This window comes from Vibrio sp. 1249-1 (assembly GCF_033340495.1).
Genome location: NZ_JAWOWJ010000003.1, coordinates 1 through 112070, shown reverse-complemented (window position 1 = coordinate 112070; position 112070 = coordinate 1). Strand labels below are relative to the sequence as shown.

Here is a 112070-nt window from a genome sequence, read left to right as displayed (position 1 = left end):
TGGCCAATGATCCCTTTACCAACTTGGATGTCGTCTTGCGCTTGTACGTCAGCCGATTCAATGAAGCCGCCTACAGTAATAGAACCCGTCGCTTTAACAATCATGCCAGATTCAATGTTGCCACCGATAATCACATTCCCTTTGAATTTCACGTGACCTGTATTCACGCCAACGCTATTGAGACAGAGTGCGTTATCAACTTCAATGGTTTTGTCTTTAATCAGAGGCGTACCGGATACCGATGCAATCAATAGGTTTGGGTCTTGCTTGCTTATCTCGGTGCCCTTGCCTGGCTTCATTGGGCTGTCTTTTCCGGCTTGTGGAGGAATCACTCGCCCTTGAACAGTAAAACCAGGCGTACCTTTGGTCGCAGGCGTGCGGCGCATCACCTCATCGCCTACGTCAACCGCGATAGTTTCACCGAGGTTACGTAAATCAATTTTGTCGCTAGCAGATTGGCCGTCTTTGGGTTTGAGGATGCGTTTGGTGATGTCTTTAACAAGAGGAGTAAAAAGAGCGTCTTTGCCTTTGATAGGTTGCTTACCAACCGCTACAGGTTGAGAAAAAGTTTCGCCTGGTTTGAGCTGAGTGCTGACAACCAACACTTTCTTCAAAGCCAGTTTGTTGATGCCTTTCGAAACTCGCGCTTGAGCAAGGGCTTGAACAATCTCGGGGCCACGTAAACCTCGGCCTCCGTACGCGCCGACAACGTTCATACTGGCGAGCATGTCATTATTCGATAATTCAACCTCAACTTGCGCGTTGCGTTTTTCCGCAATGACGATGCCTTCGTAGGCCTCGGCTTTACGTTCTTTGGCGCAGTTAATGAATCTCACTACTTCCCCCTCAACAACAAACATCTTTTCAGCGTTCATTGCGACGAGCTGCTCGTTTAATTCATTTTGATTTAGCTCACCACCGAGGTCCACTTCTCCCGGAAGACGGGCTATCACCTTGGTCTTATCTTCAGATAACTCAAGACACAGCTTCCACATACCCTTACCACTTTGCTTCCCATCAACACTTTCAGTCTACCCAAATCCGTTTTCTGAACAAACCTCGCATTTCTTATTATAGGGCTCACGTCACTAAAGAAAGTAATCCATCAATAACGGTTAAACAGGATATTAAGAGAAAACTCGATTTAGCCTAAAGCTCAATCAAAATACACGCTGAAACAAAAAGGAGCTGGATTTACAGTGTAAAATCAGCTCCCAGTAATTTCATTTACAGTGTAAATTTCCCTTTATTGTTTACAGTGTAAATCGCTCCAAATGTGTCTTACTTCGTCCCTTAACTGCTGCTCAACTTGCCTTCTTCCAGGTAAACCAAATTGCTGAGCACATTCAGTCCAACTACGGTTAAGAAAAAGCTTACTGATCATCAAGTCGGAAGCGGAGTTCAAACCTAAGTTAAGTAACCACTGCTGAAGCCACACAGACACAGACTCATAACTGTTACCACCATCAGCATAACATTCAATTAGTAATAACTTAGCGGGATGAAGTGGACTCATTCCCAAAGGTTGCGGCAATAGAGCTCGAAAAATAGGGGCTTCTAATTTTGGATAGACGTCAGCCACATTGTTAGACAACATTTCTTCAAATAGCGCCTGAGATTGGTCGACCCAAGCCGTCTGTTGGGAATCACAAGGTTTGACCATCAAGACTGAATAACAACCGCTAGCAGCATCGCGCATTGACCCTAAGCGAATTGTACGGAAGTTCGATTGTCGCCAGAAATAGAGCAACTCTTCCGTCGCACCAAAACTCGTGGATAAGTAGGCAATGTGTTTAGCAGCCATTTGCTCAAGTTGCTGCAGAATTTTTTGACCAATGCCTTTGCCTTGCAATGCTGGATGAACCGCAATTCTCATGACTCGCAGCGTCGATAGATTCGCGACATTCGGGAATCCTAGGTGGTTTGCAATCGTAATTGGGGCTAAGTGTCCTTTAGGACGACGCTTACCAAGCTGGATTTCTTCAATCAATTCATCGTCAAGGCCCCCCTCTTCGACCGCTAATATCACCCCCACAACCGCATTATCTTGCTTAGCAAAATAGAGCTGACTGTTGTCGTCTTGCAAAAGGTGAATCAAATCATTCGGCGAGGTCTGATAATGAGCATTCACCAAAAGAGCGAAGCACTCACGCAGCAAACTAGGCTGCGATATCAAATTGTTCTTATCGGCTTTAGAAAGGGAAATTGAGTCGACCTGTTTAAGTTGATGGTGCGTTAACTCCGCATCCAACAAAAACGCGTCATAGAGCCATGATTCAAGCGCATCATTCATGCTCCAGCGGATGGGCTGTGTCATGTGCCATGTTTTCATTCCCGAACGCTGTTTCTGAAGCCAATCAACAAATTTAATCGTAAAGCCCCGGCCACAACCTTCATAACCATGAACAGTCGTAGAAAAAACGAGTCGACGATAATGTTCGGTAATGCTTTTGAGCATAGGAACTGGAATTGCAGCCGCTTCATCGACAAGTAACAAATCACATTCAGGTCTGCTCGATAGAAGTTCGTCAGGAGCAATAAATTGAATGGCTCCCTGCCCTGATTCTAATCTGTCCTTCCTAATACGCTGCGCATTAGGAAGTAGCCGCAAAGCATGTTGGTAAACAGGCTCAACGGCTTTTATAGATGGTGCCGTAATTAAGATTCTAAGTGGCTTCTGCTGTAATAAGCTCGCACACGCAATGCCGAGGGCACTTGTTTTTCCGCGCCCACGATCAGCGGTCAAAACTAACGGTCGCTTTCGATGTCCAGTTACCACCTTTTCAATTAGAGAAATGGCATGTTCTTGTTCCGTGTAGTGGCTTTCTTTTTCTGCCTGCTTGATGTCTGGAGCCATTGGCAATGGTTTGTCTTGCTCAATAACAACGAGCTTCTCCCATTGTTTATGCATCCATTGCTGAGCAAAATTCGCATTTTGTCGCAGCTCAGTAATGACAATAAGAAAACCGCCGCCAACCAATGAGCCAAGCGTGGCGGTAAAACTATTTGCGTCAAAGCCATTTCGAGCATCAAACAATAGAACGTCACACTCTCTGCCTAGCAACATGTGCCCTTGTTTAGACGAAACGCTGGATACGTTTTTCAAACCAAAATCACCAACAGAAAACCAACGTTGATGGCGCTGCGTTTTATGGAACTCTGACATCAACGCATTTTGCCAAGAAGCCTCGCCTTGAATGACAACACCAATCCTTTGGAAAGATTGGTGAGCTTGATGTTGAAGTGATGAAAGGAAATCAGATTGTGTCTGCATTTTGTCTATCCAACGTTGAACTGACGTAATGGTATCACATCTTTAATTTGACGCTTCTCAGATATAAAAAAACCGCCCGGAGGCGGTTGATTCAATCATCATTTGTTATTGCAGTTTGGTTTGTACAAACGCAAGAATCTCTTCCATTAAGCTGTCGTCAACTTTCTTCAAGTTCAACGCCAGGCTGCTACCTTTTCGGCTATAGCTTGCTCGACCTTTTACTAAGTCGACTTTTTCCGTCTTCTTGCCAGGTTTTGCTGGTGCAAGTTCAGTAATCCAATTTTCGATGCTTTCCGTGACTTCTTTTGTCAGACGAGCAACGCCTTGAGCTGTGCTTCGCTGCCATAAAAACCCTTCGCTAGAGCGACATTTATCTAACAGCTCTTGCTGCTGCTCTGGTGTCAGCGTTGAAAACTGTTTGTGCAGTTTCACGATAGTTGGACGACCGAGATCGCCAACATTCGGATACGCTTGAAGCAGTTCTAACGGTAATGCTGCGGCTTTTAAAGCGCCACTTACCAACGCTTCACTGCACTGGAACATTTTTGCCAATGCTTTCTGATCCTCAGCTTCACCACTATCAAGCTTAGCCTGCATCTCTTTCCCTTTTTCATATAAAGAGAGCGGCTTGTGAGCATTTGCCACATCAGACAAAAACTTAGCATGGTCAGTATTAATGTTGTCAGCAACATAAACCAAAAAGTCTTGTTCGGCGAGGATACAAGACATGCGACGACGGCTACCATCTAAAACTTCAATCTTGCCATCTTCAGTTCTACGACCCACTGCTGGATATTGTTGGCCACGCTCTTTGAGTGTGACTAAAACATCAGATAAAGCATGTTCGTTTAAGAACGATTGCTCACGAGCGTTATCAACAAATACTGTTGTTTCTGTCGCAACTTTATTTGCAGGAATACGCACAAGTTCAAACTGAACAATATTTTCACCTGCAACTGCTAGTTCAATCGTTTGAGCTTTCTCTTTTGCCGCAGTTTGCGCCTCTTGCGGAGTCACAACACGACGCTTATTCGTTTTGCCAAATAATTTCGCGTTTAATTCAGACGTTTTCAAAGCCATTTACTTATTACCCCTGATTCAATGACGGCCAATTAGAGTGCAGCACACGCTCTAATTCCAGTGCGCTTTTATGAACAGCGTCTTGCGCGGTGGCTAGTGTCTTCTTACCGCCTTCAAAATCGCTTACTGTCAGATCAAATACTGTGCTGTAGGTATCGGCACAGGTTTCAAACGCACGGCTACGAGGAATAGTAGCCATCATAACTTGGTCACCTAGAAGATAGTTCATTTCAGTTAAAACAGAAACTTGCTTCTTATTGTCGTCCTCAAACATGGTTGGCATCAAGCGAACAAACTCAAGACCATTCCAGTCCTCCGGGAACATTTCATATACCGTAGGCAAATGCTGGAAGAAGTTTACTGTTGAAGCCCAGTCCAGACGCTTAGCCGCACAAGGAATTAGCAAGGCATTTGATGCATACATCGCATTCCATACTAATGGGTCAACGTGTGGACCGGTATCAATCATAATGATATCGAAGTCATCAGCAATTTTATCAATCAGTTGCTCTTTCAGCAGACGGACGATATCGAGTGATGGGTCTTCAGATAGCGTTTGCCATGCTTCCGCATTAAACATCGCGTCTTCTGGAAATGCTGAAATCGACTTTAAGTTCGGATATTGCGTTGGCAGCAATACGTTTTTACGTAAAAATTCACTGTCAATTTCCACACCATCAGGCACGTTACCCAACATAATGTCTACCGCAGAATAGATATTATCATGCTCTGCCATGCTGATTTGCGGGTTGAGGAATAAACGTAGCGAGCCTTGTGGGTCTAAGTCGATTAAACAAATACGGTATCGTTTATCCAAATTTAGCGCTAAACATGCCGCTAAATGAACCGCGGTCATTGATTTACCTGTACCGCCCTTTTGGTTCTGCACATTAATAATCCAAGGTTTGTTACCTGAATTCTTTTTACGCTCATGAAATTTAGGCACTTCAGCCGCATCCATGAGCATGTGTGCTTCTTCTAACGTAATTGAATAATGATTCGCGTTGTTTTTGGTAAATTGATGCCCAGCGGCTTCCATTTTACCAATCGCGTCGTCGAGCTTACGGCGAGTTAGACCAGAACGGGTTTCCATCATCGCTTTCGACATTGGTGGGAAGTAGTTATCGCTTCGCTCTTCTAAAACAATTTCAATACGGTCAGCTTGAACCTGCTGAGTCAGCTCCGCTAACTCAAGAAGGTTTTCAATCGTTTTTTCTCTTTTCATGCCAAATTCCGTTGGAAGGATTTATAATTTCAATTGTACAGCAGTAAAGACCAAAAACAACAAAAAGGTGCACGAACATTTTGAATAACCATCACATAAAAAAACACCCAAATCGACGCTTTTATGATTTATGGTCAAAAAGATAACTATTTTTAATCAAATAATCTTCTCATAAGTGGACACCTAAACTTAAAAATAAAAAGTGTTACAGCGTCACTCATTTACAATGTAAATCAATTTTCTACCGGAACGATTATAATCTTAAGCTAAATTACGGATTATGTTAGACCAACCTAATTTAAACGAAAAATAGTAAGTAATATCGGAACAATAAAGACCTGAACACCTTGATCATGTCTCCGAACAAAATAGGGTAGTTCCAGCGAAACATCTATGGAAGTATGATCAAGGTATACTTATGATCATGCTTCCGTGTTAATAAACAAATCCGAAAGCATGATCATGGCAAAATTGAGCAGAGTACGGTGTAAACACGCAAATAAAATAAGATCCATTAATCGGAAATATGATCAAGCCTTAGAATCTCTCGGAAGCATGAGTTTTCTTCTCTGATTTACGGTTGAGTGCAGACAGAATGGGGGATTGAGCAGAAATTGACGGTATAGAAGCCGGAACAATGAAATTGCGCAAGTTGCTATGATAAATCACACTCTCATGATCATGCTTCCTGTAAATAAGCAGAGACTAGGATTTACTTCTAAATATGAGCGACTTGAATGTATTTTAATCAGATGAGTGATATCTCATCAATATGGGCGCCAGAACGATAGATATATTGGCTCTTGATCATCGATCCGAGTATAAATAACATTACCAATGCACAATATAATCATCGTGAAGATCATTATTAAATACTGCATCTGTGGATAACCTGTAAAAACATCATGATCATCGTTTCAAGACTCTTTTGATCATCTTTTCATAACCTTAATGATCATGCTTACGAATAAATATGATCATGCTTTCAGGTTATTGTTGATCATACTTTCAGACTTCTTATGATCATAGTTCCGAAATACATGAAAATAATAGCCTTATAGAACAAAAACTTAGAGGAAAATTCCAAGCCAGATCATTAGATCATATAATCAATTAAGATCAGATTAATCAAAAAGATCAGTTATTTAAAAAACAATCTTTTTTCTTTATTTATGATCTGTTTTTCTTTATTCTTCGGAACCATAGCACAACTACGGCTAGTGTGATCTGGATCTAAAATGACGGCTGATGAAAAAATTCTGATTAAAGCACCGAGAAGCCACAAAGATGGCCATCTTTTTGAGGTACATGAATCCTCTGCGGATTGGGTAGAGCAGTACCAACATTTCAAAGGGGTGACTAAAAGCATCTTAGAGTTGCTTAATCTGATCTCATTACGAGGCTTCAGCAGCAAGGATGGTTTGGTTTCAACCACAGAGATTGTGGAAGCAACAGATGGGCAACTCACACGTGCAGCCCTGCAACAACGTTTGCGCGCGGCAGTAAATATTGGTTTATTTACTCAAACTCCAGTGCGTTTTGAAGAGGGACTTGCTGGTAAAACGATGCTACACAAATTTGTGAATCCCAATCAGCTTATATCTGTGTTGGGAGCAACAAGTCTTGTTACCGACAAAGTTCGCCAGAACGAGAAACAAAAACGTTCGAAAGCATTGGCTCAGACTCAAGTAAACAAACGTTTGTTGAATGAGCACGGGTTAAACACACCTCCCACGATGAAAGATGAAGCCGATCAATTTGTTGTATCTCCAACAAATTGGGCTGGGATAATTGACCAAGCACTTGCGCCACCAAGAACTCGAAAAAGTTATCAGAAATCCATGGTGTCGATCTCTGGCACAAAAGCCGTTATTGAGACGCGATCATCCAAAAATATCATGACTGTGGATGATCTCATGACCCTGTTCGCTCTCTTCACGTTAACAGTTCAGTACCATGATCATCACAAAGATCAGTATCAACTTGATGCGGCTCACGTACCAAACAAAACGCCGCTATACATCACTGATATTTTGTCGCTCAGAGGCAAAAAAGACAGTGGCCCAGCTCGTGATTCCATTCGCGATAGCATTGATCGCATTGAATTCACTGATTTTCAGCTCCATGAACTTACTGGACGTTGGCTAAGTGAAAACATGCCCGAAGGCTTTAAGAGTGACCGCTTCCGCTTCTTAGCCCGTACCATCACGGCTTCAGAAGAAGCGCCCGTTGAGGGCAGTGATGGCGAAATTCGTATTAAACCCAACTTATACATCTTGGTGTGGGAACCGTCGTTCTACGAAGAACTACTAACACGCGATTATTTCTTCTTGTTCCCACCAGAGATCTTGAAACAACATACTTTGGTGTTTCAACTGTACTCTTTCTTCCGTAGTCGCATGGTTCGTCGTCACACGGATTGCATGCTACTGAGTGAGTTAAACCAGAAACTTGCACGTAACATTGAATGGCGACGTTTCTCCATGGATCTGATCCGAGAACTAAAGCGGTTGTCTGATGGAAAAGGGAATGATGATCTATTCGTCGTTAATTTGTGGGGTTATCACCTGACGATCGAAACCATGATCGAAAATGACAAAGTGATGGACTACCAGATCGACATCAAATGTGATGTCGAAGAGGTCTTACGTTACTCGCGAGCGCGAACGACCAACGCAGGAAAGCGTAACATGGCGCCTACGCTGCCAAATCCACTTCGTAATGAGATGGTAACCCGACAACAGCTTGAGGAGCTCTCAGGCATCATAGACGGCGAATTTGAGCCCATTCAACGCAAAGCACCGTCTCCAAGAGGAAATTTAGGGCGACGCGTGAAGCAAAGAAAACATTTGGTAGAGATCAATGCTGATGAGATCACCATTACTCTATCTAAATATACCTCACCAGAGGCTCTAGAACGCAGTATAACGGCTTTGTCTGCGATGACAGGGCACTCCTATGCCTCAATCAAAGAAGAGTGCTCAGATTACATAGAGAAGCTCGATTGGCTAAGGGTAGGGGATGAGCCGATTCCTTATGAGACATTAAGTAAAACCGTCGAGCTGTTTAACACCCAGAACGATGTTAAGCATCTTACCATCGAGCGCTTGATTGCGGGGTTAGCGGTGCGTCGGAAAGTTTGTCGTCAAATCTTCGATGGTCACATGGATGAAATGGTATTTCGTGCCTTGGATGAAATGGCGATTTAAAAGTGTCGCTTGATGTGTATCAAGCTATAGGTGTGATGTATCGGTTTGAAATGTAACAATGTCTTTCGATGATAAAAAACAGACTTAACTCTTACAAACCACTGACATTAGAAGCCAAGCCTAATACTACTATTTATCCCGAATAGACAACCTTTTGTCCTTTCTGATGATTAATAGATTGGCTCATATTGTTACATTCATTCTGAATAGACTTCGCGAGTTTCTCCTCAGGAAACTCGCTTTTTTTTGCCTAAAATTCCGCTAATTAAGCCTTGATCATTTTTCCGGACTAATGAGGTAAACCTTGATCATGCTTCTTGGGTTCATTCCAATGTAATGAACGCATCAACGCAACATGTGATTCGACTAAGCTATGGGCTTGTTCCTGCCACTTGTTTTGATCACACTGCTGATTACAAAACTCTAACGCCACAACGGTGAGATGCTGAAGTCGTCTCAAACACCAATCTTTGATCAGAATATCAGTCGAGACTTGGCATGCTGCTTGTTCAAGCTTTGCACTCGTATAAAGCAAGGTTTGATATGCTTTCTGAGGGTCTTGGTAGCTTGCATGTTGAAACACGCGTAAACATCCATCCAACCAGCAAGCAATCGCTTTACTTTGAAGATCACTCAATTCGGGTCCAAACACGTCATCAGGCACCTGATATAAGATCGTTTCCAATTTTTCTACTTGATCATGTTTCCGCTGTTCGTACCACATGGCGATTTGATCTTGCCAAGTACTCAAATCCATTACGCTGCCTCAGTCCATTGTTTTACATAGTGATTTGGCCCTATTTGATCAAATTCGTCGACAATTATGCTGCTACGTTGACGAATTTCATCGGCATCTGCCGAATAGTTTGGCTCATTTTTCACTAAGTTACCAAAAGGTAAGTCAGGATCAGGAACGGCAGAAATCAACAGCTTAGTATAAGGATGCTGCGGATTCTTAAGTATTGAATGAGTGTCGCCCCATTCAACGATTTGCCCTTTGTACATTACTGCGGTTTCTTCCGCGATGTAGTGCGCAGTCGCCAGATCATGTGTGATGTATAAAAAACCAATTCCCAGTTCTTGCTTCATTCGTTGCATTAAATTCAACACTCCCAAGCGAATAGAAACATCCAGCATAGACGTAGGCTCATCCGCAAGAATGATTTGCGAACCTACCGCTAAAGCCCTTGCTAAGTTTACTCGCTGACGTTGCCCACCACTGAGTTCGTGAGGGAACTTATTCAATGTCTCTTCAGGTAGTTCCACCAGCTTTAGAAGCTCTTCCAAGCGGGCTGGGATGTCGCGCTCGTTTTTGACTTGTTTATGAATTTTTAAAGGACGTGTTAGGTGATGGCGAATGGTATGAGTTGGATTGAGAGAGCCAAACGGATCTTGAAACACCATTTGTACTTTACTGCGATATTCTTGTAGAGCCGATCGTGACGTGATCTCATTTATGTCAGTGCCATTGAAAAGGATCTCGCCTTCCGTTGCAGGATAGACTTTGGTTATTAAACGAGCGCAAGTACTCTTACCGCAGCCTGACTCTCCAACCAAAGCCAAGGTTTTTCCTGCGTACAGATCAAAAGTCACTCCTTGAAGCGCACGAAAGGTTTCCTCTTTCGCTAAACCACCGCCCACTTTGAATTCTTTAATCACATTTTTCATTTGGATGATAGGCTGGCTCATGGTTACGCTCCTTGTAACTCTGGTTGTTTGTGGACGTCATGGATGTTTGGGAAAGAAGCCCATAGCTTTTGCGTGTAGGGGTGTTGAGGATGATTGCGTATATCGTATGCTCGATTGACTTCGACGATTTCTCCGTGACGCATGATTGCAATTCGATCACATAGTTGGCTCATGAGTGCCAGGTCATGAGTGATAAAGAGGACTGAAAAACCGAACTCATCTCTAAGCTGATAAATTTGCTGTAAAATTTCTCTCTGTACCACTACATCTAATGCTGTTGTGGGTTCATCCATAATGATCAGTTTTGGATTTAGAGACAAAGCAATGGCTATCACCAAGCGCTGACGCATTCCTCCTGAAAATTGATGAGGATATTCTGCTAAGCGTTCTCGAGGAATATTGACCAAGTCCAACAACTTTTCTGCTCTATCTTTTGCTTGAGCGTTAGTGAGGCCTTGATGGTGTCGTAACACATCTGCAAATTGCTCTTGTATCGTTAAGACAGGGTTGAGTGAGTTCATCGCGCTCTGGAACACCATGGCGATTTCACTCCACCTTAGAGCGGTCAGTTCAGAGTCTGAGATACTAAGGATATCTTTGCCATCAAACCATATTTTACCGCCAGAAATGAACGCTGGCGGCTTATGAAGACGATTTATTGAGAATGCGATTGTGCTTTTACCACATCCAGATTCACCGGCAAGACCAAATACTTCGCCTTTGCCGATATCAAAGCTGACGGACTTTACCGCATTAAAATCACCATTATCAGTGATGTAATCGACGCACAAATCTCGGATCTGGATGACCGGGTCATTGTGGTATGCATGACTTAAGTTAATACCATCCATATAAACACCTTATCAATCTAAAAGATAATTATTATCATTATCAGGTGTGGCGGTTTTTAGAAAGTATCAAGCTATGAATCAGTGAAGTGACTCGAAAGTTAGGTGAAACAGGAAGTGGTGTAATGCGTCGTTGATAAAACTAAAGAAGAGCAGAATTGAGAGCTAGATCAGCACACTTTTCGTAGGGGTAATTACTCAAATTTAATCGTAAATTTGTCCCTTGGCAAAACTTAAATGATGAATCTATTAAGGAGTTAACGAAAGGGCGGGAGGGGTCACATTTCCCTACAGTTTTTCTTACCACCTTGTTCCGGTTTTGCTATAGATTACGCATCGAAAACATGGTGTGTTCGGAGGAAATATGTCCATTAATTCTATCGACCATGACGAGATGACCAACATCGCTCACAAATGGGAATTACCTGATGAGGAAACCGTTGTGAAGCCAGAGAAAACAGTGAAATCAGCAGAAGCCAGAAGACGCATTGAAGCGTTACGTGAGATCCGTGAAAGTGGGTTGACCATTGAAGAAGCAAGGGAGCTTGGCTTGATACACTGATCGCCTCAGGTTGGTTTAGCAACCCATAGGGTAGTCGACGGACTGCCCTTTTTATTTTTTCACTCTATTACTCTCTTATTCAAAACCTCCATTTATCCGTCTTGCGCCTCAAAAGCACGAGTTTCACACTCACGTCCCGTCCCGAAGAAGTTTGACAATCTGACCTTGTGTTACTAGATATATCAGTAGCGATATGCTTTTTGTTGATTATCGCAACCACAAAGCAAGGAGCGCAAGTATGGTTGATCAAATCCTTTTTTATGAACCCGATGAGCCCCACGGTTTTCTCTCAAACTTTTGCCATGCCCCAGTCAATATCTCCTCCCAAACTTGGCCCACCAGCGAACATTATTACCAAGCCCAAAAGTTTCTCGATGCTCAGTTGCAAAGTAAAATTCAGCACGCAAGCACCCCTGATGAAGCGTTTGCTTTAAGCCGTAAATACGAACACTTTGTCAGAAGCGATTGGGACGATATAAAGTTGGCTGTTATGGCTTTCATCGTTAGGGAAAAGTTTCTACAAAATCCACCATTAGCGCAGCAATTAATGAGAACGGGTAACGCTTGCCTAACAGAGCATTCTCATAAAGATGCCTTTTGGGGAGACGGGGGAGATGGTAAAGGAGAAAATCATCTAGGAGAGATTCTGATGAATGTGCGGGCAGAGCTGAGACATGTTGAGCCTTACAATCTCGTGAAGTTTATCGATAAAGCCAAATTGCCCACCCAGTGGGGCACATTTATGATGTACGGCTTTATTGAAGCCGCGACAAATAAAGAGCATCTTGCTCTGGTCTATGGCGAGCCAACAAAAAGTGCAGCACCACTTATTCGGTTGCATTCGGAGTGTCTTACCGGAGATGCTCTATTTAGCACGCGTTGTGACTGTGGTTTTCAGCTTAATAGAGCGCTACAAAACATCGTCAAAGAGGGATGTGGCGTGCTGCTTTATTTACGTCAAGAAGGACGTGGAATCGGCTTGATTAATAAAATTCGTGCCTATCACTTACAAGATGATGGCGCAGATACCGTGGAAGCAAATGAACGTTTAGGTTTTGCCGCTGATATGCGTGATTACGCGTTCTGTAAAGGAATGCTAGAGCATTTGGGGATTGACGCTGTGCGTCTAATGACGAATAACCCACGCAAGCTCGCCGCCTTAAAAGCGGTTGATATTAACGTCATTGAACGAGTGCCATTACAAGAAGGGAATAACCCAAGTAATCAACATTACCTGCAAACCAAGGCGAGTAAATTGGGGCACATGTTTGATCCTAAGTTTGTTAACCACACTAAGTAAGTGCTACAGATTTTACAGAAACAAAAACGCCAACGTATCATCGTTGGCGTTTTTGTTAATGAGTTGATTCATTGATACTTTTGAATGATTTCATCAATTTCCCCTGAGGCTTTTAATTCAACGAGTCGTGTATTGATGTAATTTTGAGTTTCTGGTTGCATTTGAGGTGAAAAAGCCAGGTAGATTGAGTAGTCAGGAATAACCGAGCTGAAAGGCTGTATCTGAAAATTCTCTAACGGCAAATTGAGTCGCTTTAAGTTGTAAAGGACTCGGGATTCCATCTCGACAAAAGCTGTATCTCCAGGGGTTCGGCTTATCACTCGGTATGCGGCGTTGTAGTCTTTCACGCGCATTTCATTGACACTGCCATTTTCAAAGAACGGTGTTAAATTTGGATAATCAAACCCCAGCAGTAATACAATAGAACGACCATGCATCGTATCCATATTTTTGAATTCTAAAGGCTTCTCGCTACTCGACACCAGTACATGTTTTACAGTGTAAATGGGCTCCTCAGATAAATTTTCCGATTGCACCTTGCCCCAGTTCGGGCTGCCATAAGTTAACCAGTTTGGCTCAGCGCCTTCTTCCAATATGGAAATCATACGTTTAAATGGATAAGTATGATAATTCACTTGGTAATCCGACTCCGCGAAGATAGCGCTGACGATATCGGTCACAATCCCTGAGTGCATTTGTCCCTGTTGTTCAATTTGAAATGGTCGAGCTTGTTCAGCAATGACGTAATAGTTCACTTGATTTGCGGTCACATGAGAACTTACAACAATTAAGCTAAAAGCCAATCTAAGTAGAAGTCTTTTCATCGTATCCTCGATTATTATTTGTGCGTAGCTATATTTAGAGTAGCGCAAGTTTATCGGAGCGGTTTCATATGGATGAAAAAGAGCGATCTCAACGTCGTTTTAGTATCGGCAACCAACTTATGTTGGCGGTATTAACGTTGAGTTTAATCTTTACGGTCATCATTTCTACAGTGAGCTTATATCGAGTTTTTCACGAAGATTTAGCCCATTTAGATGTTGAATTAAAGCAGGTTGAGTCTAGCTATTTATCGAGCTTTTCTGCGAGTTTGTGGGTAGAGGATAGGGAGCTGTTGCTGACACAAGCTCAAGGTGCAATGCGTATGCCCTCGGTGGACTACTTACGTATTGCTAGTGAAGACGAAGTTATCATTGAATTAGGTTCGGCGCTTTCTGAGGATGTTGTCGAGAGAAGCTGGCCGATGCAGTATCGGGTCGGCGATAAAGCGTATGATCTCGCGATATTAACGGTTCAATCGGATCTTAGCGCGATATATGAAGATCTTTGGCAGCAGTTCTTTTTTCTACTTACGACAGAAGCGATCAAAATTCTTGTCCTCATCATTGGTGTTCTTTGGGTGGCGTTTCGCTTGTTGGTCAATCCGTTACAATTGCTGTCTGGTGCGGTGAGCGATTTTCGTGGCGGTACAGTGCCGAGTAAAGTGACTCTCCCTAAACGATGGTGCTTTGATGAAGTGAGTGTTTTGGCAGAGAAATACAACCGAAGTGTTGAGAAAGTGAAAGAGCACCAGACTGAGTTAGAGGCTGAACGCGATAGGGCAGAAGTCGCTAATCGTAAGAAAAGTGAGTTTCTTGCCACTATGAGTCATGAGATCCGCACACCGATGAATGGCATTATTGGTGTGTCGTCGTTGCTCAATGACACCGACCTCGATCCCCAGCAAAAAGAGTTTGTAGAGATCATTGACAGTTCTTCTCACTCACTAATGACGATCATCGACGACATTTTGGACTTCTCTAAAGTTGAAGCTGGCAAAGTAGAGCTGGAATACACGAGCTATGATCTTCGCGAGCTACTTGACGATGTCATCAGTTTACATAGTGTCAAAGCCAAGCAGAAAAACTTACAGCTGCTCAGCGATATTGATCCTCACTTGCCAATGGAAGTGCAAGGTGATGCCACACGATTGAAACAAGTTCTGAACAATTTGTTGAGCAACGCGATTAAATTTACCGAGCGCGGCCATGTGAAGCTTCTTGTAGCGTTATCTCGACTTGATGGAGAGACCGCTCATATCCGGTTTCGAGTTGTGGATTCTGGTATTGGTATTGCGAAAGAGCACCAACAAGCAATCTTCGAACGCTTCCAACAAGCTGATGGTAGTACCACCAGAAAGTATGGTGGGACAGGGCTTGGTTTGGCGATAGCTGCACAGTTGGTTAACTTGATGGGAGGGGAAATACAACTAACAAGTGAGCTTGGGCTGGGAAGCTGTTTTGAATTTTCGATTCCTGTTGCTGTAATAAATGCGCAATCGACCTATACCGACCAACTTAATGTATTAGATTTCCCGAAAGCGGAAGACAACGAAATCAGCCCTCAAGATAACGATAAACCTTGGGTATTGGTTGTTGAAGATACCATCGTCAATCAGAAGGTAGTTCGCATCATGTTAGAAAAACTGGGTGTGCGAGTGAGTGTCGCCAACCATGGCGAAGAAGCATTGCAGCTGTGTGATCAGCAGCCTTTCGATTTGATTTTTATGGACTGTCAAATGCCTGTGATGGATGGGTTTATTGCTACGGAGCGAATTCGAAAAATGGGAGAGTGGGGGAAACACGTTCCAATTATTGCGCTAAGTGCCAATGTCATTAAAGAGGATCAGCAACATTGCTTCGATGTTGGGATGAACGAGTTCGTGGCTAAACCCGTTACCAAGACTCGATTACAACAAATATTCGAACAGCATTTACCAAAAGCACTGAAAATCAGCGCTGTGCCTAAATAGTTAACTTGAAATCGATCAAGTTAAGTGCGTTTCTATTCTGTAATTGTAACTCTGTGTGATATAGTGCCCGGCTAGTATTTAAAGTACCTTGAGGCTGTGAATGTCGTTTAATCTATCCCTATTGCCGCCTGACGAAAAAAACAAAATCGAACTGGATAAGCAGGCGTCGTTTTTGGTTTGGAAGCTCAGAGAGGCCAAATCTGGTCCTGAAGCAATAGAAGAACAGTTGTCCAAGATTAACGATGCTGATGAAAAGGCGTTTTTCCAGCAATCGGTCGAAAAGTACAAACGAGTAATGGGTGTCGCTTAACGCGAACCGTGGCAATGGTTCAATCCAATGCGACGAATGAGGTAACCTCCCTATTCCTTTGCTAAGCGAAATTGAAAAGGTTTCGCTTTTTGCTAAAATCCTTCGCATTAAATTTGAATTTAGAGAGACATCCCGATGGGAAGAAGTTTTGAAGTGCGCAAAGCCTCTATGGCGAAAACTGCAGGCGCGAAAATTAAAGTTTATTCCAAATACGGTAAAGAAATTTACATGTGCGCGAAAAACGGTGGTGGTGATCCAGACATGAACTTGTCTTTGAAGCACCTGATCGCAAAAGCGAAAAAAGACCAAGTTCCTGCGCACGTTATCGATAAAGCGATCGACAAAGCGAACGGTGGCGGTGGTGAAGACTACACTCCAGCACGTTACGAAGGCTTCGGTCCTGGCGGTACTAGCGTTATCGTTGACTGTCTAACAGACAACGGCAACCGTACTTTCCAAGATGTACGCCAATGCTTTGTGAAAGTCGGTGCGAAAATTGGTGTAGAGGGCTCGGTTTCTCACATGTTCGATCACCAAGCGGTATTTCAGTTCAAAGGCGACGATGATGAAATCATCCTAGAAACGCTAATGATGGAAGACGTAGACGTTACTGACGTTGAGCTAGAAGACGGTGTTATCACTGTATTCGCACCTCACACTGAATTCTTCAAAACAAAAACTGCGCTTAACGGTGCATTCCCAGATCTAACGATCGATGTTGAAGAAATCACATTCGTTCCGCAAACTCATACGCCTGTATCGGGTGAAGATGCTGAGAAGTTCCAGAAATTCCTAGATCTTCTAGATGACTGTGATGATGTTCAGCAGGTTTACCACAACGCAGAGCTGTAATTAATTCGCTCATATCGTTGTAAAAAGGCTTCCTCAGGGAAGCCTTTTTTTGATCGCTTTTTCTCAAGCAGAGCTATGCGTTACGATATTTGGAATAACACAGCGACATGATTACACCAAAACAGATACCTTGAGTTAGCATCGCCGTGCCGCCATAGCTAAAGAAGGGAAGTGGGCTACCCATTACTGGCAACAAGCCACTCACCATGCCCGTATTGATAAAAGCATACAGAAAAAAGCTCATCGCTAATGCGCCACTTACCAGCCGACTAAAAAAGTGGTCAGACTGACATGCAAGCAACATAACGCGTGCAGTAATAAACAAGTACAATGCGAGTAAGACTAAACTGCCAACAAAGCCCCATTCTTCCGCATAGGTCGAAAAAATAAAGTCCGTATGACTTTCTGGAATAAAGCCAAGTGTTCCCTGCGTTGCATTCATCCAACCTTTGCCTTTCATACCGCCTGAGCCAATCGCAATCAAAGATTGGATGATTTGGTAGCCCGAACCCAGTGGATCGGACTCAGGGTGCAAGAACTGTGTTACACGGCTCTTTTGATAGGTTTCCATAACGAAGAACCATAAAATAGGTGCTAACGTTAAAATGCTCGCAATAAACCCGCAGATTATTTTCCAGCTCATGCCAGCCAAAAACAAAACGAACAATGCATAAATGATGGTAAAAACTGCACCGTCTAAATCCGGTTGTAGCGCGATTAACCCGGCAGGAATCATTGTAATAAGTAAGCAAAACGCAATTTTCCGACTGTTTGGTCGACCTCCTTCAATATGAAGCATCCAGGCGATCATGATTGGAATGGAAAGTTTGATTAGTTCGGACGGTTGAAAGCGGAAGAAGCCGATATCGAGCCAACGTTGAGAGCCATTGGTGCTATCACCAAATAAAGCGACAGCAAGTAGTAGCGCAACCGCAATAATGTAGAGATATGGAGCTGAGCGCTGATAGCTGGACGCTGGAATCGAGGACATGACCAAGATACAAACTAATGTCAGTCCGCAGCGCGCCAAATGTTTGAAGAGCATCGCCTCATTAAAGCTACTGGCACTCCAGAGAGTGAGCGAACTTAACAGCATGATCGGAATGATCGCCATGAGCAGTGGCAAATCAACTCTTGGGAAATAACGCTTATTCATTTTCAACGACCTAATAACGCACCTATTTTGAGTGCGAAAACAACTAAAACTCGAAGAGTTCAAACTATTCCGATGCTAAGAATCTCGATTTGGAAACAACAGACACCATGCAAAGGTGTGTAAGAAAGGAGAGTGCGACACTGTCTGTTATGGGTAGCTGTGGGATGGATAAATACACTAGCCTCAGATTTTAAGCCAGTGTTTTTATTGTTACTGCCGTAAAAATGTAGAGTTACGAATGAGCGGAATTGTATTTTCTGTTTAAGTGAATGTCATTCATCCTCTCTCAATACCATTCACTCCGCATAATTGCCATTGGTCGCATGCAAAAGCAGCGTGCGATCTTCTCCCTTAATCTGAAACCATCAAATCACGTTCAACTAAGGACAGTACATGATGGTTTCTCAATCTCGCTCAATCAAAGCTCTTAAACTGGCAAGTACGTTTATCGCCGTATTTGCACTCAGCAGCAATTTGGCTCTGGCTAATCCAAGCGAGCGCACACTCAGTCAATTCAACCAAGCAGCGCAAGGTGACTCTGGCTTAGTTGATACCGTTTACGGCGAATTATCCAAACAACTCGAAGAGCAAGGCGCAACACCGGTGACCTTGGTTTACTTAGGCAGTGCTGAGACGTTGCAAGGTCGTGAGGCGTTTATGCCTTGGAACAAGATGAAGTTCACCGAGCGCGGTCTTGCCACAATCCAAAAAGGTTTGGACCTAATGGCGAATCAGCCAGTACCACTGCAAGAGCAACAACGCTTACAAGGTTTGCCGGAATACCAACTAGCCACCGCCATGGCAGCCACCACATTTACTTCTCTACCTGACATGTTCAATCACTTTGAGCGTGGCTACGAGCTGTACCTTTCATTGCTCGATGAGCCGAGTTTTAGTCAGCAACCTTTCGCCGCAACGTCTTGGATTTATCGCTACGCCATTGAAGCAGCACTACGAGCTGAAGATGTTCAACAAGCCAAAACATGGTTAGCGCAAATGGAGCAGTTAGGTGATAGCAATCTAGAAACGCAAACCGCGAAAGCGCTGCTAGCGAAATATTAGGGAGGCGTCATGATCGTTTTTAATCAACTTAGTCGCGATTACGCCCTTGGCAGACAAACCGTACGTGCATTGCGAGACGTGTCTGGTGAAGTGTTTGCCGGCGAAATGGTGGCTCTGTGTGGACCGTCTGGCTCGGGAAAAAGCACCTTACTTAACGTGCTTGGCATGCTGGATACTCAATACCAAGGTCAGGTGACATTTGCAGGCAGCCCATACCCAACCGGACAAATGCAGGCGGCGAAAATGCGTCGTGAAAAGCTTGGTTTTGTATTTCAAAAATTCAATCTTGTCCCCGTGATGACGGCGTTGGAGAACGTGGCGTATCCGTTACACCTCAACGGTTTTTCAAAAGCAGAACAAACCGAGCTCGCTACACAAATGCTAGAACACGTTGGCTTGGGTGAGTTTATTCATCACATGCCCGATAGCCTATCTGGCGGTCAGCAGCAACGCGTGGCAATTGCTCGTGCGTTAGTGCACAAACCAGCGTTGGTGATTGCTGATGAGCCAACCGCAAGTCTTGATAGCCAAACTGCCAACAAGGTCATCGACATTATGAAAGGGCTTGGACACGAGCTAGGCACCACTTTTATCGTCGCCACTCACGACCCTCGCATGGCATCCCGCTGCGATCGAACCATTGAATTGGTGGATGGCAAAATTACCCAAACGTACGCAAGTGTGGAGGAGGTTTCATGGGCAAGCTAATTCCTGTTTCGGTTTGCCTTGCTTGGTTGAATCTGCAACGCAATCGCCGTCGCAGTTTATTGTCGATGCTGATCATTGCCATTGCCGTGTTTGCGTTAACCAGTGCGGGCGGTTTTGGTCTGTACACCTATGACAGTTTGAAAGAGTCGACAGCGCGTGACACGGGGCACCTGACGTTAACCACACCGGGTTACTTTGCCAAAGAAGAAGAGATGCCGCTGAGTAACGGTTTAACTCATGCGGACGACATCACCAAGCAATTGATTGGATTGAATGAAGTGCGAGGCGTGCAGCCGCGAGTTGAATTCAGCGGTTTAATTTCCAACGGCAACAAGTCATCGATCTTTATCGGCATTGGTGTTAACGAGCGCGAATTCGATATGAAAGGGCCGTTTTTAGACGTGCGTGAAGGGCAGACGCTGTCCAACATTCATGCATCGCGTTATGACCCTGCAGAGCCAGAAGTGATGCTTGGCGTTGATTTGGCGAACAACCTAAGTGTGCACGTTGGCGATTGGATTACCTTGCTGGCGACCACTACCGACGGCGCATTGAACGCGTATGACTTCAAAGTTCGTGGTATCTATTCAACTGGCGTGCCTGAGCTTGATAAACGCCAACTGTACGTGCATATCAACAGCGCGCAATCGCTGCTCGGTTCAGACAAAGTCAGTGCGTTATCTGTCTTCCTGTTCGACACCAGTTTAACTAACCAAGTCGAGCAACAAGTGGCTTCGGTTCTGAGTAAGCAAAAACAGAACTTTGGTGATCAAGATATTGAGATTACGCCTTGGCAAGAGCGCGCGTTCTTCTATCTCAAAGTGAAAGATTTGTACGATCGTATCTTCGGCATCATGGGTGCAGTAATGGCGCTGGTGGTCTTTGTTGCGCTGTTCAACACCATGACTATGTCGGTGACTGAGCGCACCCGTGAAATCGGCACCTTATCGGCTCTTGGTAGCTACCCTCGCGAAATTATTGCTGGGTTCTTGCGCGAAGCAGGGTTACTTGCGGTGATTGGTAGCTTAATCGGCGCTTTGTTTACGGCGCTAGTCACCGTCTTACTGATGGTCGTGGATGTGCAAATGCCGCCACCGCCAGGACGCACAGAAGGTTACCCATTAACGATTTACTTCTCTTGGGAGCTGGTAGCTATAGCAGGATTTGCAGTATTGATGATTTGTTTGGTTGCGGCGTTTTTCTCGGCACGCAAAGGGGTGAACAAGCCAATTACGGAGGCACTGATTTATGTTTAATTTCAAATCACTATTACCAATTGCATTGCTGATGGTAACTGGCGTTGCAAGCATCAATACCAGTGCGAATGAAACAGCGTTAGATGCACAGCAAGTCGCGCAATTGATTGAAAAAGCCGACAGCTACCGCTTGCAAGATGATTCCTCCAAAGTGGTGTCATTGGTGCGCTTATATCAAGACCAAGAACTAGATAAAACCCGCCTTTACCACGTGTACACGCGCCCAAATCGTGAATCGCTGGTGGTGTTCAAATCGGCAGTCGAAGCCGGGCAAAAGATGTTGATGATGGGCGACAACTATTGGCTACAAATGCCAAAGAGCCGCCGTCCGATTCGCATTACGCCAATGCAGAAGCTGCTTGGTGAAGCGTCTATCGGCGACAATTCAACTTTGACGTGGAGCCAAGATTATCAAGGTGAATGGAAAGCGACAGAAACTGTCTCGGTAAACGGGGAAAGTGTCGCGGCTTATCACCTTGCGTTAACCGCGAAAACCAAAGGGGCGAGCTATCAGAAGATCGACTTGTGGTTGTCTGAGCAAGATGCGTTTCCAATCAAAGCTGATCTTTACTTGCGCTCTGGCAAACTCGCCAAGCAAGCGCAATATGGGCGTGCAACTGACAAAGGTGAAGACTACGTCAGTGAGATGACCTTGCTTGATAGCATTCAGCCGAGCAAAAAGACCGTTATCGAGTATCAAGAGATCGTGCCTTGGCAGCTGGACAACAAGTTCTACAACCCAAGCTATTTGCCGAAAGCCAATACGACTCAGCTTTAGCCTGAACTCCTTAAATAGAACCATGAAAACGAGCAAGGAAGTCACATGAAATCGCACCAGCCTAACCTTAACAAAAGCACCAGTTTGTTGATTGCTGCGTCGTTGTGTGTGGGCGCAGCAGCCCCAGTTTTTGCCAATGATGAGCTGAGTTTTGAGTGGGATTGGGCTGTCAGTTACGAAACTGCCAAGCAGCGTGATAGCGCATTTATGCAGGCGCAGGGCAGTTCTCGTGATTCACTTAATGCACTGTTGGATGTGCAAGTGAACTATTAAAACTTCAGTGGCTTGTTCGCTCTGTACAGCCAAGGTTTGTACCTCAACCAACAAGGAGAGAGTGACTGGTGGAGTGAAGCTGATAACCAACTACTGATTCGAGAACTTGCTTGGCTAGGGGAGTGGCAAGTCGGTGACACCACACTTGATGTGAGCTTAGGTAAGTTGCGCATTGATTGGGGCGTGGGTTATGGCTACCGACCTTTGGATCTCTTTAAGCCTTATCGACAAAACCCGGTTGGCTTAGTCGCAGAAGAAGGTGCGGGTGTGTTTTCACTTTCACACTACGATATGGCAGGCGAGTGGACGGTGATTGCAACGGATTCAAGCTGGGGGCAACAAGACCAAAGTGCACTTGATCAAGCCGCAGAGCAACAAGGTATTGGTATTCGTCGTTATGCGCTAGTGGGTGACACCGAGTATCAACTTATTGGTTATTACGATGATGTGCGCAGAGGTTTACTCGGAGCCAGTGCCATTGCGGTGTGGGATGAATCCATCGCCATGCACGGTTCCATGCTGTGGCAAAAGCAAAGTGTTGGCTATCAGTTTCAGCAGGGTGATCTTTACCAACCCGTTTCGGTTGAGGAGCAGGGCAGCGCATTTCAAGCCTTAGTTGGATTGAACTGGGCAAACCAAGCCGGACATAACGTGATTGCCGAATATTGGTACGACAGCCGAGCATGGTCGAAAAGCGAATGGCAACAAGCAATAGAGCGTGGCGAATTACTCTCTCAGCTCCCTGATCCTAACAACTCTCTGTTGGCTAGCAGCGCTCTACTTGCGACAAGCTACGCCCAAGGGTTTCAGCACGCCAATATCGTTCAGCATAACGTAATGCTGCACTGGAGTTGGGATTTGGAAGCGTGGGCTGCATGGAACGGTAAAGCGGATATGGGCTGGCTAAGTGATGTAACCCCTACGTTGGATGTGATGTTGGCGCCACAAGATGGCGGTGTGATTGTCACGCAGTGGCTTAACTACCAATGGATTGATACTGGCGACCAAAGTGTAGAAGTGGAAGTTGCCGCACGCTTTTTAACCGGAGACGACCAATCTGCTTACGTACAAATCAATGATAAGCATATGATTGTTTTTAACATCAAAGGGAAATTCTAAATGTGTTCAGCAAAATCAGTGGTAAAAAGTGGATGGCCGCGTAGCTTATTAGTGACCACGGCATTTTGTCTCTTTATCGCAGCAATGACGCTCTCGGTTTGGGGCGGTCCATTTTACATTCATGTGGCGGTTAGCTTTGGATTTGGCTATTCGGCTATCTTCTTCTCATGGTTGATTGACCGTTTGTTTCCAACCATCCCACGTATGATAGAAGTGGTGTGTTCGCTTGTTGCCTGTTTATTGTTTGGGGTGATTAATGCGCAATTTTGGCTCGGAGAGTATTTTGGTATCTCCGATATGATCCCTGTTGGCTTAATGGGATTACTGTTTAGCGGTATGTGTTATTTCTATTTTTACTCGCGTGAGAAAGAGGCGGTTGCTCAACGAGAGTTGGAAGCCATCAAGCGCGAGAAAGCAGAGCAAGATCGTGCGCTCTTGCTGAGTCAGCTTAAGCAGATGCAAAGCCAGATTGAACCGCATTTTCTATTCAATACCTTGGCGAATATCAGCGCGCTCATGTCGCAAGATGTCGATAAAGCCAAGCTGATGCTAGAACAGTTGACCGCGCTGCTGCGAGCAACGCTAAAAAGCTCACGCGAAGAACACACCACCATAGACAATGAAACGGCGTTACTTGAGGCTTACTTAAGCATCCAACAAACCCGTTTAGGTGACCGACTCAGTTACAAGATTGAGGTGGAAGAGGGATTAGGCAGAACCGAGCTACCGCCGATGATGCTTCAACCCTTAATCGAAAACGCCATTATCCATGGTATTGAGCCAAAGCGAGAAGGTGGTGAAGTCAGCTTGCTGATTAAGCGCGAACAGAAGAACTTGAAGATTGAAGTCAGAGACACAGGTGTTGGCTTGAATCACGTGAGTGGTCACATGGGCTCTGGCGTGGGTCTAAGTAATCTCAAGCAGCGAGTTGAAGCTTTGTTCGCAGGGCAAGGAGAGGTCTCTATCAGTGAGTCTGCTCAGGGTGGCGTTTGTGTTCGCCTTAGCTGGCCAATGGGATCGTAATCAAGGAAGAAAGGAATGAATACAGGGTTTACTGCCATTATTGCTGATGATGAACCGTTATTGAGGCGTCATCTTGATAAAAGCCTAGCTGAAGTGTGGCCAGAGCTAGAGGTGATAGCCAAAGTCGCCGATGGTGAACAAGCGTTGCAAGCCATTGAGCAAAGCCAACCTGACATTGCGTTTCTTGATATTCGTATGCCAGTTTTGGATGGTATGACATTAGCGCAAAAACTCAATCAACTCGCCAACCCACCTTTGATTGTGTTTGTCACCGCGTACGATGATTACGCTATAAAAGCTTTTGAGCAAAATGCCACCGATTATTTGCTCAAGCCTATTTCAGATGAGCGCCTCCTGACGACGTGTGAAAGAGTGAAAGCACGCCTTGCTAAGCGAGAGCAAGAAAGCAGTAATGTGCAGATGAGCAGCCTGTTAGAACAGTTGCAGCAATTATCCGCTCCACAAACTCCGCAATATCTTCAGTGGATCAAAGCGACGCAAGGGGAAGACATTCATCTGATCGCCACGTCTGATGTGTTGTATTTCAAAGCGGAAGAAAAATACGTTTCTGTGTATGCCCAGCAAGGACAAGGCAAAGTGCAGGAGTATTTGATTCGTACATCGTTGAAAGAGTTGATAGGGCAGCTTAACCCAGAACAGTTCTGGCAAGTACACCGTTCAAGCGTGGTGCAAGTGTGCAAAATTAACAAAGTAAACAAAGACTTTGCTGGCAGAATGTTTGTTCACGTTGGAGAAAACAAGCTCCCTGTGAGCCGTGCATCTCAAAGTTTATTCAAAGGAATGTAATCGCTAGAACTGCTCACTCTTTACACTGTAAACTCGCTGCTCTTAACCCACATTATCAAGGAAGATAAATGAGTTATCGCGTAACCCTGTTAAATGCGACGGGAGAACTGTCTCCAATCTCTGAGTATTTGCATCAGAAACTTGATGATCTGAGCTCACAACTTTCTAGTTACTTTGATTTGAGTAACATTGACCTCACCATTAGCCCGTTTGATCGCAATGACGTACCGCAGACGGGGATTGGTGGCTATTGCTTAAGTGCCTATCGTGTAGAGATTCTGCTTGATACTCAACGTACTGATATTAAAAACGTTATTGAGAAAGAACTGGCTGCGGTGTTAGCGCATGAGTTGCATCACCTGTTCCGTATGCGAGCGGGAGAAAGTGGCGTTGCACTTGGTGATGTACTAATTATGGAAGGGTTAGCTTGTCACTTCGAACGTAAGGTGAATGGCGGCGTCACTCCGACCTTGTTTGAGCAAATCAAAGATCAAGATTGGCGCCCTTTCTACGCTGAGATGAAAGGCAAGTTGACCAGCTTAGATTACAACTTCGACGCTTACTTTCTTGGCAGCGATGAAAGCCGCTGGCCGAAATACATGGGGTATTGGGTTGGGTACAACCTTGTTGCTGAATATCTGGCTGATTTTCAAGGCTCTGAACTGGATTTGGTTGGAGCCAAAGCTGAGCTTTTCTATCAATAACTTCGTTATAAGCCCAACTAATCGGCTGAGTCATAAAAACAAAAAGCGCCTAAGTCATCAGACGTTAGGCGCTTTCTTCGTTTTATAGCGACGATTTCTCTGCAGAGGCGAATGGGCTTATTCGCTGATCGTCACTTTCTCGATAATGATTGGATCGCATGGCACATCATCGTGACCAAGTTTAGAGGTCGTTTTCACTTTCGCTATGCGATTTACGACATCCATACCCGCGGTCACTTTACCAAACACGGCGTAGCCCCAGCCTAGGTTGGTGGTTGCGGTGTGGTCTAGGAAATCATTGTCTTCTAAGTTAATGAAGAATTGTGCTGTTGCAGAGTGCGGTGCATCGGTTCGTGCCATTGCGATAGTGCCAACAAGGTTCTTAAGACCACGGTTTGCTTCGTTCGCGATTGGTGCGCGTGTTGGCTTTTCTGCCATGTCTTCGGTATGACCGCCACCTTGAATCATAAAGCCGTCGATAACGCGGTGGAAAATGGTGCCGTTGTAGAAGCCATCTTCACAGTATTTTTTGAAGTTCTTTGAGCTAACTGGCGCTCGTTCTAGGTTCAGTTCAATCTCGATATCACCGAAATGGGTGGTCATAATAATCATCTGGTTTTGCCCTTATGGGTGCTAAGTTGGCGGCATTATAGCTAAGACTTCTGAGGATAGCAGAAATAAAAACAGCGACGTTTGGCGTCGCTGTTTGCATAGTGAATGGGTGAGGAAAGCGTTAAACCGTAAAGCGACCGACCAAGTCGTACAGCTCGTTAGCTTTGTGGTTAAGGTTGCCACTGCCTGCACGGTTTTGGTTGGCAAGGTGTGCCGATTGGCTGCTTTGTTGAGAGATCACTTCAATACGTTGTGAAATCTCTTGGCCAACTTGGCTTTGCTCTTCAGTTGCCGTTGCGATAAGCGTGTTCATGTCCATGATGTTAGCAATTGCGGCTTGGATTTCTTGCAGTGCGGCAGAGGCTGCTCGTGCTTCTTCTACCGTTGCTTCACCACGCGCTTGGCTTGAACCCATGGCTTTCACTGCCGCATCCGAGCCAGACTTCAACTGCTCGATCATTTGGTGAATTTCGCCTGTGCTGTCTTGAGTGCGACTTGCCAGTTTACGGACTTCATCGGCAACGACTGCGAAGCCGCGACCTTGTTCACCAGCACGGGCTGCTTCAATGGCTGCATTCAGTGCCAATAGGTTGGTTTGCTCGGCGATGTCTTGAATAACCTCTAGCGAAGAAGAAATGTTTTTTACGTCGCTCTCTAAACGAGAAATCACCGTGCTGGCTTCTGACACCTCTAGCGCGAGTGCTTCGACAGAGTTCGCTGCCGAATCAACAATGTGTTTTGCTTGTTGTGAGTTTTCATCGGCGTCTCTGGCTGATTGCGCTGCTTGGTTAGCGTTGTTTGAAATCTCGTGCGCCGTTGCTGTCATCTCGGTCATTGCCGCTGCGACTTGTTCGGTCTCTTCACGTTGACCAGAAGCCAACTCGTCCACTTGCGATGCACGCTGTGACATCTCGTTGGTCTCTGAAACCACTTCTTGTCCTACGTGGCTAACGCTCTTGATGATGCCTTGCAGGCTTTCAACGAAGATATTGAAGTTACGGCTCAGCTGCGTGAACTCCGGCACGCTTGATTCTTCCATGCGCGCGGTTAAATCTGCATCGCCTTGTGCGAAAGAGTGAATTGAAGCATCAAACTGCTCAATAGGTTTCATGATGCTGCGGTTAACAAATACGGCAAAGACTGCAACTATCGCTGTTATCGAGGCACAAAACAGGGCTATCGCAGTTAGTGTGGTGTTGAGATCTTCGTGTGCGGCTTTTTCCATGTCTGCCACAATGGCGTCGATATCGTCCGTGTAGAAACCCGTTCCCAACATCAAGTCCCATTCAGGAATAAAGACTGAGTAGCTGAGTTTCGGTAGTGCTTCACTCTGACCGAGTTTCGGGAAGTAATAAGTCGTGAACTCGCCAGTTTTGGCATTTTTTAACAAATCCTGAATCAGGTAATTGCCTTTCTTGTCCTGCAAGTTATAGAAGTTTTCCCCGATGCCTTTGGTGTTTTTGCCCACCACGACGCGAACGCCTTTTGAATCATAACCAAAGATGTAGCCGGATTGACCAAACTCTAGTTGTTTTAAGATAGGCAGAGCCTCTTCCAGTGGGGCATTTTGTGCGAGTAGCGGCTCGACAGCGGAACGCGCCATTTGTACGTAGCTTTTGAGTTCGGCTTTTTTCATCTCCATCATTCGACTTCGAGTTTGCTCAATCTCGTGCTCGTTGTAGGCTGTGGTTTGTACGTAGGTGAACCACATCATGCCTATTGCCATAGTTAGAATTGGAATTATTGAAAGGATATATAGTCGTTTTCTGATCGTCAGATTCATAGAGACGTCCTTCTCTCGGCGCAGCGTTACAAGTGACAAGCTGAATAAGCTTGCCTGATAAAAGTGTTAATACTTATTGTTGTAATGCTTAGAGATTAACCGAGTTACTCAATCAGAAGTACTGGAAATTTGTAAATCTAGACGAAGGTCGTAGCATTTTTAAGCGGGATCACAATTAACGTGAACACGACCCACTATTGCAACGAGAAGTCCCTGTTAACCAATATGAAACGCGATACCTATTCTTTGCGAATTTGAGGTAAAGCCAGTCAGCAACAGGTTTAACGAGGCGCCAACGCAGTGGAGCGTAGAGCCAACCGCGACCAACTAATTGCCACGCACGATGAGTCACGTCCAACCCAAGCAGAAGCTCCCCCTTTTCGTTGAGGGCGTGCAAAATGGTGTTGGCTTGTTCAGGAGCGATCTGAGGATAATCTGCGAATGCATCACTATAGATATCGACGGTTTTGATTTGCTGCTTGGCATCGCGTTGTTTTAGCGCCTTCATCTCTTTGGCACAAAGCGGGCAGGTTCCGTCATAAAATATGGTGAGTTTTGTCATTGCGGTTTTCTTGTTTGAGATTTTCTAATCGCTTTTACGTGGCGAATTTTCTTTTGGTTCATTGTTTTGCAAGTAATGCAGCCAATTGTCGCGAATGTTGCTGTAATTGAATTGGCAGAACTCTTTGCGATCACGCAGGTAGTCTTTTTCTACTTCATCGAGTAAGGCTTTGTATTGCTCAGGATCACTACCGTACACCAGACATAACGTTGAAAAGTAACGCTGCAAATCAAAGCTGTGTTCGTCAATGTACTCGCCAAAATCGTAGTAGTCCGGTCTGTCGTCGGATTCGAATGCGAACATGTCGGCGGCGCTAATGGCCATATCTGCGCCATCTTCTAGGAAGTCAATCATTAAAATAGTGGCAAAATTATCGACCGCATCTTCTTCTTTTCCGAGAACAGGGATGCTTTGATCTTCGATGTAAGCATGTCCAGCTTCATGAAGTAAAGTGTGCAATAACGTATCTAGCGCCCCTGTTTTTGGAGATTTTCCGAAGCGTTCTTCATACTGATTATTGGAGAAGTAATTGAGCGACTCCAAATAAAAAGTGTAAGGAACGTATATTGTGTGTGTATCAGGATCATACATTGGACCATCTTCTCCGCCGTAAACCAGCGTGAGAGCTTTATCAAATGGAAAGTAGGCCTGAGATAGCTCAGCAAAGATGGTGTTTACATCGCTGCTTTGAATCGATTGTTGGGCAATTTTTTCATGAGTTGTCTCTACGGGAGAATATTGAATAAGAATGTTTTCAGCTGCTGTAGCTGATGAGACGACGCTGAGTAATAGCGCAGCGCAAAGCGAATGAATGTTCATGTGGGACTCTTGTTATTGAATAACTTGTATAAAAAATTATACATGTTTTTGTCTGATGCATAGTTGGGGTTGTACTCATTAGCCAAAGTCGGGACGTCGGTCTCGAAAAGCAATCATGATAACATCGCATATTTCGGCTGCTTGGTTCTCTAGGGCGTTTATCAAGACCTCTTGGATAAGAACGGCGGTGAAGTTATTAGCTATGCATCGTATTCTAAGAAGCTTACTGAGTAACTGTGCTTCGATCTTTATCTGTGAAAATGATAATAGGCAGTTAATCATTGCAAGGTTTAACTATGGGGTTGGTGAATGTCACTGAATTGAAGAAAATTATCAGCGATATGTTATAATCCTGCTCCGTTGTGACGAAAACGTTTGTTGCAGCCTGAGAGTTTCCTTGGATTCGGCTCGTTTATACACCATGAGCCAGAGTTGAAAAGCTACGACAGGAACAGGCAAACCCAATTGTTTTGAACGCGCTCTCGGCGTTTAGCGGTTACAACGGGAAGGAACTTTGTTTGATAGTAATTGACACATTCTGTTTAAGTAAGGGAGCCCGAAGTGGTTCAGAAAGTGTCACCCAGAATTTACTCACAACACGACAGCCCAAGCGATAACGCACAGGTATTGCGAGGGGCCATTTGAAGGAGCTGTATCAGCTCCTTTCACATTTAAGGGCTTGCTAACAGCGTAAAAACTGACACATCGCTTAAGGAGCGCCCCTTAAACTAGCCTAAGGCGCATCTACACCAACTTTTTGAGTATTTTCGAAACAATAAAGCGAGAAAATTTGCTATTGAACGAAGGTTAAACTAACACTCATTCATTACGGAGAATGAAGAGAACAATAATAAGAGGCGATATGAATCATTTAATATCTGTAGGTGCACTGGAGTCCTTCTTGGTCGCAATCAGTGTGCTTTTCCTGGGGCATTTTATTAATGCTAAGCTACCGATTTTAAAGAAATTCAACATACCTGAGCCGATTGTAGGTGGTCTTATTGTAGCCTGCATGATTACTGCTCTTCATTTCAACGGCATCGATTTAGAGTTCGACTTGCCATTACAAAATACGTTTATGTTAATGTTTTTTGCGACAGTTGGTTTGGCCGCAAATTACACTCAGTTGATGAAAGGAGGTGCGAAGGTTTTTATCTTCTTAGCTGTCGCATCGTTTTACATCATCATACAAAACGGCGTTGGCGTTTCACTTGCGGCGGCGCTCGGTTTAGATCCTTTGATGGGGTTAATTGCTGGCTCGATTACTCTGTCTGGTGGTCATGGTACAGGTGCTGCGTGGTCACAAACCTTTCAAGACGTGTATGGATTGGATAACGTCTTAGAAATTGCAATGGCATCAGCGACTTTTGGTTTGATCATCGGCGGTATCATTGGTAGCCCTGTAGCGCAGCGCCTAGTCGAAAAGAACAGCATAGAGTCTGAGTATGGTCGTGGTGGTCGAGATGCCAAAACTCACGAGAAATTCCCGGAGTTGGTGACTTACAATGAATACGAAGAAGATAAAGTAACGGCGAAAAAAGTGGTGGAGAAACTCTTCTTCCTACTGATCTGTGTTACTGGGGCCAAGTATGTCGAGCAATGGGTAAGCACGTATGAAATCTCATGGCTGATGATTCCAGACTTCGTATATGCGCTATTCATTGGTGTGATCATTACGAATTTCTTGGAAGTGACCAAGATTCGTAAGTTAGATGCCGAAACGGTCGATATGTTAGGTACGGTATCGCTATCTCTGTTCTTAGCGATGGCTCTGATGAGCTTGAAGTTATGGAATATCTTCGATCTAGCGATTCCATTCTTGGTTATTTTAGCTGTGCAGTCTGTCGTCTTAGCAATCTTTACGTACTATGTTACGTTCAAAGTGATGGGAAGCAACTACGATGCTGCGGTTATTGCAGGGGGGCACTGCGGTTTTGGCTTGGGTGCAACCCCAACAGCCGTAATGAACATGGGTTCAATCGTTAACCGATTTGGCCCGTCGCCACAAGCATTTATGGTGGTGCCAATTGTGGGCGCTTTCTTTATCGACATCGTCAACTTAATTATCTTGCAAGGCTACATTTCATTCCTTGGTTAAAGTTAATTGGATGAGCTCCTAGAGGCGAAATAAAAACGGTCACAACACTGGTTGTGACCGTTTTTTTATGACTTGGTTTGGTCGTTTATTGAACGAAGAATTATTGGATAGTTCGGCTGAACTTGAGGCTAGCTGTCCAACCAAGAATACCAATGAAGGCGTAAATGCCAACGTTTAACCAACCCGCTTGAGGAATGGCATTGAATGGGTTTGGTGTAATAATGGCGTGCAGCGGAAGGTAAAGCACTTCGGAGAAAAACTGATCTAGCCCGTAGAAACCAAAAAGTGCGATAGGCATCCAACGCAGCGCATAAATGGCGATAAACAAAATGACCAGTGGTGAGTTCACTTTTTGTGAAATAGCCATCGCAGTTAATGCCAGCGGTAACAGCAGAATACCGGCGAAAAACATTCTGATTAAAAACTCTCCCCAATGCAGCAGCACGTAACCTAACGAGGCTTGGCGGTACAATAAAGCCAATTGGTGATCAGTAGAGATGTTCAGCAACCACAACATTAAATTTGCAGCGAGTACGAGCACCGAGCAGACGAGCGGAATCACCAATAAGCCAAATCCTAGCTTCACTAAATGGGTTTTTATGTCACTGACAGGCATACTGCGCCAAAACATAATGCTGCCTTCCGCCCGTTCTTTGCGTAGCGTTCTTGGGAAGTACTGAACGGCTAACAAGATAGACAGCAGCCCTGCTCCTCCGGTAATCAACATATTGACATCATCGCCAAGCTCTTTGTGAATGTCACTGACATCGCCACCAAAGCTCATTTGGAAAAACATATTGTGTTGTAGAGTGTCGTTACTCATTAAACTCACAAAGAGAATAACTCCACACGCCAACACAAACAGTGGAATACGTAAAACAAGAGGGTTTTCTAACCACTCTTTTTGCAACATCGCGACAACTGAACGCATTACGCTGCCTCCTTCTGCAATGCTAAAAATAGATCCGCTAACTTAACCCCATGGATGGAGCCCATTGTTTCTGCTTGTTGGGCATACTGGGCTTTGAGTAACCATTTCGTTGAACCGAGGCCTTTTTGTGACGAGAGTGGGTTCATCGCTTCAATTTGTGTGCGGTGCTCGTCGTTGGCTTCAAGAATGAAATAGTCTTCACTGATACTGTCCATCGAGGTTTGCAGAACGGGGCGACCATGCTTAAGAATCAGAACATCTGTCAGCAAGTGCTCAATCTCTGATACTTCATGACTGGCGATGATCAACACGCGATCGCCGTCGTGAAACCATTCCAATAAGTGACGATAAAACGTCTCGCGATACACGAGATCTAACCCGAGTGTCGGTTCATCCAATATGAGGATTTGGGTGTTGGTTGCGATCACAATCGCGAGGTGTAATTGCACCTTCATCCCTTTGGATAAAGATTTGATACGCGCACGAGGTTGGATGTCCGTTTGACGAAGTAGCGTATCTGCTTGGGCGCGATTGAACCCTGGATGCACGCCCTCGGTATAGTTAAGCAGTTGAGCAACGGTCATCCAATCTGGCAGAACGTTGACATCCGAGATGTAGGATAAGCTCTGCATTATCTTGTCGCGTTGCATAATGGGTTCAAATCCGTTGATACGAATAGTGCCCTGATATTCATGTGCACCGAGTAGGGCATTAATAAGCGTTGATTTACCTGCGCCATTATGGCCGAGTAAGCCAAGTACTTGTCCTGCATGTAGGTCGAAACTCACTTCATGCAGTGCTTCTCCTTGTTGCTGATAGTGCTTGGAGACGTTGTTTACACTGACTAATGCGCTCATTGGTCACCTTTCAAGTGTGGTTTTAGTTGTAGAATGAATTCGTCGAGTGACATATCCAGACGCTGTATTGTGTCGGCTATCTGCGGAATTTGTTGCTGAAGAAAACGTGCCTTCTCGTCTGCGAGTAATTTGAGCTTTGCTCCTGAAGCGACAAACATACCTTGACCGCGTTTTTTCTCCACTAGCCCGTCATCAACAAGCAATTGATAGCCTTTCATAACGGTGAGGTGGTTAATTTTCATATCTGCAGAGATGCTACGGACGGAGGGCAGAGCATCGCCTTCTTGCCAGACACCTTGCAGTATTTGCTGCGTGATCTGGTCTGCCAACTGTCGAAATATCGGTTGGCGATCATGCCAATTAGTCATGAGTGAATCTCTTGGTTGAGATGGTGTTATATATATGTATAACACCTAGTGCATTAGAGAGAAAGTAATAATTTAAAACCTAGTGTATCCGCCTGTCTCATTCGCTCTAAATATCCACCTATGTGGTCGTTGTTTTGAGGTTTTGTTTTATATGGAAATTAATTGCTTCTCATAAGTTGAGAAGTGTTGTTTTTCTCTTCCCATCAATACACTTATCGCCTGTTCTAAATCAATATTCTCACTGAATGATAATTAGCATAATTTTAGGTCTGCCTATTTCTTACTTGATGAGAATCAATGGTCAAAGAGGCCTAGAAAACAAAAGTTTCGAGAGGCAATCTGACTGGCTTAGGCACCTATCTCACGTTGAGCGCGTGCTCAATGAATGAGAAAGAGTAGAGTAAAGAGGTCTCATGAATCAGGTAATATCTATCGGCCCACAGGAGTCGTTCCTCGTCGCAATTTGCGTGTTGTTTTTAGGGCAGTTCATCAATACCAAGTTACCAACCTTAAAAAAATTTAATATTCCAGAGCCAATTGTTGGTGGTCTAGTGGTCGCTTGCGTCATCACGACGATGCACTTAAACGGTGTGGATGTCTCCTTTGATTTACCACTGCAAAACGTCTTTATGCTGATGTTTTTTGCAACCGTTGGCTTAGCGGCAAATTACACCCAACTGATTAAAGGCGGTGCGAAGGTTTTCATCTTCCTAGTTGTGGCATCGGTCTACATTCTTATCCAAAATGCGGTCGGCGTGTCCTTAGCAACAGCGTTGGGGTTAGATCCACTCATGGGGTTGATCGCCGGATCCATTACGCTTTCTGGCGGACATGGAACTGGAGCTGCGTGGTCGCAAACTTTTCAAGAAATGTATGGTTTGCATAATGTTCTAGAGGTGGCAATGGCTTCTGCTACATTTGGCTTGGTGATGGGCGGGATTATTGGCAGCCCTGTTGCACAAAAGCTACTAAACAAACACAACTTGGAATCGGAATACGGACGCACCAATCAAAGTCATCAGAGTTTCCCTGAACTGGTGACGTACAACGAACATGAGGAAGATCGTGTCACAGCGAAAAGAGTCGTTGAAAGCTTGTCCATCATTTTACTTTGCGTGACAGGCGCGAAGTATCTGGAGAGTTGGGTAAGCAGTTTTGACATCAAGTGGCTAATGATTCCCGATTTTGTGTATGCGCTGTTTATTGGTGTTGTTATCACTAACATCATGGAAGTGACGAAGGCGCGCAAGGTTGATTTAGAAACCGTTGATATTCTTGGCACAGTTGCACTATCTCTATTTCTTGCCATGGCCTTGATGAGTTTGAAATTGTGGAATATTTTCGATCTTGCGATCCCATTCATTATTATTCTTGCTATTCAGTCGGCAGTGTTGGCGATGTTCACTTACTACGTAACATTCCGCATGATGGGAGGCAACTACGATGCGGCGGTGATCGCTAGCGGACACTGCGGTTTTGGGTTAGGTGCTACACCGACTGCGGTCATGAATATGGGCTCCATCGTGAGTCGATATGGTCCATCACCACAAGCATTTATGGTGGTTCCAATTGTCGGTGCATTCTTCATCGACATTGTGAATTTAGTGATTTTGCAAGGATGCATCGCTTTTATTAAATAACATTCGCTTTTTTACCGAAATAACAAAGCCAGCACCTATACGCTGGCTTTGCTATTTGTAACACGAAATCTTGTTTGCCTGACTTCAAGCCGTGAAATCAATACGTTACTATGACGACATAGTGTTCAATTTTGCAGCAGCATGAGGTACCCACATGTCTGAAAAAATATCGACGTCGGCATTAGCGAAAATGCGCAAGGTAGAAGCTAAGCTGCTGTTTGCCGATCTCAAACGTGCAGGCTACATCGTTCGCCAAGATGAAAAGTGGATTTTGACCGAAGAAGGGGCAAAGTTTGGCGGTGAGTATGTGGATCACCCTAAATTTGGCCAGTTCATCGTCTGGCCGACCAACTTACATATTGAGCTGACTCCCAGCTCAGGGAAAACATTGAGCGCGACACAACTGGGTGAAAAGCTGAAATTGAATGCGAAGCGCATGAACCAGCTTTTGAGTGAACTGGGTTGGTTGACCAAATCCGAAGAGGGATGGAGTGTCACTGAAGCTGGTGTGCGCGCTGGTGGACAGCAAAGAACCGATAAAGAAACACAAAATACCTTTGTCGTATGGCACGATGTGGTGCTGCGTAACAAGCGTCTTAAGCAGTCTGTCATTGAGTTTTTAGGGCAAGACGCGGAGTCACATTCTACGGATAAATCGTACTCAAGCTTTCGCCAAAAATTTGAAGCCAAGCACCGAACATTAGATGGGCATTACGTACGCTCTAAGGGTGAGTTGCTCATTGACAACTGGCTGTACTTGGCTGGTGTAGTGCACGCTTATGAGCGTCAGCTGCCGATTGACCAAGATGTCACTAGCGATTTTTACTTACCAGGCGGTAAAGTCTATTTGCAATTTTGGGGAAGTGACGATGGGGAGATGGCTCAGGCCGACCGTGAGACCATTCGTACTGTTTATGAGCAGCATCATTTCAACCTTATCGAAGTCGAACCAAGTGAACTAGACAAGTTGGATGAAGTGCTTCCTAAGCGTCTTCGTCAGTTTGGTATTAAAGCTTATTGACGACTTAAGCCCGCTGTTCAGATAAGAAAAAACCCGTGTTCAACACGGGTTTTGTATTTTTAGTGTGTTTCTAGGCTGCCATCCTATGGGTTAAAAGCCTTTGATGTTTTCTGCTTCTAGCTCAGAGAAGTACTTCACTGTCTTCACTTTCAGTTCTTGTTGAGCTGGTTCGTCGCATACGATCACTGCTTTAGGGTGAAGTTGAAGAGCAGAAACTGTCCATAGGTGGTTTACACAACCTTCCACGGCTGCTTCAAGTGCCTGAGCTTTGTTATGGCCAGTGACCAAGATCATCACTTCTTCTGAGTCTAGAAGCGTACCAACACCGATAGTCAGCGCGTATTTAGGCACTTGGTTGATATCGCCGTCAAAGAAGCGAGAGTTCGCAATGCGAGTGTCTTCAGTGAGGGTCTTGATGCGAGTACGAGAAGAAAGAGATGACGCTGGCTCGTTGAACGCGATGTGACCGTCGTTACCCACGCCGCCCATGAACAGGTTGATCTTGCCGTAAGACTTAATTTTGTCTTCGTAACGCTTACATTCTGCGTCGTGATCGTCTGTGTTACCGTTCAGTAGGTTGATATTTTCTTCTTGAATATCAATGTGATTAAAGAAGTTGTTGTACATGAACGAGCGGTAAGATTCTGGGTGATCCGCAGGGATGCCAATGTACTCATCCATGTTAAAAGTCACGACGTTTTTGAAGCTGACTTCGCCGGCTTGGTAAAGCTCGATTAGGGCTTTGTAGGTTGCTAGAGGAGTGCCACCAGTTGGTAGACCCAGAACGAATGGACGCTCAGCAGTAGGTTTAAAGTCGTTGATACGCTTAGCGATATGCGCAGCTGCCCACTTACCTACTTGTGCTGCTCGAGTTAACGGGATAAGTCTCATTTTGTGCCCCTAGTTATTGGAATTGACGATGTACTGAAACATTAATTCGCATTATAAAATAAGTAATGGCGAACTGCTATTGTTTTAGGTCAAAATTTTGCTTTTTCTTTAACCAATGTTGGTTTTGTCGACGATTTTTATATCTAAATGCTTTTATAAGACGATTTTTTACAAAGAAATTGCATTATGAAACTGACGAATCAATAGATAAAATTTATGATCTAAATTAAGTTCTGCCTTCGCACTTAACCTTGTTTTTTAACAACCTACAGAGTGCGAAATCGCACACGAACTTCAAATATTATGGGTTAGATATGGCATGGCGCTCATTCTTTAACCATAATTGAAATGTGTAAACCAGTGAGGAATTCGGTATGAAAAATGAGTTAGATCCGAGCAAAGTACTACAGGCTTACGAATGTGTGATGAACAACGGTACGCCAACCGAATTTGGTAAAATGTATGAAGGTGTAGAAGCGTTTTCTGACTACGATGGGTACAACGTTTTCTTAAGAGGGAATGGTGTTGAGCTAAAAATTGGCTTCCACAACACCTATCACTTGGAATATGACCAAGAGCATTTGAAAGAGAGCTTTCTGAAAAAGATTGCGACGCTCGCCAAGTAAACGGTCATCACCCAAATATTAAAAAAGCCCTTGGGAGAATGCCCCCTTGGGCTTTAGGAGAAGAAATGAGCTTGTCTTGCTCGCTCAGTAAAGTCAAACGAGCTTTCGCCTACTGCTAGAAAAAGGCGAGAACTAGGTTATTGGTTATTAATCGTCTTCAACCAAACTCTCTTCAATGTATTCTTCTGTGGCGTCAGGCTTGTTACGACCATTTAGCGTATGGAAGCGCTTGCGACCACGAGCAAGTTGGGTGTACTTTAGCCACGTACGCTCAAGTTTTGTTTTTGCTTTGCCCGGGTTTTCTAACACCTTGATGAAGTGTTTCTCTTCGCTGTTTTCAGGTGTTAATTCGCCTGACTCTAAGCCAAGCATTGTATCCCCATAAATTGTTAGGATTTCCTCTTCTGAAAGAGTAAAATCGCCAGACTTTGCAAAGCCGCGTGGGAATTTTACGTTATCGTAAAAACGTTTTTTGCCATGACGGAATTCAGTGTCAGACATGTCAACAGCCTCTGTAACCGTTATTGATGAATGTAGTGAACTTACGGCGAAAATTAGGCTTAAATCTAACAAAAGAAAAACAAAACTTTTTTGTCGTCATGATTTTAATTAGTTGTTAATCTGGTTTTATATTAACCAGGAGATGGTTTATGGATGTAAAAGTCTTTCGAACATTTTTAGAGCTGGCAAGAGTTCGTCACTTCGGACGTGCTGCTGAGAACCTTTATATTACCCAAGCCGCTGTGAGCGCACGTATCAAACAATTGGAAAGTTACTTCGATACGCAATTGTTTATTCGTGATCGAAATAACATAAAGTTGACCTCTGCAGGTGAGCGCTTAATCAGCTATGCCGAGGTAATGGTCACTACATTGCAACAAGCGAAGCTAGAATTATCGCTTGAAGATGGCAAAGCGCTGCAACTAACGTTAGGTGGCACGCCAAACATTTGGGACGCTTATTTACAGAATTGTTTAAGTGTCGTCACAGATTCGTTTGGTGGTTATGGCTTCATGGCAGAAGTGATGGGACGTGAGATGCTCAGTCGTAGCTTGCTAGAGCGCACGTTAGATATGGCATTTGCGTTCGATCAGATCAAAGCTGATGAGCTTAACTGTAAAAAAGTGGCAGATGTTGTTCTCGTTCTGGTATCAACTGAGAAAGATTCTTTAGACACCGTTTTCGAAAACAAATATGTGTACGTTGACTGGGGGACGCGTTTCTCCTCGGAGCATTCTGAACGTCACCCTAAGATTCCGGCTCCATATTTACGCACTTCAACAGCGCGTATCGCATTGGACTTTATTTTAGAGAAGGGTGGAGCCGCGTACTTACCAATCTCTCTCGTGGAGCCATTTATCGCTAATGGGCAGCTTCACAAGGTGTCTGGAGTAGAAGATTGGTGTCGCCCTATCTATTTGAGCTATCGTAAAGCTAGCTCGTCTGTAGACGCAATTAAGCAAGTGGAAGAAATTGTCAAAGAGATCGATCCACTGACCGCTTACAGTTTTCAGCAAATTGGTTCTGGCACTTCCGACGAATAGCGTTGAATGAAAAGTCAGAAAAACGAAAAAGCCGCCTTGAGAAATCAAGGCGGCTTTGTTTTTATCTCGATGAATCGATAGTTATGGTAAGTCAAACAACAGGGCTGTTGTGCTTTCGTTTGATGTATTGCGCAAAACAACCTTACTCTGGTGTTCAATCTTCGCGCCGTCGCCAGCCGTCAAAGTGGTATTGTCGACACTAAGGCTCCCAGTCACTTGATGGATGAATAGATTTCGGCCTGACTCAATCTCAAAGTTTAGTTCGATACTTGGCTCAAGAATTAACTGATGCAAAGTCGCATCTTGCTTAATAAGTAGCGTGCCGTTTTCTCCAGTTGGAGTTGCGATAGTCGTTAACCCAGGATTGCGACCAAAATCTTTTTGCTGATAACCTGGTTTGGTTCCAAATGTGTTCGGTTGAATCCAAATCTGTAGAAACCGCAGCGTATCTTGGTTCGATGCATTGTACTCACTGTGGTAAATCCCTTTCCCTGCCGACATGAGTTGGAATTCACCTGCAGGTAGTGTTTTGACGTTACCTTCACTGTCTTTGTGTGCGATAACACCTTCCAACACATAGCTGATGATCTCCATATCACGGTGGCCATGTGTATCAAAACCCGCGCCAGGCTTGACTACATCGTCATTAATGACTCTCAGCTCAGAAAAGCCCATATGTTGAGGATCGTAGTAGCTACCAAAAGAAAATGTATGTTTGCTATCAAGCCAGCCAAAGTTTGCTCGACCTCGGTCTGCTGCATGTCTTACCGTAATCATAAGGCCTCCTTAAGAGAGCTTTTTGTTTAAAAAGTTATCTAACGCTGCTTTACCTGCGCCAGAGAACGCCAGAGAAACGCTTGCTGCCAGTAATGCTAAGCCAAACTCGTAACCGTTGTTTGCCATGAATAGGCCATTTTCAAAGTGGACAGAGAATATCGCTACCACCATCGTGAACGCCAAAGCAACCGCTGCTGGTCGAGTTAGCAGACCAAGTAAAATGAACAAGCCGCCAAAGAACTCTGCGCTGCCCGCAAGTAACGCCATGAGTACGCCAGGACCTAAACCGATAGATGCCATCCACTGACCTGTGCCTTCTAGGCCGTAGCCACCAAACCAGCCAAATAGTTTTTGTGCGCCGTGCGCCATAAAGATAATGCCGATTGGAACGCGAAGTGATAGTGCGCTGTAACCTGCGTTTGATGTGGTAATTTTCTGTAATAGTGCTTTCATGATTCTGTCCTCTGACTCTTTTCAATGAGTGGGAAGCGTGTGCTCCCGTGCTGTTGAGAACAGTTTAGGTAGAGGCGAACATAAAAATAACGGGAGGATTTTGATAAACTCGTTCTAAAAAATTGAATGATTGGTTTTTATTTATTTAAATCAATGTCTTGATTTTTATATTTGGGTGTTTATTTGCCGATTATTGTCTGTTTTAAATCAAGGTCTGTCATTATTTTCGATAAACATTTTTGCTGTTAAACAAAAAAAAAAGAGCACATGTACTGTGCTCTATTGCTTTCGCTTTTAACAAGGGAGAAAGGTGTGTTAAAGAAAACCGTCAGAGGTTCATTAAGCTCTCTAATGACTCCTCTACATTGTTGTAGTGATAAGTTCGAATATTACGTCCATCCGTCGCATTAATCTGAATTTCTGAGATCTCGTTATCTGAGTCTCGTTCGATAATTCCAATAGAATGATCTACGGATTTACTGGTAATAACCTTTTGGTTTCTTAATACAATTACGCAAGTATGTAAGTCCATGCCAATTCCCTTTAGCCGACGTTGTTGTGATGTTCTAGATCTAACTTTAGTGTACAAAAGCGCTAATGCCAATAAATCTCAATATTGAGTTCCGAAAATGGCTAATTGTGGGCGCTTAAGCAAGCTACAATAACACTATATTGAACGATGCCTATGAACAATAAATGACAAAAGGCATGAGCAAGGAAAGCACTATGTTTATTCACCCCCATACCTCACTGACCTTCGAGCAGTGTCACAAGGCGCGAGTCGCGCGAGACAGTCGTTTTGATGGGCGATTTTATGTGGCGGTAAAAACAACGGGAATCTTTTGTCGTCCGATTTGCCCGGCAAATTTGCCTAAAGAAGAAAATGTTGAGTATTTCGCTGATAAGACGCAAGCCCTTCAAGCAGGGTACCGTCCGTGTTTACGCTGTCGACCTGATAGCGCGCCTGGATCTTGGGCATGGAAAGGTGTCGAGACGACCTTTCAACGAGCGATTTCGTTAATTGATAGAGGGGAGTTGCATCACCATTCGGTGTCTGAGTTGGCTGAGCGTGTTGGGATTTCTGACCGTTACTTACGTATGTTGTTTGAGCAGTATCTAGGTATGTCACCCAAGCAGTATGCGCAATATCAGCAACTAATGTTCGCCAAACAGTTGCTTCACTCCAGCTCTATGTCGGTCACCGACGTGGGGTTTGCGTCAGGTTTTAACAGTACGCGCCGCTTTAACGATGCTTTTCAAAAGTTTCTCAAACTAACGCCTTCTCAAGTACGCCGTAAAGAGTTTGATGGTGCGGGTTGCAATCGAATTGCCTTACCTTATCGAGGTGAGTTGAATTGGTCGCACATGTTGGACTTCTATCGTTTGCGAGCGGTTGAGGGGGTTGAGCTGGTGAGTGATGAGAGTTATCAGCGCAACGTTTTTTTGGATGACAGCAAAGCCTGGTTTAAAGCGACAAAAGGTGAAGGATACTTAGAACTGGCGTTTGAAATTGAAGACGTAACGAAGCTGCAAAACTTGGTGTCTGACATTCGTCGTATGTTCGATCTTGACGCTGATATTTGTACTGTTGAGCAGCATTTGGAGTATGTCGCGCCTGGGCTCGTGTCGAGTAAAGGTATTCGTATTCCTGGTGTATGGAATGCATGGGAAGCAGGGGCTAGAGCGATTTTAGGCCAGCAAGTGTCGGTTAAAGCTGCGATTGGTCAACTTAACTTATTGGTGGCCACACTTAGTGGTGAGTCAGAAAAACGTTTTTTCCCGACTCCCAGTGATATTGCAAACGCCGACGTGAGCTTTTTGCGCATGCCGCAAAGTCGTAAAGAGACGCTAGTGCGCTTCGCTCAGTTTATGCAGGACAACTCAGAAGCTGACCCCCAGCAGTGGCTAGCTTTGAAAGGCATTGGACCTTGGACCGTCAGTTATGCTCAACTGCGAGGGCAATCTCAACCCGATTGCTTTCTAGATAAAGACTTAGTGGTGAAAAAGGCGATGCAGCGTTACCCATCACTGAATACGCACACTGCGGCCCCTTGGGGAAGCTACGCGACGTTTCACTTATGGAATCAATCATGAAAACATTTTATACCGAAATGCCGAGTCCACTAGGAACGGTGACTATCCAATCGAACGCTGAGGGCTTGCTTGGCATTTGGTTTGAAACATGCACCACTAAGCCTAGTGAGCTGGGAGTGCGAGACGAGCAGCATCCGGTTTTGCGCCAAGCTGTCACCCAACTGGATGAATACTTTGCTGGTCTGCGCAACGAATTCGACTTGCCCCTTGCAGCGACAGGCACTGATTTTCAAAATCAAGTTTGGCAGGCACTAACGACCATTCCATATGGGGAAACGTGGAGCTATCAAGATCTCGCGAATGCGATAGGTAACCCTAAAGCTGTGCGTGCTGTTGGGTTAGCAAACGGGAAGAATCCGATTTCTATCGTGGTACCTTGTCATCGTGTTATTGGCAAAAGCGGAAAACTGACTGGGTATGCAGGTGGAGTGGAGCGCAAACAACGTTTGCTCGCGCTGGAGCAAGGTACACCGCTTTAAGTGAGGCGATTCTCATATTGGGATTAAGCGTGCTACACAGGGGTAACGATAGTGTAGAGTTTCATATTCGTTATACGAATAGAAAAAGGACAATAAGGACATGCCTTTCAAAACGGATTTTGATGCCTTCATGAGTGAGTGTTGGCAGCATCACGAGGAAAATCCCGAACAAGTTTATGCTAAGCTAGAAACGGCTCTGAGCGAGGTGGAAGACGTTACCCAAATCGAGCGAATATTCGCATTGATGCTGCATACCGCTATTGGGCATCTCCAGTGCCCAGAACAGTTTCTTACTTGTTTAGAGCACTTTGATGAACGCAAGGTTGCCGAGAGTTTGGCATTTCAACGCAGTATTGCCGTTGCGCGCTATTTCGTAGATGGCACTGACAATATGGAATTATTGGAAGAGCAAGAACAACGCCGAGTTTACGCTTTGATTTCGAATGAACTTTCTGCACTTGTTCAGCTTGAACTGGCGAGTCAATGGTTGGTGAAGGCAGCGTTAGGAATGACGCCGAACGATGCAGAAGGGCCATTAGCGCGCGCTATCGCGATCACTGCGAACAACTTAGCATGTCAGTACGAAGCGCTGGCTGAGCGCACGTGCATGGAAAAATCGAAGATGCTAGAAGCAGCGACACTCGCGCTAGACTATTGGAAAGTGGCAGGGGGTTGGATGCAAGAAGAGCGCGCAGAGTATCGCTTAGCGATGAGCTTGCTTAAAGCAGATAAACCGCAAGAAGCCAAAGTGCATGCTGAGCGCTGTGAGGCTATTTGTCAGCAAAATGGTAGCGACGCGTTTGAGCTGTTCCACGCACATGACTTGTTGATGCAAGTACACTTCCATCTTAGTCAGAAATATAAAGCTAAATTGGATGAAGAGATGCAGCAGCACTGCAAAACGAGCTCGTTGACGTGATCTTAGCGTTGAATGAAAAAAGCCCCGAGCGACTGGCTGGGGGCTTTAGGGTTGTTGACTATGCAGCGATGATTATGCTGCTTGCGCTTTTGCTTGGTATCGTCCTGGTTTATGGTTCATCGCCAAAATCAAGTTCGTTGCGATGGCACCTAGAACAGATAGAGCGATAAGGTGCACATCTACAATGAACAGTGACATCACCACGATGGCACAATCTAACGCCATTTGAACTTTACCCGCTCGAACTCCAAAACGTTCCTGAAGGTACAACGCTAGAATGTTAAAGCCACCCAAACTCATTTTGTGACGGAAAATTACCAACATACCGATTCCAATCAGTCCACCACCCAAAAGTGCCGCATAGAAAGGTTCGATTCGTGAAATCTCAATCACATGATGCAGATGATCGACCGCAAAAGAGACAATCGAAACCGCAATAAAGGTATTGATAGTGAAGCGCCAACCCATGCGCATCACAGATAAAATATAAAAAGGGAGGTTAAGAGCGAAAAATATCTGACCAAAACTGAAGTCACTCACTTTGGTTAGGAAGAGCGCCAAGCCAGCCGTACCGCCAGTGAGCAATCCTACTTTGCTAAAAAATATCACCCCAAGTGACACTAACGCACTGCCGAGCGTCAGAGCCAAGAGGTTCTCTCTTAGGCTATGATCTTTGTCCATAAATTAATTTCCTTGGTTTAAAAACCGCGCCGGAGATAACACGTCTCACGGACGCGATAGACAATCGCCAAAATAGCAACTAACAAATCGGCCAATAAAATGTCGCGAAAAGTGATGGATGTCGAGTTTTTGGACGAGATTATGATGATATTAACCTGTTTAACATAATGTACACAGATAAAAAAACAACAAGGAAAAGTTATGATTAAGAAAGTTGGCAACACCCAAATCAGCACATTACATCGACTGAGTTGTCACTGTGGAAAAGTTGAGCTGGAACTGGCGTTACCCAATGGTATTGAGAAGCCGAGACGGTGTGACTGTTCTATGTGTCGACGTCGTGGCGCGATTGTCGCGTCTGTACCTTTGAACGGTATTCGTATTGTGCAAGGCGAAGAAGTCTTGAAGCAGTATCAATTTAATACACACACTGCGAAGCACTTTTTCTGTGGCGAGTGCGGTATTTATACGCACCATCAGCGTCGTTCTGACCCGAGTGAGTATGGCTATAATGTCGGCTGCTTAGAGGGCGTCAACCCATATGAGTTGGGAGCGATTGAAGTGATGGATGGCGTTAACCATCCATCCGACCGTTAGGTTACATTGCAAGTTAAGTGACTAATTCTAGGTGTTTTTAAGTAAATAAACCGCTATTCATCCACAAGTGTACCGCAATACTGGCGGCATAACCCAAGGCGATGACGGGAGCCCACTTTAGGTGGCCAAAGAAGGTGTATTGTCCACGCGCGGCTCCCATTAAAGCGACGCCTGCCGCGGAGCCAATGGAAAGCAAACTGCCCCCGACACCTGCGGTTAATGTGACGAGTAGCCAGTTGCCCATCGACATGCTTGGTTCCATGGTCAGTACAGCAAACATAACCGGAATGTTATCGACAATTGCAGATAGGACACCAACCATTACGTTTGCCCAGACTGGGTTCCATTGCGTGTACATGACGTTTGAAACCAGTTCGAGGTAGCCAAGTAAACTTAAACCGCCAACACACATCACAACACCGTAGAAGAACAACAAGGTGTCCCATTCGGCTCGAGACACACGATGAAACACATCAAACGGAACCACTGAGCCTAAGCGCTTCAATGCCTGATCATCGCCATTGGCAATTGCCATAGCTGCTTTTTTTGCGAGTGAGTGTTTAAGAGTTTGACGCAAAAAATATCCGAAAAACTGTAAGTAGGCCAAGCCCATCATCATGCCCATAACGGGTGGGAAGTGCAGCACAGCATGGAAAGAGACTGCGGTGGCAATCGTCAAAATGAACAACGCGACAATACGCCTTGCCCCGCGTTTTAGCTCAACGTGTTGGTGAATCGTATTCGGTTTTGTGTTTGGAACAAAAAGTGACATCAAAAATGCGGGAACCAAGTAGTTCACCAATGACGGTACAAACAACGGAATGAACTCAGCAAAGCTGACATGACCGGCCTGCCACACCATCAGGGTTGTAATATCACCAAATGGGCTGAATGCACCGCCAGCGTTGGCTGCGATAACAATGTTGATACAAGCAAGATTGACGAACTTAGGATTATCACCAGAGACTTTCATCACTACAGCGCACATCAAAAGGGCCGTAGTTAAGTTATCGGCAATCGGTGAAATGACAAAAGCGAGAAACCCCGTCAGCCAGAACAACTTTTTGAATCCAAAACCTTTACCAACCATCCACGCCTGTAAGGCATCGAAGAGTTTGCGTTCTTCCATTGCGTTGATGTAAGTCATCGCCACGAGCAAAAACAGCAGCAACTCGGCATATTCCAACAAGTTGTGTTCTAGTGCGGATTTGGCGATTTCAGGCTGATTGTGTTGAGCAAAGGTGTAGCCAATCAGAATCCAAATTAATCCTGCAGCGAGCAGCACTGGCTTGGATTTTCTCATTTTCAGATACTCTTCCAACATAACCAGTATGTAAGCGATCGAAAAGATAATCAGAGCCGCGTAACCGACACCAGAATTAACAAGGTTCAGTTCATTGGTTGATGCAGCAAAGGTGGCGCTAGAGAACAACAAACAGCAGAAAGCCACAATTGGATAGATTGGCATAGACATTTCTCCTTTGTCTGGTTGGAGAAATATTAGCCACAAATGAATGAGTTAGTTGTGAGAGAGCTCGAATTAACAGTAGGAGTTAGGAAATGATAGTGTGCGCCACTATTTTCTGAGTGACGCAATGCTTGCTGCGCCGAATAAAACCGCAGCGGCATATAAACCGTAAGTTAACCAGTGACTAATCTCTAAAAAAGGAACGAGTCCTTGACCTGCCCACATACAGCCTCCGTTTAATGAGCAATGTTGTAATAGTCGAGCCAATTTAAAGGAAATGAACAATGTTTTTTGTGAGTGAAAGCAAATTCTGAAGGATTAGAAAGTCAAAAATTGGTCAGTGAGAGAGAAATCTCATTTTTAACTGGCTAGCTCTAACCCTTTTGAGTTAAAGCTAGCTATATCTAGAGCTGAATGCATTTAGCGTAGGAGCCATTTTTTCAACGGTGAAGCGTCAATTGCTTTCACAAGCAGTATGGTTGCAACAATCGTTGCAGGATAAATAAACACATCTTTCGCGAGGTGTTGCAGCCCGATAAATTCAGCGACATTCATCATGACAATTATGATAAGCAGATGGCTAACATATATTCCTAACACGCTAGGAGATAGTTTGAAGACCCAAGGCATGTCGCCAAAATGAGGGTGAGCCAAAAGCCACATAAAGACACCTACAGCCCAGATAACGGTACCGAATAGGAAGTCGTGCGAGTTGAAAGCGATGTCATGTTGCATCAGCCAGTAAGCTTCACCAAAATGCAGTGCCATGCCAAGAATAATGCATCGAACCGTATTGTTTCGCGACCACCGCCACTGCACTTCTCGTGCGAAATAACCTAGAGCAACTAGCAACGTGCTGAAAAAAGGCCCGTTACGAGTAAAGAAAGGCGCTGGCAGGTCGGTAATGGTCGCGTAACTGCCAGCAAAGGCACCGTATATGTATAGCAATACTGCGGTTGGCAGTATCAGTTGCGCCATATTGATATGCACGAGAAAGGCAATTAACGCTACGGCAATGACCAGAGCCGGAATAAACCACAGATGAACGAGTCCGCCTTCGATGAGTGAATTGATCGGGGTTGACATTAGGTACCCCCAATAACCTTGCCTTTCGGCGAGATACCCAGCCTCAGCGACCGTCTGCCATTGGAATGGCATCAGTAAACTGATCATGCTCCAAATGAGCCAAACCTTCATTAACGGTTTGGCGTAGTTCTTAAGAGTATCGATAGGTGAATGACTCAACTTCGGCTGGATTAGATAACCCGAGATGAGAAAGAACAGCGGAACAGCAAAACGAGCCAGTTGGTTGAGCATATAGCCAACCCATGGTATCCCATTCCACTGCCAGTACGTCAGTGCCATCTGGCAATGCAAACCCACAATCGCAAGCATCGCAATGATACGTGCAAACTCTAAGCTGGCTATTTTTTGTTTCTTTGCCATTACATTGTTTACCTAAATAAAAAACTTAGGTGAAAATAGCAGGTTGTTACTGAAGTAATACGTGAAAAAGTCAACAGACTTGCGCTTACACTGAAGCTGTTTTGAAAATTAAGACTTACTTCAAACTTCTTAATTATTAACCTATTAACGCAATCAATACCTGATTCGTGAGTCGAAAATAGCACTGAATAATGGTTAGACCAGTTAACTCGAGATTGCAAAAAAGAACGATCGTGCTAAAAATAAGATTATGCAAAAAGGAAAAGTGACAAAAGAGTTTATTCTGCAGCGGGCTTTTGAGATCGCCAGCGAAGACGGATTAGAAAGTCTTACGATTGGAGAGTTAGCCAAGCAATGCGGTATGTCGAAAAGTGGTCTGTTTGCCCACTTTAATTCGAAGTTGAATTTACAGCTATCGGTGCTTGATCACGCCAATAAAGTGTTCGCTGATCGGGTTATTGAGCCTGCTCGAGAACTCGGGGATGGCAATATCGAGCGTAAAATTCGAGGGTTGCTCGACTCTTGGATGACTTGGAATCACGCATTCCAAGGAAGTTGTATGTTTCTTGACGCTTGGAATGATACGGCAGATAAAGATTGCCCGCTTCAGGCCGGACTGCGTAAATCCATAGACACTTGGCTGAGTTATTTGGAGATCCAAATAGCGAAAGGCAAAGAGAAGCAAGAATTTGCAGCAGACTTAGATACACGCCAAGCAACGTTTGATTTGTACGGTCTCTATTTGAGTGCGCATGTTTTTTACTCAATTAAAGGTGAGCAAGAAAGCTTGCGTCTGTTTTGGCAAGGGATCGACAACTTATTTTCTCGCTGGAAAGGCTAATATCGGTTATTCGCTTCCCAGATTCGTAGACATAAAATCACAAAGAGCGGCTGAGTTCGCTCTTTCTTATTAGCGTAAAAAGCACGACCGTTCTATTTTGTGCAAAGCTGATAGTTAAGGACATGATTATGAGTGAAAAAATTTACTTTAATACATCGCAACGTTTCAGTATTAAGCGCAGTTTGGTGAACATTAGTACTCGGTTACACCATACACTGGCCCCGTCACATGCAAAGAAGACCGCGCGCAAGCTTCTTCTGACACCTGCTCGTACGCAACCTAAAAATATTGAACCTCAAGGGCTTATCAAAGGTGAAATTAAAGGGCATGCAGGCATCATCAAAACCTATACTTTGGGATCTGGACCTATTTGGGTGCTAACTCATGGTTGGTCTGGAACGGCAAGTCAGTTTTATCCACTGATGGAACATATTGCGTCGAAAGGGTTTACTGCTTTGGCGTACGATCATCCGGCACATGGTGAGAGTGAGGGGCAGTATGGGCACATTCCGGGGTTTGTCAGAGGATTAGAAGATGTGTTGGATACGGTCGAGGATATTGTTGGCCTAGTTGGGCACAGCATGGGCACCGCTTCTGCTCTTGAGTGTAGGCACAGTAAGTTAGAAAACAAGCCTTTGCTGCTTATTGCTCCGGTATTAAATTACGTAGAGAACTTATTCGGTAGCATTGCACGTTCCGGTTACTCGATGAAGCTTTTTAATGCTGTGGTTTCAGAAGTTGAAGACCAATTTGGTTATCCGTTACAGTCCATTGATCCGATGAAGCGTTTGTCTGAGCGTCCGTCTCACACCATTATTATTCATGATGAGCAAGACAAGTTCACCAAATACAGTGTCTCGGCAAAAGCGGCTGAAGAGATTAAAAACGTTGAGTTAGTGACAACACAAGGTCAGGGGCATGGTCGAGTGATGAAGTGTGAGCAAGTCTTCAGTAGTTTTGACCGTTTGCTCGATAGTGCTTGGTAACCCTTACTTTTACTGATTGATTCGCTCCGTTTTGCGCTAATTCGATTTGAAAGTAACACCTCAGATTTTTTCGTCTCTGGTGTTGCTCTCCTCGTTAAGAGGTTAAATCCAAAAAGGACAGCCGAAGCTGTCCTTTGTTTATTTAGCAGAACGTCTGCAAGGCTGAAATTAGTTACAGTTAGCTACGCCAACTTCTTTCCAAACGCCCCATTCGCCAGATTGGCTAGGATCGTCACCCTGAGTCCACCATTTCGCTTCCCACGTTTTACCTGCGTGAGTCACTTGGTTACCACCTGTGTACACTGCGCTCGCATCCCATGCGTTGTCACAAGTACCAGGGTTCGGATCGGTTGCGTGCTGTGCAACAACCACTGTCGCGCTTGCCGATGAAGACGCTTTACCGTCGCTCACACTTACAGTGAAGCTTAAGCTTGTGTCTTGCGGGTATTCCGCAGCAGTGAGCGTGACTTTAGAGCCTTCAACCGTTGCATTCAGACCTTGAGGTAGAGTCCAGTTGAATGTCAGGGTATCGTTGTCTGCATCGCTAGACGCAGATGCATCTACAACCACAACGTCACCAGCGTTTGCTGTTGCTGGAGCAACAACTTGTGCTACTGGTGCGCTGTTCACTGGGTCAACAACACCTGCTGGTTTCACTGTTACTACAACGAGGTCAGATGCCGCTGCACCCTCGTTATCAGTCACCGTCAGCTTGAAAGTTAATTGCTCTTCAACACTAACTTCTGCTGCATCAAAGCTTGCTTTCGCTGTGTTTGCACCTGTTAGTACCACTGCTGTGCCAGATACTTGTTCCCAAGCGTAGCTTGCGATGGTGCCGTCAGAGTCTTTTGACAGGCTGCCATCTAGAACCACATTTGCAGGACCTGTTACCGATTGATCTGCGCCAGCGGCTGCGGTTGGTTTACGGTTTGGTTGAGGAACCACACCACCAGCCATACCTTCGTGCATCGCGTTTAGAATGTCACCGTTATCCGCGTCAATTTCCCAAGAGAATAGACCAGCAAGACCAAGAGACTTCGCGTAGCTACCTTTTGCTAGCACTGAACGGTGGTCATCAAATGTGATCAACTCGCCCGTAGTACGGTTCCATACCCATGGTGCTTCTGCTTGTGCATCGTAGCCGTACTCGAAGCCGTTAATACCAGTGTTGTTTGCACCTAGCATGAATGACTTAATGCCTTTGTAGTCAATTACGCCATCTTCCCAAACACCTTGCGCTGTGCTGCCCTTCAGTTTACCTGTAGCAGTACCTGTCATTGGGTCGTTTGGATCGGTTAGCGTATCTGGAGTTACGCCTTCCCAGCCACGACCGTACATTGCTGTACCAAGTACTAGCTTGTTCGCAGGAACGCCTTGAGCAAGAAGAAGTTGGATGCCGTTATCTGCTGTGTAAGCAGGACCTTTGTACGGTTCGCCGTTCTCATCAACGCCACTACCGTCACACTGACCAGGACGCATGAATGAACCACAGTAAAGCGCAGTCTGGTGACCAGGAACGTTGTTCCAACCGCCGTAGAAGTCGTAAGTCATTGCGAAGATGTAATCCATGTACTGAACCGCATCTGCGTAGTCTACGTCTTCAATCTTGTCGTAACCGACACCGATAGCGGACGTTAGCTCGTAAGTACGGCCTGTCTCAGCTTCTAATTCATCAAGCATTACGCGCAGTTCACGCATCAGTGCGATGTATGCTGGGCCATCGTTTACAGGGTCGCCCTTATCGGCTGCTGCACCGCCGCCGCCAGGGAATTCCCAGTCGATATCAACACCGTCGTAGAATTTCCAAGTTTTCAGGAACTTCTTAACTGATGCGACGAATGTGTCTCGGTTTTTCTTGTCCACGAAATCGAAGAATGGGTCAGACAGTGTCCAACCACCGATCGATGGGATGATTTTTAGATCAGGGTTACGTTGTTTCAATGCCATTAGCATTGCGTAGTTACCCTTGATAGGCGTGCTGTATTCATGACCAGCTTGTGGGAAGCTCTTCTGATAAGCAGCCCAAGGGTCATGGATAACGACTTCATAATCAGGCACACCTGTACAAGCAGTTTGTAGCGCGTTGAAACTGTTGCCGCCAACAGACTTCACAGACTCATTTGGGCCACAAATTGGGATAAAACCGTAAAGGATGTGAGTCAAGTTGTCGACCGGCATATTATCGACGGTGTAGTCACGGCCATAGATGCCCCATTCAACAAAATACGTACCCATCACGACGCTTGGATCGGTATTGTAGGTTTTGTTGTTTGGATCGACATTCATCGTTAATGGCTTCAGGTGAGAACCATCGGTATCTGCAATCGTGATTTCAGCTGGTGCGCTTTTCGCACAACCTGTCGCATCACATGCTTCGATTTCCATTTGGTATAAGCCACCTTGGCCGTATTCAAACGAAGCTGTCGTTTGGCTACCAGTGATAGGGCCGCTTGCTACTTTTACACCATCAAAATAGACGTTGTAAGTGTCACCAGGTGTGCCACTCCACTGGTTAAATTTAACAGTGATCTTCGCTTGCTCATGGTATTTCACCATGTCGTAGTAGCCTGACGTGGTTTCCATCGCGAGTTCAATTTTAGAAAACTGAAGGTTGTTGGAACCGTACATATCGATACTTGGTGCGGTTGGAGCCGCAACTGCAGCGCCTGATAGCGCTAAAGCAACTCCAGCTGCACATAGGTTAAATCGAATCATAACTTCTCTCTCAATCCTTGGATTCATGTTCTACCTAGAACATAGGCTGCTCTTGCACCAGATAAGATGATTGGATTTACTCCACGTGCAAAAGCATCACACTCAGCATTTCAGAGAGTTTTTTTTCGTCAAAAAAAATTAAGACGGTTTTCGAGGCACTTGAGAGAACTTAACTAAAACTCGCACTCTGTTACACAGAAAGTGTCAGACTGAGTCAATAATTTATAAAATCTCAGCAGAAACTAAAATTATTGTTTACTCAGTAACGAGTTAGTTAAATGCGATGAAGGCCTTATTTTGTTGTTTATTAAGGTTTTGTTTCATTGATATAGAAAGAGAATTGAAAGGAAAAATAGCCGTGAAGACGTACTAGTCACGGCTGAAGTGTTCACTCAACGCGGCACGACGTTTAGAGGCTGCGCCGGTTTCTGAGCCCTGAACGGTATGCTCAAATCCTTTACGAATGAATCGCTGATCTGGAATAAGAGGTTCAATACGGCGTATTTGAGGTGAAAGATGAGAGCCCGAGATCTGATACGCGGTCTTTCCTAATCCGGTATTCAACGTGATGACCTTGCCATCGAATTCAAATTCCGTCGTAATAAGTCGATGGTTTCGGTATACCCCATCTTCAGTGAAAACGAGACGTTCTGTTTGGTAGGGTGGCGCGCCAATCTCAATCCATTCGCCGTACACCTTTTCCGGATCAATGTGGTCTTGATAGGAGAGGTGGATTTGATAGCCAAAAAACGTCAACAGACCCATCCCGAAGCAGACAAATGTACTCTTGAGGATTTTGGATTGGTGGCGAGCCAAAAATGAAAGTTTTGGTTCTTGTCGTGCTTTTCGCCTTCGGCGAGTCGAGTCCGTCATAGATCTAATTTTCTCCACTTTTTTAACATGGTGGAAACCTTCCTTTTTAAAAACAAACAATCCCGCCATTGAGACGACGAAACTATGATCTAATGTCCACTTTTACATTCAGATACACATCTTATTGATGGTTTTGTTGTTTGCTCACATTCATTACTTCGCAGTTTTTCTTGCTCGGTTTAGGTCGCCTGATTAATCCTCGCGAAAAGAGGTTCTCGCTCAGTAGCAAAGGATGTGCGTTACTACGTTGAGTTTAATGGCTTTCAAAGCTTGAGTAACGGAAAGAAACAAGGTAAAAAAGAGCGGACTTTTGATAAGGAAACCAATAATGAATATTAAGGAAAATAGCTATTTTGCTGGTAGTGTAAAATCACTAGGCTTTAACCAGAAAGATCAGGATGTTAGCGTTGGTGTGATGCTTCCTGGTGAGTACACGTTTGGTACTCAAGCACCAGAGCGTATGACGGTTGTAAAAGGTGCGCTTGTGGTCAAGCGTGTTGGCGAGAGCGATTGGACGACTTATCAAAGTGGTGAGTTTTTTGAAGTGGAAGGTAATTCTTCATTTGAGCTTCAAGTGAAAGAAGCGACTGCGTATTTATGTGAGTACTTCTAGCGTTCATTTGTTGCTCGTCATAAAACCACCTTCGGGTGGTTTTTTCGTCTATGTGCTTCACTTATAACGCATCTTTTTGGTTATTTGGGTATATACTTAATAAAAATGTACCCATCGACCAGGGAGGAAGTGATGGCAGTACAACGCAAGCATTCTGATCTCCCTCCTCGTTACGAGGACAAAGATCTCACCAATGAGCAAAGACAGCGCTTTACCGAAGTTGCCAATGCCGCTCATAAGAGACGTGAATTTTATCGACGTGCTCTAGGAAAGAGCTTAATGGGCAAAATGAAGGGCCGTGCGTTTAAAGATCACCCCACTCGTCAGCAAGACAAGCCGAACAGAACGTTGCAAGTAGTGTGGTTAATCGTATTCCTCGTTGTGGGGCTTTGGGTGATGCATGTGTTCGCTTAGTCATTAGCAAGCTTCTGGTACCGCTGGTGCATCAGATGTTGACTGTTCTTCCGTATTGCAGTGCTCATAAAAGGCGTACTGGTTTTTACCAGTATGTTTAGCTGCGTACATTGCTTTATCTGCACATCGAGTCAATTCAGACAAATCCTTTGCATCTTGCTTATAGATAGCAGCACCTACACTCATCGTTAACTCGTTAATCATATCGTAGCTTCGGTAACCTGTCGGAAACAGATTCACGATCCGTTTTAGGATGCTGTCGAGGTCATCTTTACTTTTTACATCGTAAAGCATGATTACAAACTCGTCGCCCGCAAATCGAGCGATGGAGTAGTCATGTTTATCGGTTTTTCTGTCTTTGTTGCGAATGTTATTTTTTAATCGAGTGGCGAAGGCTTGAAGTACTTGGTCACCAATATCGTGCCCGTAGGTGTCGTTGATGTGCTTGAAGTTATCGATATCGAGAAAGACCAATGCGGTGATGCTGTCATCAGATGAGTGCTTGATTTCATCGAGCTTTGCGCGCGCCCAAGTCTCAAAGCTCCAGCGATTGGCAAGCCCAGTGAGCTGGTCAAAATATGCTAACTCCTCAATCCCCTCACGATACAGTGTTTGAATGTAATTGAGGACTTTCGTGTAGTAATACGAGAACGTGTGACACACAAACGCGGTCGCTATCAGGGTCAGCATCAATCTCCGCTCTATGATTTCTGTGGCTGTTGGCAGTCGATCTAAAAAAGCGACCCCAAAAAAGATCAGTAAAATGTAGGTGCCACTGAACAACAGACCGACCTTAAACTCATTAATTAATACCAGAGTGGCGACAATAGGATATAGCCATAGCATCTTGCCTGACGGAGCGTCGTTATACAGAAGTAACAATAACCCTTCGAACATTAAGACAGCACTTAGCCATAAGTCGGCGTATTGATGGTGCCGCTGGACTTTTATTACATAACTGATTGCTAAGCATGCCAAGGCACACAAAGCATGGAAAAAGCTTAAACCCCAGTTATTCTCAAGTGATTGAGCAATGAAACCATAAGTTAAACAGGCAGCGGCGATACTGGAGCATAAAAAGACAATTTTCTTTTTTCTTGTTGAACGGATGTCCGCCATTTCTTCTAAGCGCGCCCCAGCCAATGTCGACATTACGTATCCTTGCTTAATTAACGTGTACGCTTATTCTAGGCGGTATTTTCGCGATAAATAGAACAACAAAGTTTCCAAATGTGATATCAGTCATTTTTAGTGCAAAGCCATCAGTGTGATTTGGTGCGAGTGTTCAAAGAGGAATGGTGGCGCATGCAGGTTTTCATGACGGTTCTTCATAGCTCTATATGGTTGGACTGATAACTCAAAGTAATGTATCTAGTTAGACGCATTTATATTGATTATCCTAATTCTGTTCGGTGCTCGTTGATTGAGAGTATTGTTCACCAATCTCTGCTCTACGTATCGTCAAGGCATATGTCGTTTCGAAAATGCATTAGAAATATTTTTCCGAAACAGGGCGAAATATTGTTGTCGTTATGACCAATATGCGACTAGAATCCGCGCTAAATCACAACCTCATATCGAGCTTCGTTCGAGTCACTATTTTTAAACTGCTTCACAAAATTGTGAGGCAGTTTTTAGTTGTAGGAAAGGTTACAAGCATGCCTAAAAGCCAAAACATCAACCAACGAATGTCCATCGTGGCATTAGCTTGGCCAATTCTTGTCGAAATTTTGCTACGGACGGCTTTAGGAACCAGTGACGTGTTCATGCTGAGTGGCTACTCAGACAAAGCCGTATCCGCTGTTGGTGTGATCACGCAGATTACCTTCTTTTTAATCATCGTTTCGACGTTTGTCAGTAGCGGTACGGGGATTTTGATTGCCCAATACAATGGCGCTGGACGCGAGCAAGAGTCAGTGAGCGTTGGTGTTGCGAGTATTGCGTTGTCTGTGCTCGTCGGTGTGCTATTGAGTGTGATTGCCGTGCTTGGTGCGATATATCTACTCCCGTATTACGGCTTGGAAGCGCAAGTTGAGCAGTACGCTCATGAATATCTGCTGATAAGCGGTGCGATGACGTTTAACGTTACGATTGGCGTTGTTTTTACAACTATTCTGCGTAGTCATGGTTATTCACGTTCCCCAATGGTGGTGAATTTGATCTCGGGTGTGTTCAACATCATTGGTAACTATATTGCGCTTTACCAGCCATTCGGTTTACCTGTGTATGGTGTGCAAGGCGTGGCAATAGCAACCGTCGTCAGCCAAGTCATCGGTACGTTAATGTTATGGTTTATTCTCGCTCGCAGTAGCATTGAACTACCAATGTCGACTATGAAACAAGTACCGGCAGAGATTTACAAAAAAATCTTAAAAATCGGCGGTATGAACGCGGGTGAAGTGCTGTCTTACAACGTGGCGCAAATCTGCATTGTGTACTTTGTGGTGCAAATGGGGACGGCATCGTTAGCGGCTTTCACTTATGCGCAAAACATTGCCCGTTTCTCGTTTGCTTTCGCGCTGGCAATTGGTCAGGCTGCGCAAATTCAGACTGGTTACTACATCGGTAAAGGTTGGGTGAGCAGCATTTTAAAACGCGTACAAATCTACTTCTTAGTGGGATTTGTGGCATCAACGGCGGCAACCACACTGATTTACCTGTTTAGAGAAGAGATTCTGCGCGTATTTACCGATCAACCAGAGATACTCGCATTGGCAGGTTCGTTAGTCATGGGCTCAATTTTGCTCGAGGCCGGACGTGTGTTTAACCTGATTTTTATCGCGGGGCTCAAAGGCGCGGGTGACATCAAGTTCCCAGTGCAAATGGGGATTTTGAGTATGTGGGGACTAGGCGTGCTTTTCTCTTACATCTTTGGCATCCACTTGGGTTATGGCGTTTTAGGGGCTTGGATGGCAATCGCACTCGATGAATGGGTACGTGGTATCATCATGGCAAGACGTTGGCGCTCTCAGGTGTGGACCAAGTTTAAGGTGAGCTAACGGTTTTCGGTATTGCGCATCACGCCTATTCTGTTGTTAGAAACCAAAAAAGGCACTGTTAGTCAGTGCCTTTTTGTTATTTAAAATCGGGAAGACGTTAGAATTCGCACTCAGCTTTGAACACCATGCGCTCTTTGCTGTATGGATGATCCAGCTCTAGCATCTCAGCATGCAGGTGTAAGCGGTTGGCTTTTTCGCCGTATAAACCATCACCAACCATCGGCATGTTTAACCCCATGTGATGAGCACTGTGTACACGTAGTTGGTGAGTACGCCCGGTTTTCGGATACATGTATACCTTGCTGCGCCCATCTTTGACTTCAATCAGTTGCCAGTAGGTTTCTGCATGTTTCCCGTGTTCAAAACACACCAGTTGACGTGGGCGGTCGTCTGGGTCACCACGCATTGGCAGTGAAATTTCCCCTTCAGGCTCGTTTAATACGCCTTCGAGCAGTGCCATATAACGTTTTTGTACGCCGCGAGCCATAAACTGTTTTTGCAGACTTTTGTTCGCGCGCTTGGTTAAGGCAAACACCAAAATGCCAGAGGTCGCCATGTCGAGGCGATGAATCACAAACGGCCCTTCCACATCAGGGTACATCGCTTGTAGGCGCGTATAAGCAGAGTCCTTGATAGTTTTACCAGGCACTGAAAGTAAGCCCGAGGGCTTGTTGACGACGACCATAGCGTCGTCTTGGTAGATTATCTCTAGTTCTTTGTCTTCTGCCCAATTCTCCGCCAATGGATTAGGTTCGACATCCAGCCCTTGCATCATATGGCCCAAAATCGGCTGACATTTGCTGTTGCACGATGGGTAGAATTTTTTGTGTTGGCGAACTTCAGACTTTGGCGACACACCCCACCAAAATTCTGCCAGCGCCAGCGGTTTGAATCCGTGTTTAAACGCGTATTGAAGCAGTTTTGGCGCAGCACATTCCCCTGCACCTGCTGGTGGTATTGGGTTTGTGGTGTCCGTAAAAATGTCCACCAAGTCGCGTGCTTCGCCATGGTTGTTTAGAAAGCGGTATTGTTTATGCAGTTTGTGCTGTAAAGCGTTGGAGAGTGTCTTGCGCTGCTCTTTCAGATGAGCAAGTTGCTGCTCTAACTCGGCCAATCGCGCTTCTTTGATTGCAAGCTTTTCATCCCACGCTTGCTTTAAGTATTTGAGAACGTTTTTCTCAGCGACACTTTGCTTACCCAACTCATCCAACAAGATTTTTAGATCATCGACATTGAGCGTTTGCTCGCCCTGTTGGCGCTGTCGCTTGCGTGCTGCTCGGCCATCAATCATCACTTGGCGCTGTGTTTGCTCCTCTTGCTGATAAGCGGCTCGGTCGGCTTGTATTTGCGCTTTAAGATCCGCTAATTCCGGATTCGCGGCACAGGTTTTGTACTCCGCATTGGCGGCGTTGATGGCATCCGTTTCTGCGCGGAAGAAGCCTTCATCGGTCAGCATGTCGTACACAGGAGGGACAAATCCTGGAATCAAGTTTTGGTCAGCAATTTTGCCAGAAAACGCACTTAAAAAGCCGAGCTCGCCTTGAGGGCTTTTTACCAGCAATACGCCAAACATTTTGCCTCGCCCCGTTTCTTCATTAACCAAACCAAAATCGTGTTCGAAGTCGGTTTGCGCTAATAAGTGCTGTTGCAATTGCTTTGCGGCCATAACGCAAAGAGGATGCGGCGTGTAGTAGAACGGAAACGTAAACTGCGTTGGCAATTCATAGCCAGAAATATCAGCAGTAAAACGAGTAAAACAATGTTCAGGCGAGTGCATGGTGGGTATCCGCGCGAGTAAAAATTCGAGCGAGGATTGTACCTGTTTGAGTCAGGATTGCCATGTCGGTGTTGGCACTCGCTCTTGGATTAAGGACAAGAGCGAGTGGGGAAGAGTTTATTGCAGTTTTCGTAATGCAAGCTTCCACTGTGCTGGTTTGTCGTAGTAGGCCGAGTGCGGCAAGGTCAGGTACTCGCCATTTACTTCTGCAATCAGGGTTGGATAACCACCAACGTGCAACTGGCGCATCAATTGTCGGCTAGAGCGAATTCTCTCACCTAGTTCGGCTTCGCTTAACGTCATGTTTTGCTCCCACGCATCACTTGCTAAACCTAGCGATTCTGCAATGGCTTTGAGCGTCGATGCTTCATTCACTTTTAACCCGAGCTGATAATGCGCAGATTGGATGGCCTTTAGCATGTGCCATGGATTCAGCCCCATTTTCTCCGCACTCAAGATCGCTTGTGTTGGTAGATAAGAATCAAGAACAAACGCATCTTCGCTTTTCACGCGTTGCAGATATGCTTCACCAAACGTTGCTCCGGTTTCGGTTGAGATACGAGCGTCACTGTTGATGATGTGCTGACGAAATTCAGATTCAATCGCGCGCTTCTCAATCATACCGCCGGGATGAAGCTCTACCTTAAATTGAGAGGTGTCCATCAAGGCTTCGATGAGTGGTGATGCCCCGTAGCACCAACCACACATGGGATCGAAGAAGTAATGCACGGTTACCATGACATTTCACCAGTATGCACTTTCGCACCGATTTCTAGCGCGATTGGCAATTGAGCTTCTGGGTATTTCGCAGACATGGTGTCAATGAGTTGAACGCTGTTATTGCTGTGTTTTTTCGCTTGCTGAAAATCCTGCAAGTATTGTTGCGAGTAGCGAATGGTGTCTGCGTTCAGCTTTGTGCCTGCTTTCATGTGACCAGGAATGACCACTTGAGGTTTAAGCGCAAGCATCTCGCTAAGTTGCTGCTCCCAAGCATTGATGGCGGTTTGGTCTGCGGCATCTGCCATCCACAAATGTACGTTTGAGTACACGGCTACGTTACCTAGAATCGCTTTGTTATCTGGAATCCATAGGTAAGGGCGGTGTGCTGATGTGCCATGGTTACCACGGATTTCAATCTTATGACCTTCTAGCTCTAATGATGCTTTATCGTACGCGACAGGGATCACTGGTTTTACCGGTGCGTTTGCGCCAAGCTTTGGTCCCCAGTACGCCAGCTTTCCAGCCAATTTCTCTTTAATAATTTTTTGAACCGCAGGCGTTGTGATGATCTGCGCATCAGGGAACTGTTGGTGTAAGGCCTCTGCGCCAAAGTAGTAATCTGGGTCCGCTTGACTGATAAAAATGGTTTTAAGTGTTTTGCCTGAGTCCAGAACTTTAGCGGCAATGCGCATCGCGTCAGCTTTGGTGAATCCAGTGTCGATAACCATGGCGTCAGTCTCACCGTATACCAAGGTTGAGTTTACGTGGAAGCTGTTACCGTCGGCGTTGTAAACCTCAAGAGTAAGGGGAGAGTGGTTTGCCGCTAGGACAGGGTTTGCCATTAAAACGGATGCAGCAATCAAAGTGAATTTTTTCATAATAAGCTCCTAAAGAATTTGGGGCCAAGCGACGATGGCTTGGGAACGGGAGCTATATTAGGAAATTGATACGCTCGGAAAAATACACAATAATGTGCATCACTATTTCTTATTTCGAGCAAATGTATGGACAGAGTAACGGCAGCAAAAGTGTTTGTGGATGTGGTGTATTCTGGTAGTTTTACCGCGACCGCAGAGCGGTTAGACATGTCTCGGCCAATGGTAACTCGTTATGTAGAGGCGATGGAGAACTGGCTGCAAACTCGTTTGTTACACCGCACCACGCGCAAGGTGTCCCTCACCACCGCAGGGGAGCGCAGCTTGCCTCAGATTGAGCGCTGGTTAAAACAGGCCGATACATTAACGTCGAACATTGCCGTTGATGGTGAGCTGTCCGGAAAAATCCGTCTTGCGTCTAGTACTTCATTTGGATTCTCACAGTTGATCCCCGTAGTAAACAGTTTTATGCAAAAGCACCCCAAAGTGTATATCGACATAGATCTGCAAGATTCAGTGAGTGATCTAACCGAACAACGCATCGATCTGGCGATCCGAATTGCGTCAGATCCCGATCCTTCTTTGATTGGTAAGCCGATTGCGGTGTGCGAATCGGTGTTGGTAGCATCACCGCAATATTTACAAACTCACCACGCGATCGCGCATCCGCGAGATTTATCTTCACACGACTGTTTGGGATACAAAAACTTTGAGCGTCACGTGTGGCATTTGTCTCAGGGCGACCAGTTCGAATCGGTGGGAATTGAGTGTCGCCTAACCAGCAATGAGGCCACGGCGTTATTGCATGGCGCTTTACAAGGCATGGGTATTTCGATGTTGCCAACTTACTTGAGCAATATCTATCTCAAATCGGGTCAGCTTGAGTCGGTGTTGCCGGATTGGAAGCCAAATGATCTCAACATTTACGCGCTGTATTCATCACGTAAACACTTGTCTCCTGCGGTGAGAGCTTTCATCGATCACAGTGAAGATTACTTTAAACAGCACCCTTGGTGAATGCGAAAAGCGTCGTCATCCCGACTTGAGATTCATACAAGATCCTGTACCTTACATGGATATATTTTCGCAGCATCATTTAGAGTTTTCGTTAATGTCACAAGTTTGCATCAAATTTATTGCTTCCGATATGGATGGCACATTGCTTGACCAATACGGTCGTTTGGATCCGGAGTTTTTCGATCTGTTTTTGCAACTGGAAGAGCAAGGTATTTTGTTCTCCGCTGCGTCTGGTCGTCAGTATTACAGTCTGCGAGACACGTTCGCGCCAATCAAAGACAGACTGTTGTATGTGGCTGAAAACGGCACCTTAGTGATGTACCAAGACAAAGAGCTCTACAGTTGTACCATTCCTAAAGCGGAAGTGTTGGAGATTGTGAAAGCGGCTCGTGAAATTGACGGGGCGAACATCGTATTGTGTGGCAAGCGCTCGGCGTACATCGAAACGCATGATCAGCAATCGCTGGAAGAATTTCAAAAGTACTACCACCGCTGTGAATATGTGCCGGATTTGCTTGAGGTCGAAGACGAGTTTATTAAGGTAGCAATTTGTCACTTTGACGGTTCGGAAGAGCTCCTGTTCCCGACCATGAACGCAAAGTTTGGCGCAACGCATAAAGTCGTGGTGAGTGCAAAAATCTGGCTGGATGTGATGAATGCCGAGGCCTCTAAAGGTGCGGCCATTCAGCATCTTCAAGAGACGATGAATTTTACTCCGGCAGAAACTATGACGTTTGGTGACTACCTCAATGACCTCGAAATGATGCAAGTCAGTGAGCATTCGTACGCGGTTGCCAACGCGCACGAAGAGATTAAGAAAATTGCTCGTTATTCTGCGCCAAGCAACCAAGAGGCAGGGGTACTCAAAGTGATTAAAGAGAAAGTATTAGCGAAGTAACGCTCATTCTTTCGATGTTATTTTCTTCTTCACGTAAAAAGCCCCGCAGTGTATGCGGGGCTTTGTTTTTTTGGGGGGAGTAAGGTTCCCGTTTTAGCGTACGTACTTGGCGGTTGCACTGACTAAAAAGTGTTGCAATTTCCCGTCTGATTTTGGCACCCACAAGTCGTTATGATAATGGTAAATACGGCCATTGACGGTCACAGACAAGGTATTATCACCCGTTTTCTCCATGCGAATAAACTGATCCGAAGTGACCAAAAACGGCTCTTGCTCTTCAATGCTCTGGCCCGTTGCCAATACGAAGTAGCCGAATCGGTTGCCAGCATCCGGATCGGTTGAGTAGATTCGATGCCCAACTAGGCTGTAGTCGTCGTTGAGTGCCTGCTCAAGCGTTTTTTGCCCGATGGTTTCGTGCGATGGAATAAATACCCAAGCCAACACACCTGCCGCAATGACTGCCAGTAGAAGCAGTACTTGCATGAACTTTCTCATCATATATACCGTTTAACGTTGAAATTTCATTTTGTACATGCGCTTATCCGCTATGCTGATAAGAAAGTCAACATTGTCACTGTCTTTAGGGTATTGCGCTAAGCCCATGCTTGTTGAAAGTGTTGAGACTTTATCGGAGTTTAATATTTGTGCATCAAAGACGGTATTTATCTGCTCACGTACGTTCTCTTCATTGAGATGTTCACCTTCAAGGATAACCGCGAACTCATCTCCTCCCATGCGATAAACAGTAAAATCATTGAGTGTCATAGAATTAAGCCGCCTAGCGATTTCCCGCAGTACAGTGTCGCCAACTTGGTGTCCGTGTGTGTCGTTGATTTCTTTAAAACCATTTAAATCTAGAATCCAGAGAGAAAAGGGCCTTTTTTCTTGAGTAAATTTGTTTAGGGTAATGAATAGTGCATTGCGGTTCCCTAGGTTCGTCAAAGGGTCGCTGAGCGCCAATTTTCTATGAAAATGGGATTCACGATAAAAGAAATAAGTTAGAGAGATAATCGACAAAACGAACGTCGCAAACAACATATATTGTGCTTGCATTAAGCGCTGGGTTTGACCTTTTTGTGCTTCATAAGCTTTACTGCTTAGACGGAAGTTTTGATTAACGAAGTCTATTAAGCCTAAATATAGTGTTTGAGTTGAACGATAAAATGCAGCAGCAGCTTGGCTATCACCTGTTCTAGCTTCTACTAGTTGTTTTTCTAGCTCTTTGAACTCTTCAAAAAGGTTAATGAAGTAAAGGTGCATGTTGTTCCGAGAAAAGAACTTATTGGCTTTCGTGCTACTGGTCAATAAGTCAAAGCGACTCCACGCTAACTCGTATTGAAGCTCTGCACCATCAATATTCAATACGTTTTCATCTAACCGTCTGGCCTCGCCGACAAGTTCTGATAGTTCTTTGGAGAGTTGGAATAAAAACCAAGTCGCTTGTTTTTGTTCGTTATTAAAATTTTGTGAGAGTGAACGTGTTTGCTGTAAAAGCACGACATTCGCGAGAAGCAAAGAAACGGCAAACACCACCAGCAGCATTTTGCTGGTGGTAGAATATTGCAATATTCTTTGTTTCTTAGAATAGGGTTCTGATAACTTCATTCTTATTATTTTTCTTTTATTTCATTTACTTGCCATACCATTTGCGCATGATATTTATTGTAGTTTAGCTCTGGATAGAGATTGAGTGGATATATCACCCAGAAAGGGCCTTTATTCCTGACTTTTATGTAATTCTGATCTTGTTGATAAGCCAGTATTGGTTGATATCGAAGAATATCTTGTCGGGACAATGTCGAGTGATAGTCGTTTAAGCTGCTGATATCAACCTGCTCTGGTACCTTTCCATAGACGTGTGTAAGAAGCGTGCTGAGTTTAACGCCTAAAAACTCTGACGAGGCAGGAAGCCAAGGCAATGTCATCGTGTAGCTAGTGGTAGGTAAAGCTTGGATCTCTTCCAGTTCCAGTATGACACTAGGCTGCTGGCTACTACTAAATACGATCGTATTTGCAGACAAGAATGGCGCAACAAAAAACAGACCTAGCGCGACTATCTTTTTCATCATATGCCCTTTTGAGTTTTATTCTTTTTTCTTAGCTAGGACAAAGGTGCTAGCGGTAATTTATTTATAATTATAGAGCCAACCGGATGAGATTTTATAATACGTTATGTTTCAAAAATAACTGTCGGTTTACGTCACGTCAAGGTTATTAAGTTGCTTCTTAATTAAAAGCTCAGAGTATTGGGATGATGGTAGAGTTTCGTAATGATTTCGCGGTATTTAATTGGTTTTTAGTGCAACTTTGTTTCATTTTTAATAAAGATACTGTGTCGGAAATGAGAATTTAATAAGGCGAGAAATGGACGTCGAATTTGTTCTTAAGTTACATTATTTTACATATTTAAATCATCGATATTCAGATATGTATTTGTTAGTACGTAAAGAAAATAAAGTCACCTAGTTTTGGTGACTTTATTTTTTATTTCATGAGCTTACTTAAATTAACTATGCAAACAAATATTTTGCATGGAAGTTGAGGTGCTCTTCAATAAAGCTTGAGATGAAGTAATAGCTATGGTCATAGCCTGGTTGCATTCTCAAGGTTAGGTTTGAATCGTGTATTTTTGCCGCAGCAATCAGCGCTTCCGGTCTAAGCTGCTCATTTAAGAAGCCATCAGCATCACCTTGATCAACCAAAATTGGTAATGGTGATTGTTGTTGTTTTAGAAGTTCACTTGCATCGTATTGCTTCCAGCTTTCAAGCTCCTTGCCTAAGTAAGCAGTAAAGGCTTTTTGTCCCCAAGGGCATTGCATTGGGTTACTGATTGGACTGAACGCTGAAATAGAACGGTACTGTTCTGAATTTTTCAGACCAATGGTGAGCGCTCCGTGGCCGCCCATACTGTGACCGGAAATTGACTTCACGTCAGAGACTGGGAAGTTACTTTCGATGATCGCAGGCAACTCCTCAGTCACATAGTCGTACATACAGTAATGCAGTGACCAAGGTGCTTGCGTCGCATTAAGGTAAAAGCCAGCTCCTTTTCCTAGGTCATAGCTTTCGTCGTCAGCGATACCTTCGCCTCTCGGACTTGTGTCTGGTGCAATGATCGCAATGCCAAGCTCGGCCGCCATACGAAATGCGCCCGCTTTCTGCATAAAGTTCTCATCGGTACACGTTAAACCAGAGAGCCAGTATAGCGCGGGTACGGGATTTGATTTCGTTGCGTTAGGTGGCAAGAATATCGCGAAGCGCATGGTGCAGTTTAGGGCATTGGATTCGTGTGTATATTGCTTGTGCCAACCGCCAAACACTTTGGCTTGGCTTACATTTTCAATGGTCATGAATAAACTCTCTAATTAGCAGAAGGAATTCAGGCTCCCCAAAAGGAGAGCCTGAGGCAGCATTATTGATCCATATGGATAACTGTTCGGATGCTCTTACCTTCATGCATCAGATCAAACGCTTTGTTGACGTCTGCTAATCCCATTGTGTGGGTAATGAACTCCTGTAAGCCGAATTCACCAGCCATGTAACGGTTTACGATTTCTGGAAGCTCAGAGCGACCTTTAACGCCACCGAAAGCGCTGCCACGCCATACACGACCAGTTACCAGTTGGAATGGACGAGTTGAGATCTCTTGACCTGCACCAGCAACACCAATGATGACTGACTCACCCCAACCTTTGTGACAGCACTCAAGTGCTTGGCGCATCACGTTTACGTTACCGATACATTCGAATGAGTAGTCAACACCACCGTCTGTCATTTCAACAATCACTTCTTGAATTGGCTTGTCGAATTTTTGTGGGTTGATTACGTCAGTTGCACCAAGTTGTTTCGCTAGGTCGAATTTGCTTTCGTTGATGTCTACACCGATGATGCGGCTGGCACCAGCCATGCGAGCACCGATGATTGCAGAAAGACCGATACCGCCGAGACCAAAGATTGCCACTGTGTCGCCTTTTTCAACTTTAGCTGTGTTTAATACCGCACCCATACCAGTGGTTACGCCACAACCTAGAAGACAAACTTCTTCAAGTGGTGCTTCTTTGTTTACTTTCGCTAGTGAGATTTCTGGAAGAACCGTGTACTCAGAGAAAGTAGAACAACCCATGTAGTGGAAGATAGTTTCGCCGTTGATAGAGAATCGGCTTGTGCCATCTGGCATTAGGCCTTTACCTTGCGTTTCACGAACGGCCTGACATAGGTTCGTTTTGCCAGATTTACAGAACTTACACTCACCACATTCAGCAGTGTAAAGTGGGATAACGTGGTCGCCAACTTCAACGCTTGTTACGCCTTCGCCAACCATTTCAACGATACCGCCACCTTCGTGACCAAGGATTGAAGGGAAGATACCTTCTGGATCGTCACCTGATAGTGTGAATGCGTCAGTGTGACAAACACCAGTTGCTACGATGCGTACTAGCACTTCGCCGGCTTTTGGAAGTTGTACATCAACTTCTTCCATTTTAAGCGGCTCACCTGCAGCCCAAGCGACCATTGCTTTTGATTTTATGTGAGTTTGACCAGGTTTGATTTCAAGCGACATTGGATGTTTCCTTTATATTTTCAGTATATGGAGTGACGTAATAAGCGTAGTTAAGGTTTGCTTACCGCGCTTCGTCGTTTTGTTGGTGCTCATTTTAGGTGTTTCAGTAAAAATGATAATCCGTCCATTTTGAAAATGATTTTTACATATGCGTAATAATGATAAGGTGAGCGTGTAAAAAGAGTGCGATGCCTCCTTAAAGCGGAAGGGAAATGGAAAAGGTGATTGACCTGAAGTTAGATAGAGGGGCTAAAGTAGAAAACTGTCAAACCATCAGCTAAGTAAGAGTGATTATGAATAAGACGGATCTGAGTGCCTATTTAACCAAGCTAGGCTTGCCTAGTGAATTGCCCGCCGATTTGGAGTCATTGCACAGAATTCACGTGGCGCAGCATCGTTGCCTGCCGTTTGAGAATTTTGACATCGCATTGCAGCGAGGCGTCTCTGTTGAGATTGAAGATATTATTCAAAAAACCGTGTACCACTCTCGCGGTGGTTACTGCTTTGAATTAAATGGTTTAATGCTTGATGTGCTCAACACTCTTGGGTTTGAAGCGCGAAGTTTGCTAGGGCGTGTACATGTGTCTGGTACACCAACAGGTCGTAGTCATCAAATCACGTTAGTGACTTTAGAGGAACAAACATGGATTGTCGATGTGGGTTTTGGCTCCAATACCCCTCGAGCGCCATTGCCATTTATCCTTGACCAAGTGATTCAGACGGATTTACAAACCTTCCGTTTTGTCAAAGATGCTCAGTTTGGTTATTTCCTCCAAGTGCTTTCAACCGATGGAACGGACGTGTGGAGCAATCTATACAGCTTTGACCTAGAGTTCGTGTGTGCTGGTGACATTGCATGTAGCAACTTCTTTACCTCGACTTCGCCTAATTCGCGTTTTACTAGCGCAAGAGTCGCTGCTAGAGCGACAGAAAGTGGGTTGGTGACGCTGCTTAACTACACACTCAGATGCACCAATCATGAAGAGCTAACAGAAATAGAGCTAGAGCCAGGTCAAACCTACCTGGATGCGTTGAAAGAATATTTTGGCATTGCGCTTGATGCGCAATACGACGAACTTCGTCCGTTACCTGACGCGTAAAGTTTTCCAGTTTTCAAAGCGTAGCGCGACGAGAACAATGTAATCACTATTTGTCTAGAAGAGGTCGACAGGAATACAGCATGGCGAATTGGGAAGGAGTCAGCGAGTTTGTTGCCGTAGCGGAAACTAACAGCTTTACAGCTGCCGCGGCTAAACTGAAAACGTCAGTGGCACAAATCAGTCGCCGTGTATCGGCACTTGAAGAGCGTCTTGCGGTTAAGTTACTGCATCGCACGACGCGAAAAGTTTCTCTGTCTGAAGCTGGACAGCTTTATTATCAGCAGTGCAAACACTTGGTCGAAGGGCTAGAATTAGCTGAGCTTGCTGTAACGCAAATGCAAACCGAACCGCGAGGTTTGCTGCGTGTGACAGCGCCTGTGACCTATGGGGAAATGAACCTCGCACCGCTCTTGCATCAGTTTTTGGAGAAGTACCCGCGTGTGGACCTCGATTTAGTTCTGACCAATCAAAAACTGGATTTGATAGAGCAAGGGGTAGACGTGGCGATTCGTCTTGGCCGCCTGCAAGATTCCAGCATGATCGCAAAGCGTCTTTCGTCGCGTCAAAATTACGTGTGTGCTAGCCCTATGTATTTGGAGCGATTTGGCGAGCCTCACACATTATCCGAACTGGCTCGACATCAGTGCTTGGTTGGTTCGGTCGATTATTGGCATTTTAAGGAAAATAAACGTGATAAGTCTTTGCGTGTGTCGGGGAGGATTAAATGCAATAGTGGTTTTGCGCTAATGGGCGCCGCCAAACGTGGTTTGGGTTTAGTGCAGTTGCCGGACTATTACGTTCAAGAAGCCCTAGATAACGGTGAGCTAGTCGAGGTGCTGACCGATTACCGAGACGACCGTGAAGGCATTTGGGCACTGTATCCACAAAGCCGAAATTTATCGCCCAAAGTGAGGTTGTTGATCGACTTTTTAGCGCAGGAACTAGCGGATTAGAGTTTTCATGAACTTTAATACAACTGAAGTCGCTAAAACGCCCGGTGATGCCGGGCGTTTTTATTGGGATAAGCGCTTGAACTGGAAATAAATGAACCACTATTGGTTGGATTCCGCGTCTTCACGTTTAATCACTTTGTGCCCATCTTCAGACACGCCTTGCTTCCAATAGCTGCTGATGTAGATATTCTCGCGATCGACTTCTTTTTCGTTGCGGAAATATTGGCGCAGCGCACGCATTGAATCGAACTCACACGCACACCATACCGAAGCGTTACCATCTAACCACTCGAGTTCGCGAACGCTATCAGCCAAGGTTTGCTGTTCAGTTAGCCAAATCAACTCCATACCGGCGGGCGCGTTTAGGGGTTGAATGTCGGCTGGAGAAATCACGCTGATCACTGCATAGCCTTTGGCCTCTTCTGGCAACGTACGAATTTTCGCAGAAAGCGCTGGAAGTGCCGTCATATCGGCAGCCATGAAGAACCAATCCGCCTCAGTATTTAAGTTGGAGATGCTACCCGGCCCTACGATGCTTATCGTGTCGCCTTTTTGCGCGGCCATTGCCCAACGCGCTGCAAATCCGCATTGCAGATCTTGCGTTACGTGTTGGACGAAATCCACTTCGATTGAACTGGTTTCTGGATGAAAGCGTCGAATAGTGTAGGTGCGCATGATCGGCCGGTCGTCTTCTGACAGGATGCTCAGATCCGCGCCGCCCATATCGTTAAACAGTAATTTGATGTAACTGCCTTCGCAGTCACGAGGAAAGTGGCTCAGCGCCTCACCTTGCAAGGTAATGCGCTGCATGTTTGGAGTGATGGTTTCTGTGTCTGTGACAACAAGCGTTTTAGGTTGAGGCTTCTTTTTCATTGTTACTTTACTCGATAATTATTCTCTTTCTCATTTAAAGATTATCAAGTTCCCTAACAAGAGGGTAGCGTCTTTAAACAAATTTACACTGTGAATTAACGCCAAAGCCTCGAGCAAAATGCAGTATCTGTCCTTTCCCAATTACGTAAAGTGAGTCGTTTTTTAACCATAAATGGACTTATATCATTGGAATCGTAGACAAAAGCAACAGAGCGGCCATGCTGTAGTTGAACCCCTTAATGCGTTTATCGGTGGTCAACCAACGCTGCAATTGCATACCTGCCGCCGTCCAAAATGTCACCGATGGCAAGTTGGCTAAACAGAAGATACCGGCGATAAAAGTCAGTTCGAGCCAAGAACCGCCACTGGTGTATACCGTAATGGCCGTCAACGCCATCGACCAACCTTTTGGGTTCACCCATTGGAATGCAACAGCCCCTAAAAAAGACATCGGGCGAAAATCGTGTTTTGCTTCGGTTTTGTCGCTGGTGGCGATTTTGTACGTCAAGTACAGCAAATAACTCAAGCTCAATACTTTTAAAATGGAGTGTGTAATTGGATATGCGTGGAACAGGCTCATCAAGCCAATGCCCACCAAAATTAGCATGGCACCAAAGCCAAAGGTAATGCCCAACATATGTGGGATAGTGCGTTTAAAGCCGACATTTGCCCCTGAGGTCATCAACATAATGTTATTGGGACCCGGCGTAAAAGTGGAGACAAAAGCGAACAACGCCAAAGCGCCCAGTTGATGATATTCCATAGATTGTTCCTTGAATCAGTTCTCGATAAGTTGAGAACAACTATAAGTAGAACTGAGGTCAATATTGTGCTTTTATTTGATGATTAGAAACTAAATAAGCAATGAAACATCATCATGGATAGATTTGACGAAAGAATATTGCAAGTGCTCAAACGAGACGGAAGAATCTCCAATGTGGAGCTGTCGGAACGCGTTGGTTTATCTCCGTCTGCAACCTTACGCCGAGTGCAAGATTTAGAGCGTAAAGGCGTGATCAAAGGCTACCGAGCGGTACTGGATAATCAGCAACTTGGCGTGGGTTTTGTCGCTTATGTGTCGATTGGTTTGGCCTCGCACTCTAAGCAGGCGCAGTTGGGTTTCGAAGAGCATGTGCGTTTTGTAAACGAGGTGGTGGAATGTCACAACATCACTGGTGCGAACGAGTACTTGCTGCGTGTGGAAACGCAAGATCTCGCCGCTTATAAAGCGTTTCACGCTGATGTGTTGGGTGAGTGCGAACACGTCAAGTCGATCACAACGATGGTGGTGATGGACACACCAAAAGACGAGCGATAGCCAAACGAGGGTGACAGTTTTTGTGGCACATGAATTTGAAGTGACTCGAAAGAGTCAGTCGAGTATGAGAATGGTTCACAACAAATGCTGGAAAGCAGATGGCACTCTTACAATTTCCATATTTATTCTCACCTTCTAAATAATCCCATCCTGCTAGTTTTGCTTAAACCGCTTGTGTTTCAGAGCGGCGAGTCAGCAAAATTAAGGATGAACGATGAAATCACATGTAACACTTCCTCTTTTGAGCTTAAGCGCTGTTGCCGCATTGAGCTCATTTAACGTCAACGCCCACGGCTGGGTAGAGTTTCCAAGTGCTCGTCAAAATACGTGTTATTTAGACGGTGGCTTTTGGACCAACGAGATCCCTAACCAAGCGTGTAAAGCGGCTTTTGATGAATCTGGCGCGTATCCGTTTGTGCAGCGTAGCGAAATTGCAGCAAACGTACCAAATTACCGAGATATGGAGCATGTGAAAGCCGTGGTTCGCGACGGTGAGCTATGTTCTGCTGGCGATACAGCTAAGAAAGGCTTGAACATTCCTTCTCCAAACTGGCAGCGCACCAATGTTACGCCAGATGCAAATAACCAGATTGAATTGGTGTTTTACGGCAAAGCGCCGCACAACCCATCGTACTGGGAATTCTATCTCACCAAGCCAACTTATGATGATTCAAAACCTCTTACTTGGAGTGATTTAGAGCTGATCGACACCGCAGGTGATGTGTATGTTGATGCGGAAAAACGCTACCGTATTCAGGTGACTTTCCCTGCTGATCGTTCGGGCGATGCGGTACTTTACACTCGTTGGCAGCGTATTGATGTCGCTGGGGAAGGTTTCTACAACTGTAGTGACATTACGTTAAACGGAACAGGCACGACGCCACCGACTGACCCTGTTGATCCAACCGAACCGGGCAATAATCTGACATCTCTAGGCTACTTTGTTCAGCAAGGTTTCGGACCAGTAGAAGCGGGTGACACCATCCGTTTTCGTACGTTTAATGCGACGGGGAATGAAATTGTCGATATTTCACTACCAATCAGCACAAACAATACGGCTACTTGGGCGGCAGAAATAGCAGATCAATTTAACGCGCAGCAAACGGGCGATTGGTATGTGGGCATTTGGCATCAAGAGATGAATCACTACATGTTCGATAGTAAGAACGTGAATGCAAACCAAGTATTAGCGCCAAGTGCAGACTTCAGTTATGCGTTGTCACTGATCAAAGCGGATGTACCGCCACCAGTTGAACCAACCAACTTGTGGGACAAGACGGCCGTTTACAACCAAGGTGATGTGGTGACGCACAACGGCAAAGAATGGACTGCCCAGTGGTGGACGTCTGGTGAGGAACCAGGCACAACGGGTCAATGGGGTGTATGGCGTTAAGCCAGTTATTTGGGCCCTGATCAATAAAACCCTTCTTATGTGAGAAGGGTTTGTTTTTTCAGTCTAAAACGATCACTTTGGTTGAGTGGTTGTCTTGAAAATCAGAGCACATATCGTTATTCGCTTGCTCTCCACTCGCTCCAGTTGAGCATCGCGTAGTCTGCCAGTTTTAGCATCGGAATGTCTTCGTGTGTATCACCGTAGGCATAAACAGACGCAAATTCGTCGAGCGAAAACGCCGCTTTCACGCGTGAGACTTTTCTTTCTAAACTGCAATCACCTTGCTGGTAAAAGCCACTCAGTTTTGGCTGTTCTGAGATCAGTTCACTGCACAGCAAGTGGTAACCGTTCGCCTCACACCAAGGCTTGAGATACGCATTGAGTGATGCCGACACCACTACGATGGTATCGCCTCGGTGTTGATGCCAAGCCAGCCTGTCCATCGCTTCTGGCCGTAAGTACAGCGGGATCACTTCATGGGCAAACTGAGTGCCAATCGCTTCAATTTTCTGCGTTTCTTTCCCTGAAAATGCAATAAAACTGCTGAGAGGGCGCATAACACGAGCGGGTAACACTCCGAGTTTGTACAGCGCATAAAATGGCATGATAGCGACCTTTCCTACTCGTTTGCGCAGGCCATAAGCAGAATAGTGGAGGAAAAGGCTAAACATATCCTCTCGGGTGATGGTGCCATCAAAATCAAACAGTGCCAGTGACGGCTTAGTAGTATCGAGCAAACTCAGCGCCTATTTTTTGGTTTAAGATCGTTTTGTGTTTATTGATAAAACACCGCCAACCAGATGGTTTCTTGCGTTGGGTCAGTCCAGCTCACTTTGTGTTTGGTATGAGCTGGAATCGTAACGTGATCGCCTGCCTCAAGTCGTTGCACGACACCTGATTCAAAAGTCAGCTCTCCTGCTCCTTTAAGAACCAAGACCCATTCATGTTCTTCTTGATCGTACCAGCCACTTTCGGGCGAGGTTTGCCCCGTTGAGACAATGCGTTCTATACGCAGGTTTTTGTGGGTCAGCAGGTCTTCGAACACTTCCTCGTCGAGGTTATTCGGTAAGTCTTTAAACAGGTTCATGGCCTTTCCTTAGAGAATGATCAGTCCAAAAGGCGCAAGCAATTGCTCTTGTTGCCAATCACAAATTTTAACACCAAACAGAGAAACGCGGCGAACATCCAGCCCGTCTAGTTCGACATGAGTCAGATCACACTGCTCAACGTTAAAGGTTCCCCATTGTTCTGGCGAGAATTCGCAGCGAGATAAATCCGAGCCTTTGAGAGTTGCCCCTGCGAGGTTCGCACCGTTCCAACGGTTTTCAAAGAGGTCACATTTTTCTAGTAACACTCGTTCGAAGTTACAGTAGGTGAGGTTGCAGCCAGTAATAAAAGCAGAACAGAAAAACATGGTGTTACTGACGCGATTAGCAAAGTTCGCACCTTGGAAGTTTGCCCCTTTGAGATCGCACTTACGCAGCTCCAAGCCCATACAATTTGCGCCGTTAAACAGGCTCATCGCCAACATGCAGTTCGTAAAGCTAGCGTCTTTTAAGTTCGCGAAGCGAAAACTACACCCTTCTAGCGCTTTGGATTCGATAAAGCGACAGTCGATGAACTTAGCATCGCGCAGATCGGCATGGTCGAAACAGCACATATAAAAGTGGCAGTTTTTAAAGGTAGCATTCTGAAAATCGTGATGAGAAAAGTTTTCTCGTTCAAAAATGAGATCGGTTTTTAACATGTCTTCTCCTTAGCTGCGAGCAGACTAGCACTCCAAGTGACTGATTTTCCATAAAAATAACTTCTTGTATTTCAGTGCTTTACAAACCCCTCAAATCGCGATTTTAAGGGGGCAAACGAGCGTTTTAAGTGGGTTGTTTTTTGAAAATAGAAGACGTAGAGGACGAAAAAAGTTTTTGCTGGCTACGAGCCTTAACGAGAGGATTCGCATTTATGGGTATGCATGGCAACTCACACGCACAGTTTGCATTACAGAATTGTATCCTATTTGCATAATTTGTTGATCAATATGGCGTTTCTCCATACAAAAAACCTATATTTTTCACAAATTGATTTCCATCAAAATAGTAGGGTTTCTATGTGCTAGATTGCGCACAGCTCAAAAAGATATAGATACCCGTGTGCTTCAAGGCGCTGAGTTTACTTGAAATCTCAGATCAGTTAGTAGGCACCCCTTTGGGTACGACATAACGAAGCCCTACGAAAGGAAATAAAAATGAAAAAAACAATCTGCAGTCTAGCAGTGGTTGCTGCACTCGTGTCACCAAGTGTTTTCGCTCATAAACAAGGTGACTTCGTTCTTCGTGTTGGTGCGGCGTCTGTCGTTCCAAACGACAGCAGCGATAAGATTCTTGGTTCTCAAGAAGAGTTAGAAGTTGACTCAAATACGCAGCTTGGTTTGACGTTTGGCTACATGTTCACAGACAACATCAGTTTAGAGCTTCTAGCAGCAACACCATTCAGCCACGACATTTCGACAGATTTGGTTGGTAGTGATATCGCGAAAACCAAACATTTACCACCAACGCTAATGGTGCAGTACTATTTTGGCGAGTCTCAAAGTAAGTTCCGTCCATACGTTGGTGCAGGTCTGAACTACACCATATTCTTTGATGAAGATTTCAATAGTACGGGTAAAGGCGCTGACCTGTCAGATTTGAAATTAGATGATTCATTCGGTCTAGCAGCGAATATTGGTGTGGACTACATGATCAACGATCAATGGTTCCTCAACGCCGCTGCGTGGTACGCAAACATTGAGACAGAAGCAACTTATAAAGCAGGTGGAGTGAAGCAAAAAACCGACGTCAAAATTAACCCTTGGGTATTTATGATCAGCGGCGGTTACAAGTTCTAAGAAAAACCAGTAGTTACACGCACATTACTATTATTGGCATGACTTTGGGGGCGGTTACGGGGACTGCCCCTCTTTTTTATCCTCGTTTTGATTGCACATCATTTACTCCACTTAGCAACATGCAAAATTGGATCTTTACCTTGCAGATCATTTTATTGTCGGAAGATCGAAAAGTCCTACACTGATCACATAATTGAACAAGTGGACAATATAAATGAGCGACGACATCGCAAAGCATTCCTCCTCCAGATCTAAGCTGGTAAAAACTCTTTTCTTTACTCTCTGTGTTATCGCATTTGGTGCGATGTATTGGTCTTGGCAGTATTCAGACAGTCACCCAAGCACGGAAGATGCCTACGTTAGGGCAAAAATTCTGTCGGTAGCGCCTCAGGTAAAAGGCCAAGTGGTTTCTGTGGATGTTAAAGATTTCCAATCCGTTAACAAAGGTGACCTACTGCTGAAGATAGATTCACGCCCATATTTGTTGGCAGTGAAGCAAGCAAAAGCGGCATACCAATTGGCGGTCCAGCAACATGACGTAGCCGATAAGCAGGTAACTGAAGCTGTTGCGGGCTTAGATGCGGCGCGCTCTAACCTGATAGAAGCGCAAGTAGAGTACAAACGTACGGATTCCCTAGTGAAACGCAAACTGGCGTCGGACCAAGATTTAGATACGGCGAAAAACAAACTCGCCAATGCCCAAGCGAGCCTAGAGCAAGCACGTGCGACGGTAGAAAAAGCCATTGCGAACCGTGGTGAAGAAGGCGCAGAGGCTGCGGTTGTTCAACAAGCGGCAGCACAGTTAGCGCAAGCAGAGCTGAACTTGAGCTACACCGACATTACGTCACCAGTGGATGGCATTGCCGGTGAAATCAATACGCACGTAGGCTCGGTCGTTAGCGTGGGTCAAACGCTGTTCCCTGTGATTTTAAAAGACAGCTATTGGGTACGCGCGAACTTTAAAGAAACCGATCTTACGCATATTAAACCTGGCATGCATGCGGATGTGGTGATTGATATGTACCCAGACGTGGTGTGGAAAGCAACGGTAGAACAACTATCGCCTGCGAGTGGTACATCGTTCTCCTTGATGCCACCAGAAAACGCAACGGGTAACTGGGTTAAAATCAAACAGCGTTTCCCTGTACGTTTGGCATTAGAAGTACCGGCCGATGCGCCGCAACTTCGCGTGGGTGCGAGCTCAGAAGTCACTATTGATTTGCAAAGTAGCGTGCAATGAGCCATCAAATTACGGCAGACAAACGGGGGATTGCCACCGTCGCCGTGATGCTTTCTGCCATCATGGTGTTAATCGATATGACCGTTGCGAACGTGTCGCTATCGCACATGATGGGCGCGTTGGGCGCAACGGCAGACCAAATTACTTGGGTGCTGACGGGTTACAGCATGGCGGAAGCGATCTTCATTCCGATGACCAGTTTCTGGGTGTCGCGCTTTGGTGAACGCAAAGTTATGCTGGTTGCTGTGATCGGTTTTGTGATTGCCAGTGCGCTTTGTGGGCAAGCACAGTCTCTTGAAGAGATGGTGCTATTTCGCATTATCCAAGGCGCTTTCGGCGCGTCGGTGATTCCATTGGCGCAGTCGACATTAGTGCAGATTTATCCGTACGAGCAAAAAGGCAAAGCGATGGCAATTTTCTCCATCGGCATTTTGCTTGGTCCTATTTTGGGCCCAGTCGTGGGTGGGGTGATCACCGACAACATCAACTGGCGCTGGATTTTTTACATTAACTTGCCATTCGGTTTGATCTGTACCTCTTTGATTTATCGTTATATCCACATCGACAACAAATCCAAACCTAACTTTGACTGGTGGATCATCGGTTACATGGCGTTAGGTGTGGGCGCGCTGCAGTTTGTGTTGGATAAAGGTAACGAAGAAGACTGGCTCAACTCACGCATGATCCAGACCGCGATATTACTCGCAGTCATGGGATCGGTGATGTGGATTTATCGCAGCTGGAAAACCAAAAGCCCAATAGCGCCATTATGGCTGCTTAAAGACCGAAATCTAATGGTCTCGTCATTGATGATTGCCGTGGTGTCGATGGCGATGTTTGGCCTGACGACTCAACAACCAATGCTGTTGGAAAGCTTGCTGGATTATCCGGTCTCAACCACTGGTTTATTAATGGCACCGCGTGGGTTGGCGTCAGCGGCGATGTTGATTTTGGTGATTAAGCTCAATCCGCAATTCGATCCCAGAATCAAAATAGTCTTTGGCTTGAGCTGCATCGGGATTGGTAGTTATTTGATGACGCAATACTCACTGCAGATCGATACATTTTGGATTGTGATGCCGAGTATGATTCAGGGCATGGGGCTTGGTTTAACCTTCTCGACGCTGTCCACCTTGGCGTATTTAACGATTCCGAAAGAGCAATCTGTCGCGGCGGCAAGTATTTACAATCTGTTCCGTACGATTGGTAGTTCGTTTGGTATCTCTATCGCCACCACGTTCCAATATCGTGATAGTCAGCAGCAATGGCATGCGCTGGGAGAGGGTATTAATCCTTATAATCCTAACTTGCATGACTGGGCGGCCAATCAGGGGCTTTCCATTACCGACCCGGTTGCGTTAGACCAATACCAACAGATGTTGCAGCAGCAATCGCAAATGGTCGCGTTTGTGCACACCTTCCAGCTTGTGGGAGTGATGTTCGTGATCATGATGCCGATGTTGGTTTTCATCCAGTCGCGTGAATAACAACAAGTTCAGGTGAACCGTGTAAGAGAACGCCTCTCAAGTTGTGTCAGCTTGAGAGGCGTTTTTTATTGGACGGTGTCAGTGAAAGAAGGACGTTTACTCAAACGTCACTTCATCAAAATGCGGATTGGCTTTGAGCGCGCGCATTGCGACTAATTGTTCAGTCGGGAAGGCGGTGTGCTCACCATCCATATCTAAAAACAAGCACTCTTGTCGCTGCATGTCGTAGCCTGTGTCGAACGCGTTGCCCTGATGAGCTTCACCATTTTTTAGCGTGATCTCGATAGGGAGCTTAAACATACAGGCGATTTCAATAAAATCGTATTGGCTGCAAGTCACCATAGTTTTCTCCTTTCAAACCGACGCAGTATTCAGAAGGTTTGAGAACCGCTTCCTTAAATAGAAGACGTTTGATTGAAACTGAATCTTCATCTTACACCTCATTTTGGTCACGAAATAGACATACACGCACGTTTTAATAAACCTACTGTTGAGCGTTCGCAAGTGAGACAAAACTACGATATGTCTGAGACGATACTTAAGCGCACATACCTAACGAGTGAACAAAAGACACAAAAGCCAAGTTCACTGATTCCGCCTCAAACCTACCATGCGCAGTTGGCGCACCGTGTTCACCACTCGCCTCAATTTGAAAACGGCCGCGTTAAAAACGAGATGCCAAATGTCCCTAGTCCGCAATCATTCTGGCAGGTGTGTTGGAGTTATCTTGGTGGTAGAACACCGTTGAGTCCTAACGAGCATCTGCCACATTCCCCAATTCAACCCACGCAGTTTGCGCAGCGAAGTGAATCGATGCGCCTTACTTGGCTGGGCCATTCCACTATGCTGGTGGAGGTCGATGGCATTCGAATTCTGACCGATCCGGTATTTGATTACGCTTCTCCGTTCGTCGCAAAAGCGTGGTTTGAACGCAATATTCCCAATACCCATGCCAGAGATTGTTTACCGATTCCTGAAATTATCGTGATTTCGCACGATCATTACGACCATTTAGAAGCGTCGACCATACGTTTCTACGCCGATAAACCCGTGACGTTTTATGTACCCTTAGGGGTTGGCAAGCATCTGATAAAGTGGGGCGTTTGCGCAGACAACATCGTGGAATTCGATTGGTGGGATAGCGTGCACTATGCTGGAATCGAACTGATTTGTACGCCTGCTAACCATAATTCGGGTCGTACTTATTTCGATAAAAACGCGACCCTGTGGGCTTCTTGGGTCATCAAAGGCAAAGAAGAGACGCTCTATTTTAGTGGCGATTCAGCTTACGATTCGCACTTTTCCGAGATCGCACAGCGATGTGGACCAATCGACATTGCCTGTTTGGAAGTGGCTGCCGATGTGAAAGGCCAAGGTTACCCGGTCGAAAACTGGGGGCACATGCAGGCTCATCATACCGTGCAAGCGTTTCGCGATTTAAATGCGAAAAAACTGTTGCCAGTACATTGGGCTACATACGAGCTATTTACTCACCGTTGGGACGAACCGATTTTAGATTTGCTTGCCCATTGTCAAAAAGAACATATAACGCTGCTGACGCCAATGCCGGGGGAGAGTTTTTACGTTCATAAAAAACAGATAAATAAACAATGGTGGCGAGAAAAAGAAACAGGTGAGCCAGCTAGAATTGTGACTTAATAATATGTTCTTACTTCAATAATTATTTTAGAAGTTAACCTTGTTATTTTCAGAATATAACAAGGTTTTTTACTCGCTTACTCATCAATCACTTGAGGTTTTAACTCGACGACATTTCCTTCCGGATCATGAATATAGAGTGAGCGACCGAATCCTTGTGCGCCGTAGCGTTTCGCAAACTCTTCGGTTTCAATGCCGTTCGAACGCAGATATTCCAGTAATTCATCCTCGGAAAAAGGCGCCAATTGCAGGCAAAAATGGTCAATATTACGACCATTTTGAACTGGTGGCTTACCGCCGAGTTGGCCCAATTCGCTGTCTACCGTCACTACATCAATCAATGCGTTACCTGCCCTAAGTTGAGTTAAACCAAGTTCCGTTACTTCGCGTTCGACAGGGCAGCCCAAAATGTCTCGATAGAAATGCAACATAGCATCGAGGTTACAGGTCCTTAATACAACATGATCAAGCGCTTTGATGGCGATTGGATTTTTGGTGGGCATGCTTCACTCCTTTTTGCATTGTGTTGAGGTAAGTATAAAGTGACCTTAAAAGTGGTGAGAGAAATGATCAAATTCAAGATGTTTTTTTGCTAGAGCGAGTGCAGAAACACTGCAACTCAAAGCAAACAAAAAAGGCTAGCGTATTGCTAGCCTTTTGGAATATGAATGGGGCTATTACTCGTAATCAGAAGCGTAAGTTTCTTCGTAAGTGTGTGAGTAAAGCTCGAATAGGTTGCCGAATGGGTCTTCTAGGTAAACCATTTTCGCAGGCTTATTATCGTCTTCTGGGTGGTAACGCATGATGTCCATGCGAACTTTGCCACCTAGTGCTTCGGTGCGTTTGATAGCACCTTCAAAATCGTCTGTCTGTAAACAGAAATGGAAGATACCGATGCGAGAAAAATCCACTTCATGGCGCTCTTGACGTTCTTTCATTTCGAATAACTCAAGGCCGATGCCATCACTTGTCACAAGGTGCGCAATGTTGAAGCCTTTAAAGCCTTCCCCAAAGACCGCAATACACATTCTGCCAATTGCCGTTTCGCGTTCTTCAATCACTTTCGTGTTGCCCATAACGACTTTTAGACCTAGCGCTTGCGTGTAAAACTCAACCGCTTTGTCCATATCTCCGACCATAATACCGACATGATTCATTTTCATTTGTTTGCTCCCAACATGTGTGTTTGAACGTTGTCTTGTTTCGATGTGGGAGAGTATATGGCGTGATGTTGATTACATGAAATTATCATAAATTATAAAAATAATAATTTTATTTAATGATGTGGGTGTTGGGATTGAGTTAGTGAGCTAAGGCCTCAACAGCTTGCCTCACCGAGGTGAAATGAATCTTGATAATGCACCGTTGCGCGAGGCTGAATTCATGCGATTGGATTAATGACGTAACCTCTTCTACGGACAGCGTTCGTTCTTTTGGGTGTAAAAGAGTGGTGTTCGAACCATTGTTTTTCAATTCGAACGTGTTGCCATTTGAGTCAATAACGTAATCATCTTGCCCAAAAATGAGGGCTTCGCATTCAGAGTCTAAGTCGGACTGGGAATGCGTGTAGATCAGCTCATCGTCGCCGTCTAGTTTTAGCAAGCATGGCCAGCATACTGCGTGGTCTCTCATGGTTAACTCATTATTCATTGTTATTTAGAAACTTGACCCAGGTTGTTGCAAAAACGCTAACTCTTCGGGAGTGCTCTTTCTTCCCAGTATCGCATTGCGATGAGGATAGCGCCCAAACTGGTCGATGATGGCTTTGTGTTTTAGCTCAAAATCGTAGTTATTTTCAAGCCCTGATGCGCGGAACAATTTTTCAGCTTCGACATGAATGAGGCGAGATTCGCTGTGCATAAACGGCATGTACAAAAAACTTAGCTGCTCAGGCGCTAATTCTTTGTCGTGACCTAACCGAATTGCCTCTTGAGCCAATGCTAATGCGAGTGGGTCTTGTGCAAACGCTTTTGGGGTGTTGCGATACACATTACGTGAAAACTGGTCGAGGACGATGATTTCGGCCAATCGCCCTTGTGCGCTGTCACGCCAATTAAACAGTTCACAACGAGCGGCTTGTTCTAATATCGAGGCAAATCGCGATGTAATACGCTTGTCCAGTTCTGGGTTGTTTTCAAACCAATTTTGGGGCGATAGCTCCTCGAACCAAAATTTGATGACTTCTTGGTACATGGATCTTCCTTCCTATTGCATTAGCTAAAGAATAAAAAGCCAGAAGGCGAGCTCCTGGCTTTCTGTGTTTTATCGACCGTAAGTCTCTACGATGTAACGTTCAAAATCGTCACACATTTGTTCGTCAGAGATGGTGTTGCTTGCCAGCTCTTTACTGCCGTCGACGACTTTAATCGCGGCGTTCAGTGAAGCGACTGATGCTCGTTCTCGCGTCGCAAGTGAGTCGATTTTCTTCTGCTGCACTTCCCATGCCTGTTCTGGCGACAGGTTACACACGTCTGCAAGGTATTTGGCATTGAAGCCTTCGCCAGTCAGGCTGACAATGGTTTCGTTGTGCGACAAGTGATTGCCTGCGTGCCAGTAGTGTTTTGCCAGCAGTGGGCCAATTTCTGGGTTATCCGTCAGGTAACCAAACTTCTCAAGGAAGTATGCACGGGTCTGATACACCGCCATGTGCGCGAGTAGATAACCTTGATACGCACAAGCTGCTTCGTCGGATAGCAAATGTGGAATCGCCATCAGTGGGCGAGGGCTGCATTCCAAACCAAGGATCTGTTTTTCACAATCGCGAGCGAGCTTAGTGATGCGCTCTGGCGTTAACTCGTCATCGCTCAATTGATACAACGCGCGCTCAAAATATGGCACAACCAAGATGCTACGTTCTTCATAAGCTTTGAATGGCTGACGGCTGTTGATCATTGCTTGAATAATCTCATCAGGCACAGAATTCCCTTCATCATCCAGTGCGTACTGTTTTAGCCAATCGGCATCGGTTAACAGGCTATCACAGAACATCGACTGAGTTTCTGCATAAGCCATTGACGTCGGCGCAAACTCCTGCGAGAAACAAGGCGCGTTCATTTTTACGTTCGCAAAGTGTGCTGCGTGGCCGCCTTCGTGGAACAGCGTGTTAATGCCATCGTAGCCGCTTCCCACTTGGTCTGGTTTGGCATTACTGGTGAAGTTCACCTGCGCTGCGACCCATTCGCCTTGATTATAGAAAGAAGGGATAGGGCCGTGGCAGAACCCGTTCGGGTACTTACCTTTGCGATCTAGTAAATCCAGCGTTAGCGTCGCGCCAGAGTAATCAATATTTAGGCGACCAAATGATTCTACCCAGCGTCTCAGAGATTTTGAGAACGGCACGTATGGGTCAAGGTCACGCATTACGTCACCCGCGAATGAGTAAACAAAGTTGTAGCCTGCTAGTGCGCTTTCGCCTTTCTCTTTCGCCAAGTTTTCTAAGCTGTTTAGGTGCGCATCTCGCGTGCGTTGTTCGAAATCTTCCAAAATTTCGAATAGCTGTTCAGAGCTCATCTTTTCCGTTTTTTGCACGGAGTAATCAAAGAAAGTCGCATAACCCAGTGAGCGAGCGAACTGGTTGCGCAGTTTGATCAGTTCAATAAAGCCGTTTCGCAGTAGCCATTGTTCAAGGTTCAGCAACGCTTGATGAGCCGATTGGCGAACTTCTTCATGATTGCTGGTGCGAATGGTTGAGCTTAATACGGGCAGTGAACCTTCTACTTGCTCGCCGTTCTCATCGGTAAATGTTTGTACGTGGTTCTGTTTTTTCTCGAAGAGCTCAGCTTCAAAGGCAATGAGCTGATTTTTCAACGCTTGTGCTTTTTCGCCCTCGATAGCGTGAGATTCAAACATCGCCAGCCAACCAGATAGACCCGTAATGGTTTGTTGTTTCTCTTGTGGGTCGGTAATTGAGTCCGCGGCTTCAAGCTGTTGTTTGATGGCAGTAATTTGCTCGGCGTTGCTTAAAAAGCTTGTCCATGCCGTTTGTGCTTGCGTCGAGCCATCATGGTCATCGCTGATCCCCATGTAAGTTTCCCAAAAGAAATCTTCTTTGGTGCGGTGAATCGCAAGGTAACGTTGATTGAGGTCGTTGAGATAATCCGTTGCGGTCATTTTGATCCTTCAAATGGTTTCGTTATGTAGACAGTTGATTATTGCACGCTTGGTCGCGAGATAGGAACGCTAATCTCATATGTCGATTTTGCATCGCGTAAAGGTGATTTTACTATTTGTTTACATTTGGGTGAGTTAATAGGAGTTATGAGCTTGCAGTGTTAAGACTGGTATGGAGTTTACAGTTTATTAAGTAATTAATCTGCGGTGCGCTATCGATGATCCTTATCAGGTGTAATAAGATTTCCATATCGTGGCGATACAGTTGGAAACGATATGATAAATAAGACAAAAGTTACGTTATTGGCGGTAGGTACGATTTTAGTTGGATGTTCCACAGTCGCGCCACCAAGAAATGATGCGGTTGAAAGCATTCAACAAAAGTGTTCTGTGATTTTAAGCAATGATGTTGCGGGCGATCAGCGCTGGCAGACGTACAACGGCTTGCTTGTAGAATATGCCGTGCATGGAGTTAAGAGTCAGGCACAACTGGAACGTTTTGAAGCGTTTGTGCAGAGAGTGCAAGATGATGAGTCTGGACAGTTAGTTACAGAGTTGATTGAGGTCACCGACTGGGGATGCTCAAACGGCAATTATCTAGAAGAGATGAGCTTGTTTATTCAAGAAGTTCAGAAGTAAAAAACCGAGCGTTAAGTCGCTCGGCTTTTCTGTTTTTGGAGCGCTTTTTTGCGCTGGTTCGTCAGGACGTTTACTCCTCTGGATACTCGCCCATACCTTGCGTTTTACCTTCCGCTTTCCAATGTTCTCCAGGGGCAAATGCTTCATCGCATAAATCTACGGTGTAGCCCATTTCTGTGATTTCCTTCAAAGTGAGGTTATCAGCAATATTTGCAACTTCCCCCGATTTATTCCGTAACTCCATGTTGATTTCTCCTCTGTAGGTAGACGAGTGGCATCAATGCACAGTGAATAATGCATTGGTAACCTTTGTTCTAAGTATATAACCCTCTGCTAAAAATGAAGGTTCAATCCACTTTTTAATATGGTTAATTGGATAATGCTTTGAGCTGCTTCCGTTATTTAGAACCGCAGCATCGCGATAGTCTGCCATTTGTGATTTATTGAGTGATTAAACGGTCAATTTGGAAACTCGAAATGGTGATTCTCGACCACTCCTTAGCACAACAAATTGTTGATCGAACCATGTCCATCATTGGTCACAATGTGAATGTGATGAACTCGGCAGGCATCATCATTGGCAGTGGCGACCCTAAACGTGTTGGGCAAGTGCATGATGGCGCGGTACTGGCGCTGAATCATGGCGATTCGCTAGAGCTTAATGAGCAGCAATGTTTGACGTTGCAGGGTGTCAAACCCGGTATCAATATGTTGTTGAAATTACATGGTGACGTGGTCGGTATTGTTGGTGTCACAGGCGAGCCGGAGAAAATCCGAGATTTTGCCAAACTGGTTAAAATGACCGCTGAATTGACAATCGAGCAAGCCGCGCTGGTGGAAAAATTTCAGTGGGACAGACGTCATCGCGAAGAGTTTATTCTGGCTTGGATCAATGGGAAATTGACCGATGAAGAGCTGAAAGATTGGGCGATGCGTCTTTCTATCGATGTTACTCAACCACGGGTGGCAACGGTGATTGAAGTCTCGACGCCGTCGGCCTCAAAAAGCATGAAGAGTGTGCGCAATATTGTTGAGCTGCTTGAATACCCAGAGCGTAACAACCTAGTTGCGATTGTCTCGGTGAATGAAATTGTGGTGTTGAAACCGTGTCATTCCGCCAAGCAGTGGGATAGCCAAGTTGAAAGTGAGCGCATTGATAAGTTGATGTCGCGTTTAAGCGATCACGATTCGCATACGTTTCACATTGCGCTAGGGCAGCTGTTTAATGAGCCTAAAGATGTCGCGTTGTCATACCAAAGCGCGAAGCAGGTATTAGCCATTGGCAAGCAGTTCTACCCAGAGAAACGTAAGTACCTGTTCGATGAACTTCGTTTGCCTGTTTTGTTAGCGCCGTTGGCGGATATTTGGCAAGGTGAACAAATTATTGATGGTGTGAAACGGTTGAAAGAGAAAGACAAATCTGGGCAATTATTGAAAACCCTAGATGCACTGTTTGAATGCAATGGCAATGTAACAGAATGCTCTAAAATGCTGTTTATTCACCGGAACACTCTGCGCTATCGGTTAGAGAAAATCACCGAGATAACAGGGCTACCAACTACCAATTTTGTGGGGTTAGCGGAGCTTTATATTGCGACTCGGCTCTCAAAAATGTCGTGATATTGTGCATCTGCACAATACGCGTCATTTTTTGACCACATCATTTGTCACTCCGCCTAAAGGAATTCTAAAGCAAACGATTAATAATTCATGCGTCCCTACATGTTGAGTGAGCCAACACGGACTCGCTCAGCAAAATAAGAATAAATGGAGTTATCATGAACCTTATATTAATCCTGCTCGGGGTGATCGCATTTATTGTGCTCACGACCACCAAATTCAAATTACATCCCTTTTTAGCGCTGATCATCGCGGCGTTCCTTGCGGCATTTGCTTACGGCTTACCGGCAGATAGCATTGCCAAAACCATTGCTTCTGGCTTTGGCGGCATCCTTGGTTACATTGGTTTGGTTATCGTTTTAGGTACTATCATTGGTGTTATTTTGGAAAAAAGTGGTGCGGCGATCACCATGGCCGATACGGTCATCAAAGTGTTGGGTGAGCGTTTCCCAACATTGACCATGAGCATCATCGGTTACATCGTTTCTGTTCCAGTATTTTGTGATTCAGGCTTTGTCATTCTGAACTCGCTCAAAGAATCACTCGCTAAGCGTTTAAAAACCTCAAGCGTTGCGATGAGTGTGGCGTTGGCAACTGGCCTATACGCAACGCACACGTTTGTGCCGCCAACTCCTGGCCCGATTGCCGCTGCGGGTAACTTAGGCCTGGAATCTAACCTTGGTTTAGTGATTGGTGTGGGTGTGTTTGTTGCAGCGGTTGCGGCGTTAGCGGGGATGTTGTGGGCGAACCGATTCCAACATGTTGAACCAGATGGCATTGAAGCCGCAGAAGAAATTCAGCAAGACTGGCAAGCACTCAAAGCGTCTTACGGCAAATTGCCAACGGCGAGCCAAGCATTCGCTCCTATTTTTGTTCCTATCTTATTGATCTGTTTTGGCTCTATCGCGAAATTCCCAAGCCTACCGCTGGGCGAAGGTTTTGTGTTTGATGTTCTGACTTTCTTAGGGCAGCCACTAACGGCATTGGTGATTGGCCTGTTCCTTTCTGTTCGCCTACTCAAATCAGACAACAAGATTGAAGAATTTGGCGAGCGAATCAGCCAAGGTATTACGGCTGCTGCGCCTATTCTTTTGATTACCGGTGCGGGTGGTGCATTTGGCGCGGTATTAAAAGCAACGCCGCTAGGTGAATACTTGGGTACGACGTTATCGGCGCTGGGCGTGGGTATTTTCATGCCATTTATCGTTGCGGCTGCGCTAAAATCGGCACAAGGTTCGTCAACGGTTGCGCTGGTGACCACATCGGCTTTGGTTGCGCCTATGCTTACGCAATTGGGGCTCGATTCAGAAATGGGCCGCGTATTAACGGTGATGGCGATCGGTGCTGGTGCGATGACGGTTTCTCATGCAAACGACAGTTTCTTCTGGGTAGTTTCGCAGTTTAGCCGCATGTCGGTGGGCTTAGCGTACCGCGCGCAAACCATGGCTACGCTCGTTCAAGGTGTCACGGCAATGGCATTGGTGTACATTTTGAGCCTCGTTCTCTTATAAGTCTCTGGAAATACGTATGAAAGTGGTAATTGCACCTGATTCATTTAAAGAAAGCTTAACCGCCAAACAAGTGAGCGAGGCGATCAAAACGGGTCTTGTTCGCGTATGGCATGATGCTGAGTTTGTTACGGTTCCGGTCGCAGACGGTGGCGAAGGCACGGTTCAATCTTTGATAGATGCAACTCAAGGCGAACAAGTCTTCACAACGGTGACCGCGCCATTAGGGAATGATGTTGAAGCGTTTTATGGCATCCTCGGCGACGGCGAAACCGCGGTTATTGAAATGGCGGAGGCCAGTGGGTTGCACCTTGTGCCGAGTGACGCTCGCGACCCAAAACTGACCAGTAGCATTGGTACTGGACAGCTGATCAAACACGCGCTAGATAGAGGTATTCAACGCTTAATCATTGGTTTGGGCGGCAGCGCTACCAATGATGGTGGCGTGGGCATGTTGACCGCGTTGGGGGTGGCGTTTCTTGATGAATCTGGTCATGCAATTACCCCAAATGGAGGCGGGTTAGCGGCGCTTGCGTCCATCGATATTTCTGGTCTTGACCCTCGTTTAGCAACTTGCGAAGTGTTGGTAGCGTGCGATGTTGATAACCCACTCTGTGGTGACAAAGGCGCGTCGGCTATCTTTGGCCCGCAAAAGGGAGCGACCGTATCAGACGTTACTCTGCTCGATAACGCATTGCGCAAGTTTGGCGAGTTGACGGAACAAGCGACGGGTAAGCATGTACTGACTCGTGAAGGGGCGGGTGCTGCTGGTGGTATGGGCGCGGCCTTGCTCGGGTACACGCCAGCACGTTTGCAACCGGGAATTGAGATTGTGCTTGAAACGGTCAAACTTGCTCAGCATGTTGCGGATGCGGATATCGTATTTACAGGCGAGGGTCGAATCGATCATCAAACCGCACATGGCAAAACGCCGATGGGCGTTGCTCAGGTGGCCAAGCAGAGTAATTTACCAGTCATTGCATTAGCAGGCTGTGTGGGCGACAACTATCAGGCGGTTTATGAGTGCGGCATTGATGCGGTGTTTGCTTGTGTACCAAGGGCGATGAGCTTACCTGAGGCCATGAAAGAGGCCGACGTCAACGTTGCTAATTTAGCCGAAAACGTCGCGAGAATGTGGCAAATTAAGTCGCACTGAAGGCGATGACGATATGAAAAAACTCCACCTTTGTGTGGAGTTTTTTGTTGTTACCTGTTTGCGTATGTCGGCATAAGTTCATTTAGCAAGAGCGAGTTAACAGGCATGCTTTGCTATCAATTTTGCCAGTGTTTGCATCGCTTGACTCCAATCGGTTTCATGACCAAAGTTTGCCACGCTGAGGCGTACGCAATGCCGATATTGCCCTTGAGTGCCAAATACGGTGCCGGGAAGTAGGCTGATTCTGTGCTTATTGCATGCTTGATACAACGCATAGCTGTCCGTGTCTTCGGGCAGTCGCAACCAAAGTAAGAACGAGCCTTGTACGGCGTTGATCTGGTATCGATTTTTTAGAGGTTCGTATTCATCCAAGTATTGATGAAGCATCTGGATAAATCGTCGCATGTTGTTTTGATAAACCCGACCCATTCGCGCAGTATGCGTTCGATACTTGCCTGACGTTAGAAACGTTGCCACGGCGGATTGCATCAGGTTCAAACTGCCCATGTTCTCACACAGTAGATATTGTTCAATTTGGTCTCGATATCGCCCCGCCAACATCCAACCAATTCTCAAACGCGAATCGAGCGTTTTGGATAACGAATTCACGTAAATTACGCGTTGCTTGTCATCGAGCAATCTCAAGCTTGGCAACGGCTTATCATAACTTAACCCGCCAAACACATCGTCTTCGATAATAGGAATATTGCCGGACGCCAATAGTAATTGTTGACGCTTTTCTAGCGGCATCATGGCACCAGTTGGATTGGTGAAGTTTGGCGTTACGATGATCGCTTTTATGTCCCATGTCGCCATTGCTTTTGCTAAGGCTTCGGGGCACATACCGTCGCGTGGGCAACTCGGAATTTCCACCACTTTGAGGCCGAGTGATTCTAGCATCAATAAGTTGCCAAAATAGCAAGGGGACTCCACCGCGACGATATCGCCTTTTTGTGTCGTTGCGCGCAGCGCTAGGCTAATGGCTTGTTGCGCGCCGTGCGTCACCATGATCTCATCCAACTTGGCTGGCGTGCCCAAATCTTGTGTGATTTTCGCTAGTTGTTTGATTAAGAGGTGATCACCGGGTGGTAATTGGTAATGGCTCGGTACATGCGTTTGCTGCCGGCTGTGGCGGCCGATCTCGGCGTACAAGCTTTTGATCGCGGGGGAGTCAATGTTTGGGTGGGCAGAACCGGTAGGCAAACGCTCTTGGTATTCAGGATAAGTAAGGATTTCTTTGCAGATCGAGAGCAAATCCACGCGAGTCGGATCCGGAATTGAGCGAGAGGTCGGCAAAGCGACTTTAACTCGATAACCCGATTTGGGAACCGAGTACACCAAGTTTTGTGCTTCCAGCTCTTGATACGCACGAATCACGGTATTTTTACTGACGTTTAATTCTTGGCTCAACGAGCGAATGGAGGGCAGTCGATCATCCGCCTGATAAACGCCACCACTGATGGCTTGTTTGAGGTGTTTTTCCACCACGAGGTACTTATTCCCTTCACCGCTTCCCAATAAATCTGTACCCATAAAAACACTTCCATCTGTCACTTTTTGAAAACACTGTACCTAATTACATTAGCAGTATCTCAAAACATAAAACAAGCGTGAGTGAGGCGATCATGTTAATCCGAGCCATCCCTTTTGTATTTGTCATCCTTTGGGCTTCTGGATTCGTTGGTGCGCGTTTTGGTTTGCAATATGCCGAGCCAGCGACACTACTTTCTATCCGTATGGCATTCAATGTCTTATTGTTTTTGGTTCTTGTGGCGGTATTGCGTAGAAGGTTGCCGACAGGAAAAGATTTATGGCACAGCTGTGTGGTTGGTGCATTGATCCACGGTTTCTATCTGGGCGGTACTTATTTCGCTATCGCCTTAGGTATGCCTGCGGGGTTGAGTTCGTTGCTGGTGGGTATTCAACCGATTTTAACCGCGGCTTTGCTGGTGGTGTTTGTTCGTGAGGAATTTAAACCCTCGCAATGGTTGGGTTTGGCTCTTGGTTTTGTCGGTATCGCTATGGTGTTGATGGGCAAAATGGAGTGGCAATCCGAGCAGCATAAAGTGTTGGCCATTGGTTTGTGTTTGTTGGCTTTGGTTGGTATCACGCTAGGGACGCTTTATCAGAAAAAACATTGCCAACAAGTGGATATGGTGGGTGGTGCGACGGTGCAATATTTGGCCGCGCTCGTCATGTTTCTGCCCGTTGCGATGCAGTTTGAAACCATGCAAGTGCAGTGGGAACTGGAGTTTATTTTGACTGTGTTGTGGTTGGTCGTCGTGCTCTCTTGTGTAGCTATTCTACTGCTGCTGTACATGGTTAAGAACGGTGCTGCATCGAGCGTAGCTTCTGTATTCTACCTGGTGCCGCCAACGACGGCGATTCAGGCTTGGCTCGCGTTTGGAGAGTCATTTGATTGGATGGGGATTTCTGGTTTCGTACTGGCAGCTACGGCGGTGTATTTGGTGGTTAAAAAGCCGGATCTGACGATAAAGAAATCGATTCAAACAGAATATACCTAAATTGGGTAGGGACATTTGCGTATCAGTGGGTACAATCTGCTTCATCTTAATCCGTGGAGCAGAATGATGAAGGTAAAGCCAGATCGAATGACCGCCATGCGTAGCATCATCGAGCAAGTAAAAGCGGAACTACCAATTTATGAACCAGAAACGTTTGTATGTGGACCAGAAGGGCAGTGCATTGGCTGTCCGAAGAAATTGTTGGAAATGGTCGATTCAGAAGTCACTTATTGGGAGTCAGCCATGGAGCGCGGCATTGTTCCGCAGTTCGATGAGATTCGTCGTTTTGGCAAAATGTGCACGAATGTTCGTCGTGGTCTGGTGCGAAATAATGTGCCTTTACTCAGTAACTAGAGAGTAAAAACCGTCTAATATCTGACACATAGCGTCGTTTTGTTACACTGCTCTTTGGCTGCTGTTCTCAAGTTTGAGTGGTGTTTGTCTCTTCTTACCCCTTAAGCCTTTAATCGTAAGAAATTGGCGATATATTGGCTCGGTCTCACATGGATGTGGGGCTATTGTCTTGGGCTAGTTGAGATAAGAAACGTGAAATCAAAGGGATTTACGCTGATGGAAATCACCATAGTGCTTACCACTTTGGCTTTCATCGCATTAGCTGCTTTACCAGTACTACTCGATATTCATCGCCAAGCATACGCTGCGATGCTGCACAGTTCTCAGTCTTCTTTGGGTACGGCTCTCAAATTCTTTCATGCTCAATCAGTGATTGATAACGCTTACGGCCAAGAGCACGTTCACTACATTGACCGACATGTCAAAACACGCAAAGGCATGCCAGAAGCGAGTGCCGATAGTATTCGAGCTTTGTTAGAAATCGATCTACCAGCCAGAGGTTATTCGAAAATTGACGTGCCGTGCAAAGGCAGTGATTTTTGCATCATCGGTCAGCAGCACCCAAACAGTGCTCATTTTGTCGCTATTCCTGATTATCAGTTCTTAGATAAATCGGGTGTTGATCGCGTGGTGTACATTTGGCCGCAAGGTTACACACTGGCAGAAGAAGCATGCTATTTCTACTACGTGAATCAAGCCTCTAACGATTCAATTGTTCGAGGGTATGTGACGCAAGGGTGTTAATCCCGAATAAGTGTTGCGAACAACGGTTATCGTGAGTCTACAAATCGGGGTTTTTCGAAGGGCTTTGCGCTTTATACAATACCATTTTTTGACTCATCAAGACTTTACCATTTGGCAAGGTCACTTCCCCAAGTTCCCCCTGATGTTCAAATCCAAACCGTTCATATAAAGCAATCGCTGGTGTGTTGGTTGTGTATACGTAGAGTGCGATTTGGTCGTAACCAAATTCCCAACCACGTGCGATCGCGACTGCCAATAGTTTCCGCCCCAATCCTTTGCCTCGGTAGTTTTTGTCGATGTGAATACCAAGAATACCGACGCGAAGGCGTTGCCCTCTTTCGTAACCGCACATCTCAGCTGGGTAGATTTCAACACTACCGATAAGTTTTTGGCGGTCAAACGCGACAAACTGAGGGATGGACTCGTTTTCCACACGTTGCAGGATTCTGCGAAGCGTTGCGTTATCGGGTGCAGGAGAAATCAAAAATTCCCCTTCGGAGTACACTCGATTCCACAGCGCGGTGAAGCGCGCGATATCGCTCACCTTGATGGATCTGATTTGCATTCATCTTCCTTGATTAGTGCAGGTTAGTAACGGTTAGGGGATAAGCTCAGATAAACAACGAATTTGGTTAGGAATGGCTTCGGCTGGTGCATCAGCGCCCGTTGGGTTAAACCAAATTGTGTTTACGCCCGCTTTCATCGCAGGGTAAATATCTTTGTGAGGTAAATCGCCAACCATGGTTATTCCACTCACGTTAACCCCTAACTGTTTTGCGATGGCGAGATAAAACTCAGGTTGGTTTTTAGCGATACCGAGGTTGGCAAAACAAAAATAGCCATTTAAGTATTGGTCTAAGTCGACGCGAACAAATGCACGCTGAACCTCTTCCATGTTGGAATCAGATGCACTGGTCGCAATGTAGATGGGATGATTTTGGGAAAGTATTGCCAGTGTTTCTCTGGCTTGAGGAACTGCTTCTACGTGTTCCCAATCGCACATTTTTCCTTGTGCGTGAGGGAAATCTACCATCAAGGTGTTCCCCCAATCGAAAAGATAAATCATGTTCGAATCTCCTTATCCGCACATCATATCGTCTTTTTCTAAAATCAGGGGGTAAATTGCATCGATAAATGCGATTTAGGTGGGTTTAGTCGTGAAAAGCGCTTAATTGTCGTTATCGTTACAAATGTTTCAGCATAATGCGTGAGTTAGTTTTAAAACCTTGATTATCGTAAAAGCGCTGTGCTGGCTGATTGAGTTCCATCACTTCCAATCGAACTTGTGTGGCATTGGCATCGCGCGCCCATTGCTCACAGGCTTGGAGCAGTTGGCGGCCGATTCCTTGCTGCTTTTGCGCTTCATCGACAACAATTGTTCCCACGCGACAAATTGGGTCTTTGATCAGAAAACTGATGGTGTCGTTTTGGGTGATCATCGCGGTTAAGAAGCCGAGAATTTGCTGTTCGCGTTCGGCAATCAAAAAGAGTCGCTCTTTGTTCTCTAGTGCTTGTGCAAGAAATTCGCGGTCAGCTTCTGAAGGCGCAACAAAGGCTTCTGGCGCATTTGCAAAATGCAGTGAATTAATTTGAAAATTAAGCTGAAAAATTTCGTCTAAATCATCGGGAGTTGCTTGTCGGATATGGACTTGCATTCTATCTGCCCCCTGCAATATCGATAAATGATCCCGTGACATAAGAGGCTTCGTCACTTAATAGCCAAGCGATCGCATTTGCCACTTCTTCTACCGTGCCACCGCGTTTAAGAGGAATTTGAGGGCTGAGTCTATCTACTCGGTTTGGTTCTCCGCCGTCGGCATGCATATCAGTGTAAATGAAACCAGGTCGAACGCCATTGACGCGAATATTGCGCTCTGCCAACTCTAGCGAGAGCCCTTTAGTTAAGGTATCCATCGCGCCTTTTGATGTGGCGTAATCGACATACTCAAATGGCGCGCCTGAGCGCGACGCTCCAGAGGAGACATTCACAATTGCACCGCCTGCACTGAATCGCCTCGCCGCTTCTCGACAGCAGAGGAAACAGCTATTCACATTGGTGTTCATTACTTTCTGAAAGCGTTCCAAGCTGATTTCAGACAAAGGCGATTGAGTAAATAGGATGCCAACGTTGTTGACCAAGTGCGTCACTGCACCAAATTCACGTTCTGTTTCATCAAACAAGGAGAGCACTTGCTTCTCATCGGCTACGTCTGCGGCGATGGCAATCGCTTTTCCACCGTTTGCTTGTATTTCTGCCACAACTTGGTCGGCGGCCTCTTGCTGAGTGCGGTAATTAACGCAAACGCGATAGCCTTGCTCGGCCAGCTTTTTTGCCGCTGCGGCTCCAATGCCTCGGCTTGCGCCGGTAATGATGACTACTTTATTCAAAATACGTCCTTATTTATGTAGTGAGTAGATTTTATCGGCGTAGGGTTTGCCACCAATTTGGTATGCGTCTGGAATGACCTCAATGAGTTCGAAACCACATTTTATCAGGACACGCTCTGATGCAATATTGCCTTCAGTGACCGTCGCGGAAAAGTGGTTGATGTTATGTGTCGAGGTTGCCCAGTATAGAAGCGCTTGAAGAGTTTCTGTTCCAAACTGTTGGCCATGAAATTCCGGCAAAAGTAAGTAACCTACCTCTGCCTTACCGTTTTCAATAGCAAAGCCAGTGATGCCGATGGGTTGTTCAGATTGCTTATCGAGTATTACAAGGCAAAGCCAATGCTGGCAATTTGGGGTCCATGGTAATAATCGCGAAGCAAATTTTTCTCTTATTTCTGTTTCGCTGGGACGATCGAAACAGAGCGCAATAACCTCTTGTTCGGAAAGTAATCGTTGAAAGAGTTCCCAGTCACTGGCTTTGATGGGTCTTAATTGGCTTCTGTGCGTCTCGATGTAAACTGACATGCGTGTCCTTACTGCATCAATGTGGAGATTCAGTCTCTCATCCTCTTATCTGTTTAATCAAATAGTTGCATTCATAAAAGTGATTTATGTGGTGAATAGTTGGCTGGGTAATGGATTATTGCCATATATTCATCTTTGAGATGCAAATAACAAAATTTCATACTTGAGGCATACAGAGCAACACGGAAATGATGTGGATCAAGAGAGGACTACCCATAAAGTAGTAATTTGCGACCTATAATTACATTTTATTTGGAAGTGTTGCTAATTATGTCAATAAAAAAACGATATGTTGCACTGCTGGTTGCTGCCGGCATTGGTGTGGGCTGGTTAACTTTGGGGGGGAGTGCGGCAGTAATGCATTACACCTCAGATACTGAATTTTGTCTCTCGTGCCACTCTATGGAAACCCCTTACAAAGAGTACCAAGGCTCAGTGCACTTCAGTAATGCGAAAGGCATTCGCGCGGAATGTTCTGACTGTCATATTCCTCAAGAACCAATGGATTACCTGATCACCAAAATTCGCGCGTCGAAAGACATCTACCATGAATTTGTGACAGGTAAGATCGATACGCCAGAGAAATATGAAGCACATCGTAAAGATATGGCTGAAACGGTATGGGCTCAGTTCCGTGAAAATGATTCAGCGACGTGTCGTTCGTGTCATGATTTCGATGCAATGGAAGAGTTTGAGCAATCACGTGATGCGGCGAAGATGCACGCTTACGCGAAAGCAAACGATCAAACGTGTATCGATTGTCATAAAGGTGTGGCGCACTTTGCACCAGAAGCAGAGCTAGACAGCAAGGCATTTGAAACGTTGATGAGCTTCACCACAAAAACATCACCTGGTGCCAAAGTCGTTTACCCTGTGACTGAAATCACAATGGGTGAGATGGGTAAAATTAACCCAACGACGAAGTTGGAAGTAATCAGCTCTGAAGGCGACAACCGCACTGTTAAGTTGAACGCATTCCAAATGAAAGGCGCAGAGCAAGTGCTTTACATGGGAGAAGGTCAACGTGCCATCGTAGCAACGCTAACAGAGCAAGGCCAACAAGCGCTTGAAACTGGTGAATTTGAGGCAGATGTTTACGGCAACGAATGGCGCGCGGTTTCTCTAACAGGTGCTATTGATTCTCCAGTTGTAGACACGCTTGAACCCGTATGGTCATACGCAGAAGAGTTGGACAACGTTTACTGTGCAACTTGTCACGCGAAAATTCCTTCAAATCACTTCACAGTGAATGCATGGGGACCGGTAGCGAAAAGTATGGGTGATCGAACTGATATTTCAGCCGAGAACCTAGAAATTCTAACCAAGTTCTTCCAGCACCACGCGAAAGATGTGGTTGGTCACTAACGATAAATAGAAGGATAAGATTATGACTAATATGACCCGTCGCGGATTTCTAAAAGGCACTGGTATGGCGGCTGGTGCAATGGCATTCACTTCATTTGCACCTATGTCTGTTGCGTCTTCAAACCAGCGTGGCAAGGGCATTTTGACAGCGGGCCGCATGGGCCCAATGCTGTGTGAAGTGCAAGACGGTAAGCTGGTTTCAACCACGAACGCATTGCCACAAACGGTACCAAACAGCCTACAAAGCACCGGTCCTGACCAAGTGCATACCAAGGCGCGTGTGAAGTACCCAGTGGTACGTAAAGGCTACTTGGCAAACCCATCGTCGCCAGAAGGTGTGCGCGGTAGTGATGAGTTTGTGCGTGTGTCTTGGGATGAGGCTTACAAGCTGATCCACGAACAGCACATGCGAATTCGCAAAGAATATGGCCCGGCTTCTGTGTTTGCAGGCTCTTACGGCTGGCGTTCAAGTGGCGTGCTGCACAAAGCACAAACCTTGCTGCAACGTTACATGAGCATGGCGGGTGGCTATTCAGGCCACTTGGGTGACTACTCAACGGGTGCTGCGCAGATCATCATGCCGCACGTTGTGGGCTCTATCGAAGTGTACGAGCAACAAACCACGTACCCAGTGGTATTAGAGCACAGCGATGTGGTTGTGCTTTGGGGCTTAAACCCAATCAACACTCTAAAAATCGCGTGGAGCTCAACAGACTGTGCTGGTCTTGAATTCTTCCATCAATTGAAAAAATCAGGCAAGACGGTTATTGCGATTGACCCAATTCGTTCTGAAACCATCGAGTTCTTTGGCGAGAATGCGGAGTGGATTGCTCCTCACCCAATGACCGACGTGGCAATGATGATGGGTATCGCACACACCTTGGTGAAACAAGGTAAGCACGATAAAGCCTTCCTCGATAAATACACCGCAGGTTACGACAAGTTTGAAGCGTACCTGATGGGCGAAGAAGACGGCGTAGAAAAATCAGCAGAATGGGCATCACAAATCTGTGGCGTACCTGCGAAGCAACTTGAGCTACTGGCTGACATCTTCAGTAAAAACCGCACCATGCTGATGGCGGGTTGGGGCATGCAGCGCCAACAATACGGTGAGCAGCGTCACTGGATGCTGGTTACACTGGCAACGATGTTGGGTCAGATCGGTTTACCGGGCGGTGGTTTTGGTTTCTCTTACCACTACTCAAACGGTGGTAACCCTGCTCGTGATGCTGGCGTACTTCCTGCGATTTCGGCATCGCTGGGTGGCGGCTCTTCTGCGGGGAACGACTGGGCGGTGTCTGGCGCGGTGCAAAGCTTCCCTGTGGCGCGTATTGTCGAGGCGTTGGAAAACCCAGGTCAATCCTACCATCATAACGGTCATGAACTGACGTTCCCGGACATCAAGATGATTTGGTGGGCAGGTGGTGCGAACTTTACTCACCACCAAGACACCAACCGTCTGATCAAAGCGTGGCAAAAGCCTGAGCTGATCGTGATTTCAGAGCCTTACTGGACGGCGGCTGCGAAGCACGCGGACATTGTTCTGCCAATCACCACATCGTTCGAGCGTAACGACTTAACGATGACGGGTGACTACAGTAACCAACACTTGGTGCCAATGAAGCAAGTGGTTGAGCCGCAAGGTGAAGCGCGTAATGATTTCGATGTATTCGCGGACATGGCAGAGATGCTAGCTCCGGGTGGCCGTGACGTATACACCGAAGGCAAAACTGAAATGGAATGGCTGTACGGCTTCTACAAGGCGGCGCAACAAGGTGGCCGTGGCTCTCGCGTAGCAATGCCGAACTTCAGCAAGTTCTGGGAAGATAACCAACTGATCGAGATGAAGTGGAACGAGAAGAACGCACAGTTTGTTCGTTACGCAGATTTCCGTGAAGACCCGATCATGAATCCACTCGGTACACCAAGTGGTAAGATCGAAATCTTCTCGAAAACCATTGAAGGTTATCAGTTGGAAGACTGTCCTCCACACCCAACGTGGATGGCACCAACCGAGTACACTGGCAATGCAAAAGACGGCGAGTTGCAGCTAATGACCGCGCACGCAGCGCATCGTCTACACAGCCAGTTTAACTACGCGAAGATTCGCGAAGAGTACGCAATTGCAAACCGTGAACCTATTTGGATTCACCCTGAAGATGCGAAAGCGCGTGGTATTAAAACGGGCGATTTAGTTCGTGCGTTTAACAACCGTGGCCAAGTATTGGTTGGTGCAGAAGTGACTGACCGAATCAAGCAAGGTTCAGTGTGTATTCATGAAGGCGGCTGGCCGGATCTGGATCCTAAAACCGGCATTTGTAAGAACGGCGGTTGTAACGTGTTAACGTTGGATATTCCGACCTCTCGACTTGCAAACGGCTGTGCGGCGAACTCGGCACTGGTTCGTATTGAAAAATACACTGGCCCAGAATTAGAACTAACAGCGTTTGAACCACCAAGAAATGGCTAGAAAAAAGTAGCGATTGAAAGCAAGAAGCCAGCGAATCGCTGGCTTCTTTTTATCTAGTCATCGTTCACATTAGCGCGAAGCGAGAGAAACAAACGGCATCTGTTTCTTAATCTGAAATGTCGGGAGTAAAGTAAATACAATCGCGACAAACAAGACCGAGCCTATTAAATCTTCAGGGCGATGCATGCCCAGCCATAAGCGGCTATATGCGACGCTCATTCCCCACATCCACAATGACAGTGCAGAGATATAGCACTTGTTCTGTAAGAACAAACCACCAAAGAAAGCCAAACAAATCGAAACGAAAATCGTATGGCCGGATGGGAAAGAATAGTCTTTCTCGCCTTGCCAATGGCGCGTTCGCCAATCACTGACGTGTTCAGAAATCTGGTTAATTACGTTGGCTTGCTGCTTTGTATCCAACTGATAAAACGCTTCTGGGTGCTCAATCAATTGCTCTGCAGCAAGCAGTTCGGCGTAGGGACGCGGGCTTTCTGTCATCAGTTTTAGCCCCGTTTTGCTGGCAAAACCAATCACCAGTAACAACCCTAACATTGAGAGTTTTTGTATCCACTCAATGCGACTTGGTTTAAAGCGAAATAAAGAAAGCAGTAGCAGTGTTAACGTAATTAAAAAACCTTTGCTACCAGCAGAATCTGTGAGCAAAGTAAAAGTAATACCCAGACTTTCAGGCACCTGTGAAGTGAGATTGTGATAAGAGCCAAACAGCGACATTGGGATGATGCCAAGAACAAACAAGGCGAGCATCATCAATCCATATTTTTTGGTTTTCATTGAGAGCGTTTTGTTTTTATTGAGGGTTATTCAACCACGTGAAAATAAGGGGCTTATCTTACGTTATCTGGCGTGAAAAACTTATCAACGCTCTGTCAATTTGACGAGAGAATGAAGGTTGAGTGATGAATTGATGACATTTATCCGGAGGGTAAAGGCGCTCATCCTTAAGCGTTGGGGTCTTAATCCATCAGAGAAAGTAAGTACTCTGCTGCTTTGGTTGGGTTTTCTGCATGACAAATGGCAGAAACCAAAGCCAAACCATGTACACCTGTCGCACTCAGGGCAGGAATGTTGGTTTCGTTGATGCCACCAATAGCGACGATTGGTAAAGACGTGGTGTTCAGCGCCATCTTCAAACCTTCAATACCCCAGTGTTTTTTGGTGTTGGTTTTGGTCGGCGTAGCGAAGATGGCACTCAAGCCGATGTAATCAATGGGCAGAGAATCCGCCTCTGCCAGCTGATCTTCAGTCTCAATTGATAAGCCGAGGATTTTGTTTGGTCCAATCAACTCACGAGCGATAGTTGCGGGCATGTCTGATTGCCCGAGGTGAACCCCATCGGCATCAACTGCCAGTGCAACATCAACGCGGTCATTGATGATCAAAGGCACATTGGTATCTTTAAGGATGTCTTTCACGGCTTGAGCACGTTCGATAAACGCACGCACATCGCCGTGTTTTTCGCGGACTTGTACCATGGTCACGCCACCTTGCACGGCTTTTCTCACAACACGCTTTAGTGTGGCTAAATCTTGTTGGTCATCGGTGACCAAATATAAACGATAGGCGTTCATTTTGTTTCCTTTGGGCCTCTCATCTACAGGGAGTGAGAGGCCGGTATTTGTTAGAGAAAGCTTAACTCACTTGGAGTTTTAGGCGTTTTGCCAGTGTTTCTTCATCCAGTTGGTAAAGCTCATCCAACAGGTTCATTTGCAGACTGCCTGGCCCTCGCGCTTGCTCAGCCGCAATTTCACCCACAACGCCCAGTACCGCCGCGGCAGCAAGTCCGGAGTGATCACCAACAGCAGCGAAAGCACCCGTCAGTGCCGTTAGTGTGCAGCCCATTCCGGTTACGTATGGCATCATCTCGTGACCGTGGTTTAGCTGCACAGTTTGCTCTTTCGTGATGATGTAATCAGTCTCGCCAGAAATCACCACACTTGCACCATACTCTGAAACTAAGAAGTTCGCTGCGCCAAGTGCTGCGTCGCTGCTGTCTAACGCATCGACGCCTTTGCTTTGTGCTTGTTCGCCAGCGAGACCGATGATTTCTGAGGCGTTACCACGAATGATCAACTTGTCGGCAAGGCGTGCGATCTCACGTGATGTCTCGGTACGTAGTGAGCTTGCTCCGCAACCGACAGGGTCGAGTACAACGATTTTACCGTTGGCATTGGCTTGCTCTACGGCATAGCTCATGCGCGGTGTCCAAACGCTGTCTAGGGTACCGATGTTGATAACCAGTGCGCCAGCGAACGACATCATCTCTGCCATCTCTTGTTTGGAGTGCGCCATGATTGGAGAAGCGCCGATCGCTAATAGTGCGTTTGCTGTGTTATTCATCACCACGTAGTTAGTGATGTTGACGACTAACGGCTTTTGCTGGCGTACTGCGGTTAATGCTTGGGTGATTTGTTCAATTAACATGAGACTCTCCGATTAATCTTGCTGAGCGTTCAGACCTTGTTGCCAGAATGCTACTTCCATACGCGTTGCGGTTTTGAATACCTGAATCAGGTTTTGACCGCGCTGGCTGTTGATATCAATTTCTGCTAGCAACTGATTAAAGTGTTCTGCTCCTTTTGCGACACCAGATTGGAATTCCTCACCACCGTAGAGGTTGATCCAACTTGCATATGGGTTGCCTTCGATTACGGTCTTTTCATCTTCAATCAGCACCTTACCGATTACGGCATAACCGATGGAGCATGGCGCTAGTGCCGCGTATAGATCAACAAGATCGCCCGTCATGCCAGCATCTAATACGTAACGGGTGTAAGCCACAGTGCCGAAATCTTCTGGCTCGTTTTCTAAGTCGGATTCTGTCAGTCCCCATTGCTCACAGTAAGTCACGTGGTGGGCGATTTCAGAATCGAGCAATGCGTGTACGCTTGGTAGGGCACGGCGCATGTCATCCAAAGTACGTGCTTTGTAGATCGCTAATGCGTAAGCTCGTGCGTACTGCTTTAGGAAAAGAAAATCCTGCTTTAGGTAATGCAGAAAACAAGGCTGAGCCAGAGTGCCTTGCGCCAATTGCTGCACGAAAGCATGCTCAGTGTATTCTTGCCAATCTTGGCGGCAAGCGTCGATCAAATCTTGGTATTTCATTATGAGTATCTCGTTATCAAAAGACCCTAGGCTTAGATCCTAAGGTCAGTAGAATTAGTCAAAGCTCGGTACGTAATCTTTCGCTTTTGGCAGTGTTTCGATGATGTTTTGTGAATACATGAACTGCGCATAATCATCGTAGCGTTTCAGATCTACTGCGGATGGACGAAGAGCGAAACGAGTTAGCGTGTCGTTCCAAGCGCGTTGGTTAAGCTCGTTGTTGAGCGTGTCTGGTGAATAAGCCACGAACTCTTTCCACGACTCTTTTGGATGGTTAACGATGTAAGTGGTCGCTTGCTCTAGTGCTTTGTTGAATGCCTTGATGGCTTCTTTGTCGTAGTTTTTTGCATTGGCTACGAAGACTAACTCGTCATACGCTGGCACGCCGTGTTCTTCAGGGAAGAAGGCCTTAGCTTTATAACCTTCTAGTGCCAGTTGGTTGGTTTCGAAGTTACGTAGACCGCCCCAAATCGCATCCACCTTGCCAGACGCAAGAGACGAAGACAGCGCCCAACCTACGTTGATGATTTGTACGTCAGAAAACTTCACGTTTTCTTGCGCTAGCATGGTGCCGATTGTCGCTTCTTCGTTGCCTGCGATCGCAATACCGATCTTCTTGCCTTTTAAGTCGCCAAGGTTTTCATTCTTACCGTTGTCCAACACCATCAACGTGTTGAGTGGCGTAGCAATCAAAGTCGCAGAGCGGATTAGTGGCAAACCAGCCGCGACATCGATGGTTAGGCTTGGTTGGTAAGAAATCGCCATGTCGACTTTACCCGCCGCGACCAACTTAGGTGGCGTGCTTGGATCTGCCGGCTCCTGAATGTTGACCTTCAAACCTTGCTCTTTGAAGTAACCACGCTCTTTGGCAATCACGATAGGACCATGGTTTGGATTGACGAACCAATCCAACATCAGTGTCATCTCTTTTTCAGCGGCAAGAACGTTGGTTGATACCACTGAAGCGAGTAGAGCAGCAGCGCTCATAAGTTTGTTTTTATTCACGGGGTTCTTCCTTTTCTTTCCCAATTTTCTTTGGTTATTTTCTGTAATTATTTGCTTTCCCAAGGGATGGCTTTTTTCAATAACTTATCGGTGATGAAGTAGAGTGAGATAGACAGTACGGCGAGGATAAACAGCGCCGCAAACATCTCGTCAATGATCATGCGAGCGTTGGCTTGGAGCATCAGATAACCCAAGCCTTCGCTTGAACCTACCCACTCACCGACCACTGCTCCAATTGGCGCAATAACGACGGCAACACGAATACCTGAGGCTAAAGTTGGTAGTGCGGCTGGCAATTGAATATGACGAAGTAGCTGCCATTTAAACGCGCCCATGGTCTTGGCAAGGTCGAGGTAACCTGTTGGCGTATTGCGCAAGCCGTCATAGCAACATGTCGTGACGGGGAAAAAGATGATGATCGCCGCCATGACTACTTTTGATGCAATGCCGTAACCCAGCCAAAGCATGAGCACTGGCGCGATGGCGAACACAGGGATCGCTTGGCTAGCAATCAGAATAGGCAATAACCAACGCTTCAGCGGCTCGAACATCAGCATTTGCAATGCGAACAGCAAACCCATCGATAATCCAAGCGCCAAGCCAAATAAGATCTCTTGCGCGGTAACCCAAGTATGTTTGAGCAGGACATCGTAACGAGTGACCAATCTATCCAGCACTTCAATTGGTGAAGGTAAGATGAAGCTTGGCATGTCGAATATCACCACGACCAACTGCCACAACCCCAAGATCACCGCTGTGCTGATAACTAAGCGCAGAGCCGGATGGGTCACGCGTTCTTTTTTACTAATACGTGCCGAAACGGAGTTGTACTGAGTCATATCACTCATAGTCTTTCTCCAATTGATCCAAAATCGCTTGTTGAAGCGCGGCGCACTCTCCATCGAGAACTCGGGGCGGCTTGGAGTCTGGAACGACCAAGTGCTGAGCTTGCGCAGGTGTGCCTTGCAACACATAGAGTTGGTGAGCTAATCGCACCGCTTCTTGTGGGTCGTGGGTAATCAGAACAACCGTCTTATCTTTCAGCAATTCGGCAGACAAGGTTTGCAACTTATGACGAGTAACCGCGTCCAGTGCAGAGAAAGGCTCATCCATCAGAACTAGAGGCTTGTCTTGCATCAGAGTGCGAGCAAGGGCAACACGTTGTCTCATGCCGCCAGAGAGCTGAGCTGGCTTAGCATCCGCGTAATCGGCGAGTCCCACTTGGCTTAGTAAAGTCAGTGCACGTTGTCTATTTTGCTCTGGTGCTTGTTCTTGAGAAAATCGAGTGCTGAGGCAGACGTTGTCTAACACATTTAACCACGGCAACAACAAGTCTTGTTGTGCCATGTAGGCGATACGTTCGTGTAGGGCGATGCCATCCGTCGTAGTTAATTCACCATGCCATTCGACTTTGTCGTTTAACAACCCGGCTAGATAACGAAGGATCGTCGTTTTTCCGCAACCACTGCGACCAAGTAACACAGTCCATTGATTAGCAGGGATGGTCATACTCAACCCTGCTAATGTTGGTGTTTGACTGTCTTTGTATTGCAGACTTGCTTCGGAAAGCTGAATGCCAATCGCGTTAGCGAACATAAGTATGACCCGCAAAAAAGTGGTTCACAGGGCCATGGCCTTTACCTACATCCAATTCATCAGCGTGTGCGATAGCTTGGCTGATGTACTGCTTACCCAGGTGCACCGCTTTGTGTAGGTTGTTGCCTTGGCCAAGATAAGACGTAATGGCGGAAGAAAGTGTACAGCCTGTGCCATGGGTGTTTTTGGTTGGAAATCGCTTGGCGCTAATTAACTCGGCACTGTCTTGCATGATAAGCAGATCGTTGCTGTTTTCATTTTCTTCAAGGTGACCGCCTTTGAGCAGAATAGCTTTGGCGCCAAGCGCACGAAGGTCGGTAATCATATCGTTCATTTCAGATTCTGATTGAGGCATTGGCTTACCCGTCAATGCTGCGCCTTCGGGTAGGTTAGGGGTAATGATGTCTGCGAGCGGAATCAATTCTTCTTTTAAAGTGCTGATTGCCGACTGTTCCAGTAATAGATCGCCGCTGGTGGCCACCATCACAGGGTCAATCACGAGGTGTTTTGGCTGGTATTGTTTAATTTTGTCTGCAACGACTTTGATGATGTTGGAATCTGCCAGCATGCCCACTTTGACTGCCACGATGTTGAGGTCGGTAAATACTGCATCAAGTTGGCTCTCTACATGGTCGAGAGGAATGGGGAAAATCGCAGAAACGCCTTGGGTATTTTGTGAAGTAATCGCCGTGATTACCGAGCAAGCAAAACTGCCGGTTGCGGACATCGCTTTGATGTCGGCTTGAATACCTGCACCGCCACCACTGTCTGAGCCTGCGATGGTCAATACGATAGGGGTAGGCAAGGCTGGCGTGTGATGTGAATGAGGTTGTGATTGCTGCGTCATGGTCGCTCCTACTACAAGACGTATAGGAACTGACTTTGACCGTTGCAGATAGATCGATTTTTCGATCGCTATCGCTTACCTAAGAGGGGCGACGAAAGGCAAAGTGTGCATAGTTCCCTACGTCAGTGCTAACTGAATCAGGTTCAACGGGTCTCGAATTTCGATCTCAGCCAACACTTGTCGTGTGGCCCCCCGACTATTTCGTTCGGATGATAGCAGGACCATTGCGGAAGGGATACGTTTTTTGAGCGTAATTATAATGAGTATTCAATTATGCGAGGTGAGTGATAAAGTAAGCACCTAAATGGTTTGCTGGGTGGAATTTACTAGTGCAACGCTCTGGTGAATGAGCAGAACCTGGAATATTTAATAAATAATCGTGGTCTCGTTAAGCAAGGATTAGCATAAAACAAGGTTAAAAAACTGTTAAAATTTAACGTGTTGCCAATTTAACTTTGTTGAACTTTTTCACAGTTAATTAGGATGGCTAAGACGATCATCGAGCAAGGAGACTTCATGCTTAATTCTGTAACAGCGAAGTCAGTGATCGATCATGCGCTCTTTTTGGGGGCTGATTTCGCTGAACTATTCGTTGAACATCACCAAACCAACACTGTCCAGCTCGCATCTGGTGAAGTGGATAAGGTTAACTCGGGTATCGATTTTGGTATCGGTATTCGTCTTTTTTTCGGTCATAAGGTGCTTTACGGTTACACTAACAGCACAGATGAAGCCGAACTAAAGCGCGTAACCTCGCTGCTTGCTGCAAAAGACAAGCGTGAGCAAATCGCGTCAGCGGGTTCTTTGAATTTGAACCGCTACCCAATCCAACATGGTTGCCGCATGCCGCTAAGTAAGGATGCTAACCTAGATTCAAAAATCGCGTTTCTATTGAAAGTTGACCAAGCCGCACGTGCTGAGAGTGAGCATATCAGCCAGTTTATTGGCAGCGTGCTTCAGCGTGAACAACAAGTGTCTATCTTCAACTCAGAAGGTCTACACGTTGACGATACTCGCCACTACATTCGTGTTGCTGGTAACACTGTCGCGCAAAAAGGTAATGAGCAGTCTTCTGGTATGGAAGGTCCTGGCGCTCTTGCTGGTTGGGAATTCAGTGAACAGCTTGATGCCAAAGAGCTAGGTCAAACTATCGCGCAGCAAGCGTTAGTAAAACTTGGCGCGGATGCTTGTCCATCGGGTGAAATGCCGGTGGTGATTGGTAACGGCTTTGGTGGCGTTATCTTCCATGAAGCATGTGGTCACTTGTTAGAAACCACTTCAGTTGCGAAGAAAGCATCAGTCTTCCACGACAAGATGGGCGAAATGGTTGCTCACACCGCAGTGAATGCAGTCGATGATGGCACCATGACTAACGAATGGGGCTCGATTCATGTTGATGATGAAGGCATGAAGACTCAGCGCACTCAATTGATCAAAGACGGTAAGCTTACCAGCTTCATGGTCGATAAAATGGGGGGCATGAAGACAGGTTACGAACCTACGGGGTCTGGTCGTCGTCAAAACTACAAGTTCGCACCAACCTCGCGTATGCGTAACACCTTTATCGAAGAAGGCGAGCATTCACTTGATGACATGCTGACAGGCATCGAGCGTGGTATCTATGCGAAGAAGATGGGCGGCGGCTCGGTTCAACCGGGTACGGGAGAGTTCAACTTTGCCGTTCGTGAGGCCTACCTCATTGAAAATGGCAAAATCACCAAGCCTCTGAAAACAGCAACGCTGATCAGCACGGGTCCAAAAGTGTTAAAAGAAATCAGCATGGTCGGCAAAGACATGGCGCTTGCGCCGGGCATGTGTGGTTCCGTAAGTGGTTCAGTACCAACAACAGTCGGTCAGCCAACGCTGAAAGTCGATAACATTCTGGTAGGAGGCGGTATCTAATGAGCCAAGAACAACAACTTCTTAATGCGGTTGATTACGTCCTATCAGAAGCAAAACGCCAAGGTGCAGAAGCGGACGTCATTGTAAATCGTAACAGCAGCTTTTCTTTGAAAGCGAACCAAGGAAAGCTGGATGAGTACAAAGTAAGCTCAAGCCAAGTTCTGGGTGTTCGTATTGTGAAAGATGCGCGCGTTGCAACAAGCTATTCTGAGTCGTTAGAGCAACCAAGCTTAGATTTGATGCTGACCAACGCACTCCAAAGCGCTCGCTTTTCCAAGCAAGATGAACATCAGACGATTAGCTGCGTGAACAGCCAAATCGCGACTGATGTTGCTGAGATTGCGCAAGAAGATACAACTTCTGTTGACGAAAAAATCGAACTGTCTCTCGCACTTGAGCAAGGCGTAGTAGCGCTACCTCACGCTTCTAGCGCACCTTACAATGGTTACAGCGATGGCGAAACACAACTGATCATTGCCAATACTCAAGGCACATTGTGTCAACACTTCGAGCGCTCGTTCACTTGTTACGCGTATACCTTGTTTGAAAAAGACGGCAAACAGTCAATGGCGGGTAGAATGTCACTTGGTCGCCGTTTTGATGAGTTGAATCCAGCTTACTGTATCGAAGGTGGCTACAACCTTGCTCGTGATCTTCTTGAAGGCGCACCGGTTGCGACGGGTAACTACCCTGCTATTTTCCACATCAATGCGCTAGCAAGTTTATTCGGTGCTTTCGGCAGTGCTTTCTCTGGCGTAAGCGCGATGAAAGGCATTACGCCACTGGGTGATAAGCTTGGTCAACGTGTTGCGAGTGATTTAATTACCTTTACTGATACGGCTTACATGCCAAATGGTATGGCAATCGCAAGTTTTGATAGTGAAGGCTTCGCTACTCAAAACAATGTGATGATTGCTAATGGTGATTTGAAAACCTTGCTACACAACAGCCAGACCGCAAGTTACTTGGGCGCAATCTCGACAGCAAGTGCCGCTCGCGGTGCAAAATCGAGCCTAGACGTATCAGCGAATCACAAAGTGATTGCGACAGGTAACAGCAGTGCGTCAGAAGTAAAAGCGGGTGAGTACCTAGAGTTAGTCGAACTTCAAGGTGTCCATTCTGGTGCGGATTCAGTGAGTGGTGATTTCTCATTTGGTGCGAGTGGCTTCTTGTGCCGTGATGGTGAGCGCGTTCAACCAGTGCGTGGTATCACTGTAGCGGGTAACTTCTACAAGATGCTGCAAGAAGTTGAGGCAGTGGGTGATACTCAGCTAATTAACGATAGCCGAACTTTCTTCTCGCCAGACGTTCGTTTTGCTCGTTTGAGCATTGGTGGTAAGTAAACTTAGCATTACTATAGAAACAAAAAGAGGACTCAATGGAGTCCTCTTTCTTTTATCGAATGATTAACTCGCGAGAATTAAAATTCGCGAATGTCCAACTCATTGTGGATCAATACCACACACTGAGAAGCGAAAAGCATCTTAGGACCTAAGCTGATCTTCTCTGTGCCAAGGCGCTTCAAGCTGTTAAAAGACTTCTTCGGCATCGGAATATGGTCAGTTAGCAAGAAACATGGGTTTCCACCGATTTCTGCATCACGAACAAATTCGCCTTTTTTATCCAACATATATAGTTGGTGATCTTCTGCCAGTTCTTGCACTAGTCGTTCAAAACTGACGGTACGAACGGTGATACCAGGTTCGACTTCACGAAGTTGCTCTTTGCCCATACCAACCGAAGCATCCAAAGCGCGAGCCACTGCTGCAATCAAGGTTGACTCATGGAAGCCGCCAATGTTGGTGATGTCGTTAGAGCGAATAGTAATGGTGCGTGAGAAATCTTTTGTGCTTTCTAAAACCAAGTGAACAACCACATCTTCACGGTGTGATTGAGCAACGAACATAGTGTTCATCATGGTATGAGCAAGAATCTCTGTATGCGCTTCATTACCAACACCTTCTAACAGTGCTTTGCTGGTGGTTGGCGCCGCGCGAGCTCGTAAAACAAAAGAGCGCATGAATTTAGCCTCTATATAGGAAGAGTGAATGCGCGGAAGTATATACCCAAGCAGGGAAGGGATGCGAGTTTAATAGCAAATGTGAACTTACTTACAAAGCTTCGATTGTCGTGCGGAGTGTGCTGGTTAGAATAGAGGCAACCTGTTAGGAGCGGAATATGGAAATCAAAAAAATAAACAAACAAGTCTATAGAAAGAAGGTCAACCTAGTGATTGGTGGCTTTGTTGCCTTGCTTGCTATCTCTTCTCTTGCTTTTAGTACGCTATTGATCGTTTTGTTCGGTAATACAGATGTAGTACCTGAACAGTCGACGGGGAACTTTCACTGGAACTTAATTGGTGTTGTGCTTGCCTTAGCTACTTCACTGTCTTTGTTGAACCAATTCAAAACACGCCCTTATATGGAAGAAGTGTTGTATGTCTGGAAACTCAAGCAGCTGCACAACAAGATCTTTCGCAAACTGAAAAGTATTAAAGCGGCTTCTGCTGGGCACGATGTAAAAGCGCTGATGATCCTTAAGTTCTACTATACGACTCAAAGTCAGGTGTTTGAGTTAGACAACAACACATTGACGATGAGCAGTGTAAATAAAGAATTAGAGGCAATTGAACAAATAGAAGCGGCGCAATCACTGGATCTGGATATCGCGAGCTTTGAAGAGGCTTGGATAGACACATATTGATTGCCTATTTGCTACTTTAAATTAACAACTAAGTGCTAAAAATAAGCGTTTGAGTGAGATTTCATCACTCGACGCTTTTTTTTAAGTTTTTTTCTAAAAAAGGGTTGCCAAGAAAAATCATCTCCCTATAATGCGCCTCCGTTGTCACGGCAAAGCGGAAACGCAAAAGCGGTTGGCAATGAGGCGAAAGAAAAGCTTCTAAAAATTAATTTAAAAAAGTGTTTGACACTAAGAATTAATTCCTTAGAATACGCCTCCGCTTCGATAGCAAAGCTTACGAAGCAAGCTCTTTAACAATATAGACCTATCAATCTGTGTGGGCACTCGTTGATGATAATCCAATTAGATACTTAGGTATCAAATTAGGTTTCAATGATACGAAGTGACCAATCAAGTCTTCGGACTTGGCACAGTCAATTCATTATCGTTCTGTTGGAACGATAATAGCTTTAAAATTACATTAGTAGTTTTGAAGTCAGTATTCATTGAGCCTCCCCCTATTTATTTAGGGAATCAAAAACTTTAAATTGAAGAGTTTGATCATGGCTCAGATTGAACGCTGGCGGCAGGCCTAACACATGCAAGTCGAGCGGAAACGA

The 112070-nt window shown here is 45.6% G+C and carries 111 protein-coding genes, 1 rRNA gene, 1 pseudogene and 1 riboswitch (1 of these 114 running past the window's edge); of the genes and pseudogenes, 51 read left to right on the top strand and 62 right to left on the bottom strand.

Going from position 1 to position 112070, the window contains the following annotated elements:
* The 4 genes from R7Z50_RS07290 to R7Z50_RS07275 form a co-directional block, all read right to left on the bottom strand.
* Nucleotides 1-995, bottom strand: partial view of a FapA family protein gene (locus R7Z50_RS07290; RefSeq protein ID WP_318148981.1) — the 5' portion only. It extends 685 nt beyond the left edge of the window; 995 of the gene's 1680 nt are visible here — the first part of the coding sequence; its start codon is at nucleotides 993-995; its stop codon lies off the left edge, out of view.
* A 251-nt stretch (nucleotides 996-1246) separates the two neighbouring features.
* Entirely contained in the window at nucleotides 1247-3274 is a 2028-nt protein-coding gene (locus tag R7Z50_RS07285; RefSeq protein ID WP_225477231.1) for a tRNA(Met) cytidine acetyltransferase TmcA, read from the bottom strand.
* A 105-nt stretch (nucleotides 3275-3379) separates the two neighbouring features.
* The gene (locus tag R7Z50_RS07280; protein WP_005374504.1) at nucleotides 3380-4354 is read right to left on the bottom strand and encodes a ParB/RepB/Spo0J family partition protein; all 975 of its coding nucleotides are present in this window, start codon (nucleotides 4352-4354) and stop codon (nucleotides 3380-3382) included.
* A 7-nt stretch (nucleotides 4355-4361) separates the two neighbouring features.
* On the bottom strand, nucleotides 4362-5579 hold the full coding sequence (locus R7Z50_RS07275; protein ID WP_005374503.1) for an AAA family ATPase: 1218 nt from the start codon (nucleotides 5577-5579) through the stop codon (nucleotides 4362-4364).
* Between the two features lie 1238 nt (nucleotides 5580-6817).
* On the opposite strand from R7Z50_RS07275, the gene R7Z50_RS07270 reads away from it, so the two are divergent.
* Nucleotides 6818-8788, top strand: a complete 1971-nt coding sequence (locus R7Z50_RS07270; RefSeq protein WP_017635223.1) for a replication initiator protein RctB domain-containing protein — start codon at nucleotides 6818-6820, stop codon at nucleotides 8786-8788.
* A 289-nt stretch (nucleotides 8789-9077) separates the two neighbouring features.
* Here R7Z50_RS07270 and R7Z50_RS07265 read toward each other — a convergent pair whose 3' ends face one another.
* Genes R7Z50_RS07265 through R7Z50_RS07255 form a run of 3 tightly spaced genes read right to left on the bottom strand, consistent with a single transcriptional unit; the run spans nucleotide 9078 to nucleotide 11328 of the window.
* Complete coding sequence (locus R7Z50_RS07265; RefSeq protein ID WP_318148980.1) at nucleotides 9078-9545, bottom strand: transcriptional regulator; 468 nt, start codon at nucleotides 9543-9545, stop codon at nucleotides 9078-9080.
* Entirely contained in the window at nucleotides 9545-10477 is a 933-nt protein-coding gene (locus tag R7Z50_RS07260) for an ATP-binding cassette domain-containing protein (RefSeq protein ID WP_318148979.1), read from the bottom strand. Before R7Z50_RS07260 ends, R7Z50_RS07265 begins: the two co-directional genes overlap by 1 nt.
* Nucleotides 10478-10479: 2 nt before the next feature.
* The gene (locus tag R7Z50_RS07255; protein WP_005374497.1) at nucleotides 10480-11328 is read right to left on the bottom strand and encodes an ABC transporter ATP-binding protein; all 849 of its coding nucleotides are present in this window, start codon (nucleotides 11326-11328) and stop codon (nucleotides 10480-10482) included.
* Between the two features lie 361 nt (nucleotides 11329-11689).
* On the opposite strand from R7Z50_RS07255, the gene R7Z50_RS07250 reads away from it, so the two are divergent.
* Together R7Z50_RS07250 and ribA are read left to right on the top strand one after the other, a co-directional pair.
* Nucleotides 11690-11887 (top strand): PA3496 family putative envelope integrity protein, encoded by a 198-nt coding sequence (locus R7Z50_RS07250; RefSeq protein WP_005374493.1) that lies wholly within the window; start codon nucleotides 11690-11692, stop codon nucleotides 11885-11887.
* A 238-nt stretch (nucleotides 11888-12125) separates the two neighbouring features.
* On the top strand, nucleotides 12126-13187 hold the full coding sequence (gene ribA / locus R7Z50_RS07245; RefSeq protein ID WP_017635221.1) for a GTP cyclohydrolase II: 1062 nt from the start codon (nucleotides 12126-12128) through the stop codon (nucleotides 13185-13187).
* A gap of 68 nt (nucleotides 13188-13255) precedes the next feature.
* On the opposite strand, the gene R7Z50_RS07240 is transcribed toward ribA, so the two are convergent.
* The gene (locus tag R7Z50_RS07240; RefSeq protein WP_005374490.1) at nucleotides 13256-14011 is read right to left on the bottom strand and encodes a substrate-binding periplasmic protein; all 756 of its coding nucleotides are present in this window, start codon (nucleotides 14009-14011) and stop codon (nucleotides 13256-13258) included.
* 68 nt (nucleotides 14012-14079) lie between these two features.
* On the opposite strand from R7Z50_RS07240, the gene R7Z50_RS07235 reads away from it, so the two are divergent.
* The 3 genes from R7Z50_RS07235 (at nucleotide 14080) to R7Z50_RS07225 (ending at nucleotide 17140) form a co-directional block, all read left to right on the top strand.
* Nucleotides 14080-15978, top strand: a complete 1899-nt coding sequence (locus R7Z50_RS07235; RefSeq protein ID WP_318148978.1) for an ATP-binding protein — start codon at nucleotides 14080-14082, stop codon at nucleotides 15976-15978.
* 100 nt (nucleotides 15979-16078) lie between these two features.
* On the top strand, nucleotides 16079-16288 hold the full coding sequence (locus R7Z50_RS07230) for a DUF3283 family protein (protein WP_005374484.1): 210 nt from the start codon (nucleotides 16079-16081) through the stop codon (nucleotides 16286-16288).
* Between the two features lie 135 nt (nucleotides 16289-16423).
* A complete protein-coding gene (locus tag R7Z50_RS07225; protein ID WP_005374482.1) occupies nucleotides 16424-17140 on the top strand; it encodes a YebC/PmpR family DNA-binding transcriptional regulator in 717 nt (238 codons plus the stop codon).
* Nucleotides 17141-17213: 73 nt separating this feature from the next.
* Here R7Z50_RS07225 and rodA read toward each other — a convergent pair whose 3' ends face one another.
* Entirely contained in the window at nucleotides 17214-18296 is a 1083-nt protein-coding gene (gene rodA, locus R7Z50_RS07220; protein ID WP_017633806.1) for a rod shape-determining protein RodA, read from the bottom strand.
* Between the two features lie 393 nt (nucleotides 18297-18689).
* Between rodA and R7Z50_RS07215 the strand changes: the two genes are divergently transcribed.
* From R7Z50_RS07215 to R7Z50_RS07180, 8 genes and pseudogenes are all read left to right on the top strand, one after another.
* Entirely contained in the window at nucleotides 18690-19358 is a 669-nt protein-coding gene (locus R7Z50_RS07215) for a hypothetical protein (protein WP_318148977.1), read from the top strand.
* A 9-nt stretch (nucleotides 19359-19367) separates the two neighbouring features.
* Complete coding sequence (locus R7Z50_RS07210; RefSeq protein ID WP_239938996.1) at nucleotides 19368-20066, top strand: ABC transporter ATP-binding protein; 699 nt, start codon at nucleotides 19368-19370, stop codon at nucleotides 20064-20066.
* Nucleotides 20054-21322 (top strand): ABC transporter permease, encoded by a 1269-nt coding sequence (locus R7Z50_RS07205; RefSeq protein ID WP_239938998.1) that lies wholly within the window; start codon nucleotides 20054-20056, stop codon nucleotides 21320-21322. The genes R7Z50_RS07210 and R7Z50_RS07205 overlap by 13 nt, the downstream gene beginning before the upstream one ends.
* Nucleotides 21315-22100, top strand: coding sequence for an outer membrane lipoprotein-sorting protein (locus tag R7Z50_RS07200; protein WP_318148976.1), 786 nt, complete (start codon nucleotides 21315-21317; stop codon nucleotides 22098-22100). Before R7Z50_RS07205 ends, R7Z50_RS07200 begins: the two co-directional genes overlap by 8 nt.
* 45 nt (nucleotides 22101-22145) lie before the next feature.
* A pseudogene (locus R7Z50_RS07195) lies at nucleotides 22146-23492 on the top strand (hypothetical protein).
* Entirely contained in the window at nucleotides 23493-24515 is a 1023-nt protein-coding gene (locus tag R7Z50_RS07190) for a sensor histidine kinase (protein ID WP_005383206.1), read from the top strand. It abuts the pseudogene before it with no gap.
* 15 nt (nucleotides 24516-24530) lie between these two features.
* Nucleotides 24531-25322: a LytR/AlgR family response regulator transcription factor gene (locus R7Z50_RS07185; RefSeq protein ID WP_005383208.1), complete on the top strand. Its 792-nt coding sequence runs from the start codon at nucleotides 24531-24533 to the stop codon at nucleotides 25320-25322.
* Nucleotides 25323-25390: 68 nt separating this feature from the next.
* Nucleotides 25391-26026, top strand: coding sequence for a DUF2268 domain-containing putative Zn-dependent protease (locus tag R7Z50_RS07180; RefSeq protein WP_005383209.1), 636 nt, complete (start codon nucleotides 25391-25393; stop codon nucleotides 26024-26026).
* Nucleotides 26027-26143: 117 nt separating this feature from the next.
* Here R7Z50_RS07180 and R7Z50_RS07175 read toward each other — a convergent pair whose 3' ends face one another.
* From R7Z50_RS07175 to R7Z50_RS07160, 4 genes are all read right to left on the bottom strand, one after another.
* Nucleotides 26144-26638 (bottom strand): peptidylprolyl isomerase, encoded by a 495-nt coding sequence (locus R7Z50_RS07175; RefSeq protein ID WP_318148975.1) that lies wholly within the window; start codon nucleotides 26636-26638, stop codon nucleotides 26144-26146.
* Between the two features lie 121 nt (nucleotides 26639-26759).
* A complete protein-coding gene (locus R7Z50_RS07170; protein ID WP_025768726.1) occupies nucleotides 26760-28421 on the bottom strand; it encodes a methyl-accepting chemotaxis protein in 1662 nt (553 codons plus the stop codon).
* 175 nt (nucleotides 28422-28596) lie between these two features.
* The gene (locus tag R7Z50_RS07165) at nucleotides 28597-28983 is read right to left on the bottom strand and encodes a thiol-disulfide oxidoreductase DCC family protein (protein WP_318148974.1); all 387 of its coding nucleotides are present in this window, start codon (nucleotides 28981-28983) and stop codon (nucleotides 28597-28599) included.
* Nucleotides 28984-29007: 24 nt separating this feature from the next.
* Nucleotides 29008-29802 carry a DUF4344 domain-containing metallopeptidase gene (locus tag R7Z50_RS07160; protein WP_318148973.1) on the bottom strand — a complete coding sequence of 265 codons (795 nt, stop codon included), beginning with the start codon at nucleotides 29800-29802 and terminating at the stop codon, nucleotides 29008-29010.
* An 862-nt stretch (nucleotides 29803-30664) separates the two neighbouring features.
* On the opposite strand from R7Z50_RS07160, the gene gltS (R7Z50_RS07155) reads away from it, so the two are divergent.
* Complete coding sequence (gltS, locus tag R7Z50_RS07155; protein ID WP_005374448.1) at nucleotides 30665-31900, top strand: sodium/glutamate symporter; 1236 nt, start codon at nucleotides 30665-30667, stop codon at nucleotides 31898-31900.
* A gap of 100 nt (nucleotides 31901-32000) precedes the next feature.
* On the opposite strand, the gene R7Z50_RS07150 is transcribed toward gltS (R7Z50_RS07155), so the two are convergent.
* From R7Z50_RS07150 to R7Z50_RS07140, 3 genes are read right to left on the bottom strand one after another with little or no spacing between them, the layout of a single operon-like run.
* A complete protein-coding gene (locus R7Z50_RS07150) occupies nucleotides 32001-32831 on the bottom strand; it encodes a membrane protein (RefSeq protein WP_017821047.1) in 831 nt (276 codons plus the stop codon).
* Nucleotides 32831-33688, bottom strand: coding sequence for an ABC transporter ATP-binding protein (locus R7Z50_RS07145; RefSeq protein ID WP_318148972.1), 858 nt, complete (start codon nucleotides 33686-33688; stop codon nucleotides 32831-32833). The genes R7Z50_RS07150 and R7Z50_RS07145 overlap by 1 nt, the downstream gene beginning before the upstream one ends.
* Entirely contained in the window at nucleotides 33685-34056 is a 372-nt protein-coding gene (locus tag R7Z50_RS07140; RefSeq protein ID WP_005383223.1) for a GntR family transcriptional regulator, read from the bottom strand. The genes R7Z50_RS07145 and R7Z50_RS07140 overlap by 4 nt, the downstream gene beginning before the upstream one ends.
* Before the next feature lie 413 nt (nucleotides 34057-34469).
* On the opposite strand from R7Z50_RS07140, the gene gltS (R7Z50_RS07135) reads away from it, so the two are divergent.
* Nucleotides 34470-35696 (top strand): sodium/glutamate symporter, encoded by a 1227-nt coding sequence (gene gltS / locus R7Z50_RS07135; RefSeq protein WP_213906979.1) that lies wholly within the window; start codon nucleotides 34470-34472, stop codon nucleotides 35694-35696.
* Between the two features lie 154 nt (nucleotides 35697-35850).
* Nucleotides 35851-36717, top strand: a complete 867-nt coding sequence (locus R7Z50_RS07130; RefSeq protein WP_005374442.1) for a hypothetical protein — start codon at nucleotides 35851-35853, stop codon at nucleotides 36715-36717.
* A 90-nt stretch (nucleotides 36718-36807) separates the two neighbouring features.
* Here the strand turns inward: R7Z50_RS07130 and nagB are convergent, their stop codons facing one another.
* Entirely contained in the window at nucleotides 36808-37608 is an 801-nt protein-coding gene (gene nagB / locus R7Z50_RS07125) for a glucosamine-6-phosphate deaminase (RefSeq protein WP_005374441.1), read from the bottom strand.
* Between the two features lie 374 nt (nucleotides 37609-37982).
* Here nagB and R7Z50_RS07120 point away from each other — a divergent pair, with 374 nt between their 5' ends.
* A complete protein-coding gene (locus R7Z50_RS07120) occupies nucleotides 37983-38234 on the top strand; it encodes a DUF3081 domain-containing protein (protein WP_005374440.1) in 252 nt (83 codons plus the stop codon).
* Between the two features lie 147 nt (nucleotides 38235-38381).
* Here the strand turns inward: R7Z50_RS07120 and R7Z50_RS07115 are convergent, their stop codons facing one another.
* Entirely contained in the window at nucleotides 38382-38735 is a 354-nt protein-coding gene (locus R7Z50_RS07115) for a DUF413 domain-containing protein (protein ID WP_005374439.1), read from the bottom strand.
* A 149-nt stretch (nucleotides 38736-38884) separates the two neighbouring features.
* Between R7Z50_RS07115 and R7Z50_RS07110 the strand changes: the two genes are divergently transcribed.
* On the top strand, nucleotides 38885-39778 hold the full coding sequence (locus tag R7Z50_RS07110; RefSeq protein ID WP_005374436.1) for a LysR family transcriptional regulator: 894 nt from the start codon (nucleotides 38885-38887) through the stop codon (nucleotides 39776-39778).
* An 81-nt stretch (nucleotides 39779-39859) separates the two neighbouring features.
* On the opposite strand, the gene R7Z50_RS07105 is transcribed toward R7Z50_RS07110, so the two are convergent.
* The 3 genes from R7Z50_RS07105 to R7Z50_RS07095 form a co-directional block, all read right to left on the bottom strand.
* Complete coding sequence (locus tag R7Z50_RS07105; RefSeq protein ID WP_213906980.1) at nucleotides 39860-40555, bottom strand: pirin family protein; 696 nt, start codon at nucleotides 40553-40555, stop codon at nucleotides 39860-39862.
* Between the two features lie 9 nt (nucleotides 40556-40564).
* Complete coding sequence (locus R7Z50_RS07100) at nucleotides 40565-41008, bottom strand: DoxX family protein (protein ID WP_005374434.1); 444 nt, start codon at nucleotides 41006-41008, stop codon at nucleotides 40565-40567.
* A 328-nt stretch (nucleotides 41009-41336) separates the two neighbouring features.
* Nucleotides 41337-41540: a hypothetical protein gene (locus tag R7Z50_RS07095; protein ID WP_017633816.1), complete on the bottom strand. Its 204-nt coding sequence runs from the start codon at nucleotides 41538-41540 to the stop codon at nucleotides 41337-41339.
* A 194-nt stretch (nucleotides 41541-41734) separates the two neighbouring features.
* Here R7Z50_RS07095 and R7Z50_RS07090 point away from each other — a divergent pair, with 194 nt between their 5' ends.
* From R7Z50_RS07090 to R7Z50_RS07080, 3 genes are all read left to right on the top strand, one after another.
* Nucleotides 41735-43102 carry an AlkA N-terminal domain-containing protein gene (locus tag R7Z50_RS07090; RefSeq protein ID WP_031780807.1) on the top strand — a complete coding sequence of 456 codons (1368 nt, stop codon included), beginning with the start codon at nucleotides 41735-41737 and terminating at the stop codon, nucleotides 43100-43102.
* Complete coding sequence (locus R7Z50_RS07085; protein ID WP_005374431.1) at nucleotides 43099-43581, top strand: methylated-DNA--[protein]-cysteine S-methyltransferase; 483 nt, start codon at nucleotides 43099-43101, stop codon at nucleotides 43579-43581. The genes R7Z50_RS07090 and R7Z50_RS07085 overlap by 4 nt, the downstream gene beginning before the upstream one ends.
* A 100-nt stretch (nucleotides 43582-43681) precedes the next feature.
* Nucleotides 43682-44500, top strand: a complete 819-nt coding sequence (locus R7Z50_RS07080) for a hypothetical protein (protein WP_064369533.1) — start codon at nucleotides 43682-43684, stop codon at nucleotides 44498-44500.
* A 72-nt stretch (nucleotides 44501-44572) separates the two neighbouring features.
* Here the strand turns inward: R7Z50_RS07080 and R7Z50_RS07075 are convergent, their stop codons facing one another.
* Nucleotides 44573-45181 (bottom strand): YitT family protein, encoded by a 609-nt coding sequence (locus tag R7Z50_RS07075; protein ID WP_318148971.1) that lies wholly within the window; start codon nucleotides 45179-45181, stop codon nucleotides 44573-44575.
* A 201-nt stretch (nucleotides 45182-45382) separates the two neighbouring features.
* Between R7Z50_RS07075 and R7Z50_RS07070 the strand changes: the two genes are divergently transcribed.
* Entirely contained in the window at nucleotides 45383-45778 is a 396-nt protein-coding gene (locus R7Z50_RS07070) for a GFA family protein (RefSeq protein WP_033907219.1), read from the top strand.
* Between the two features lie 37 nt (nucleotides 45779-45815).
* Here the strand turns inward: R7Z50_RS07070 and nhaD are convergent, their stop codons facing one another.
* Nucleotides 45816-47246, bottom strand: coding sequence for a sodium:proton antiporter NhaD (gene nhaD, locus R7Z50_RS07065; protein WP_005374422.1), 1431 nt, complete (start codon nucleotides 47244-47246; stop codon nucleotides 45816-45818).
* 420 nt (nucleotides 47247-47666) lie between these two features.
* Nucleotides 47667-48692, bottom strand: coding sequence for an acyltransferase (locus tag R7Z50_RS07060; RefSeq protein WP_005374418.1), 1026 nt, complete (start codon nucleotides 48690-48692; stop codon nucleotides 47667-47669).
* 250 nt (nucleotides 48693-48942) lie between these two features.
* Here R7Z50_RS07060 and R7Z50_RS07055 point away from each other — a divergent pair, with 250 nt between their 5' ends.
* Both R7Z50_RS07055 and R7Z50_RS07050 read left to right on the top strand, forming a co-directional pair.
* Complete coding sequence (locus R7Z50_RS07055) at nucleotides 48943-49533, top strand: TetR/AcrR family transcriptional regulator (RefSeq protein ID WP_005374416.1); 591 nt, start codon at nucleotides 48943-48945, stop codon at nucleotides 49531-49533.
* Nucleotides 49534-49661: 128 nt separating this feature from the next.
* Complete coding sequence (locus R7Z50_RS07050) at nucleotides 49662-50519, top strand: alpha/beta hydrolase (RefSeq protein WP_017633823.1); 858 nt, start codon at nucleotides 49662-49664, stop codon at nucleotides 50517-50519.
* A gap of 168 nt (nucleotides 50520-50687) precedes the next feature.
* Here the strand turns inward: R7Z50_RS07050 and R7Z50_RS07045 are convergent, their stop codons facing one another.
* Together R7Z50_RS07045 and R7Z50_RS07040 are read right to left on the bottom strand one after the other, a co-directional pair.
* The gene (locus R7Z50_RS07045; RefSeq protein WP_213906981.1) at nucleotides 50688-53234 is read right to left on the bottom strand and encodes a glycosyl hydrolase family 18 protein; all 2547 of its coding nucleotides are present in this window, start codon (nucleotides 53232-53234) and stop codon (nucleotides 50688-50690) included.
* 369 nt (nucleotides 53235-53603) lie between these two features.
* A complete protein-coding gene (locus tag R7Z50_RS07040; protein ID WP_005374408.1) occupies nucleotides 53604-54107 on the bottom strand; it encodes a DUF2850 domain-containing protein in 504 nt (167 codons plus the stop codon).
* A gap of 328 nt (nucleotides 54108-54435) precedes the next feature.
* On the opposite strand from R7Z50_RS07040, the gene R7Z50_RS07035 reads away from it, so the two are divergent.
* Both R7Z50_RS07035 and R7Z50_RS07030 read left to right on the top strand, forming a co-directional pair.
* A complete protein-coding gene (locus tag R7Z50_RS07035; RefSeq protein WP_005383244.1) occupies nucleotides 54436-54720 on the top strand; it encodes a pyrimidine/purine nucleoside phosphorylase in 285 nt (94 codons plus the stop codon).
* Between the two features lie 132 nt (nucleotides 54721-54852).
* A complete protein-coding gene (locus tag R7Z50_RS07030; protein WP_005374405.1) occupies nucleotides 54853-55134 on the top strand; it encodes a hypothetical protein in 282 nt (93 codons plus the stop codon).
* Between the two features lie 3 nt (nucleotides 55135-55137).
* Here R7Z50_RS07030 and R7Z50_RS07025 read toward each other — a convergent pair whose 3' ends face one another.
* The gene (locus tag R7Z50_RS07025; protein ID WP_054700526.1) at nucleotides 55138-56286 is read right to left on the bottom strand and encodes a GGDEF domain-containing protein; all 1149 of its coding nucleotides are present in this window, start codon (nucleotides 56284-56286) and stop codon (nucleotides 55138-55140) included.
* Between the two features lie 506 nt (nucleotides 56287-56792).
* On the opposite strand from R7Z50_RS07025, the gene R7Z50_RS07020 reads away from it, so the two are divergent.
* Complete coding sequence (locus tag R7Z50_RS07020; protein ID WP_025768746.1) at nucleotides 56793-58133, top strand: MATE family efflux transporter; 1341 nt, start codon at nucleotides 56793-56795, stop codon at nucleotides 58131-58133.
* Between the two features lie 97 nt (nucleotides 58134-58230).
* On the opposite strand, the gene R7Z50_RS07015 is transcribed toward R7Z50_RS07020, so the two are convergent.
* The 3 genes from R7Z50_RS07015 to R7Z50_RS07005 all read right to left on the bottom strand — a co-directional run bounded on the left by R7Z50_RS07015 (nucleotide 58231) and on the right by R7Z50_RS07005 (nucleotide 61508).
* Entirely contained in the window at nucleotides 58231-59910 is a 1680-nt protein-coding gene (locus R7Z50_RS07015) for an RluA family pseudouridine synthase (RefSeq protein WP_318148970.1), read from the bottom strand.
* 117 nt (nucleotides 59911-60027) lie between these two features.
* On the bottom strand, nucleotides 60028-60648 hold the full coding sequence (locus R7Z50_RS07010; RefSeq protein ID WP_258497725.1) for a DsbA family protein: 621 nt from the start codon (nucleotides 60646-60648) through the stop codon (nucleotides 60028-60030).
* Nucleotides 60642-61508 (bottom strand): MBL fold metallo-hydrolase, encoded by an 867-nt coding sequence (locus tag R7Z50_RS07005; protein ID WP_047102497.1) that lies wholly within the window; start codon nucleotides 61506-61508, stop codon nucleotides 60642-60644. The genes R7Z50_RS07010 and R7Z50_RS07005 overlap by 7 nt, the downstream gene beginning before the upstream one ends.
* 126 nt (nucleotides 61509-61634) lie before the next feature.
* On the opposite strand from R7Z50_RS07005, the gene R7Z50_RS07000 reads away from it, so the two are divergent.
* Nucleotides 61635-62522 carry a LysR family transcriptional regulator gene (locus R7Z50_RS07000; RefSeq protein ID WP_017633830.1) on the top strand — a complete coding sequence of 296 codons (888 nt, stop codon included), beginning with the start codon at nucleotides 61635-61637 and terminating at the stop codon, nucleotides 62520-62522.
* Nucleotides 62523-62616: 94 nt separating this feature from the next.
* Complete coding sequence (locus tag R7Z50_RS06995) at nucleotides 62617-63420, top strand: HAD family hydrolase (RefSeq protein ID WP_258497724.1); 804 nt, start codon at nucleotides 62617-62619, stop codon at nucleotides 63418-63420.
* Nucleotides 63421-63513: 93 nt separating this feature from the next.
* On the opposite strand, the gene R7Z50_RS06990 is transcribed toward R7Z50_RS06995, so the two are convergent.
* The 5 genes from R7Z50_RS06990 to R7Z50_RS06970 all read right to left on the bottom strand — a co-directional run bounded on the left by R7Z50_RS06990 (nucleotide 63514) and on the right by R7Z50_RS06970 (nucleotide 67981).
* The gene (locus R7Z50_RS06990) at nucleotides 63514-63903 is read right to left on the bottom strand and encodes a hypothetical protein (protein ID WP_005374387.1); all 390 of its coding nucleotides are present in this window, start codon (nucleotides 63901-63903) and stop codon (nucleotides 63514-63516) included.
* A 24-nt stretch (nucleotides 63904-63927) separates the two neighbouring features.
* Nucleotides 63928-65025: a GGDEF domain-containing protein gene (locus tag R7Z50_RS06985; protein ID WP_017821028.1), complete on the bottom strand. Its 1098-nt coding sequence runs from the start codon at nucleotides 65023-65025 to the stop codon at nucleotides 63928-63930.
* A 5-nt stretch (nucleotides 65026-65030) separates the two neighbouring features.
* On the bottom strand, nucleotides 65031-65486 hold the full coding sequence (locus tag R7Z50_RS06980; RefSeq protein ID WP_005374384.1) for a hypothetical protein: 456 nt from the start codon (nucleotides 65484-65486) through the stop codon (nucleotides 65031-65033).
* 444 nt (nucleotides 65487-65930) lie between these two features.
* The gene (gene fghA, locus R7Z50_RS06975) at nucleotides 65931-66770 is read right to left on the bottom strand and encodes an S-formylglutathione hydrolase (RefSeq protein WP_005374382.1); all 840 of its coding nucleotides are present in this window, start codon (nucleotides 66768-66770) and stop codon (nucleotides 65931-65933) included.
* 62 nt (nucleotides 66771-66832) lie between these two features.
* Entirely contained in the window at nucleotides 66833-67981 is a 1149-nt protein-coding gene (locus tag R7Z50_RS06970; protein ID WP_017633834.1) for an S-(hydroxymethyl)glutathione dehydrogenase/class III alcohol dehydrogenase, read from the bottom strand.
* Nucleotides 67982-68274: 293 nt separating this feature from the next.
* Here R7Z50_RS06970 and R7Z50_RS06965 point away from each other — a divergent pair, with 293 nt between their 5' ends.
* Both R7Z50_RS06965 and R7Z50_RS06960 read left to right on the top strand, forming a co-directional pair.
* Entirely contained in the window at nucleotides 68275-69081 is an 807-nt protein-coding gene (locus R7Z50_RS06965) for an arylamine N-acetyltransferase family protein (RefSeq protein WP_054575258.1), read from the top strand.
* 80 nt (nucleotides 69082-69161) lie between these two features.
* The gene (locus R7Z50_RS06960) at nucleotides 69162-70034 is read left to right on the top strand and encodes a LysR family transcriptional regulator (RefSeq protein ID WP_017633836.1); all 873 of its coding nucleotides are present in this window, start codon (nucleotides 69162-69164) and stop codon (nucleotides 70032-70034) included.
* A gap of 99 nt (nucleotides 70035-70133) precedes the next feature.
* On the opposite strand, the gene R7Z50_RS06955 is transcribed toward R7Z50_RS06960, so the two are convergent.
* Together R7Z50_RS06955 and R7Z50_RS06950 are read right to left on the bottom strand one after the other, a co-directional pair.
* Complete coding sequence (locus R7Z50_RS06955; RefSeq protein WP_213966452.1) at nucleotides 70134-70907, bottom strand: siderophore-interacting protein; 774 nt, start codon at nucleotides 70905-70907, stop codon at nucleotides 70134-70136.
* A gap of 178 nt (nucleotides 70908-71085) precedes the next feature.
* A complete protein-coding gene (locus tag R7Z50_RS06950; RefSeq protein ID WP_047102500.1) occupies nucleotides 71086-71670 on the bottom strand; it encodes a LysE family translocator in 585 nt (194 codons plus the stop codon).
* 114 nt (nucleotides 71671-71784) lie between these two features.
* Here R7Z50_RS06950 and R7Z50_RS06945 point away from each other — a divergent pair, with 114 nt between their 5' ends.
* Both R7Z50_RS06945 and R7Z50_RS06940 read left to right on the top strand, forming a co-directional pair.
* A complete protein-coding gene (locus R7Z50_RS06945) occupies nucleotides 71785-72225 on the top strand; it encodes an Lrp/AsnC family transcriptional regulator (protein ID WP_005482841.1) in 441 nt (146 codons plus the stop codon).
* A gap of 214 nt (nucleotides 72226-72439) precedes the next feature.
* The gene (locus R7Z50_RS06940) at nucleotides 72440-73618 is read left to right on the top strand and encodes a lytic polysaccharide monooxygenase (protein WP_047102501.1); all 1179 of its coding nucleotides are present in this window, start codon (nucleotides 72440-72442) and stop codon (nucleotides 73616-73618) included.
* 116 nt (nucleotides 73619-73734) lie between these two features.
* Here the strand turns inward: R7Z50_RS06940 and R7Z50_RS06935 are convergent, their stop codons facing one another.
* From R7Z50_RS06935 to R7Z50_RS06925, 3 genes are read right to left on the bottom strand one after another with little or no spacing between them, the layout of a single operon-like run.
* Nucleotides 73735-74355, bottom strand: coding sequence for an HAD-IB family hydrolase (locus R7Z50_RS06935; RefSeq protein WP_154204125.1), 621 nt, complete (start codon nucleotides 74353-74355; stop codon nucleotides 73735-73737).
* A 38-nt stretch (nucleotides 74356-74393) separates the two neighbouring features.
* Entirely contained in the window at nucleotides 74394-74705 is a 312-nt protein-coding gene (locus R7Z50_RS06930) for a cupin domain-containing protein (protein WP_005383281.1), read from the bottom strand.
* 9 nt (nucleotides 74706-74714) lie between these two features.
* Nucleotides 74715-75365, bottom strand: coding sequence for a Qnr family pentapeptide repeat protein (locus R7Z50_RS06925; RefSeq protein WP_005374358.1), 651 nt, complete (start codon nucleotides 75363-75365; stop codon nucleotides 74715-74717).
* Nucleotides 75366-75860: 495 nt separating this feature from the next.
* Here R7Z50_RS06925 and ompW point away from each other — a divergent pair, with 495 nt between their 5' ends.
* The 3 genes from ompW to R7Z50_RS06910 all read left to right on the top strand — a co-directional run bounded on the left by ompW (nucleotide 75861) and on the right by R7Z50_RS06910 (nucleotide 79229).
* Nucleotides 75861-76502, top strand: a complete 642-nt coding sequence (ompW, locus tag R7Z50_RS06920) for an outer membrane protein OmpW (protein WP_017634373.1) — start codon at nucleotides 75861-75863, stop codon at nucleotides 76500-76502.
* A gap of 214 nt (nucleotides 76503-76716) precedes the next feature.
* Entirely contained in the window at nucleotides 76717-77742 is a 1026-nt protein-coding gene (locus R7Z50_RS06915; RefSeq protein WP_047102503.1) for an HlyD family secretion protein, read from the top strand.
* Complete coding sequence (locus R7Z50_RS06910) at nucleotides 77739-79229, top strand: MDR family MFS transporter (RefSeq protein ID WP_005391958.1); 1491 nt, start codon at nucleotides 77739-77741, stop codon at nucleotides 79227-79229. The genes R7Z50_RS06915 and R7Z50_RS06910 overlap by 4 nt, the downstream gene beginning before the upstream one ends.
* A gap of 96 nt (nucleotides 79230-79325) precedes the next feature.
* Here the strand turns inward: R7Z50_RS06910 and R7Z50_RS06905 are convergent, their stop codons facing one another.
* The gene (locus R7Z50_RS06905; RefSeq protein WP_047102504.1) at nucleotides 79326-79571 is read right to left on the bottom strand and encodes a Rho-binding antiterminator; all 246 of its coding nucleotides are present in this window, start codon (nucleotides 79569-79571) and stop codon (nucleotides 79326-79328) included.
* A 180-nt stretch (nucleotides 79572-79751) separates the two neighbouring features.
* Here R7Z50_RS06905 and R7Z50_RS06900 point away from each other — a divergent pair, with 180 nt between their 5' ends.
* On the top strand, nucleotides 79752-80888 hold the full coding sequence (locus R7Z50_RS06900) for an MBL fold metallo-hydrolase (protein ID WP_318149026.1): 1137 nt from the start codon (nucleotides 79752-79754) through the stop codon (nucleotides 80886-80888).
* A gap of 77 nt (nucleotides 80889-80965) precedes the next feature.
* Here the strand turns inward: R7Z50_RS06900 and R7Z50_RS06895 are convergent, their stop codons facing one another.
* The 5 genes from R7Z50_RS06895 to R7Z50_RS06875 form a co-directional block, all read right to left on the bottom strand.
* Nucleotides 80966-81391, bottom strand: coding sequence for a VOC family protein (locus R7Z50_RS06895; RefSeq protein WP_017821017.1), 426 nt, complete (start codon nucleotides 81389-81391; stop codon nucleotides 80966-80968).
* 174 nt (nucleotides 81392-81565) lie between these two features.
* Nucleotides 81566-82051: a VOC family protein gene (locus tag R7Z50_RS06890; RefSeq protein WP_005374344.1), complete on the bottom strand. Its 486-nt coding sequence runs from the start codon at nucleotides 82049-82051 to the stop codon at nucleotides 81566-81568.
* A gap of 139 nt (nucleotides 82052-82190) precedes the next feature.
* Complete coding sequence (locus tag R7Z50_RS06885) at nucleotides 82191-82520, bottom strand: DUF4144 domain-containing protein (protein ID WP_033907198.1); 330 nt, start codon at nucleotides 82518-82520, stop codon at nucleotides 82191-82193.
* 24 nt (nucleotides 82521-82544) lie between these two features.
* Nucleotides 82545-83081, bottom strand: coding sequence for a DUF924 family protein (locus tag R7Z50_RS06880; RefSeq protein ID WP_054576492.1), 537 nt, complete (start codon nucleotides 83079-83081; stop codon nucleotides 82545-82547).
* Between the two features lie 69 nt (nucleotides 83082-83150).
* Nucleotides 83151-84998 carry a M3 family metallopeptidase gene (locus R7Z50_RS06875; RefSeq protein ID WP_206970534.1) on the bottom strand — a complete coding sequence of 616 codons (1848 nt, stop codon included), beginning with the start codon at nucleotides 84996-84998 and terminating at the stop codon, nucleotides 83151-83153.
* Between the two features lie 276 nt (nucleotides 84999-85274).
* Between R7Z50_RS06875 and R7Z50_RS06870 the strand changes: the two genes are divergently transcribed.
* Nucleotides 85275-85637, top strand: coding sequence for a hypothetical protein (locus R7Z50_RS06870; protein ID WP_017634365.1), 363 nt, complete (start codon nucleotides 85275-85277; stop codon nucleotides 85635-85637).
* 70 nt (nucleotides 85638-85707) lie between these two features.
* On the opposite strand, the gene R7Z50_RS06865 is transcribed toward R7Z50_RS06870, so the two are convergent.
* On the bottom strand, nucleotides 85708-85881 hold the full coding sequence (locus R7Z50_RS06865) for a hypothetical protein (protein WP_005374332.1): 174 nt from the start codon (nucleotides 85879-85881) through the stop codon (nucleotides 85708-85710).
* 233 nt (nucleotides 85882-86114) lie between these two features.
* Between R7Z50_RS06865 and R7Z50_RS06860 the strand changes: the two genes are divergently transcribed.
* From R7Z50_RS06860 to R7Z50_RS06850, 3 genes are all read left to right on the top strand, one after another.
* Complete coding sequence (locus tag R7Z50_RS06860) at nucleotides 86115-87257, top strand: sugar diacid recognition domain-containing protein (RefSeq protein ID WP_206970533.1); 1143 nt, start codon at nucleotides 86115-86117, stop codon at nucleotides 87255-87257.
* 158 nt (nucleotides 87258-87415) lie between these two features.
* Complete coding sequence (locus tag R7Z50_RS06855; protein WP_017634362.1) at nucleotides 87416-88768, top strand: GntP family permease; 1353 nt, start codon at nucleotides 87416-87418, stop codon at nucleotides 88766-88768.
* Nucleotides 88769-88784: 16 nt separating this feature from the next.
* Nucleotides 88785-89921 carry a glycerate kinase gene (locus R7Z50_RS06850; RefSeq protein WP_206970532.1) on the top strand — a complete coding sequence of 379 codons (1137 nt, stop codon included), beginning with the start codon at nucleotides 88785-88787 and terminating at the stop codon, nucleotides 89919-89921.
* A 96-nt stretch (nucleotides 89922-90017) separates the two neighbouring features.
* Here the strand turns inward: R7Z50_RS06850 and R7Z50_RS06845 are convergent, their stop codons facing one another.
* A complete protein-coding gene (locus R7Z50_RS06845) occupies nucleotides 90018-91454 on the bottom strand; it encodes a PLP-dependent aminotransferase family protein (protein ID WP_054575249.1) in 1437 nt (478 codons plus the stop codon).
* Nucleotides 91455-91546: 92 nt separating this feature from the next.
* On the opposite strand from R7Z50_RS06845, the gene R7Z50_RS06840 reads away from it, so the two are divergent.
* The 3 genes from R7Z50_RS06840 (at nucleotide 91547) to R7Z50_RS06830 (ending at nucleotide 93544) form a co-directional block, all read left to right on the top strand.
* On the top strand, nucleotides 91547-92446 hold the full coding sequence (locus R7Z50_RS06840) for a DMT family transporter (RefSeq protein WP_005374320.1): 900 nt from the start codon (nucleotides 91547-91549) through the stop codon (nucleotides 92444-92446).
* A gap of 66 nt (nucleotides 92447-92512) precedes the next feature.
* On the top strand, nucleotides 92513-92800 hold the full coding sequence (locus R7Z50_RS06835; protein WP_005374318.1) for a hypothetical protein: 288 nt from the start codon (nucleotides 92513-92515) through the stop codon (nucleotides 92798-92800).
* A 153-nt stretch (nucleotides 92801-92953) separates the two neighbouring features.
* On the top strand, nucleotides 92954-93544 hold the full coding sequence (locus R7Z50_RS06830; protein ID WP_225474250.1) for a type II secretion system protein: 591 nt from the start codon (nucleotides 92954-92956) through the stop codon (nucleotides 93542-93544).
* 37 nt (nucleotides 93545-93581) lie between these two features.
* Here the strand turns inward: R7Z50_RS06830 and R7Z50_RS06825 are convergent, their stop codons facing one another.
* The 5 genes from R7Z50_RS06825 to R7Z50_RS06805 all read right to left on the bottom strand — a co-directional run bounded on the left by R7Z50_RS06825 (nucleotide 93582) and on the right by R7Z50_RS06805 (nucleotide 96457).
* Nucleotides 93582-94109 (bottom strand): GNAT family N-acetyltransferase, encoded by a 528-nt coding sequence (locus tag R7Z50_RS06825; RefSeq protein WP_005374314.1) that lies wholly within the window; start codon nucleotides 94107-94109, stop codon nucleotides 93582-93584.
* A gap of 33 nt (nucleotides 94110-94142) precedes the next feature.
* Nucleotides 94143-94610: an HAD family hydrolase gene (locus R7Z50_RS06820; RefSeq protein ID WP_005374312.1), complete on the bottom strand. Its 468-nt coding sequence runs from the start codon at nucleotides 94608-94610 to the stop codon at nucleotides 94143-94145.
* Nucleotides 94611-94728: 118 nt separating this feature from the next.
* On the bottom strand, nucleotides 94729-95199 hold the full coding sequence (locus R7Z50_RS06815) for a GNAT family N-acetyltransferase (protein ID WP_206970531.1): 471 nt from the start codon (nucleotides 95197-95199) through the stop codon (nucleotides 94729-94731).
* Nucleotide 95200: 1 nt separating this feature from the next.
* Entirely contained in the window at nucleotides 95201-95932 is a 732-nt protein-coding gene (locus R7Z50_RS06810; RefSeq protein ID WP_017821007.1) for a glucose 1-dehydrogenase, read from the bottom strand.
* A gap of 9 nt (nucleotides 95933-95941) precedes the next feature.
* Nucleotides 95942-96457, bottom strand: a complete 516-nt coding sequence (locus R7Z50_RS06805; RefSeq protein ID WP_005374306.1) for a GNAT family N-acetyltransferase — start codon at nucleotides 96455-96457, stop codon at nucleotides 95942-95944.
* A gap of 270 nt (nucleotides 96458-96727) precedes the next feature.
* Between R7Z50_RS06805 and R7Z50_RS06800 the strand changes: the two genes are divergently transcribed.
* Together R7Z50_RS06800 and R7Z50_RS06795 are read left to right on the top strand one after the other, a co-directional pair.
* The gene (locus R7Z50_RS06800; protein WP_318148969.1) at nucleotides 96728-97822 is read left to right on the top strand and encodes a NapC/NirT family cytochrome c; all 1095 of its coding nucleotides are present in this window, start codon (nucleotides 96728-96730) and stop codon (nucleotides 97820-97822) included.
* 22 nt (nucleotides 97823-97844) lie between these two features.
* Entirely contained in the window at nucleotides 97845-100292 is a 2448-nt protein-coding gene (locus R7Z50_RS06795) for a trimethylamine-N-oxide reductase 2 (RefSeq protein ID WP_136976749.1), read from the top strand.
* A gap of 69 nt (nucleotides 100293-100361) precedes the next feature.
* Here the strand turns inward: R7Z50_RS06795 and R7Z50_RS06790 are convergent, their stop codons facing one another.
* The 8 genes from R7Z50_RS06790 to thiD all read right to left on the bottom strand — a co-directional run bounded on the left by R7Z50_RS06790 (nucleotide 100362) and on the right by thiD (nucleotide 106866).
* Nucleotides 100362-101087: a phosphatase PAP2 family protein gene (locus R7Z50_RS06790; protein WP_025768774.1), complete on the bottom strand. Its 726-nt coding sequence runs from the start codon at nucleotides 101085-101087 to the stop codon at nucleotides 100362-100364.
* 182 nt (nucleotides 101088-101269) lie between these two features.
* A complete protein-coding gene (gene thiE, locus R7Z50_RS06785) occupies nucleotides 101270-101884 on the bottom strand; it encodes a thiamine phosphate synthase (protein ID WP_318148968.1) in 615 nt (204 codons plus the stop codon).
* A 61-nt stretch (nucleotides 101885-101945) separates the two neighbouring features.
* Nucleotides 101946-102737: a hydroxyethylthiazole kinase gene (thiM, locus tag R7Z50_RS06780; protein WP_318148967.1), complete on the bottom strand. Its 792-nt coding sequence runs from the start codon at nucleotides 102735-102737 to the stop codon at nucleotides 101946-101948.
* 12 nt (nucleotides 102738-102749) lie between these two features.
* A complete protein-coding gene (gene tenA / locus R7Z50_RS06775) occupies nucleotides 102750-103418 on the bottom strand; it encodes a thiaminase II (RefSeq protein ID WP_005374294.1) in 669 nt (222 codons plus the stop codon).
* A 54-nt stretch (nucleotides 103419-103472) separates the two neighbouring features.
* Nucleotides 103473-104423 (bottom strand): ABC transporter substrate-binding protein, encoded by a 951-nt coding sequence (locus R7Z50_RS06770; protein ID WP_005374293.1) that lies wholly within the window; start codon nucleotides 104421-104423, stop codon nucleotides 103473-103475.
* Between the two features lie 47 nt (nucleotides 104424-104470).
* Nucleotides 104471-105271: an ABC transporter permease gene (locus R7Z50_RS06765; protein ID WP_064354466.1), complete on the bottom strand. Its 801-nt coding sequence runs from the start codon at nucleotides 105269-105271 to the stop codon at nucleotides 104471-104473.
* A complete protein-coding gene (locus R7Z50_RS06760) occupies nucleotides 105264-106019 on the bottom strand; it encodes an ABC transporter ATP-binding protein (protein ID WP_318148966.1) in 756 nt (251 codons plus the stop codon). The genes R7Z50_RS06765 and R7Z50_RS06760 overlap by 8 nt, the downstream gene beginning before the upstream one ends.
* Nucleotides 106009-106866 (bottom strand): bifunctional hydroxymethylpyrimidine kinase/phosphomethylpyrimidine kinase, encoded by an 858-nt coding sequence (thiD, locus tag R7Z50_RS06755; RefSeq protein WP_206970525.1) that lies wholly within the window; start codon nucleotides 106864-106866, stop codon nucleotides 106009-106011. Before thiD ends, R7Z50_RS06760 begins: the two co-directional genes overlap by 11 nt.
* A 97-nt stretch (nucleotides 106867-106963) precedes the next feature.
* Nucleotides 106964-107071, bottom strand: a riboswitch (TPP riboswitch).
* A gap of 311 nt (nucleotides 107072-107382) precedes the next feature.
* On the opposite strand from thiD, the gene R7Z50_RS06750 reads away from it, so the two are divergent.
* Together R7Z50_RS06750 and R7Z50_RS06745 are read left to right on the top strand one after the other, a co-directional pair.
* Nucleotides 107383-108768 (top strand): TldD/PmbA family protein, encoded by a 1386-nt coding sequence (locus R7Z50_RS06750; protein WP_318148965.1) that lies wholly within the window; start codon nucleotides 107383-107385, stop codon nucleotides 108766-108768.
* Nucleotides 108768-110111, top strand: a complete 1344-nt coding sequence (locus R7Z50_RS06745; RefSeq protein ID WP_318148964.1) for a TldD/PmbA family protein — start codon at nucleotides 108768-108770, stop codon at nucleotides 110109-110111. The genes R7Z50_RS06750 and R7Z50_RS06745 overlap by 1 nt, the downstream gene beginning before the upstream one ends.
* Before the next feature lie 77 nt (nucleotides 110112-110188).
* Here the strand turns inward: R7Z50_RS06745 and trmY are convergent, their stop codons facing one another.
* The gene (gene trmY, locus R7Z50_RS06740) at nucleotides 110189-110788 is read right to left on the bottom strand and encodes a tRNA (pseudouridine(54)-N(1))-methyltransferase TrmY (protein ID WP_005374282.1); all 600 of its coding nucleotides are present in this window, start codon (nucleotides 110786-110788) and stop codon (nucleotides 110189-110191) included.
* 158 nt (nucleotides 110789-110946) lie between these two features.
* Here trmY and R7Z50_RS06735 point away from each other — a divergent pair, with 158 nt between their 5' ends.
* Together R7Z50_RS06735 and R7Z50_RS06730 are read left to right on the top strand one after the other, a co-directional pair.
* Entirely contained in the window at nucleotides 110947-111471 is a 525-nt protein-coding gene (locus R7Z50_RS06735; protein ID WP_318148963.1) for a DUF3087 domain-containing protein, read from the top strand.
* A gap of 524 nt (nucleotides 111472-111995) precedes the next feature.
* Nucleotides 111996-112070: ribosomal RNA gene (locus R7Z50_RS06730) — 16S ribosomal RNA — on the top strand; the annotation flags it as partial.

Excerpts from the sequence above, each read along its gene's own strand:
- R7Z50_RS07285 (WP_225477231.1), bottom strand. The coding sequence starts at position 3,274 with ATGCAGACACAATCTGATTTCCTTTCATCACTTCAACATCAAGCTCAC.
- R7Z50_RS07280 (WP_005374504.1), bottom strand. The coding sequence starts at position 4,354 with ATGGCTTTGAAAACGTCTGAATTAAACGCGAAATTATTTGGCAAAACG.
- R7Z50_RS07275 (WP_005374503.1), bottom strand. The coding sequence starts at position 5,579 with ATGAAAAGAGAAAAAACGATTGAAAACCTTCTTGAGTTAGCGGAGCTG.
- R7Z50_RS07270 (WP_017635223.1), top strand. The coding sequence starts at position 6,818 with ATGACGGCTGATGAAAAAATTCTGATTAAAGCACCGAGAAGCCACAAA.
- R7Z50_RS07265 (WP_318148980.1), bottom strand. The coding sequence starts at position 9,545 with ATGGATTTGAGTACTTGGCAAGATCAAATCGCCATGTGGTACGAACAG.
- R7Z50_RS07260 (WP_318148979.1), bottom strand. The coding sequence starts at position 10,477 with ATGAGCCAGCCTATCATCCAAATGAAAAATGTGATTAAAGAATTCAAA.
- R7Z50_RS07255 (WP_005374497.1), bottom strand. The coding sequence starts at position 11,328 with ATGGATGGTATTAACTTAAGTCATGCATACCACAATGACCCGGTCATC.
- R7Z50_RS07250 (WP_005374493.1), top strand. The coding sequence starts at position 11,690 with ATGTCCATTAATTCTATCGACCATGACGAGATGACCAACATCGCTCAC.
- ribA (WP_017635221.1), top strand. The coding sequence starts at position 12,126 with ATGGTTGATCAAATCCTTTTTTATGAACCCGATGAGCCCCACGGTTTT.
- R7Z50_RS07240 (WP_005374490.1), bottom strand. The coding sequence starts at position 14,011 with ATGAAAAGACTTCTACTTAGATTGGCTTTTAGCTTAATTGTTGTAAGT.
- R7Z50_RS07235 (WP_318148978.1), top strand. The coding sequence starts at position 14,080 with ATGGATGAAAAAGAGCGATCTCAACGTCGTTTTAGTATCGGCAACCAA.
- R7Z50_RS07230 (WP_005374484.1), top strand. The coding sequence starts at position 16,079 with ATGTCGTTTAATCTATCCCTATTGCCGCCTGACGAAAAAAACAAAATC.
- R7Z50_RS07225 (WP_005374482.1), top strand. The coding sequence starts at position 16,424 with ATGGGAAGAAGTTTTGAAGTGCGCAAAGCCTCTATGGCGAAAACTGCA.
- rodA (WP_017633806.1), bottom strand. The coding sequence starts at position 18,296 with ATGAATAAGCGTTATTTCCCAAGAGTTGATTTGCCACTGCTCATGGCG.
- R7Z50_RS07215 (WP_318148977.1), top strand. The coding sequence starts at position 18,690 with ATGATGGTTTCTCAATCTCGCTCAATCAAAGCTCTTAAACTGGCAAGT.
- R7Z50_RS07210 (WP_239938996.1), top strand. The coding sequence starts at position 19,368 with ATGATCGTTTTTAATCAACTTAGTCGCGATTACGCCCTTGGCAGACAA.
- R7Z50_RS07205 (WP_239938998.1), top strand. The coding sequence starts at position 20,054 with ATGGGCAAGCTAATTCCTGTTTCGGTTTGCCTTGCTTGGTTGAATCTG.
- R7Z50_RS07200 (WP_318148976.1), top strand. The coding sequence starts at position 21,315 with ATGTTTAATTTCAAATCACTATTACCAATTGCATTGCTGATGGTAACT.
- R7Z50_RS07190 (WP_005383206.1), top strand. The coding sequence starts at position 23,493 with ATGTGTTCAGCAAAATCAGTGGTAAAAAGTGGATGGCCGCGTAGCTTA.
- R7Z50_RS07185 (WP_005383208.1), top strand. The coding sequence starts at position 24,531 with ATGAATACAGGGTTTACTGCCATTATTGCTGATGATGAACCGTTATTG.
- R7Z50_RS07180 (WP_005383209.1), top strand. The coding sequence starts at position 25,391 with ATGAGTTATCGCGTAACCCTGTTAAATGCGACGGGAGAACTGTCTCCA.
- R7Z50_RS07175 (WP_318148975.1), bottom strand. The coding sequence starts at position 26,638 with ATGATTATTATGACCACCCATTTCGGTGATATCGAGATTGAACTGAAC.
- R7Z50_RS07170 (WP_025768726.1), bottom strand. The coding sequence starts at position 28,421 with ATGAATCTGACGATCAGAAAACGACTATATATCCTTTCAATAATTCCA.
- R7Z50_RS07165 (WP_318148974.1), bottom strand. The coding sequence starts at position 28,983 with ATGACAAAACTCACCATATTTTATGACGGAACCTGCCCGCTTTGTGCC.
- R7Z50_RS07160 (WP_318148973.1), bottom strand. The coding sequence starts at position 29,802 with ATGAACATTCATTCGCTTTGCGCTGCGCTATTACTCAGCGTCGTCTCA.
- gltS (WP_005374448.1), top strand. The coding sequence starts at position 30,665 with ATGAATCATTTAATATCTGTAGGTGCACTGGAGTCCTTCTTGGTCGCA.
- R7Z50_RS07150 (WP_017821047.1), bottom strand. The coding sequence starts at position 32,831 with ATGCGTTCAGTTGTCGCGATGTTGCAAAAAGAGTGGTTAGAAAACCCT.
- R7Z50_RS07145 (WP_318148972.1), bottom strand. The coding sequence starts at position 33,688 with ATGAGCGCATTAGTCAGTGTAAACAACGTCTCCAAGCACTATCAGCAA.
- R7Z50_RS07140 (WP_005383223.1), bottom strand. The coding sequence starts at position 34,056 with ATGACTAATTGGCATGATCGCCAACCGATATTTCGACAGTTGGCAGAC.
- gltS (WP_213906979.1), top strand. The coding sequence starts at position 34,470 with ATGAATCAGGTAATATCTATCGGCCCACAGGAGTCGTTCCTCGTCGCA.
- R7Z50_RS07130 (WP_005374442.1), top strand. The coding sequence starts at position 35,851 with ATGTCTGAAAAAATATCGACGTCGGCATTAGCGAAAATGCGCAAGGTA.
- nagB (WP_005374441.1), bottom strand. The coding sequence starts at position 37,608 with ATGAGACTTATCCCGTTAACTCGAGCAGCACAAGTAGGTAAGTGGGCA.
- R7Z50_RS07120 (WP_005374440.1), top strand. The coding sequence starts at position 37,983 with ATGAAAAATGAGTTAGATCCGAGCAAAGTACTACAGGCTTACGAATGT.
- R7Z50_RS07115 (WP_005374439.1), bottom strand. The coding sequence starts at position 38,735 with ATGTCTGACACTGAATTCCGTCATGGCAAAAAACGTTTTTACGATAAC.
- R7Z50_RS07110 (WP_005374436.1), top strand. The coding sequence starts at position 38,885 with ATGGATGTAAAAGTCTTTCGAACATTTTTAGAGCTGGCAAGAGTTCGT.
- R7Z50_RS07105 (WP_213906980.1), bottom strand. The coding sequence starts at position 40,555 with ATGATTACGGTAAGACATGCAGCAGACCGAGGTCGAGCAAACTTTGGC.
- R7Z50_RS07100 (WP_005374434.1), bottom strand. The coding sequence starts at position 41,008 with ATGAAAGCACTATTACAGAAAATTACCACATCAAACGCAGGTTACAGC.
- R7Z50_RS07095 (WP_017633816.1), bottom strand. The coding sequence starts at position 41,540 with ATGGACTTACATACTTGCGTAATTGTATTAAGAAACCAAAAGGTTATT.
- R7Z50_RS07090 (WP_031780807.1), top strand. The coding sequence starts at position 41,735 with ATGTTTATTCACCCCCATACCTCACTGACCTTCGAGCAGTGTCACAAG.
- R7Z50_RS07085 (WP_005374431.1), top strand. The coding sequence starts at position 43,099 with ATGAAAACATTTTATACCGAAATGCCGAGTCCACTAGGAACGGTGACT.
- R7Z50_RS07080 (WP_064369533.1), top strand. The coding sequence starts at position 43,682 with ATGCCTTTCAAAACGGATTTTGATGCCTTCATGAGTGAGTGTTGGCAG.
- R7Z50_RS07075 (WP_318148971.1), bottom strand. The coding sequence starts at position 45,181 with ATGGACAAAGATCATAGCCTAAGAGAGAACCTCTTGGCTCTGACGCTC.
- R7Z50_RS07070 (WP_033907219.1), top strand. The coding sequence starts at position 45,383 with ATGATTAAGAAAGTTGGCAACACCCAAATCAGCACATTACATCGACTG.
- nhaD (WP_005374422.1), bottom strand. The coding sequence starts at position 47,246 with ATGCCAATCTATCCAATTGTGGCTTTCTGCTGTTTGTTGTTCTCTAGC.
- R7Z50_RS07060 (WP_005374418.1), bottom strand. The coding sequence starts at position 48,692 with ATGGCAAAGAAACAAAAAATAGCCAGCTTAGAGTTTGCACGTATCATT.
- R7Z50_RS07055 (WP_005374416.1), top strand. The coding sequence starts at position 48,943 with ATGCAAAAAGGAAAAGTGACAAAAGAGTTTATTCTGCAGCGGGCTTTT.
- R7Z50_RS07050 (WP_017633823.1), top strand. The coding sequence starts at position 49,662 with ATGAGTGAAAAAATTTACTTTAATACATCGCAACGTTTCAGTATTAAG.
- R7Z50_RS07045 (WP_213906981.1), bottom strand. The coding sequence starts at position 53,234 with ATGATTCGATTTAACCTATGTGCAGCTGGAGTTGCTTTAGCGCTATCA.
- R7Z50_RS07040 (WP_005374408.1), bottom strand. The coding sequence starts at position 54,107 with ATGACGGACTCGACTCGCCGAAGGCGAAAAGCACGACAAGAACCAAAA.
- R7Z50_RS07035 (WP_005383244.1), top strand. The coding sequence starts at position 54,436 with ATGAATATTAAGGAAAATAGCTATTTTGCTGGTAGTGTAAAATCACTA.
- R7Z50_RS07030 (WP_005374405.1), top strand. The coding sequence starts at position 54,853 with ATGGCAGTACAACGCAAGCATTCTGATCTCCCTCCTCGTTACGAGGAC.
- R7Z50_RS07025 (WP_054700526.1), bottom strand. The coding sequence starts at position 56,286 with ATGTCGACATTGGCTGGGGCGCGCTTAGAAGAAATGGCGGACATCCGT.
- R7Z50_RS07020 (WP_025768746.1), top strand. The coding sequence starts at position 56,793 with ATGCCTAAAAGCCAAAACATCAACCAACGAATGTCCATCGTGGCATTA.
- R7Z50_RS07015 (WP_318148970.1), bottom strand. The coding sequence starts at position 59,910 with ATGCACTCGCCTGAACATTGTTTTACTCGTTTTACTGCTGATATTTCT.
- R7Z50_RS07010 (WP_258497725.1), bottom strand. The coding sequence starts at position 60,648 with ATGGTAACCGTGCATTACTTCTTCGATCCCATGTGTGGTTGGTGCTAC.
- R7Z50_RS07005 (WP_047102497.1), bottom strand. The coding sequence starts at position 61,508 with ATGAAAAAATTCACTTTGATTGCTGCATCCGTTTTAATGGCAAACCCT.
- R7Z50_RS07000 (WP_017633830.1), top strand. The coding sequence starts at position 61,635 with ATGGACAGAGTAACGGCAGCAAAAGTGTTTGTGGATGTGGTGTATTCT.
- R7Z50_RS06995 (WP_258497724.1), top strand. The coding sequence starts at position 62,617 with ATGTCACAAGTTTGCATCAAATTTATTGCTTCCGATATGGATGGCACA.
- R7Z50_RS06990 (WP_005374387.1), bottom strand. The coding sequence starts at position 63,903 with ATGCAAGTACTGCTTCTACTGGCAGTCATTGCGGCAGGTGTGTTGGCT.
- R7Z50_RS06985 (WP_017821028.1), bottom strand. The coding sequence starts at position 65,025 with ATGAAGTTATCAGAACCCTATTCTAAGAAACAAAGAATATTGCAATAT.
- R7Z50_RS06980 (WP_005374384.1), bottom strand. The coding sequence starts at position 65,486 with ATGAAAAAGATAGTCGCGCTAGGTCTGTTTTTTGTTGCGCCATTCTTG.
- fghA (WP_005374382.1), bottom strand. The coding sequence starts at position 66,770 with ATGACCATTGAAAATGTAAGCCAAGCCAAAGTGTTTGGCGGTTGGCAC.
- R7Z50_RS06970 (WP_017633834.1), bottom strand. The coding sequence starts at position 67,981 with ATGTCGCTTGAAATCAAACCTGGTCAAACTCACATAAAATCAAAAGCA.
- R7Z50_RS06965 (WP_054575258.1), top strand. The coding sequence starts at position 68,275 with ATGAATAAGACGGATCTGAGTGCCTATTTAACCAAGCTAGGCTTGCCT.
- R7Z50_RS06960 (WP_017633836.1), top strand. The coding sequence starts at position 69,162 with ATGGCGAATTGGGAAGGAGTCAGCGAGTTTGTTGCCGTAGCGGAAACT.
- R7Z50_RS06955 (WP_213966452.1), bottom strand. The coding sequence starts at position 70,907 with ATGAAAAAGAAGCCTCAACCTAAAACGCTTGTTGTCACAGACACAGAA.
- R7Z50_RS06950 (WP_047102500.1), bottom strand. The coding sequence starts at position 71,670 with ATGGAATATCATCAACTGGGCGCTTTGGCGTTGTTCGCTTTTGTCTCC.
- R7Z50_RS06945 (WP_005482841.1), top strand. The coding sequence starts at position 71,785 with ATGGATAGATTTGACGAAAGAATATTGCAAGTGCTCAAACGAGACGGA.
- R7Z50_RS06940 (WP_047102501.1), top strand. The coding sequence starts at position 72,440 with ATGAAATCACATGTAACACTTCCTCTTTTGAGCTTAAGCGCTGTTGCC.
- R7Z50_RS06930 (WP_005383281.1), bottom strand. The coding sequence starts at position 74,705 with ATGAACCTGTTTAAAGACTTACCGAATAACCTCGACGAGGAAGTGTTC.
- R7Z50_RS06925 (WP_005374358.1), bottom strand. The coding sequence starts at position 75,365 with ATGTTAAAAACCGATCTCATTTTTGAACGAGAAAACTTTTCTCATCAC.
- ompW (WP_017634373.1), top strand. The coding sequence starts at position 75,861 with ATGAAAAAAACAATCTGCAGTCTAGCAGTGGTTGCTGCACTCGTGTCA.
- R7Z50_RS06915 (WP_047102503.1), top strand. The coding sequence starts at position 76,717 with ATGAGCGACGACATCGCAAAGCATTCCTCCTCCAGATCTAAGCTGGTA.
- R7Z50_RS06910 (WP_005391958.1), top strand. The coding sequence starts at position 77,739 with ATGAGCCATCAAATTACGGCAGACAAACGGGGGATTGCCACCGTCGCC.
- R7Z50_RS06905 (WP_047102504.1), bottom strand. The coding sequence starts at position 79,571 with ATGGTGACTTGCAGCCAATACGATTTTATTGAAATCGCCTGTATGTTT.
- R7Z50_RS06900 (WP_318149026.1), top strand. The coding sequence starts at position 79,752 with ATGTCTGAGACGATACTTAAGCGCACATACCTAACGAGTGAACAAAAG.
- R7Z50_RS06895 (WP_017821017.1), bottom strand. The coding sequence starts at position 81,391 with ATGCCCACCAAAAATCCAATCGCCATCAAAGCGCTTGATCATGTTGTA.
- R7Z50_RS06890 (WP_005374344.1), bottom strand. The coding sequence starts at position 82,051 with ATGAAAATGAATCATGTCGGTATTATGGTCGGAGATATGGACAAAGCG.
- R7Z50_RS06885 (WP_033907198.1), bottom strand. The coding sequence starts at position 82,520 with ATGAGAGACCACGCAGTATGCTGGCCATGCTTGCTAAAACTAGACGGC.
- R7Z50_RS06880 (WP_054576492.1), bottom strand. The coding sequence starts at position 83,081 with ATGTACCAAGAAGTCATCAAATTTTGGTTCGAGGAGCTATCGCCCCAA.
- R7Z50_RS06875 (WP_206970534.1), bottom strand. The coding sequence starts at position 84,998 with ATGACCGCAACGGATTATCTCAACGACCTCAATCAACGTTACCTTGCG.
- R7Z50_RS06870 (WP_017634365.1), top strand. The coding sequence starts at position 85,275 with ATGATAAATAAGACAAAAGTTACGTTATTGGCGGTAGGTACGATTTTA.
- R7Z50_RS06865 (WP_005374332.1), bottom strand. The coding sequence starts at position 85,881 with ATGGAGTTACGGAATAAATCGGGGGAAGTTGCAAATATTGCTGATAAC.
- R7Z50_RS06860 (WP_206970533.1), top strand. The coding sequence starts at position 86,115 with ATGGTGATTCTCGACCACTCCTTAGCACAACAAATTGTTGATCGAACC.
- R7Z50_RS06855 (WP_017634362.1), top strand. The coding sequence starts at position 87,416 with ATGAACCTTATATTAATCCTGCTCGGGGTGATCGCATTTATTGTGCTC.
- R7Z50_RS06850 (WP_206970532.1), top strand. The coding sequence starts at position 88,785 with ATGAAAGTGGTAATTGCACCTGATTCATTTAAAGAAAGCTTAACCGCC.
- R7Z50_RS06845 (WP_054575249.1), bottom strand. The coding sequence starts at position 91,454 with ATGGGTACAGATTTATTGGGAAGCGGTGAAGGGAATAAGTACCTCGTG.
- R7Z50_RS06840 (WP_005374320.1), top strand. The coding sequence starts at position 91,547 with ATGTTAATCCGAGCCATCCCTTTTGTATTTGTCATCCTTTGGGCTTCT.
- R7Z50_RS06835 (WP_005374318.1), top strand. The coding sequence starts at position 92,513 with ATGAAGGTAAAGCCAGATCGAATGACCGCCATGCGTAGCATCATCGAG.
- R7Z50_RS06830 (WP_225474250.1), top strand. The coding sequence starts at position 92,954 with ATGTGGGGCTATTGTCTTGGGCTAGTTGAGATAAGAAACGTGAAATCA.
- R7Z50_RS06825 (WP_005374314.1), bottom strand. The coding sequence starts at position 94,109 with ATGCAAATCAGATCCATCAAGGTGAGCGATATCGCGCGCTTCACCGCG.
- R7Z50_RS06820 (WP_005374312.1), bottom strand. The coding sequence starts at position 94,610 with ATGATTTATCTTTTCGATTGGGGGAACACCTTGATGGTAGATTTCCCT.
- R7Z50_RS06815 (WP_206970531.1), bottom strand. The coding sequence starts at position 95,199 with ATGCAAGTCCATATCCGACAAGCAACTCCCGATGATTTAGACGAAATT.
- R7Z50_RS06805 (WP_005374306.1), bottom strand. The coding sequence starts at position 96,457 with ATGTCAGTTTACATCGAGACGCACAGAAGCCAATTAAGACCCATCAAA.
- R7Z50_RS06800 (WP_318148969.1), top strand. The coding sequence starts at position 96,728 with ATGTCAATAAAAAAACGATATGTTGCACTGCTGGTTGCTGCCGGCATT.
- R7Z50_RS06795 (WP_136976749.1), top strand. The coding sequence starts at position 97,845 with ATGACTAATATGACCCGTCGCGGATTTCTAAAAGGCACTGGTATGGCG.
- R7Z50_RS06790 (WP_025768774.1), bottom strand. The coding sequence starts at position 101,087 with ATGAAAACCAAAAAATATGGATTGATGATGCTCGCCTTGTTTGTTCTT.
- thiE (WP_318148968.1), bottom strand. The coding sequence starts at position 101,884 with ATGAACGCCTATCGTTTATATTTGGTCACCGATGACCAACAAGATTTA.
- thiM (WP_318148967.1), bottom strand. The coding sequence starts at position 102,737 with ATGTTAATTGAACAAATCACCCAAGCATTAACCGCAGTACGCCAGCAA.
- tenA (WP_005374294.1), bottom strand. The coding sequence starts at position 103,418 with ATGAAATACCAAGATTTGATCGACGCTTGCCGCCAAGATTGGCAAGAA.
- R7Z50_RS06765 (WP_064354466.1), bottom strand. The coding sequence starts at position 105,271 with ATGAGTGATATGACTCAGTACAACTCCGTTTCGGCACGTATTAGTAAA.
- R7Z50_RS06760 (WP_318148966.1), bottom strand. The coding sequence starts at position 106,019 with ATGTTCGCTAACGCGATTGGCATTCAGCTTTCCGAAGCAAGTCTGCAA.
- thiD (WP_206970525.1), bottom strand. The coding sequence starts at position 106,866 with ATGACGCAGCAATCACAACCTCATTCACATCACACGCCAGCCTTGCCT.
- R7Z50_RS06750 (WP_318148965.1), top strand. The coding sequence starts at position 107,383 with ATGCTTAATTCTGTAACAGCGAAGTCAGTGATCGATCATGCGCTCTTT.
- R7Z50_RS06745 (WP_318148964.1), top strand. The coding sequence starts at position 108,768 with ATGAGCCAAGAACAACAACTTCTTAATGCGGTTGATTACGTCCTATCA.
- trmY (WP_005374282.1), bottom strand. The coding sequence starts at position 110,788 with ATGCGCTCTTTTGTTTTACGAGCTCGCGCGGCGCCAACCACCAGCAAA.
- R7Z50_RS06735 (WP_318148963.1), top strand. The coding sequence starts at position 110,947 with ATGGAAATCAAAAAAATAAACAAACAAGTCTATAGAAAGAAGGTCAAC.